The 115,343-nt window shown below is 45.8% G+C and carries 72 protein-coding genes and 1 pseudogene (2 of these 73 only partly in view); 11 read left to right on the top strand and 62 right to left on the bottom strand.

Translation table 11 applies throughout. The features are described 5' to 3' along the window. From QFZ78_RS35250 to QFZ78_RS35170, 17 genes are all read right to left on the bottom strand, one after another. Positions 1–161, bottom strand: the beginning of a protein-coding gene (locus QFZ78_RS35250; RefSeq protein ID WP_307554326.1) for a GerAB/ArcD/ProY family transporter. Its footprint begins 934 nt before the window's first position; the window shows 161 of its 1,095 coding nt (coding positions 1–161); its start codon is at positions 159–161; its stop codon lies beyond the left edge, outside the window. 15 nt (positions 162–176) lie between these two features. After that, positions 177–1,367 carry a Ger(x)C family spore germination protein gene (locus QFZ78_RS35245; RefSeq protein ID WP_307554324.1) on the bottom strand — a complete coding sequence of 397 codons (1,191 nt, stop codon included), beginning with the start codon at positions 1,365–1,367 and terminating at the stop codon, positions 177–179. Between the two features lie 75 nt (positions 1,368–1,442). Beyond that, complete coding sequence (locus QFZ78_RS35240) at positions 1,443–3,044, bottom strand: spore germination protein (RefSeq protein WP_483874728.1); 1,602 nt, start codon at positions 3,042–3,044, stop codon at positions 1,443–1,445. Positions 3,045–3,270: 226 nt separating this feature from the next. Beyond that, positions 3,271–4,896, bottom strand: coding sequence for a response regulator (locus QFZ78_RS35235; protein WP_307554321.1), 1,626 nt, complete (start codon positions 4,894–4,896; stop codon positions 3,271–3,273). Beyond that, entirely contained in the window at positions 4,880–6,655 is a 1,776-nt protein-coding gene (locus QFZ78_RS35230; RefSeq protein WP_307554320.1) for a sensor histidine kinase, read from the bottom strand. The genes QFZ78_RS35235 and QFZ78_RS35230 overlap by 17 nt, the downstream gene beginning before the upstream one ends. 66 nt (positions 6,656–6,721) lie before the next feature. Next, entirely contained in the window at positions 6,722–8,125 is a 1,404-nt protein-coding gene (locus QFZ78_RS35225) for an ABC transporter substrate-binding protein (RefSeq protein ID WP_307554318.1), read from the bottom strand. Positions 8,126–8,280: 155 nt separating this feature from the next. Next, positions 8,281–9,144: a carbohydrate ABC transporter permease gene (locus QFZ78_RS35220; protein ID WP_373460425.1), complete on the bottom strand. Its 864-nt coding sequence runs from the start codon at positions 9,142–9,144 to the stop codon at positions 8,281–8,283. Positions 9,145–9,165: 21 nt separating this feature from the next. Continuing rightward, a complete protein-coding gene (locus tag QFZ78_RS35215) occupies positions 9,166–10,059 on the bottom strand; it encodes a carbohydrate ABC transporter permease (RefSeq protein WP_307556060.1) in 894 nt (297 codons plus the stop codon). A gap of 193 nt (positions 10,060–10,252) precedes the next feature. Further along, positions 10,253–13,417, bottom strand: a complete 3,165-nt coding sequence (locus tag QFZ78_RS35210) for an alpha-mannosidase (RefSeq protein ID WP_307554315.1) — start codon at positions 13,415–13,417, stop codon at positions 10,253–10,255. Positions 13,418–13,600: 183 nt separating this feature from the next. Further along, positions 13,601–14,257, bottom strand: coding sequence for a YheC/YheD family protein (locus tag QFZ78_RS35205; RefSeq protein ID WP_307554313.1), 657 nt, complete (start codon positions 14,255–14,257; stop codon positions 13,601–13,603). Between the two features lie 91 nt (positions 14,258–14,348). Beyond that, positions 14,349–14,906 carry an Hcp family type VI secretion system effector gene (locus tag QFZ78_RS35200; protein ID WP_307554311.1) on the bottom strand — a complete coding sequence of 186 codons (558 nt, stop codon included), beginning with the start codon at positions 14,904–14,906 and terminating at the stop codon, positions 14,349–14,351. 428 nt (positions 14,907–15,334) lie between these two features. Beyond that, positions 15,335–16,219, bottom strand: a complete 885-nt coding sequence (locus QFZ78_RS35195) for a carbohydrate ABC transporter permease (protein ID WP_307554309.1) — start codon at positions 16,217–16,219, stop codon at positions 15,335–15,337. 17 nt (positions 16,220–16,236) lie between these two features. Continuing rightward, complete coding sequence (locus QFZ78_RS35190; RefSeq protein ID WP_307554307.1) at positions 16,237–17,127, bottom strand: ABC transporter permease; 891 nt, start codon at positions 17,125–17,127, stop codon at positions 16,237–16,239. Between the two features lie 74 nt (positions 17,128–17,201). Then, entirely contained in the window at positions 17,202–18,908 is a 1,707-nt protein-coding gene (locus tag QFZ78_RS35185; protein ID WP_307554305.1) for an extracellular solute-binding protein, read from the bottom strand. Positions 18,909–19,068: 160 nt separating this feature from the next. Then, entirely contained in the window at positions 19,069–20,193 is a 1,125-nt protein-coding gene (locus QFZ78_RS35180; RefSeq protein WP_307554303.1) for a response regulator transcription factor, read from the bottom strand. Beyond that, positions 20,186–21,922, bottom strand: a complete 1,737-nt coding sequence (locus QFZ78_RS35175) for a sensor histidine kinase (RefSeq protein WP_307556058.1) — start codon at positions 21,920–21,922, stop codon at positions 20,186–20,188. Before QFZ78_RS35175 ends, QFZ78_RS35180 begins: the two co-directional genes overlap by 8 nt. Positions 21,923–21,971: 49 nt before the next feature. Continuing rightward, positions 21,972–22,871, bottom strand: coding sequence for a helix-turn-helix transcriptional regulator (locus QFZ78_RS35170; protein WP_307554301.1), 900 nt, complete (start codon positions 22,869–22,871; stop codon positions 21,972–21,974). Positions 22,872–23,001: 130 nt separating this feature from the next. Here QFZ78_RS35170 and yicI point away from each other — a divergent pair, with 130 nt between their 5' ends. Continuing rightward, a complete protein-coding gene (gene yicI / locus QFZ78_RS35165; protein WP_307554299.1) occupies positions 23,002–25,323 on the top strand; it encodes an alpha-xylosidase in 2,322 nt (773 codons plus the stop codon). 459 nt (positions 25,324–25,782) lie between these two features. Here yicI and QFZ78_RS35160 read toward each other — a convergent pair whose 3' ends face one another. From QFZ78_RS35160 to QFZ78_RS35040, 24 genes are all read right to left on the bottom strand, one after another. Then, positions 25,783–27,255, bottom strand: a complete 1,473-nt coding sequence (locus QFZ78_RS35160) for a glycoside hydrolase family 32 protein (protein WP_307554297.1) — start codon at positions 27,253–27,255, stop codon at positions 25,783–25,785. Then, positions 27,242–28,210: a carbohydrate kinase family protein gene (locus QFZ78_RS35155; RefSeq protein WP_307554295.1), complete on the bottom strand. Its 969-nt coding sequence runs from the start codon at positions 28,208–28,210 to the stop codon at positions 27,242–27,244. The genes QFZ78_RS35160 and QFZ78_RS35155 overlap by 14 nt, the downstream gene beginning before the upstream one ends. Positions 28,211–28,250: 40 nt before the next feature. Next, positions 28,251–30,494 carry a GH32 C-terminal domain-containing protein gene (locus QFZ78_RS35150; RefSeq protein WP_307554293.1) on the bottom strand — a complete coding sequence of 748 codons (2,244 nt, stop codon included), beginning with the start codon at positions 30,492–30,494 and terminating at the stop codon, positions 28,251–28,253. 23 nt (positions 30,495–30,517) lie between these two features. Next, a complete protein-coding gene (locus tag QFZ78_RS35145) occupies positions 30,518–32,182 on the bottom strand; it encodes a type 2 periplasmic-binding domain-containing protein (protein WP_307554291.1) in 1,665 nt (554 codons plus the stop codon). Between the two features lie 117 nt (positions 32,183–32,299). Further along, a complete protein-coding gene (locus QFZ78_RS35140; protein WP_307556056.1) occupies positions 32,300–33,196 on the bottom strand; it encodes a carbohydrate ABC transporter permease in 897 nt (298 codons plus the stop codon). A gap of 12 nt (positions 33,197–33,208) precedes the next feature. Next, positions 33,209–34,123 (bottom strand): ABC transporter permease, encoded by a 915-nt coding sequence (locus tag QFZ78_RS35135; RefSeq protein WP_307554289.1) that lies wholly within the window; start codon positions 34,121–34,123, stop codon positions 33,209–33,211. Between the two features lie 85 nt (positions 34,124–34,208). After that, positions 34,209–35,213, bottom strand: coding sequence for a LacI family DNA-binding transcriptional regulator (locus tag QFZ78_RS35130; protein WP_307554287.1), 1,005 nt, complete (start codon positions 35,211–35,213; stop codon positions 34,209–34,211). A 148-nt stretch (positions 35,214–35,361) separates the two neighbouring features. Next, positions 35,362–36,420 carry a rhamnose ABC transporter substrate-binding protein gene (rhaS, locus tag QFZ78_RS35125; protein ID WP_307554285.1) on the bottom strand — a complete coding sequence of 353 codons (1,059 nt, stop codon included), beginning with the start codon at positions 36,418–36,420 and terminating at the stop codon, positions 35,362–35,364. A 210-nt stretch (positions 36,421–36,630) separates the two neighbouring features. Further along, the gene (locus tag QFZ78_RS35120; protein ID WP_307554283.1) at positions 36,631–37,623 is read right to left on the bottom strand and encodes an ABC transporter permease; all 993 of its coding nucleotides are present in this window, start codon (positions 37,621–37,623) and stop codon (positions 36,631–36,633) included. A 4-nt stretch (positions 37,624–37,627) separates the two neighbouring features. Further along, the gene (locus tag QFZ78_RS35115; RefSeq protein WP_307445110.1) at positions 37,628–38,662 is read right to left on the bottom strand and encodes an ABC transporter permease; all 1,035 of its coding nucleotides are present in this window, start codon (positions 38,660–38,662) and stop codon (positions 37,628–37,630) included. Between the two features lie 46 nt (positions 38,663–38,708). Beyond that, the gene (locus tag QFZ78_RS35110) at positions 38,709–40,208 is read right to left on the bottom strand and encodes a sugar ABC transporter ATP-binding protein (protein ID WP_307554281.1); all 1,500 of its coding nucleotides are present in this window, start codon (positions 40,206–40,208) and stop codon (positions 38,709–38,711) included. A gap of 175 nt (positions 40,209–40,383) precedes the next feature. Continuing rightward, complete coding sequence (locus QFZ78_RS35105) at positions 40,384–41,871, bottom strand: sugar ABC transporter ATP-binding protein (protein ID WP_307554279.1); 1,488 nt, start codon at positions 41,869–41,871, stop codon at positions 40,384–40,386. 50 nt (positions 41,872–41,921) lie between these two features. Then, entirely contained in the window at positions 41,922–42,698 is a 777-nt protein-coding gene (locus QFZ78_RS35100) for a DeoR/GlpR family DNA-binding transcription regulator (protein WP_307554276.1), read from the bottom strand. 237 nt (positions 42,699–42,935) lie between these two features. After that, positions 42,936–43,829, bottom strand: a complete 894-nt coding sequence (locus tag QFZ78_RS35095; RefSeq protein ID WP_307554274.1) for a MurR/RpiR family transcriptional regulator — start codon at positions 43,827–43,829, stop codon at positions 42,936–42,938. Between the two features lie 223 nt (positions 43,830–44,052). After that, the gene (locus QFZ78_RS35085) at positions 44,053–47,859 is read right to left on the bottom strand and encodes a polysaccharide lyase family 8 super-sandwich domain-containing protein (protein ID WP_307554272.1); all 3,807 of its coding nucleotides are present in this window, start codon (positions 47,857–47,859) and stop codon (positions 44,053–44,055) included. Between the two features lie 39 nt (positions 47,860–47,898). After that, positions 47,899–55,605: an endo-alpha-N-acetylgalactosaminidase family protein gene (locus QFZ78_RS35080; protein WP_307556054.1), complete on the bottom strand. Its 7,707-nt coding sequence runs from the start codon at positions 55,603–55,605 to the stop codon at positions 47,899–47,901. A gap of 163 nt (positions 55,606–55,768) precedes the next feature. Next, positions 55,769–56,194 carry a CBM96 family carbohydrate-binding protein gene (locus tag QFZ78_RS35075; RefSeq protein ID WP_307556052.1) on the bottom strand — a complete coding sequence of 142 codons (426 nt, stop codon included), beginning with the start codon at positions 56,192–56,194 and terminating at the stop codon, positions 55,769–55,771. Between the two features lie 2 nt (positions 56,195–56,196). After that, entirely contained in the window at positions 56,197–56,382 is a 186-nt protein-coding gene (locus QFZ78_RS35070) for a hypothetical protein (RefSeq protein ID WP_307554270.1), read from the bottom strand. Between the two features lie 85 nt (positions 56,383–56,467). After that, positions 56,468–59,581 (bottom strand): glycosyl hydrolase family 95 catalytic domain-containing protein, encoded by a 3,114-nt coding sequence (locus QFZ78_RS35065; protein ID WP_307554269.1) that lies wholly within the window; start codon positions 59,579–59,581, stop codon positions 56,468–56,470. Between the two features lie 24 nt (positions 59,582–59,605). Beyond that, a complete protein-coding gene (locus QFZ78_RS35060; protein WP_307554266.1) occupies positions 59,606–60,793 on the bottom strand; it encodes a glycoside hydrolase family 88 protein in 1,188 nt (395 codons plus the stop codon). Between the two features lie 15 nt (positions 60,794–60,808). Next, complete coding sequence (locus QFZ78_RS35055) at positions 60,809–61,684, bottom strand: carbohydrate ABC transporter permease (RefSeq protein ID WP_307554264.1); 876 nt, start codon at positions 61,682–61,684, stop codon at positions 60,809–60,811. A 41-nt stretch (positions 61,685–61,725) separates the two neighbouring features. After that, positions 61,726–62,697: an ABC transporter permease gene (locus QFZ78_RS35050; RefSeq protein ID WP_307554262.1), complete on the bottom strand. Its 972-nt coding sequence runs from the start codon at positions 62,695–62,697 to the stop codon at positions 61,726–61,728. Positions 62,698–62,781: 84 nt separating this feature from the next. Beyond that, positions 62,782–64,404 carry a type 2 periplasmic-binding domain-containing protein gene (locus tag QFZ78_RS35045; RefSeq protein WP_307554260.1) on the bottom strand — a complete coding sequence of 541 codons (1,623 nt, stop codon included), beginning with the start codon at positions 64,402–64,404 and terminating at the stop codon, positions 62,782–62,784. Between the two features lie 239 nt (positions 64,405–64,643). After that, positions 64,644–67,031 (bottom strand): helix-turn-helix domain-containing protein, encoded by a 2,388-nt coding sequence (locus QFZ78_RS35040; protein WP_307556050.1) that lies wholly within the window; start codon positions 67,029–67,031, stop codon positions 64,644–64,646. Between the two features lie 464 nt (positions 67,032–67,495). Here QFZ78_RS35040 and QFZ78_RS35035 point away from each other — a divergent pair, with 464 nt between their 5' ends. From QFZ78_RS35035 to QFZ78_RS35010, 6 genes are all read left to right on the top strand, one after another. Then, on the top strand, positions 67,496–69,133 hold the full coding sequence (locus QFZ78_RS35035; protein ID WP_307554258.1) for a GMC oxidoreductase: 1,638 nt from the start codon (positions 67,496–67,498) through the stop codon (positions 69,131–69,133). Between the two features lie 35 nt (positions 69,134–69,168). After that, on the top strand, positions 69,169–70,965 hold the full coding sequence (locus QFZ78_RS35030) for a ThuA domain-containing protein (RefSeq protein WP_307554256.1): 1,797 nt from the start codon (positions 69,169–69,171) through the stop codon (positions 70,963–70,965). Further along, positions 70,940–71,419, top strand: coding sequence for a GMC oxidoreductase (locus QFZ78_RS35025; RefSeq protein ID WP_307554254.1), 480 nt, complete (start codon positions 70,940–70,942; stop codon positions 71,417–71,419). Before QFZ78_RS35030 ends, QFZ78_RS35025 begins: the two co-directional genes overlap by 26 nt. A gap of 29 nt (positions 71,420–71,448) precedes the next feature. After that, complete coding sequence (locus tag QFZ78_RS35020) at positions 71,449–72,051, top strand: DUF3298 and DUF4163 domain-containing protein (protein ID WP_307554252.1); 603 nt, start codon at positions 71,449–71,451, stop codon at positions 72,049–72,051. A 271-nt stretch (positions 72,052–72,322) separates the two neighbouring features. Further along, positions 72,323–73,735: a GMC oxidoreductase gene (locus QFZ78_RS35015; protein WP_307554250.1), complete on the top strand. Its 1,413-nt coding sequence runs from the start codon at positions 72,323–72,325 to the stop codon at positions 73,733–73,735. 34 nt (positions 73,736–73,769) lie between these two features. Then, positions 73,770–75,245 carry a GMC oxidoreductase gene (locus QFZ78_RS35010; protein ID WP_307554248.1) on the top strand — a complete coding sequence of 492 codons (1,476 nt, stop codon included), beginning with the start codon at positions 73,770–73,772 and terminating at the stop codon, positions 75,243–75,245. A gap of 14 nt (positions 75,246–75,259) precedes the next feature. On the opposite strand, the gene QFZ78_RS35005 is transcribed toward QFZ78_RS35010, so the two are convergent. The 9 genes from QFZ78_RS35005 to QFZ78_RS34965 all read right to left on the bottom strand — a co-directional run bounded on the left by QFZ78_RS35005 (position 75,260) and on the right by QFZ78_RS34965 (position 86,175). Further along, positions 75,260–76,369, bottom strand: a complete 1,110-nt coding sequence (locus QFZ78_RS35005; RefSeq protein WP_307554247.1) for a GerAB/ArcD/ProY family transporter — start codon at positions 76,367–76,369, stop codon at positions 75,260–75,262. A gap of 68 nt (positions 76,370–76,437) precedes the next feature. Then, entirely contained in the window at positions 76,438–76,680 is a 243-nt protein-coding gene (locus QFZ78_RS35000) for a hypothetical protein (protein ID WP_307554245.1), read from the bottom strand. Positions 76,681–76,717: 37 nt separating this feature from the next. Continuing rightward, positions 76,718–77,890 carry a Ger(x)C family spore germination protein gene (locus tag QFZ78_RS34995; RefSeq protein ID WP_307554243.1) on the bottom strand — a complete coding sequence of 391 codons (1,173 nt, stop codon included), beginning with the start codon at positions 77,888–77,890 and terminating at the stop codon, positions 76,718–76,720. Between the two features lie 3 nt (positions 77,891–77,893). After that, the gene (locus QFZ78_RS34990) at positions 77,894–79,483 is read right to left on the bottom strand and encodes a spore germination protein (protein ID WP_307554241.1); all 1,590 of its coding nucleotides are present in this window, start codon (positions 79,481–79,483) and stop codon (positions 77,894–77,896) included. 125 nt (positions 79,484–79,608) lie between these two features. Further along, entirely contained in the window at positions 79,609–80,703 is a 1,095-nt protein-coding gene (locus QFZ78_RS34985) for a GerAB/ArcD/ProY family transporter (RefSeq protein WP_307554239.1), read from the bottom strand. A gap of 29 nt (positions 80,704–80,732) precedes the next feature. Then, positions 80,733–81,905: a Ger(x)C family spore germination protein gene (locus QFZ78_RS34980; RefSeq protein WP_307554237.1), complete on the bottom strand. Its 1,173-nt coding sequence runs from the start codon at positions 81,903–81,905 to the stop codon at positions 80,733–80,735. A gap of 15 nt (positions 81,906–81,920) precedes the next feature. Continuing rightward, entirely contained in the window at positions 81,921–83,444 is a 1,524-nt protein-coding gene (locus tag QFZ78_RS34975; protein WP_307554234.1) for a spore germination protein, read from the bottom strand. Positions 83,445–83,825: 381 nt separating this feature from the next. Continuing rightward, positions 83,826–85,532, bottom strand: coding sequence for a GMC family oxidoreductase N-terminal domain-containing protein (locus QFZ78_RS34970; RefSeq protein WP_307554232.1), 1,707 nt, complete (start codon positions 85,530–85,532; stop codon positions 83,826–83,828). Beyond that, entirely contained in the window at positions 85,525–86,175 is a 651-nt protein-coding gene (locus QFZ78_RS34965; protein ID WP_307554230.1) for a gluconate 2-dehydrogenase subunit 3 family protein, read from the bottom strand. Before QFZ78_RS34965 ends, QFZ78_RS34970 begins: the two co-directional genes overlap by 8 nt. A 149-nt stretch (positions 86,176–86,324) precedes the next feature. Here QFZ78_RS34965 and QFZ78_RS34960 point away from each other — a divergent pair. The 3 genes and pseudogenes from QFZ78_RS34960 to QFZ78_RS34950 form a co-directional block, all read left to right on the top strand. Further along, positions 86,325–87,282 (top strand): annotated as a pseudogene (locus tag QFZ78_RS34960) (NADH:flavin oxidoreductase); the annotation flags it as partial. Positions 87,283–87,497: 215 nt separating this feature from the next. Next, positions 87,498–90,236, top strand: a complete 2,739-nt coding sequence (locus QFZ78_RS34955; protein ID WP_307554228.1) for an EAL domain-containing protein — start codon at positions 87,498–87,500, stop codon at positions 90,234–90,236. Between the two features lie 173 nt (positions 90,237–90,409). Beyond that, positions 90,410–92,821, top strand: a complete 2,412-nt coding sequence (locus QFZ78_RS34950) for a beta-propeller domain-containing protein (RefSeq protein WP_307554226.1) — start codon at positions 90,410–90,412, stop codon at positions 92,819–92,821. Positions 92,822–92,892: 71 nt separating this feature from the next. On the opposite strand, the gene QFZ78_RS34945 is transcribed toward QFZ78_RS34950, so the two are convergent. From QFZ78_RS34945 to QFZ78_RS34895, 11 genes are all read right to left on the bottom strand, one after another. Then, on the bottom strand, positions 92,893–94,125 hold the full coding sequence (locus tag QFZ78_RS34945) for an MFS transporter (RefSeq protein ID WP_307554224.1): 1,233 nt from the start codon (positions 94,123–94,125) through the stop codon (positions 92,893–92,895). A 144-nt stretch (positions 94,126–94,269) separates the two neighbouring features. Further along, positions 94,270–100,224, bottom strand: a complete 5,955-nt coding sequence (locus QFZ78_RS34940; RefSeq protein ID WP_307554223.1) for a rhamnogalacturonan lyase family protein — start codon at positions 100,222–100,224, stop codon at positions 94,270–94,272. Positions 100,225–100,472: 248 nt separating this feature from the next. Next, entirely contained in the window at positions 100,473–102,233 is a 1,761-nt protein-coding gene (locus tag QFZ78_RS34935) for a glycoside hydrolase family 2 protein (RefSeq protein WP_307554221.1), read from the bottom strand. A 42-nt stretch (positions 102,234–102,275) separates the two neighbouring features. Beyond that, positions 102,276–104,597: a family 43 glycosylhydrolase gene (locus QFZ78_RS34930; protein ID WP_307554219.1), complete on the bottom strand. Its 2,322-nt coding sequence runs from the start codon at positions 104,595–104,597 to the stop codon at positions 102,276–102,278. Between the two features lie 77 nt (positions 104,598–104,674). Beyond that, complete coding sequence (locus QFZ78_RS34925) at positions 104,675–105,706, bottom strand: acyltransferase family protein (protein WP_307554217.1); 1,032 nt, start codon at positions 105,704–105,706, stop codon at positions 104,675–104,677. A 3-nt stretch (positions 105,707–105,709) separates the two neighbouring features. Then, positions 105,710–106,516 carry a carbohydrate ABC transporter permease gene (locus QFZ78_RS34920; protein ID WP_307554215.1) on the bottom strand — a complete coding sequence of 269 codons (807 nt, stop codon included), beginning with the start codon at positions 106,514–106,516 and terminating at the stop codon, positions 105,710–105,712. A 1-nt stretch (position 106,517) separates the two neighbouring features. Further along, positions 106,518–107,459: a carbohydrate ABC transporter permease gene (locus QFZ78_RS34915; protein ID WP_307554213.1), complete on the bottom strand. Its 942-nt coding sequence runs from the start codon at positions 107,457–107,459 to the stop codon at positions 106,518–106,520. Between the two features lie 79 nt (positions 107,460–107,538). Then, positions 107,539–108,873, bottom strand: coding sequence for an ABC transporter substrate-binding protein (locus QFZ78_RS34910; protein WP_307554212.1), 1,335 nt, complete (start codon positions 108,871–108,873; stop codon positions 107,539–107,541). A 226-nt stretch (positions 108,874–109,099) separates the two neighbouring features. Continuing rightward, positions 109,100–110,026 (bottom strand): ArsR/SmtB family transcription factor, encoded by a 927-nt coding sequence (locus QFZ78_RS34905; RefSeq protein WP_307554210.1) that lies wholly within the window; start codon positions 110,024–110,026, stop codon positions 109,100–109,102. 139 nt (positions 110,027–110,165) lie between these two features. Next, positions 110,166–111,143, bottom strand: coding sequence for a formylglycine-generating enzyme family protein (locus QFZ78_RS34900; protein ID WP_307554208.1), 978 nt, complete (start codon positions 111,141–111,143; stop codon positions 110,166–110,168). A gap of 21 nt (positions 111,144–111,164) precedes the next feature. Further along, positions 111,165–112,679: a sulfatase family protein gene (locus QFZ78_RS34895; protein WP_307556048.1), complete on the bottom strand. Its 1,515-nt coding sequence runs from the start codon at positions 112,677–112,679 to the stop codon at positions 111,165–111,167. 124 nt (positions 112,680–112,803) lie between these two features. Here QFZ78_RS34895 and QFZ78_RS34890 point away from each other — a divergent pair, with 124 nt between their 5' ends. After that, positions 112,804–113,643: an AraC family transcriptional regulator gene (locus QFZ78_RS34890; RefSeq protein WP_307554206.1), complete on the top strand. Its 840-nt coding sequence runs from the start codon at positions 112,804–112,806 to the stop codon at positions 113,641–113,643. 78 nt (positions 113,644–113,721) lie between these two features. Here the strand turns inward: QFZ78_RS34890 and QFZ78_RS34885 are convergent, their stop codons facing one another. Next, on the bottom strand, positions 113,722–115,343 hold the 3' portion of the coding sequence (locus QFZ78_RS34885; protein ID WP_307554204.1) for a carbohydrate-binding protein. It continues 2,233 nt past the right edge of the window; only the last 1,622 of its 3,855 coding nucleotides appear in the window; its start codon lies beyond the right edge, outside the window; it ends in the stop codon at positions 113,722–113,724.

The raw sequence follows: 115,343 nt of genomic DNA, 5'->3' as shown, positions 1-115,343 counted from the left end.
ATCAAAAAAAGAAAAAGCAGCATGAATCCTAGCAGCATGCTAGTAATGACCACCAACCAGGCGTCTTGACCAGCTTTGATTCCTAATTCAAATAAAGGTGTACTTCCTATTTGAAATAGGATAATCATCGCACCCAATTGATATTTGCTGATCCGCTCCATACGAAGCCCCTTTTCTCATTCTTTTTTACCGGATATTTTGGAAAAAGAATCATCAATCATTCCAGTTCGTCGGATCGTTACATGAACTTTAACGTCCATTCTGATTTCTGCGAACTCATTCTCCCAGTTCTTGCTTAGCTTTTTCCAGTCCTGTGGGTAAGATTTGTGGAATGCGTCCCCGAAGCCCAATGTGTCTGTTTTCATTTTTTTCAGAGCTTGAAAGGAATTTTCTGCATCAATTATTATTTGCTCCTGGATATGTTTTTCCAGTTTTCTCAAGGTTTTCGACTGTTTCAGATCCAGATTACATGCCGTTTCAATCAAGTTTCCCTTGGCTTCAATTTCTACAGACATGAACAAATTACCATTCGAAATGTTTGGTTTTAATTTTGCGTGGGATTTTTCTACTAAAAAGGAGGATAGCTGTTCGCTTCGGCTCTCCCCTTCACAAGAAAATACGATGGTTGTTCTTTGTAATTGATTCGTTATCCAGGGAATGCCGAGACTTTCTTTCCGACTTAACCAGCCTGCTAATTTATCCTGCTTAAATACCCCGACTCTATCCAATTTTAATACGGCGGATTTACGAGTTTCTTTCAGTGCTTCTAAAGAGGTTTGTGCCTCTTGCTCACCCATGATTTTGATTTCCGGTAATGTAGCGCTAGCGGAAGGATTGGTCATTGTGGAAATTAAATTAATTAACTTGGACTGAACTAAGTTGGTTTGTTTGTTTCCCTCTCCACTGATCAAATTGGAAATCGCGTTTCCGGGAATGTTTTCTAATGGCGTAAGGATTTCTAACACTTTCTTCGCGTCTCCGTTTGTAATGAGAACATCCGTAGTTTCCCTTGATTCGTAACTTCTCAAGTAAGCGTCCAATATTTGGTTGACTCCATATTTAGCAACACGTTGACTAATAATAATAACACGAGTATGAGAAAAAAAGAGCTGGCGAGGTGTCTCTAAATCACTCTTTTGAATCGCCTCCAGTAGGGTCTTTCCTTTCGATGAAAAGACGATAACCGGAGCTTGGGAACCGCCACCACCGGATTTACTCTGGGTTGACTTCGGTATGATGATTTGAAAGGTCAATACCCATTGATTGCTTTCATCTAAATCAAAGGCGATTGCGCTGATGATCCCCAATTTGTTTAGTTCGATATGGTTCGAACAACCACTATTAACTAATAACATATTGATGATCAACAGTAGGTTTATCCCTCGTTTCATGTCCTAATCCCCTTTTGATGTCCATTTTCCTGTTGTATGAATGCTAGACGATTACTTTTCCTTTTCCTTGTCGGAAGGTTTAGGATGTGCGTTTACGTTTTGGCGCACATAATTATTCTTAGCGAAAAGACGCGGTCTGGTGACCATCATCCACCAAGGCACTCTTACAACAGTATCTTTTAAGTTACTTGGCACAAAAGGTGCTATTGGTGTCATGTAAGGAACTCCGAAAGAGCGTAGAGACAACATGTGGATCAAGAGAAAAAAGAGCCCCGACATAATCCCGAACAAACCTAGTGCCGCGGCAAGAATCATTAATATGAACCGAATCAATCGAGCAGCAATCGAGATGTTAAACGCCGGTACGACGAAGCTGGAGATCGCCGTAAAGGCTACCACGATCACCATAGCTGCCGATACAAGACCTGCTTCAACTGCGGCCTGTCCCAGAACAAGAGCTCCAACGATGGAAATTGCGGAACCGATGGCTCTAGGCATTCGAACCCCCGCTTCCCTTAACACCTCAAATGTGATTTCCATCAATAATGCTTCGAAGAATGCTGGAAAAGGAATTCCTTCCCTTTGTGCAGCAAGACTGATCAAAAGGGTCGTGGGTATCATTTCTTGATGAAAAGTCGTAATTGCAATATATAAGGAAGGCAGAATCATCGAAATGGTAAACGCAAAGAAGCGCAAAAGACGCAAAAACGAAGAGATATCGAATCTCTGGTAATAGTCCTCGCTGGCAATAAAGAACTTGAGAAAGGTAATAGGCAGCACAAGAGCAAATGGTGTTCCATCCATCAAAACGGCAACCTGTCCCTCCAAGATGGAGGCCGCAACTGTGTCAGGACGTTCCGTGTTTATGAGGGTGGGAAATGGAGTAAAGGTTTGGTCTTGAATAAATTCTTCCAAATAGCCACTTTCCAATATGCTGTCTATATCAATACGATCCAGCCTTTGAAGCACTTCGTTCACAACTAAATCATTGGCCGTCCCTTTAAGATACATAACACTAACGTCCGTTTGTGTCACCCGTCCTATTTTTCGATCGATCTTCCATAGATTCGGACTTTTGATTCTACGCCGGAGCAACGCAATATTCGTGCTTATATTCTCGGTGAATCCATCTTTGGGTCCGCGAATAACAGATTGAGACGAGGGCTCCTCTACGCCTCTTTGCATCCATTTGGCAGAACTTGCAGTAATGCCTTGATTCCAGCCCTCTGCGAGAATAATGGTATCTCCACTGTATAAAGCCGACATGAAGTCATCAATGTTACTCACTGTATTTGTAGAACTAACAGTAAGAATCTGATCTTTAATCACCGTCAAAGAATCGGATACTGTCCTTTGCCCAGCTATGTTAACTTCTGCATCGGTCATGATCGGATTCATGATGTTATCGTTAATGATCGTGGTATCTGTTAAACCATTAATATAAACAATAGCCATAGGTAAACTATTGGCCCCTTGAAACGTACGAATGGAAATATCTGAACTGTTACCAGTTAACTCAGAAATTTTCTTGATATTTTGCTGAAGGCTATTTGAAAGTGTATCGGTTTGTTTGATGTTTGCTTGAGAGTCTTGTTGCGCGCCCTCATTATATTTCCGGGCAAAACGCTGCAGAAATTTGTTCATCGATAGCATCCACCTAGTTCTAACATGTAATAACTTTCATTTTCGCCTTGCCTTTCAAGAGTTATACTCTTGAATGCTTCTTAAACGCAAACAAACCTAATCATTTCAGCCGCTGCTGAACTAATTAGGTTTACGAGTGAATATACCCAGGTGCCTTAGAATCTCCCGCTACGTATGTTATTCATTTTTGTCCATACACTAAAATTATTCTCCCATATCTAATTCTCACAGATCGTTATGATCCCGCTCCTTTAGCGCTGTACAGCTGTTTGAATTCAGATGGTGTCATGCCTGTATGTTTTTTAAACAGTTCACTGAAATGCGGCCTGTCTTCGTATCCGAGTGCTTGGGCGATTTCTTGAACTTGTTTTCCTTCAACCAGCATAATCTTGGCCTGCTCCATCCGCTCTGTTGTCACAAACTGTACAACGGTCATACCCGTTACCTTCTTGAACAAATTGGCAAAATAACTGCCGCTCAAATAAACCAGCTTGGCATAATCATTAACCGTCATATTAGAGGCTACATTTTGACGAATGTGCTCAATAACTTGTTCCACGACCTGGTTCGTATCTTCCACATGACGTTTCTGAATCAACTCACAACCCAACCTGCACAGTTCCTTGATGTTTCCTTGGAGCTCCTTCAACTTATAGGATGAAAGATTTTTGATGTACAAAAAATGACGTTCGATCTGTTTCATTTCTTCAAGAGTCAGTTTCTCCGAGAAAACTCGATTGATCAGAAAAGCCAGCTCATCACAGAACCCCTTAACCGCCTCGGGAGCTGGAGGCACGGATACAGTAATTGTTTCCTCGAATAGCTCATCCACAATGGCATTTGCTTTATGCAAGTTTCCAGACCGCAGGCAATAAAAAAGTTCTTTTTCTTTTTCTGGAGAGTAGCGCGGTGCTGTCTGGTGGACCGGACTCACATTTCGATAACTGTACACCGTGTTGCCGCCCGTATAAAAACTATAAGAAAGGGCAGCAAGCGCCTGCGAGTAAGAGTACGAAATTTGATGTATCGCCTTTACTTCTTCCCCAAGACCTAGGGATATGGTATATCTGGAATACTTTTCAACATTTTCACGGCACTGCTCCGAAATGGCTTCCACGCTAAGGGTATCCGGCGGATTGAATATGATTACAAACCGATTCGTGTTGTCACGGAACACAAATCCTTTGGTGAATCGCCTTAAACTTTCTTCCAAAATGTTTTGCACGGTAAACCGTATCAGCTCTACCTCTTGCACAGGCAGAGTCGCGGTTTGTTCAGCGAATTGATCGATTTCCGTAAGCATTACAACAAAGCGCTCCCGTTCCAATCCGATGTTCAAGAAATCCCACCGTCTGGCCGCTTGTTCGGGGGTCGTTCGGAATTGCAGCAGTAGTTGAAAATATTCCTGCCTTAAATACGGCAAGCTTTCCCGCAGCTTTCTTTCCATCTCATGATAGCGCTGCGTTTCCCCCATTTCCTCTTCAATCGACTTTTTTGCTTTTAAGACTACTTCTATAATTTTTTGCGGCGTATACGGTTTGACAATATAATCGAATGCACCAAGCTGAACAGCCTGCTGCGCATACTCAAATTCGGTATAGCCGCTTAAAAAAACAATTTTCGTACGTGGAAACATTTCCAATACCTGCTTGGTCATCTCCAAACCGTTTATTTTCGGCATCCGAATATCGGTCAGTACGATGTGGGGCTCCGTTTCGCGGATGAGTTCAATCCCTTTCTCACCGTTGCTAGCTGTTCCTACAATGCGAATGCCATGAGTCTCCCAATTTATTTGGTTCGAGATCCCTTGCACAACGGTCTTGATATCATCAATTACGCACATCCTAAGTTCTGTCGTCATCGTTATATCCCTCACCTGCTAGTGGTATTGTTAGTGTGACCGAGGTAGATATATTCGGTTCGCTGTTCAAGTCGATATCCGCTTCATTACCGTAATGCAGCCGCAATCGTCCATAAACGTTACGGAGGGCATAGCTTTTTTTGAAGGATTGTTCAATCCGCATGTCAGCCTTGACGGTTTGAACGTCCATGCCAGCACCATTATCCTCAACACGTAACCGCAGACTATCGTTCAGACATGTAATGGAAATTCGGATTATTCCCATTCCCTCCATTTCTTGAAAGCCGTGCAGAATGGAGTTTTCCACCAAGGGCTGCAAGATAATTTTCAATATCGGTTTCTCCAGCAGCGAATCATCCTCAAGCTCAATCGTGTAATCAAACAGACCTTCATAGCATTTTTGCTGAAGATTTAAATACTGCCTAACATGATCAATTTCCTTGGCCAGTGTCGTCATCTCGTTTCCACCGTTAAGACCTAGCTGGAACAGTAGCGACAGCGAGGTGATCATCTCCGTGACATCTTGGTTTTGAGACGCTTCCGACTTCCATATGATCGTATTTAATGTGTTATACAAAAAATGCGGATCGATCTGCGCCTGCAGCGCTTTGACCTCCATTTTACGTTTCTCATACTCTGCTTCCTTGACGTCCTCAATGAGCGAAGAGATTTCTTCCAGCATACGGTTAAACTTTAATCCGACCTGTGTAACCTCATCCTCGTATTTGCTGGTAAACCGTACATCAAGGTTATTTTGCTCAACCCTCTTCATCAGCCCCTGCAGTTTGTGCAAAGGCTTCAGTAATAAGCTCGAAATGACATTGGACAAGACGAACGCCAATATAACGCAGCACAACATGATCCATAATGTGGTCGTTTTGATGCGGTTCACCTGACGAAGCAAATCCGACTGTGTCTGAGTGCTGACCATCGTCCAATTGTCCACCATGGTTAGCCTTGAATAATTAACTAAATAAGGGTCCCCCCCCATGTTGTATTTAAAAAATCCTCGGTCTTGTCCCTGCAGCAGCTTCATGAAAGCTGGGTCTCTTTGAAATGAAGATGTCTGGATACTAAGCGGCAGCACGGCTTCACCGCTCCTCGATATAAGAAAATAGTTATCGGCACGATCGAATAAGTCGTCGGTGACGACTTTGTGAATCGCATCTTCCTTAACATTGACTACAACATAAACATCTTGCACATTAACTTCTGTGATCGGCTTCATAATCAAGGAAATGACTCTCTGATTTCCTGAAAAAAGCTGATCCACGTGATCTTCCACCCATATAACACGCTCGGGGCTATCCAGATATCGCGAAAAAATCGTCTCCTTGAATCGTGTCTGGCTATTACGAAGATCGGTTGTAGCATACAGTTCACCTACAGGTGTATAGATCAAGACGGATTGGATAGAAGGCTCGATCAGTTTCATTTGCCCAAGAGGCGTTTGCATGGAAGACAGCCTTGTATAATAGGATCCCGAACGATTCGAGTACACGTCATCCATAGCCAACTTGAACGAATCACTGAGCATCATGGTTGAGGTTGTCACAATGATGTGCCGAAGCTTTTCATCCAGCACGCGCGCGGATTTGTTCAGCGTATTCTGACTGGAAATAAACGCCTCCTGCTCCGTCGATCGAAAGGCAATCCAATAGGACATCATACCCGTTAGCGCTATGGATAAAACAGTCAGAATCAGAAACGAAATCCACAACCGGCGGCGGAGCGAAAGCCGGTAATACCATTTTTTCAAGCTGCCCCCACCCTTTCTAAAGAGAAGAGACGCGCTGCTTTGGCTGCGCGCCTTCCGTATTTGAACTTACTTTGCAAGACTGCCTTGCAGTTTATTTGGATCGAAGTTCGGATTCGCTTTCGTCTTCGTATCGCCAGCAGCTCTTGCTTTCTCCAGGCCCGAGTTGTAGCGTGCTGTCAAGTCATTCAGCATTTTGTCTACATCTCCGCCTTCCATCATATATTTGAGGACAGCGTTACCCAACTTATTTCCTTCCACCTTTGCCTCCGTTACGGAAACAGGAGTTGGAGCGTACAGCGCGTCGAATTTGCTTGGCAAGAAGCCTTCGATCCCCGGAATGGATGGTTTTTTCGCGGCGGCGTTAACATCTGGCACAATCGAGATTCCAAACCCTTTCTCATGGTATTCCTTCTGGAAATTCAGATTATAGATATACTCCAAGAACTTCCAAGCTTTATCTTTATTTTTCGTGTTTTTGCTGATGCCAATGTAGTTGCCGGCAATGACGGATACAGTTCCCTGTTGACTGCCATCAATGGTAGGGGGCAATGCCGCGCTCCAGTTAACCTTAGTCGGGAATTGATTTTGGTACACACCCGGCTCGCCGGAGTGGTTAAAATACATGCCGATTTTCCCAGCGGCGAACTGCGCACGCAGTGGATCGATGTCAAGAGATTCAACGCCCGGCAGCATGCTGCCGTCCTGCTTCATCTGGCGAAGCGCCTCGGTGATAGGCTTATACACCGAGAAATCGAACTGGCCTGTTTTATAATTGTAGCCATCCACCACGGAAGTTCCACTGAGCGATCCGATCGGATTGGCAATCCTGCCAAAGGCGGAGCCGGGATTTTTAAAGTTTTCAGCGAAGCCAAATGCTCCGATATCTTTGCCGGCTTCTGTAATTTTCTTGGCATCCTCTACTAATTCTTTTACCGTTTTTGGAGGTTCTTTGATTCCGGCTTTTTGGAAGAGATCGACGTTATAAATCAATCTCCAATATTGCCCTGTATGCGGCAGCGAATAAATGTTACCATCCACCGTATTCAGTTCTTCCACTAGCAATTTATCATACCGCTTCTTCATCTCGTCGGTCATCATGTCGTTAATCGGTTGCAAATAACCTTTCTTCACAAAGCCAAGAAAATCGTTTGTCCGTAAGATATCGGGCGCTTGGTTGCTCGCAAAGGCGATATCGACCGACTGATTATAATTATCGGCAAGTACCGTCATTTCTACTTCAATGTTATCCTTATTCGTTTCGTTAAATTTTTTGATTACATCTTTCATGTAATCGGCATCATGACGGTCAACAGTCCAGTAAGACAGCTTCGTCTTCGCTCCTCCTGTTGCAGCGGAAGTGGAAGTAGCCGTAGCTGTACTCTTCGGCTGATCCGTTTGTCCACCGCAAGCCGCAAGTGAAGCGACCATCGTAACGCCAATCAGTGTGCTTAGCACCATTTTTTTCTTCATGTAGTAAAACCCTCCTAATTTAGTTTACCTTAAGACTTGCTTTATAACAAAAATGTAACTGCTTTCATCATAATTCCTCAACACTTGGAACCGTGAAGGACAAATCAACTTTTGATGGGGGAAAAAAACACTTTCCTGGTTTCCGCTTTTTCCCGTTATCCTTTTACACTTCCTGCCGTCACCTGTATGAATGACTTATTCGCCAAAACGTACACAACAAGGATCGGTAGGAAGGAAAGACACGCACCCGCCATCATAAGGTGCGACTCCGCAGCTGCGCCGATCCCGTAACGTAAATTGGCCAGACCCACCGTCAGCGTTTGCAGTTTCGGATTCGTCATAGTGAACACCAAGGGCAAGATGTATTCGTTCCAAGCGCCACGGAACGTGAACAAGGCAGTAACACCAAGAGCGGGACTCAGCAGCGGAAGAATAATTCGCCAGTAAACCGTATAGAAATTGCATCCATCGATGTATGCGGCCTCGTCCAGATCTTTGGGAATCGCCTTAAAAAAGCCGATCAGCATAAAGTAAACCGTGGCATGCGCGCTAATCAAGATGATGATGACACCCCAGAGCGATTTATTCAGGCCAAGTTTGACCATGAGATCGAACTGCGGCCTCAATACTACTGCACCAATAGAAATGAACATCGTACTGGCTTGCAGGATTACGTACAATCGTTTGCCAGGAAATCTCGTCCGATCGACAGCATAAGCGGACATAGAGGCGATGAGCAGCGTACCGATCGTCACAATTGTGCTGATAAAGAGACTGTTCCACGTAAACCGGGCAAAATTCGCCTGCTTCCAAGCCGTTGCATAATTGGAGAACTTCCAGACAGAGGGCAACAAGGTTGCTCCCGTTGTCAACTCTGCATTCGTTTTAAATGAACCCAAAATCGCCATAACGATTGGAAATAGCGTAAAGAAGGCTATGGCCAGCAAAAATATCCATTTCAAGGTTTTTCCGGTGAAATGTCCGCTTCGGATAACGCCTGATTTCGTACTTGTATGCATCATGTAGTCAGTCCCCCTTTATTAATCCCGATTAAGCCGTTTGGACATATAGAAATAAACAATCGTAATCAGCCCGACAATCAAAGCCGTTACAAACCCCGCTGCGCTGCCGTAGCCGATTTGTTGGACAGTCGCAGTAGAAGCGGATACCGGGAAAAACAATTTATACACGTAAAGGTACATGACATCTGTTTTGCCGAACGGTCCACCCTCGGTCAGGACCATAATGCTTTCATAACCTTTCAGCGCAGTGATAATGGCCAACATGACGATCATTTGCAGAACAGGACCCAGCATTGGAATCGTAATGCTCCAAAATTTTTGCGCCGCATTCGCTCCATCGATCGATGCGCTCTCATACAGATCATCGGGAATACCTTGCAGCCCAGCGATAAAAAGCAGCATATAGTTGCCGATCGCACCCCAGATAGCCGTAATAATCACCGTCAGCATAGCGTAATTCGGTCCCAGCCAATCAACCGCTTTGGAGATCACCCCGTACTTGATCAAAAATTGATTGAGCAATCCATTATACGAATTAAAAATGGTGAAAAACACGATCGACATTACCGATGTACTAATAATGGTCGGCATAAAATAGATAGCACGCAGAAACACTTTGCCTTTCAGCCCCCGATTTAAAATGACGGCAAGTAAAAGTGAAATCGGCAGGACAATGATAATTTTTCCGCTCGCATAAATGAACGTGTTATACACAGAGTGCCAAAATTCCTGATCGCGCAGTAATCTCGAAAAATTATCGAGTCCAATAAATTTTTTTTGGCCGAACCCCTGATAATCATAAAACATATAGCGAAGCGCCCATACAATCGGATAGATCCCTAGCGCCAAAGTCAAAAATAGACTAGGAAAAATGAATACATAGGAATTGAAAAGAGAAAGCCTTTTTCGCATCATACATCTGCTCCTTTAGGTTATTGTACTCCAAGCATAGTACAACCTCGTTAAGGTACGAGAGCGGCAATTCAACTGTATCCATAGGACAAATCAACTGTTTTTAAATCATGCAATATGGGTATCCATGATCTCCTGCAAACGGGAACAAGCCGCAAAGCTATCTCTGCGGCTTGTTTCCAAGAATATCAAACTATTTCAACAGCTGAATGATAAACGTTCTGATTTCGTATGGATTCAGCTGAACATCAATCAACGATTCGTACTGCCTATCACCAAGAGGCCTTTCGAGCAGGTCGCATTCCTGCCAGGACTTGACCCGCGCATCACTCGAAATTTGCGTTTGGCCGCTAATGCCGGCAAACTCGTGAATGCGTAAAATAATCGTGTCATGATCCTCCGCTTTTTTTACCGCATCAATCATAACATGCTTGCTGGATAGACGGAACAAGCTGAATGAGTCTTCGGCAGGCTTGCCGGGCACAAATGATAGTGGATTGTTCAGCGACCAAGCGGACTGCACCGTTCCTCCGTCATACCAGTCGCTAGCATGCGGGAAGAGCGAATACGTAAATTCATGCTCTCCTTGATCGGCCGTCGGGTCTGGAACCATAGCGGACTTGATCAGGGTAAGACGCATCACATGGTCTTTTACATCATAACCGTATTTACAATCGTTCAAGAGACTGACGCCATATCCGCGTTCGGACAAATCAGCCCACTGATGGCCAACCGTCTCAAACCTGGCATAGTCCCAGCTTGTATTCCAATGGGTCGGACGCTTCACGTTACCAAATTGAATATCGTAAGTCGCCTCCGTTGCCCGGATTCGCAGCGGAAAGGCTACTTTCAGCAGTTTGCGCTGTTCATTCCAATTAACGTGGGTCTGGAAATCGATTCTGCGACTGTACGCATAGAGCACCATATCCTGCACCACGGTTGAATCCATATAGGACCACTCGAAACGGACTACCACAGCCAAAGGACCACTGTCCGTCACTTCGACCCGGGTCAGAATATCAACTTCCTGCTTTTTCTCCGTGTAAAAGATGTCAATGTCCCACGCTTCGTGCCGGCCTTTCGGCTTATCTTCGAACACTTCGAAACGATTCCCTGTTTCGCCTGCGGCGAGTATTTCCCGGCGCTCAATTCGATCGTAAAGACGGACAATCTGACCCAAGTCATTCCATTCTATTTCATAAAAAGGCGTTATAAATCCATGATCCAACTTTATGAATTTATTCTCTGCTATAGCCTGTACATGCTGATCGACCCGCTCCTTACGATGGATGACAGCGAATCCCATCGGAGAGATTTTCTCTACGTTTACCCACCAGTTTCCACCTACAAGCTGAGCCTCCAGTGGCCGATCCGAAGCATCAAACCACCCTACTCCGGCTTCCTCCGTTTGTTCTTCGGCCATGCAAACAAGATCTGTTCTCTCCCACGGAGAACCGTTAAACACCATCACTTCGCTTCCCTTTTCCCTACCCGCTGTCAAAAGCAAAGCTGACTGATCCCACACCTTTTGACCTATAGTTAACGCCTCTTCGTATTCGGCTTTGCTGTCCTCATACACCTCGCGAATCGACGATCCAGGGATAATGTCGTGGAATTGGTTGCGCAAAATAATTTTCCAGCCTTCGTGCAGGGCTAGGGAAGTTTCGGCCACCGCCGCATGACCAGTAGCATTCAATATACAACTCATGGCCTGCACCCATTCGGTTTCTCGATACAGCAGCTCCAGCTTGCGATTCATCCGCTTGTTGTAAGCCTGACTCGTATAAGTACCGCGGTGAAGCTCCAAATACAATTCACCGTCCCACGTGTGCACATATGAATTGGTGTTGCTGACGCTCATCTGCAATTCGTTAAAATACTCGTCAGCACGCCCCGTCTTCACATGAGGAATGCCTGGAATATCATCCAGCCTGCGTCGCATCTCTAGCATTTCACGATTGACACCTCCGCCGCCGTCGCCGAACCCATATGCAAGCAGCAAATTCGTATTGAGTGTCTTATCGCGGTAGCTTTCCCAAATCCCCTGTACCGATGAGGGCGTCACTTTCCCGTTGTACGTATAATAAAAGGCCCCTTCGCTCGATCCGGGATCCGGCGTCGTAATAAAATGGGTCAGTACTTCCGTCCCGTCAATGCCCCGCCATTTAAAAGTGTCATGAGGCATCCGGTTATATTGGTTCCAGCTGATTTTGGTTGTCATAAACGATTCGATGCCAGATTTGCGTAAAATTTGCGGCAGCGCCCAGCTGTAGCCAAACACATCAGGCAGCCATAAATACTTGCATTCCACACCGAATTCCTCACGAAAAAATCGGGTTCCATACAACAGCTGCCGCACCAGAGATTCCCCAGAGGCCAAATTGCAATCCGCCTCCAGCCACATCGCTCCACCGGCTTCCCAGCGACCTTCCTTGATGCGTTCCTTGATACGCTCGTAAATTTGCGGATAATCAGACTTGATATATTCATAAAGCTGCGGCTGCGTTTGCAAAAAGATATACTCCGGATACTGCTCCATCAAACGCAGTACGGTTGAAAACGATCTCGCTGCCTTTTCCCTCGTATGCTTCAGCTGCCACAACCAAGCCACATCTATATGCGTATGTCCGATACACTGTACCACAACCGAGTGAAGCTTGGACATCGACGACAATGTCTGCCGGAGTTGTTCACGTGCCTTTTCAACGGAGTTGTAAAAGCCTTCACTCCCAGGCCTCGACCAGTCGAGTATTAAGAAAGCCTGATCCAGCATAGAAAGCAGTTGATGCCGCTCCGGACGATTTTCGTCTAGTATACGGACCGTTTCCAGCAGTGCTTTGGCTGTATAATACATATCGTCGCATGCTTCATCCAGCCAGCACACAGAAGCTAACTCCATTCTGCTTTCCATCACGCGGTGGCTCTCATATCCCCCTAGCCCTGACCACAAGCGGAAGCGTAGCTGAGCGGTTTGACCGATCACAGCTTCAGGCATAAAAACTTCCTCATGATTCGAGTCTACTCCTTGATACGGCTCTCCGTTCAGAAATAGCAGCGATTCGAATCCGCTGTTCGTTCCACCTCCAGTTTGTCCGAGGCAGAACCGGCCAAGTACTTTTCTTCCTTCCCACTCAGCGGGAATCATCACATCTGCAGCCAGCCAGTAGTATACATCGCGGCCATTCCATCGGTCACCTATACGTATATCCGTCCACTCGCCTTCTTCCGACGGATACGCTCCAATTGCGCCATCCTCATCCCGTTTGATTCGAAACTTATCTATGCGCCGTTCATCACGATAGCGGTACGACTCCAACTCATTTAAACGTGCTTGTAATTTCTCCACGGTCCAAAACATCGAATTTCTCCTCCTTATTCTTACTAGTATGTCTATTGTAATGGATGCAAAACTCCTTATGTGATAGGTAATCTGATGATACTGAGGGGGTAAAATCATTACATATATTCTTATTGGACCCACGATAGACGAAATAGGGAAAAACAAAAGACTGCCATCAGGCAGCCCTTTTGTTTTTAAGCTCTAATGAGGTTTTGTATTCACTTCTAAAATCCATACGTTTCCATGCTTGTCGATGCCAAAATCGTAACCGAGCATACCAATGCCTGGATAGCGGGATTCAAGCAGCATCGTGCATGTTCGGGCCACTCCGCACATCGTGTCAATTTTGGATTTGACTAGCGAAGCAGGGAAAGTCCGCCGCAGCGCATGAGCACCTTTAAGTAAAGTGCCGCCACGGCAGATGTTTGTGACGAACAGCCCTGGGCGAGCCAATCGGCCGACAACAGCTCGGATGACCCAAGACCGACCTGCTTTTTTCAGTTTGACGCGATAATCTAGAGGCCTTCCATCAATTGTAGCTAAGTCAATGCCCTGCTGCAGCATGAACGGGCGGTTATTACGAATTTGGTTTAACGCTGAAAATAACTCAGTCCAAGTGCGAAATGTTCTTTTCGTCCCGCAGTGGTGCAGCAAATACCCTTTACCCGTTTTTGTTATTTTGACTACACTGCTTCCCCCGGTTCCAATGATCGGCTTTGCCACAACAAAAACATATTGTCTCAGCATGGCCTGCAGGTTCAAAGCGCTGAAGCGGCGCATGTTCGGAATATGCTTGGCAACGCCGGCATGCCCCAACAAAACGGAGAACTTCGACCATTTATTAGCAACCAAACGCATCAGAGATTCCTCCTTCCGTACAAGGCTTCCTCTATGCTAGAGTATTCCTCTTCCGTCAGAAGGGATAGGGACAATCAATTAAGTGAACAACTTATTTTTTCACATTTTTCATAAAATCCCAGCCGCCCGTATTGGTATTCGTAGTCTTCCCATCTGGTCCTACGGCTGTGTATTTAAAGTTAATCGCTCCATAATTCAACTCAATGTATTCATCTAAATGATTTAAGTTATATGTACTAACGCTAATCTTTTCTAAATCGATGGTTACGATCGGTAACCTTTGTTCGCCCGTCTTAACGAATACAATTTGGCCTTTCTCAATGGTTTTTCCCATGACCATATCCATAAACATCGGAATAGATGAAAGGTCAAAAGTTTTATTAATAGCAATCGCTTCCCGAACCGCTTTTCCTGCACCAGATCCGGTAGTTGAACTGCTGTTTAATGTAGAACTATTTTCGAATTCCAATGAAACATATTGAAGCTGGATCCACTTTTCATATCCTTTCGTAACAGATTCACCCGAAATTCCGTCTAATTTCAGATAAACATCGAAATCACTACTTTCCGCAGCCGCGGGGACAACACCGAAAGCAAGAACAAACAAGCACATGGTGAAGAAGACTATTGAATTTCTTAACCTTCTCAAGCATATCACTCCTCATCTCGTCCGATACAATATGTATCAATTCACCTAAATATATCCGATAATTTTCCTTTTGTAAATGAGGCTTTAGTCAGCCTTTCCTCCAGTTTACTTGGAGCCATCTTTAGCCATGAAATCACCACACATCGGCTGCACGGTATGGCCATCGTATGCGCAGTAATCAGCTTGGCAACACTCACATTATCGATATTAATGCCAAGTAATTCCATCCAAAACAAAAGCAGTCCAAGGCAGATCCTGATCGGTGAGGGTAGAAAACAAGAAGGCTGTCCCAAGTGTAGATAATTCTACTTGAGGACAGCCTTCTTTCACCTAAAATTAAAAGACAGCTGGGCTGCAAGATTATACCTGCCCAACTGTCCTCGTTGTTTTGTATACGGGTGCATTCTTATGGACTATGTTTCGTTCCCTTATTCTTTAACAGACCCTAACGTAATCCCATGGATAAAAAATCTCTGCAGAAACGGATAAATAATGAGAACAGGAATCATAGCAATAAAGATTTTAGCCGCGTTCAAGGTTTGATTAGAAAGTTCACTCATCTTCTGTATTTGTTCCGCGGTCATGGTATTAGCATCCACAATAACGACCAGTTGCTGAATGTAGGTTTGCAGCGGGTAATGATCCGCATTCGACATCAACACGAGACCGTTAAAGAACTCATTCCAGTGATAGACGATGCTGAACAAGGTTACGGTTGCCAACACGGGAACTGCCAGTGGAATGAAAATTTTCACAAGCATATACCAAGGCCCCGCCCCATCTACAAGAGCAGCCTCCTCCAATTCCTTAGGCAAATTACGGAAATAGTTAATGACCAGAATCACACTGAAAATCGGCACACTGTTCCCTAGGACAAGCGCCCAAATATTATTGATCAAGCCTAAAGATTTAACCGTTTGATACCAAGGGATTAATCCTCCGTTGAATAACATCGTAAACACCAAAATCCACATCAGTACATTTCTAAACGGTAAGTCCTTCGCATTTTTGGATAAGGGGTAACCCATCAGAATAATAATCACGAAGTTAAGACTCGATCCCAACACGACTCGCTGTATCGAAATCCAAAACGAATTGAAAAACTTACTGTCACCCATAATTTCATGATAAGAGTTCAAATTAAACCCCACCGGCCATAAGCCAACTTGCCCCGAGGATGCTGCTGCATTATCACTTAATGAGACAGCAAGGGTATACCATAAAGGAAGAACACATAATAGCGCTATGCCAACCAGCAGCACGATTAGGAAAAGATCAAATGCTCTGGAGCCGATTGTTGTTTCTTTGACCATTTTCATGCTCCTTTATATTAAAAAATACGATAATTTGCAAACTTAGCAGCTAGGAAATAGGAAGTTGTAATGAGAAGAAAACTGATGACCGATTTTAAAAGTCCCATTGCCGTCGCCAATCCATACTGGAGATTCAATAAACCTGTCCGATAGACCCATGTGTCAATAATATCTCCGCTTGAATAGACAAGTGGATTATAGAGGTTGAAAATTTGGTCAAATCCAGCATTTAAGACATTGCCTAGGCTGAGCACTGAAAGCAAAATAACCGTTGTCATAATTCCAGGAAGTGTGACATGAATTAATCGCTGCCAGCGAGTGGCGCCGTCAATCGCAGCCGCTTCGTATAAAGCAGGATTGATTCCCGTTAAAGCCGCCAAAAAAATAATCGTGTTAAATCCAAATTCCTTCCAGACGTCACTACCTACAATGATAAAAGGAAACAAATCCGCCCTGGCAAAGAACAAAGTAGGACTTATACCGAATATACCCAAGATCCCGTTAACAGGTCCTTTATAGGACAACACATCCAACAAGATACCCGAAAGAATGACCCATGATAAAAAATGCGGTAAATAAACAATCGTCTGTACCCATCTTTTCAAAAACGCAATGCGTAATTCATTCAGCAATAATGCGAAGATAAGAGGTACAATCATATTCGCGATAATCTTCATGACGGCAATAAATAACGTATTGAAAAATACCGTTTTACTATCGTTAAGCGTGAACATATATTTGAAATTTTCCAAGCCGATCCATTCGGAACGGAACATGCCTAGACCTGGATTGAAATCTTGAAAAGCAATGACTATCCCGAACATAGGAACGATACTAAACAGCGTCAACCATATAAATCCTGGAAGAAGCATGAGATAGTAATGTTTGGCAAACCCCTTCGTAACCATCCTACCGATCACTTCCATTCTCTCTATTGTAAGGGAAAGGCGCCAGAGTTCTCTGACGCCTCCATGCTTTCTTACTATTTGATACTCTCATCGATTTCAGCCAGAATTTGATCTCCGCCTTGCTTTTTCCAGTCTGTTACGAACTTATCAAAGGTATCCAGCGGCGCAGCTCCCATGATAATTTTGAGGAATGTTTCCTTTTCTAATTTATCGAGTGAAGCCCATCTGCTTTCCATGGTTTTAGTCTGTGAGTAGGTAACACTATACGTTTTCTTAAACGGCTTCTGCAGCGGTGATATCCCTACAAGTGTGGAATACATACGTTTCCATGCCCCTAAATCCGCGTTAGGATCCCAGTATTGAATATCATACTTATCATAAGGCTCGAGTTTCACTTTTTTTACTTTTTCAGCATCGGCTTTTAGTAATTTATATCCTGGCATATCTAGATCTTCCGGCTTTTTGGTGCCTGCAAGAACCTCTTTCATCATCTTATACGTGACATCCATCTCATCCATTGGGGCAAATACAACACGTAGCGGATAGTTTCCAATTGCCACTTTGACATCGAATTTGGATTCATCACGCAGCAAAAGATTTTCCATTTGAATGGCGGCTTCTGGATGTTCGTAACCTTTCCGAACAACCAGATATTGATTGGACGGATTCCCCATATGCGGTGTAAATTCACCATTCACATCCAGAGGTGCCGTATAAGCTTGCCAGTTTGCCTTCGGATTATTCTTGATCGCATCCGCTAATGGACCATAACCGCCAGCCCACCATAGACCAAAATAAATGCCTGAAGTTCCATTCTTGATCAGCTCCTGCGCATCCTTCCGAATGGTCATTTCCTTATCAATCAAGCCTTTGGCATAGAGATCACGCAGCTTCGAAAGAGCTTGCTTCGTCTCTGGCTGAAGGGAGCCATAGGTTGTTTTACCATCAGCACCTTTTAACCAAAATCCTGGGTAGGAATGATAAGAAGAAAAGACAGGGTCGAAACCATAGTTATTATTATTGGGATTAATAAAATCTGCATTGAGTAAACCGCCTAATTGCGGTCCTGATATCCCAATGGTATCGGCTTTTCCATTCCCGTCAGGGTCTTGTTCGACAAAAGCTTTTGCCACTTTCTCCAGATCGTCGATCGTTTTAGGTGGTTGAAGGCCTAATTTATCCAACCAATCCTTGCGAATCCACATCATGTGAACCATATCTGATTCTGTCGTGACGTTAGGAAGGGCATACATCTTCCCATCGACGGTAACCGACTTAAGCGCAAGCCCTTGCGTTGTTTCAATGATATGTTTGATCGCAGGTGAGGCATATTTATTATAAACTTCAGTCAAATCAGCGAGTTGACCGCTTTTAACCATTTGTCTGAACTGCGTATCCTTCACAACTAACGCATCCGGCAAATCGTTACTGGCTATAGATAAATTTACTTTTTGGTCGTAATCCTTACCGCTGGCAGCTTGCCAAACAATTTTGGTATCGATATTCAAGTTTTCTTTGATATAACGGGTATATTGGTTGCTTTCCGGAGAGTCTCCTGCTGGTAAGCTCTTATCGGATGCGTCTACATCTTTACCAATTTTAATCGTAATCGGTTTGGCCGATTTGGTGAATGGACCCGCCTCAGCTGCTGTTTGAGTTGCTCCCGTCTTCGCAGGTTCCGTGGAAGCTGTAGGTGATTGCTTTGCCGTCTCTGAGCATGCGGACAATACGACTAGCATCCCAGCAAGTAACAGCAGCATGCTTTTTTTAGATCTTCTCATATAAAGCCCCTTCTTTCGCTTTTAGAATTTATCTACATCCTAAAAGTATCACGAAACATCTCGCTACAAGGATGGAAAACGGTTACACATATAGAGGGGTAAATGACCGAGAATTCGCAGATCATCCCCTTTTTCTTATGAATTTGCGGCATTTGACCCTCTAGTTTTCGGACATTTCTCTACCCGTTACACTCTTCAGCCGATACTCGCTTGGCAACTGGCCTGTTTGCTCCCGAAAGGTACGGCTAAAATACTTTTCATCCATATATCCAACGTTCTCTGCAATCCAGAGAATCGTTTTGTTCGTATAAAGCAGATACTCCTTTGCTTTCTCTATGCGTTTGTGACGTAAATGCTCACTAAAATTAATGCCTACAATTTCTTTAAAGCACTGACTGAAGTAGCTTCTACTCATATTAACCCGCTTCGCAATACTCGAGGCTGTAATTTGCTCTTTCATCTCTTCATTTGCAATGTAAACAGCTTTCATCACACAGTCTACAACCTCTTGTGAAAAAGAAGGTTTATCAATCGCCTTGCGAATCATTTCACGAGTAGCCATCAACCATTCTTCAACCTGAAGCCAGCTTTCAAATGAATCAGGCAATTGGATTTTCGCCAAATCAACAGGATGAAATAAAAGATTCCACTTGTCGATTAACGCATATAACAACCCAATCAGCTTCGTTTGAGGTAAACGCAGCTGCTTCAAATCATGGATATGAGCTGTAAAGAGGTTATCTTGATAGACCCATTCGTGACCCGACCATTGCTCCTTCACTAGGTTTAAGTCTTTTTGAGCTGCCTCCAGTTGATGATTGTCCTCTTCAAGAACTGCAGAACCTAGGCCATGAGAGGACTCATTATCATAGAAGATATCATGTGGATTGGTGGTATGCTTCTGCTCCTCCATAATCCGCTTGTAGATTCGCTCCAACACTTCCTCAAAGCGCTCCTTTTCAAGCTGAACCTTGGCAATATAATCAATAGCTCCAAGTCTCAGTGCCTCTTGGATATATTCAAAATCTTGATGGAAGGTTAGCACGACGGTATAAATGCTTGGATATTGCTTTCTCACTATTTTCAATAATTCTATACCCGACATAACAGGCATCGCTAAGTCAGTCAGCAATAAATCTATCGGGTTCGCTGCAATAAATTCCAAGGCTTTCTCGCCATTACTGGCTTCCCCGACAACTTCCATGTCAAAATCATGCCAAGGCATGGCTGATATAAGACCCTTGCGAACCAATTTATCATCATCAACAATCATCACTTTAATCATGACGGGGTTTCACCTCCATAATAGGTAAGGAAACAAGTATGGTTGTCCCTTTTCCGATAACACTGTTAATACTCAGGTCCGCCTGATCGCCATATTGGGATTCGAGCATTCGCTTAACATAATTTAAGCCAATCCCCATACCGACTTTTTTATTTTCAACTTCCGGATTATGCAATAGGTTATGAATCGTTTCTTCCGACATTCCTGAACCGTTATCATGAATCGAGATATGAATGGCATTCGTTAAACTAACATCTACCTTGATATATCCGTCATCACTTAACCCATGATAAAGCGAATTTTCTACAAGCGGCTGGAGGATGAAGCGAGGAATCGGCATTTTCCAAACCTCTTCATCGACATTCAACTGCACATCAAATTTAAAATCATAGCGAATCTGCTGTAAAATCAAATATTGCTTTAAGGCTTCTATTTCTTCATAAATGGTTGAGGCCTGCCCCAGCTTGCCTAAATTATAATGCAGCAGCTTATTTAATGAGGATACAAGACGATCGATCTCATCCTGTCCGTTCATGAGGGCTAACCAATGCACCGTATCCAATGTATTCATTAAAAAATGAGGATTAATTTGATAGAGCAATTTCTCTACCTCAAGATCCACTCTTCGCTTCTCTTTTTGCTCGACTTCGGCGAACAAATTCCAAATCTGTTCTCTCATTTGCCTAAATTGATGCAATAGAAAATCAAACTCCGGAATTTTGGTTCGTACCGTAACAGCCTGGACTCGGTTTTGTGCCATCAGCTTGATTTCTCTATTAAAGCCATTCAAAGGGAGATAGACCATTTTCCATAATAGCCAGGCCATGAATACACTCAGCCCTAGAAAAACGAGCGAAAACAGTAAGATTTGAGCAAACCATTGATTCATCTCTTTATTGTAATCTGCTTTAGGAATGACCGACACGATACTCCACCCTTGATTGCTTGCCTGCCTAAACCAATAAAATTCATTATGTGTGCCAAATGCTTCTTCTTTGGAGAAATTAGGAAAAATCGTATCTTTCGCAAAAGCATCGGGAAGCTCAGAAAACGCGATTCGACCATTATTGTCTAGGAAAATGTGAGAATTCCCACCGCCAAATTGATCATTATTAAGAATATTCTGCGTGAGATGAAACCCCGTTTCAATGTAGACATAGACATCATCACGAAGAGGTAAATCCACTTTCCTTAGTGCAGATAAAACAAAATTATTATCAAAACGATTGTTACTTAGATGAGGACCATAATAGGAAATTCCCGAGTATGCAGCCAGTAATGGCAGCTTTTCAGGGGAAAAATTCTCCTTTACGCCCGAATTTTCGAGATCATACGTATGGTCATTTTGAAAATAATATAAGGTTAAGCCAATGTTAGGGTTGGTAAACGTGACTAAGCTTAATTCATCTTTTAATTCTCTTATCATTTGCGAGCGTTCGTAAGATTGACTTGCGGGAAGCGATAACATTTGATCCAACTTCTTACCTACACTTCCTGCAAAAGCTAGCTGCTGAGAGACATGATTTAAATTGCTTATCGTACTCTCCAAGGAAAGGCCTACTTGTTTTAAGTTACTTTGAATACCGCTTTGAATTTTATTTGTAAGAATGGAATAAATCGTGTAATACGAGATAAGAACGATACAAATAAATGGAATCAATGTACTGCATAAGAAAATAATAAAAATCCTCTTTTTCAAAGTTAAGTAATCATACAGAAATGATTTCATATTTTCCTGCATCTTAACAAACAATAGTAATCACTCCCCTCTGTTCAGGCTACATACCCAATTCCTTGCTTGTCCTTAATCTTTTTCGATATTCGGAAGGTGTATATCCAAAATGCGTTTTAAACACACCGATAAAATAACTCAAAGTGTTGAATCCGACATCAAGCGAAATCTCTGTAATCTTCTTGTTGCTATCTTTCAGCATCAATGCCGCTCGCTGCGCTCGTATCTGGTTTAAGTATTCCAGTGGACTCTTTCCTGTAAAACCCTTGAAATATCGGCAGAAATAAGACTCGCTAAAAGAAACAATCGCCGCAAGGTCCTCCAATCGAATCGGACTGCTATAGTTAACTTGCATGTATTCAATAATTAGCTTTAATCGATCTATATGCGTCGGGTTAACGGAAAGCGGAAGTTCACGGAAAGCAGGACCTCCCAGCATAATTAGCTTTGAAATGATCAATTGCAGCAATGCTTTTGTAGAAAGCTCATATAAAGGCCTTTCATTTACATTCAAATCGAACACTTGCAGCAATAACGCTAATAGCTCCCTTTCCTCTGCAGTATGATGGCTGATGTGGGCAGGAGTGACAAATTTCTGCTGGATTAGCGGGTTAATATATTTCTCACGAACAAGGTCAAACCGCTCCCCTCCCAATATATCCGAATGAAACACCACGGCAGTGAAGGTACATTCTTCGTTAGCGGATATACGCCCAGAATGAAGCTGACCGGAATTCACGAAAATCGCTTCCCCGGCTTCCAATTCATAGTCATCCATAGAAACACGGAATACCGCCTTTCCCTTTGTAAGCATGAGCAACTCCAACTCATCATGCCAATGGAGTTCAAGCAGTTCTTCCCCTGGCTGGCAGCAGATTTCATAAACTCGGATCGGATAAAGCGGATCGCCGTGAATGCGGTCCTCTTTTAAATTCGCTTGCTGCATGGCAATAGTTCCCCCTTAGAGAATTTCAAATCATATGTCAAAATACTGATATTTTTTCACAATATAACGAAAGGAATGGAGCTTTTAAATCAATATAATTATATTACAACACTTTGGAGGGATGATGGCAATGAAATTTTCTAACGGTTATTGGATGGTAAAAGAAGGGTACACCGTCCTTAATCCAGTCGATGTCCGCGATATACATCAAGAAGACGACAGTCTGACAGTATATGCTGCCGCTCGGAAGATTCAGCGAAAAGGGGATACTTTAAATGGTGCGATGCTGACTTGTGAACTGAGCTCGCCTCTTCCGGATATCATCCGTGTGCGCTGGACTCATCATGCAGGTAAACGTTCGCAAGGACCCGCTTTTGAATTGTTCGATAATCCGCAGACTCCTGTTTCTATCGATGACAGCAACGATCATGTGGCCATGAAATCCGGCGGATTAAGTGTCAAAGTCAACAAACATAGTACGTGGGGAGCTGAATTCTCTTTCGAAGGCCGTCGTCTAACTGGTACCAACAGCAAAGGTGCGGGACATATCACGACAGCTAACAAAGAGATTTACTTTCGCGAGCAGCTTGACCTTGGCATAGGTGAGCATATTTACGGACTCGGAGAAAGATTTACAAATGTAGTGAAAAACGGGCAAACGGTGGATATTTGGAACGAAGATGGCGGCACGAGCAGTGAGCAATCCTACAAAAATGTGCCCTTTTACTTATCCAGTAAAGGATATGGCGTTTTCGTCAATCATCCCGAGCACGTATCCTTCGAAGTCGGCTCTGAGGTTGTGTCGAAAGTCCAGTTCAGCGTACCTGGCGAAAATGTGGAGTATTTCATTGTTGGCGGTAAGACGTTAAAAGATGTTCTGAATAATTATACGAAACTTACCGGCAAACCCGCTCTGCCGCCGGCCTGGTCGTTCGGTCTATGGTTAACAACCTCCTTCACAACGGATTATGACGAAGCTACCGTGAACAGTTTCATTGACGGAATGTTTGAACGAGACCTTCCGCTGCATGTTTTCCATTTTGATTGTTTCTGGATGAAGGAATATCAATGGACCAACTTTGAGTGGGATGCCGATATGTTCCCTGATCCGGTAGGTATGTTGGGGCGCTTAAAGGACAAAGGACTCAAAATCTGTGTCTGGATCAATTCGTACATTGGCCAGAAATCACCGCTCTTTCAAGAAGGCATGGACAAGGGATATTTGGTCAAAACCTTGGATGATCACGTTTGGCAGTGGGATCTCTGGCAGGCCGGCATGGGGCTTGTCGATTTCACCAATCCGGAAGCAACGGAGTGGTACAAAGGTCATTTAAGACGGCTGATCGATATGGGCGTGGACTGCTTTAAAACCGATTTCGGCGAGCGCATCCCGACCGATGTCAAATACCACGACGGTTCAGATCCATTCAAAATGCATAACTACTATACATTCCTATACAATAAGGCCGTATTTGAAGTGCTGGAAGAAAAACTCGGCAAGAACGAGGCCATGTTATTTGCCCGCTCCGCAACGGCTGGAGGACAGCAATTCCCTGTACACTGGGGCGGCGACTGTTCTGCCAATTACGACTCCATGGCGGAGTCGCTTCGTGGAGGCCTTTCACTCGGCTTATCCGGTTTCGGTTTCTGGAGCCATGACATCAGCGGTTTTGAAAAAACAGCCCCACCTGATATTTATAAGCGTTGGGTAGCTTTTGGCCTGCTGTCCTCTCACAGCCGTTTGCATGGCAATGAGTCTTACCGTGTTCCATGGCTGTTTGACGAAGAAGCGGTCGATGTACTCCGACACTTCACAAAGCTAAAAAGCACGTTGATGCCCTATCTATTTGCAAGTGCAATCCAATCCACAGAAATGGGAATTCCGATGATGCGCGCAATGGTGCTGGATTTCCCATCAGATCCGTCCACTCATCACCTGGATACGCAATACATGTTGGGAGACAACCTGCTCGTTGCCCCAATCTTTAACGATCAGGGAACTGTGATGTATTATGTTCCAGAAGGACGTTGGACCGATTTCTTCACTGGACGAGTTGTTGAAGGCGGTAAATGGCAGGAAGAAACGCATGGCTACATGACGCTGCCTTTGCTAGTTAAACCTAATACGCTGCTTGCCGTAGGAGCAAACGATCAGAAGCCTGATTACGATTATGCGAACGGCGTATCTCTTCATTTATTTGAACTGGAGGATGGAGCAGCAGCGGAAACGTCAATTTATGACGTGCAAGCTAATCTGCAATTATCCGTAAAAGCAGTCCGAATGAATGAACTGATCGACATCTCTGTTCAAGGCGGAACTAAACCCTACACCATCGTACTAAGAGGCTTCAATCAAATCTCATCCGTAGAAGGCGCATCTTGGACAAAATCAGCAATCGGCATCGTGCTAACTCCCGAGTCCGGCATATCGAAGATAGCTGTACGATTGTAATAAATAAACGGCTGGCCCTGTTATTCATACAAGGTCAGCCGTTTACAACATTCGAATCGGTATTCAGAACGAAATTCATACTCCCATTGGATAAATCCAATGGAAGTAGCAGGCAGACTGCAATTATTTGAATACCAATAATTACACTGAAAAAGCAGATAAACGTTCATCTGCTTTTTCAGCTATCTTTTTGCAAACCGAATAGGCCGCCTGCCGCGTCTGCCCACCCTTGCGAACATTCTCGATATACAAATCATTGATTTCTTCGTATGCAGCTTGTCTTATTATACCACCATACGCAAATACAAAGTTAGTGTTCGGCGAGCATTCGCGGGATTTTTCGGGGTCGATCTACCTTACATCGAGATTACATGATTGTAATCCAAAAAAACACAAAAAGGCTTCTCCGTGACCGGAAAAGCCGTTCTTCCAAGCATCATTTCTATCTTAGAGCAAACCTCAATCAAATATAGAATGAAGAGTATGAATCGTTAGGGATTTAACCTTAACGTTCCCATCTTTCGCATACAGTTTTATGCCTATTGACGAGGATAATGGGAAAATCTGATCCGTCATGACGAGTTTTCCGTCATTCACAAAAGCTTCGATGGACGATCGGTCCACGAAAATATGCAGCTTAACGTTTCCAGTCTCCGCTTTCAATAAAGCGCTGTGCTTGCATGCAAAATCACTATGAAAATCGATAGCTCCAGAACGACTGCGATCAATAAACAGCAGCTGCTCATGAGTGCTATAACCAACGATTGTTTCCTCTGTTTCGGAGGCTCTTAGCTTCAAACCAAATTCTAACTCATCGTCAAACTCAAATTCAACGATGATTTCAAGCAAATCGCCATGCGTTACCGTTAATTCTGAATGGCTCAGCTCAAAAGCTGCCCAATTCTGTTCACTCCGCCTTTGAGCCTGGAGCTCACGAATAGGCATCTGAAGGAGCCGGACTCCCTCCAATTCCGCCGTAAGTGTTAGCTCTCTAGGAAGCGTCATCGCTCCTCTCCAATCGGAAGTTGGAATCACATTGGCATATTTCCAATTGTTCATCCACCCAATAAACAGGCGTCTTCCTTGCTGTTCAGGCACGTCTGACCACGTGACACCTGCGTAATTATCTCTCCCGTGATCCAGCCAAAGAAGTGGAGCCGGGGATTCCTCTGGAACAAAAGTATTCCCATTGAAAGAACCAATGAAATACTGCGTGCGTGATCCTTCCAGAAAGTTGGCTTCTTCCCCAATACTAACAATAAGCACCCATCTCCTGTTGATGGTATCGCCATCTACAGGCAGTTCGAATAAATCCGGACATTCCCAAACGCCGTCATGGGAGCCTTGCCCAACCCCAAATTCACCAGAACAGGTCCAATCTTTCAAATTCGGTGATTTGTAAAATCGAATGACGTCGCCTGCAGCAATGACCATCACCCAGCTTTGCTGAGGATTGAACCAAAATACTTTGGGATCACGAAAATCAGGCAGTGCTTCTTCTATGAGCACAGGGTTGTAAGCGTATTTTGTCCAGGTTCGCCCACGATCCGTGCTGTAAGCAAGACTTTGTCTTTGCCTAGTTAGATCTGTCCCCGGTTTCGTATCATGATGTGTGAAAATAGCGACTAGACCTGACTTACCGCCAAAAAAGCCGCTCGTATCATGTTTATCTACCACTACGCTTCCTGAAAAAATAGCACCGTGTTCATCAGGCGCAAGCGCTATGGGAAGATGCTCCCAGTGAACCAGATCCTGACTGACAGCGTGACCCCAATGCATAGGTCCCCAAACCGTACTTTCGGGGTGGTATTGATAGAAAAGATGATACTCCCCCTCATAAAATACCATCCCATTCGGATCATTCATCCACTGATCTTTCGGTGTGAAATGAAGCTGCGGCCGGAATATTGTTTGATTATTAGCTGTTATCATGATGCTTCGTCACCTTTCGTATCTCTTCTAGGCTCGGCATCGCCGGTATGGCTCCTCTTCGGGTTGTCGCTAAGGCACCTGCTGCATTGGCGAAGCTGATCATACTTCGAATTTCAGTTTCACTCATTGTGTGAATGGCTTGATTAGAATCCATCCAACTGTTAAGGAAACCTCCGAAGAACGCATCCCCTGCACCTGTAGCGTCTATGGCATCTACTGCATAACCGCTAACGCTCCCCGTTACTTGACCGAAACGGTAAAAAGCACCTTTTTCGGCCAGCGTAATTAAAATGACGGAAGGGCCAAAGGCTTCATATAACATGCGTGATCCCGCTTCAAGATCCGCAGCGCCCGTTAGGAATATGAGTTCTTCTTCGGATATTTTCACGATGTCAGCATGCGCCAAACCATATTCCATCATACGTTTAGCATGCTCCAAATCGTCCCACAGCGGAACTCGCAAATTAGGATCAAACGATATCGTGCAGCCATTTTCTTTGGCGAATAGCAGTGCTTTCCTTGTCGCGGAGGCCGATGGCTCATTCGTCATGGACAACGAGCCAAAGTGAAATAACTTCGACTGCGCGATCATATCGAGGAGTACCTCATTTTCCGTCAGCAAGGTGTCGGCTCCAGGTTTACGATAAAAACTAAAGGAGCGGTCTCCACTTGCATCCAATTGAACAAAAGCCAGTGTCGTATTTGCTTCTTTGCTCATCACTACGCCCTGCGTATTAATTCCGCACAGCCCTAACGTATCCACTAGGTATTGTCCGTGAATGTCCGATCCGACTTTGCTGATGAAGCCAGTCCGCTTGCCCCACTTGGCTAAGGCAGCCAGCACATTGGCTGGCGCGCCCCCAGGATTGCGTTCAAATAAAGCATAACCTAACTCTGAGTTTCCAGCTGGTGTGAAGTCGATTAACACTTCACCTAATGCAACGATATCATACATCGCTATCTCTACCTCCCGATATTGTTTATCCGCTTTTTCTCTACACCGACACCTGAAATGCCGGTTTTATCTCCCATATTCGCATGGACGTGATTCGAATGTCTCGATCCCCGTGCAAAAGTAACCCTAGCGCGTCCAGTCTAGATGGGTAGGCGCGTGTCGTTAAGCTTTTTAGCCCGTTAGCGTAGACCTCGATCAATGAACGATCCACGAAAACCCGCAATTGCAGCGGTTCACCGTGAAGCTCAAGCAGCCCCTCTTGAATGCCAGTCGTTCGTTCACCCGTATCTAGCGTTGTTTTATTTCGATTCACGCCAAGCCGCTCACGTTCCTGATCATAGAAGAGAACGGTCTCCTCTTCTCCGTCTGGTGTTCGTCTTAACGAGATTCCATATTGGTGCTCTGCCTCTGAACCAAATATTAGTTCTATCTCAAACGTATCACTCCGTATGTGCCGCAAGCTCTCATTTGCTTCCTCTAAACTTAGATCCAGTACGTTCAGAAGCTCCATCCCTCGGAGTTGACGCATTTCCTCAATGGGTTCGATCCCGAGCAGCCCATCCTCCCTTAAAGTCAAACTTATCGGCATGCCAGCGCCGTGCGACCACCCGCAATCGTAATCAATTTCAGGTGTACGCTCCCCCTGTGCAATCGTAAATAGAAGCGATCTTCCTGTTAAGGGATCAACCATGCCGCTCGGACCTGTGAAATGGAAATCACCTACATCGATGAGTCCCGGCTCTTCATGATCCGGAATGAACTGATAACGTGCACGATCCCATATCCCGATCCAATAATTCACTTCTACTTTAGCCTCAGACCCCCATGGGCTTATCAGCAAAATATGTTTGCCCGTTTCCTCACCATTACGTTTTAACGGCAGGAGTACTGGCAGTTCCCATACAACGCCAAGGTATGGATACTTCTCGTAATTGCTCACGTAAAGAGGACCTTCTAGTTGCCAATCGGTCAAGTTCGCAGAACGGTACACCATCGCGGTTCCGCCTTGTCCCTCTATCCCCGTGCCGACGAGCATGATCCATTCTTCATTTTCTTTCCACACATAGGGATCACGGAATTCGCCAAAGTATCCAACGCCAGGCTCCTGAACCACGATTGGCTCGGGATGCTTCACCCAAGTCTTCAAATCTAAGTCTCCATCCCGCAGAAAAGTGGTTCGAGCCAGCCCCACCGATTGATTTGGAGAACATGCGTTATTCCCTGCTGTATAAAATAATGCCGGATAACCGTGTTCATCATAAGCTGCGCTTCCTGACCAGATTCCATCCGGATCAAGGCCGGGTTCCGGCGCCAAAGCCGCAGGAAGATCGCGCCAATGAACTAAATCTTCACTCACCCAATGTCCCCAATGGATGTAATGCCAGAATGGGCCGTTTGGGTTGAATTGGTAGAACAAATGATACTGTCCATTGAAATAAATCGGCGCATGCGGCTCGTTCATCCAATGCCCCGGCGAAGTTAAATGATACACGGGACGATGCCGGTCCTGAACAAAGTTAGCTCTAGTTATGGACAGATCTTCGTAAGAAATAGCGGGTGCAGCTCCGCCGTGTTCGGTTAAATAATCCCGATAAGTTCTCGCAATGTCCTCCTCAGACATCGCGAGATCATATAAACAAAGTTCATCCATCAAACCGTCGAACATATTCATCGTAAAGGCTTCTGCTAAAATAACACCCTTGTTATTGCGCCCGATTATCAAATCTTCTTGACTGGGAGTAATCAAAGTATTCTTCTGCGAATGCTGCTTAACCGCTACCTCACACCCGTTTACATATAACTTCAGCCGTCCAGTTACCGAATCGTAAGTAGCGCAGACGAAGGACCAAACTCCCTTAGGGAGTGGATGATCATGGCACCAAATATCAACCCATTCTTCGCCAAGCGCAAGCTGGAGCGACCAAGACCCATGGCGAGATAATCCGAATATATAACCCTCGCAACGTTCTCTGTCATGTTGATTGACGATGGCGGCGAGTCGCCGCTCATCTCCGAAGTCATAGCTGCGGGGAGCTATCCAAGCGGTAATCGTTAAAGCTCCCGACAAGCTAGGGCATTGGTCTGCTGGGCGCTGCAGCCACGTTGAATAACCATCAAACAACAGCGCACATCCACGAACCCCTTTACGCCAAACCGGATCTTGCGGCGGCTGAAACCGACCTTTCGTAAGGGCATATTGAATTGAATCCCCATTACCCAAATACGGATCATGCGCTATGCGCCCCTGCCCCTCATCGAAGGACCAATAGGCAATAGGTTCCATGCTCGATACCTCCTGCTTTCCCATTACTTGGCCGCTTTATTGTAGCGGTCCAATGCATCCTGATAGATTTTCAATAAGTCATCTAATCCCATTTTCTTCAGTGTCGCTAAATACGAATCCCATTCTTTCTCAACGCCGCCTTCCATCAACCATTTGGAGCGTTTTTCATTGGTCAGCTTGGCAATATCGGGTTTGATTTTACTGATTTTATCCAGCTCTTCCGGTGTAAAGAAAATACTCGGGTAATTCTCTTTTTCCATTTGTGGAACAAAAGTATCCTTAATACGGTTCATTCTTTCCAATGCGCGAGGCTCTGGAGCGACGAGATTTTGGAAATCTTCCGCCAAGATGACGCCTGTCATGTTCGGCGCTACTTTTTGACGGAATTCGCCAGCGGCTACGCCTGCATCGAGCGGTTTCTGCACCAGTTTGCCGTCTTTTTCATCGAATACGATGCCAATCGGTCCCCAATGCAGCTGAGCGGCCATCTTTGGCTCATATTGCAAATCTAACCATCTGGCTGTGATTTCCGGATTTTTGTTCACTTTCGTAATGACAGGACCCCCACGACTCCAAGGAGAACCATTGTTGTATTTCACGACCATGTCCTTGAAAGGCGGTACAAGTGCATAATCCTTGGAGCGATCCATGCCAACAATTTCTGTCTCTTCCCACCAGAGGTAGGAACCAAGTGTAACATCCTTCGTTTTTCCTTTAGCAAAGTAAGGAGCCGGATTGTTATTGAAAGTAAATGAATCTTTATCTATGAGGCCCTCTTCGACCCATTTGTGGAAATAGGAGACTGCATCTTTATATTTCGGATCAATTGCCGCATAATTCACCTTGCCATCTTTCACATTCAAGTGTTCAATAAACGAGTTATCGCCAGGCTGATAGGTTTTGTCTGGGACACCGAAAGCTCCGAACAAGTAACCGATATCGCCGGTCCAGAAGGTATTCATGAAGGACATCGGTACTTCGTCGGCCTTGCCGTTACCATTAGGATCTTTCGTTTTAAAAGCGGTAAGCACATTATGCAGCTCTTCAATGGTCGTTGGCATCTTCAAACTCAGCTTATCCAGCCATGCTTTGTTCAAGAAGAGAAAATCCGGATTCGCGCCGATACCGGCTTGCCCTTTACCCAGCTCTTCCGCTACTGGAAGTGAATAAATTTTCCCGTCAGGCGCGGTAACGAACGCTTTCAGCTCCGGTCTTTTTTCAAACAGCTTCTTCACGTTAGGCATATACTTATCGATAAGGTCATTCAGAGGGATGATCGTACCGTCTTTGCTGTATTTCACCAAATCGTTATCCGTGAATCGAGCACCATAGAAGACATCCGGTAAGTTGGAGCTAGCTAGCAGTATGTTCTTCTTATCGTTGTAGTTCGCTTCTGGGACGTTATCCCAATCTACATGTACGTTTGTCTGTTCTTCTAGACGTTTGAATATTTCCATCTCGCCATAATTAGGTGCAAGCGGTGCTTTAGGCGATACCATTTTCAGCGTAACTTTATCCTTTACAATCGGGTAACCGCTTTCGTTGAAGCTTTTGGAGGCTGCTTTCTCACTGCTTTGCGGGGATGCAGATGCGGCATCTTTCGCTGCCGGTGCTTTGTCACTGCATGCTGTCAATACCAAACTTAAGCTCATCGTTACCATCGTTAATGTCGTTAGTCTTTTTTTCATTTGTCGATACCCTCCTCTTTGTATGTAACCCATTACGCTCATGATTGATCCATGGATGCAAATCTTGGTATCACCGTAAGACCACCACCACCACCTTTCCTATTTACCTTCCGTTTTCTAACCTTTTACAGATCCTATCAGAACACCTTTAACGAAATAACGCTGTAAAAATGGATATAAAATGAGAAGTGGGGCCGCCGCAATGAGGATGACCCCATATTTGATCAACTCAGAGACCCTTTGTTTAGCTAAAAGAGAGTCAATATCCGATATCATGTCGCCGATAGGCTGGCTCTGGATCAAAATATTACGGAGAACCAGCTGCAGCGGATACAGCTTTTCATTTTCCAAATAAATTAATGCATCGAAAAATCCGTTCCACTGACGAACAACCGCAAACAGCACAAGCACCGCAATAATGGGTTTGGATAATGGAATGACAACACTCCATAGAAAGCGCGTATTTCTGCAGCCATCCATGAATGCCGCTTCCCTAAGTTCATCGGGTATGGTTGATTGGAAGAACGTCCGGGCAATAATAATTCCAAAAGCATCGACTGCAGATGGCAGAATAACCGACCAAATCGTATTCACCATGCCCAGATTTTTGACCAATAAGTAAGTAGGAATTAAGCCGCCGGAGAAAAACATCGTAAATACAAAGAACAGCATGAACGTATTGCGTCCATAAAAATCCTTACGGGAGAGCGGATATGCCGCTCCGATCGTTAAGAAAACACTGATTAGGGCACTTGCAGCTGCGTACAAGATCGAATTTCCATAACCAGACCAGATTTGAGGATCTGATAAAATTCTTCTATAACCTTCGAGTGTAAACCCTTGGGGCCATAGCCACACATTTCCGGCATAGATTTGATCTGGCTCGCTGACAGAAGCAATAACGACGAAATAAAGCGGATACAGAATCAACAATGCAAAGCCACTCAACACAAGGATGTTTAAAGCGTCGAACCATTTATCAGCGGTACTCTTAGCTGTAATCATTGGGCGAATGCCTCCTCTCTTTTAAAATAGGCCACTGCCATTTATTTTTTTGACGATGCGATTAACGGATAGTAGTAGAACGAAATTGATCAAGGAATTGAACAAACCTACTGCTGCTGAGAAGCTGTATTCCGCTCGCTGCAAGCCGATTTTGTACACGTACGTAGCGATAATCTCAGACGAGCTGGCATTCAGGTCATTTTGCATGAGAAAAGCTTTTTCAAAGCCAACATTCATGAGATTCCCAATCGCCAATATGAACAAAATGAGAATCGTCGGCTGAATGCCAGGAATATCGATATGCCAGATGCGATGCCATTTCGTAGCTCCATCCACAACCGCCGCCTCGTGAAGATGCGGATCGATACCGGCTAGTGCCGCTAAATAGATAACTGAGGCGAAGCCGGTTTCTTGCCATACACCGGAGAACACATAGAGGCTTTTGAACCATTCTGCCTTCGATAAAAAGTAAATCGGCTCGCCTCCAAAAAGTTGAACGATGTGGTTGATTAGTCCACTTCCCGGCGATAAGAACACATACAACATACCAACGAGGACGACGGTTGAGATGAAATACGGAGCATAAATGACCGTCTGGATAAATCGTTTGTACCTTTCATGGAGCAGCTGATTGAGCATCAACGCGATGAGGATCGGCACTGGAAATGAAACCACTAAAGAGAAAACACTAAGTCCTAACGTATTCTGTATGACGTTCCAAAAGTTGAAAGAATCGAAGAACCGCTGAAAATGCTCCATTCCTACCCAAGGACTACCCCAGAAACCTTTGGAAGCGATAAAATCCTTAAATGCGATTTGAACCCCATACATAGGCCAATATTTAAAAATGATAAAATAGATCACGGTGGGCAGAATGAGAAGGTATAATTCATAGTTGGTTCTGATCTGTTTAAGTGGTTCCTTGAACTTGTTCATTTGTTGTGATGCAGCCCCTTCCTTTTTCGGGAAATCGTTTGCGTAAACGTTTTTCTGATGTTCAAAAAAAAGCCAGAGCAGCTTTTTAGCATGAATCTCGTAGAATTAACGAGGTAGGTAGTCTGTATTCTTCGCTTATAGTGCTTGGCTTCTCGATCCGTTCTAACATAATCTCTGCTGCTTTCACGCCGATCTCGTAAGAAGGCTGCCGGATGACCGACAAAGGCGGACACGTAATTTGTGTCCAATCATAATCGTCAAAGCCAATAATGGCCAGCTCCGCTGGAATTTGAATCCGTTGTTCTTGTATGTATCTCATAGCGCCCATTGTCAATACGTTATTGGCAATAAACAGAGCAGTAATCTTCTGCTCGCCAAGCAGCGCCATAACGCTTTCGTATCCGCTCTCAAAGTTAGATTCCGCCATCCTCACAATGGATGAATCAAACGGAATATCATGATCTGCTAGTGCTTTTTTGTACCCATCATAGCGCTCATTGCTCGTCGTAATACCGAGTTCCCCGGTTAGCAGCCCAATTCGGCGATGACCTTTCAGGACGAGCGTTTTGACTGCTTCATAAGCACCTCCAATGCCGTCAGCCAGCACACAATCCCCGTTATAACCTGTCGGTTTGCGATCGATGAACACTACAGGATAATTAGAACGCACGATATCATTTAAATAACTGACATCTTCAGCAATTGATGCTATAAATAAGCCATCAATTAACTTGGAATTAAACAATTTAATCTGTTCTTTCTCATCTTCAATTTGTTCCGTTGTATTGTTGCTCAGCAGCAAATGATAACCATGTTGCTTCAATGTATACTGAATACCTTGTGCTACCATCATAAAGAAGAAATTAGAGGTATCCGATGGGAGAACTGGCACGATGAGGCCAATTGTATTAGACTTCTGACTGCGCAAGCTCCTTGCTGCCGAATTAGGGCGGTAATCAAGTTCTTCCATTGCTTCGTAAACTTTGCGCTTAACTTCATCCGACACATAACGGGTGTTATTAATAACATGTGACACTGATGCTATCGAAACGCCCGCGTGCTCTGCTACCTGCTTAATACCCGATCGCATAACATTCGACCCTCTTCTCTTCGAGAAAACGTTTACGTAACCGTTTTCTTTTATTATATGGTTGAATTATTTGCGTTGTCAATGACTTTTTATGTTTGAAAAAACCCAAAATCCCCTTTGAGGGAATTTTGGGTTTTCCATTTTATCTTTAGTACACTTTTTTCCACTCCGCAATGTTGGAAGCTTCGAATTTGAACGGATCTCCAAGCATGATTTGGGTACCGTCGCCATCTTTCACAATTTGTTTCTCGCCGAGTCTGCCAGCTTTGAATTTCTCGCCTTCTTTACCCGTTAACGTACCTTTCACCAACGCGTCAGCGGTAAAACCGGCCAAATATCCAACATCAATCGGATTCCACAGGTACATCCATTTACTAACGCCACCTTCGATGTACTGAGCCATCTCACTCGGAAGACCAAGACCTGTCAGCTGTACTTTATCTTTCAGACCTTTATCTGTAAGCACTTTACCCGCTGCAGCGATTCCAACCGTTGTAGGTGAAATAATCCCTTTCAAGTTCGGGAATGATTTCAGCAAAGCTTCTGTCTCGGATACGCTTTTATCGCGAAGATCGTCACCATAGGCCACTTTAACAAGCTTAATCTCTTTGTATTTCGGATCCTCGAGTTCCTTCTTCATCCACTCAATCCATAAATTTTGGTTGGTAGCTTGGGAAGTAGCACTCAGAATCGCGATCTCACCTTTACCGCCAATCATTTCGGAAATGGCTTGCACTTCTACGCGGCCAATACGCTCAGGGTCAGCTTGGTTGATGTGCACCAATCGGCTTTTCGAGTTAACAGCGGAATCAAGGGAAAGAACTTTAATCCCAGCGGTCATCGCTTTTTTCAAAGCAGGCTGAAGCGCGTCCGGATCATTAGCGACGATGGCAATAGAAGCCACTTTCTGCGAGATAAGTTCTTCAATCATTTTGATTTGCGCTTCAGCCGTTGGTTGATCAGGCGCTTTCAGAATCGGCTCGCCGCCAAGCTCGGTAATCGCATTTTTGAAGCCTTCCATTTGCTTTTCGCCATACGGATTTCCTGTATTTTTGAAAATAATGGCATATTTCTTCTTGCCGCCTGCTGAGCTGTCTGCTTGTTTGGCAGCATCTGTCTGTTTAGGATCCGAAGTCGTCGATGCGCAAGCCGCCAAAAGTGTTAACGAGAGCACCGCGGTTAGGCATGTTGCAAGTACTTTTTTCATAAGATTTGAATCCTCCCTTTTTTCTCATATACATTTAAGCATCAGCGTCAAATAGAAATGCACGCCCCAACATACTATACCCGGGTATTCTATAGTTGTGGGTAGATGATGCCGCTACAAGCATCGAAGGTTATGATATCTACAATACTTATAGCGGCATCACCTTATGTGTGTCTTCCGTCTTCGACTACCTCAACTGGTGTATAACCATCACGAAGCCTTACGAAGGTTCTTCTTGTTCCATTTCAATTTCGGTATAATAACCGCGAAAATAAGCAGCAGTCCTATAATAATGAGCAAGACTTGGGCTGGCACATTGACGAGACCTAATCCGTAGCTAAGCATACCAACTAGGAAAACTGCGATAATGGCGCCAATCATTCTGCCCTTGCCTCCTGCGGTAGAAATACCACCAAGGACAACCATGGCAATCACATCCAACTCGTAACCTGTTGCTACATTGGGCCGTGTGCTCCCCATCCGTGAGGTTAAGAAGATCGCGGTTACTGCAGCCATCAGTCCTGTTAGAGCAAAAACAATGACCTTGATTTTATCTACTTGAATCCCTGAAAAGCGCGAAGCGGTCATATTATTACCCATCGCGTATACTCTTCGACCGAATGTTGTCTTATGTAAGAGTAAGGCGAAGACGACGGCGAAGACAATGAAAACTATCAAAATAAAAGGAATGCCCATGACATATTCCCATCCAAAGAAACTGAACCAGTCGGGGAATTGCCCTTTCGCTTGATCTTCCAAGAGCATATAAGCAATTCCGCGATAAATAATCATGGTCGCTAGTGTAATAATGACCGACGACAGCTCTTTAAACTTGACAATAAGAAATCCGTTAACGAGCCCACATATTGTTCCAACTACCAAACAGATGAGCATGGAAAGTCCCATTGGTACACCTTGACTGTACAGATCCGCCATAATGACAGATGATAGTGCGACTGTGGAGGCGACTGAAATATCAATCTCACCAAGAATCATGACAAGCACCATCGGAAGTACGATAAATGCTTTATCGAGAAAGCCCATTGTTGCATCTCTTAAACTATCAACGTTCATATAATAAGGGGACAAGCTGGCATTCAGAATGTTGACCCCTATGAAAATAATGACTAACAGCCATTCCCATTGAAGGAAGAACGTTTTGTAATTAAAATCTCTTTTCGCTTGAATCGTTCTAAGTTCCATAGGCTTAAATCTTCCTCCTCATGAGGTGGTTGCGATCGACGCCCCTCTTAACCAAGGCATTCACAAGCACAGCTATTAAAATAATCGTTCCTTGAATGGCCATCTGCCAGAAAGGAGATACATTAATAAGGGGAAGCGCGTTGTTCAATATTCCAAGTAAAATTGATCCTAAGATAATACCCGAAATTTTGCCTGAACCGCCTGCGATGCTAACGCCTCCCAGTACACATGCAGCAATAACGCTTAACTCGTAACCCGAAGCCGTATCACCTTGAGCGGATGCAAACTTGGATACCCATAACACGCCAGCAAGTCCTGCTAAGCTTCCCATAATGGCATAAACCATCCATAAAATTTTATCGTTGTTGATACCGCTAATTTTGGCAGATTCCGGATTGCTTCCCACGGCATAAATTTGACGGCCTGTTCGCGTATGATTGATGAAGTAGTAAAAAACGATGTAAATGATAATAGCAATAAAGATAAGAGTGTTGATGCCGAAAATAGAACCTGTGGCAATCGCTTTAAAGCTATCAGGCATTTGATGGGCACTCACCCATTTCCCGCCACTAACGGTAAAAGTAAGCCCCCGGATTACGTTCATCATCCCCAGTGTGGCGATGATGGGCAGCACGCCAGTTCTCGAAATAAGAAAACCAATGATGACACCGCTGATCAGACCAACTGATGTACCCAACAGCATAACGACGAGTGGATGTAAGCCCGGAAAGGCGCTAACCGTCATGGATGAGATCATCCCAGATAGAGCGAGTGTTGCCCCTATCGAAAGGTCGATGCCCCTCGTAATTATAACCAGCATCATACCTACGCTTAGTATACTTAGAATGGCTGTGTTCGTAACTAAATCATTGATGTTCTCCAGCGTTAGAAAGCTGTTATTGTTTAATTGCACAATGATCGAAAGAACGATGATGAAAGTCAGCAAGCCGAGTTCACGGAACTTTGCAATGCTGGCGCCAAACGTTTTTCTTTCACCGGCTGGACTGAATGTTCTTTTCTCTATCACTTGGTTGCTCATGTCCTGATTTCCCTCCCCCTTGTTTACTGAAGCAGACACGAGACTTTTATGCTAATTGATCACTCATCGAAGCTTCCAGAATTGCTTCCTGTGTAACCTGTGTTCGATCCAAACGCCCCGTTATTCTACCTTCTCGCATAACAATGATGCGGTCGCTCATCCCAATGACTTCAGGCATATCCGACGAAATCAAAATGATACCGTACCCTTGCGCAGCGAGGTCGTTCATAATTTCATAGATCGCAAACTTGGCTCCCACGTCGACGCCTTTGGTCGGTTCATCCAGAATGAGAACGTCGAGTTCAGCTGTCAGAAGCTTGGCAAATACGACCTTTTGCTGGTTTCCTCCAGATAATGAGCTGACCAAATCATAAATACTTTGAGCTTTAACACTAACCTTTTCGGCTAATGACTTTGAAACTTCCGTTTCTCTGGCTTCGCTCAACCAACCGCCATTAGCATAATGATCAATATTAGATAGCGTAATGTTTCGCCCAATATCCCAATCCAACACTAATCCCTGTTTCTGCCTATCCTCCGGCAAATAACCAATGCCCAGCTTAATCGCGTCTTGTGGATTACGAATGTTCGTTTGTGTTCCTTTCACATAAATGCTCCCTTGATCGGCCTGTTCGATACCAAAAAGGGTTTGGCACACTTCTGTACGTCCCGCTCCAACCAATCCAGTAAGCCCAAGAATTTCTCCTTTGTGCAATTGGAGCGAAATATCTTTGAAATATCCTGTTCGTCCAAGCCCTTCCACCCGAAATACTTCATCACCGATCTTCGCTTCCTTTTTGGGATAGAGCTGTGTAATTTCCCGCCCAACCATAGCGACTATAAGTTTATCAGTTGAAATATCATGCACGCCCCAGGTTCCGATGTATCTAGCATCTCGGAAAACCGTAACTTTACTCGCTAAACGGTACATGTCTTCAAAACGATGCGAGATGAAAATAATCGCAACGCCTCTGTCTCTTAGCTGCTCGGTAATACGGTAGAGTTCCTCGCTCTCCCGCTTCGTGAGGGCAGCTGTCGGTTCATCCATAATAATAATGCGAGCTTCCGTTGACAACGCTTTCGCAATTTCTACAATTTGCTGCTGCGCCACACTTAAAGTCCCCATTTGTGTGCGTGGTTCGAAATTCGCTCCCAACGTATCGAGCAATTTTTTCGCTTCCATGTGCATCTCATTCCACAAGATTCTTTTTGTTCGTTTATGTATCCTTTCATGACCCATGAAAATATTTTCCGTCACACTAAGGTCTGGATAGCAGGTCACATGCTGATAAATGGCGGCAATACCGACTTTTTTGGCATCATTCGGATTATTAAACACCACTTTGTTACCGTTTACATAAATGTCACCTTGATCCGGTTGATGAACACCTGTAATCACTTTAATAAAAGTTGACTTCCCTGCGCCATTCTCTCCCATAAGTGCATGAATTTCACCGGCTCGCAGTTGAAAATGCACAAGATCAAGAGCTTTGACTCCTGGAAACGTTTTTGAAATCGCTCTCAATTCAAGAACAAATTCACTCATTGTTATCCCCTACTCGCTTGGATATTCTCTTCTCTGAATAGAATATACCATAGGAATGATTGATTGGCTATACTTTTATGTTTTTTTATTTATTTTTATGTTCTTTTATGATCATTTCATGTAAAAAGCCGCATTCTATGCGGCTCCTTCACTTCCTATCACGCTTATCCGCAGATTATTTGCCCCCTGAAGCATAATACAAAATTTTCTCCTGAGTAGCCTCTTCTCTCTGGAACACGTTGCGTATTTCACCGTTATACATCACGGCAATGCGATCGGACATCCCCATAATTTCCGATAAATCCGATGAAATCATAATAATGGAGGCACCTGAAAGCACAAGCTCATTCATCATGTTATAAATATCGATTTTGGAACCAATATCAATGCCAGCGGTAGGTTCCTCTATGATCATGACTTTCGCATTAGCAAACAACCACTTTGCGAAAATCACTTTCTTTTGTTTACCGCCACTCAAATTATTGACGTTTTCTTCTTCATCTGTTTCAATGTCCAGCCGTTCGATCATGTCTTGCGCAAACCTGCGTTCCTTCTCGGTATTCAGGAAACCAAAACTAGAAATTCGCTCTAGATTAGTTAAGGTAATATTTTCGCCAATTGGTGCGTTATTTAATAAGCCTTCTTCAGTATTAATTCCCGTCATATAGCAAAGCCCATTCTTCTTTGCTTTGTGCGGTGTCATTGATGTGTAAGATTTACCCTGCAGCACCATGCTGCCTTCGAAAGGTCCGTTTATGCCGAATAGTACTTTAGCGAGCGTCCTTCTACCGGAGCCGCTTAGCCCCGTTAATCCGATAATTTCCCCGCGTTTCACATCCAAATTGATGTTGCGAATACGGCCGTAGTAAGACATATTTTCCAAACGAAGTACTTCTTTACCTAGTTTAACCTTGAGCTTAGGAAATCGATCTGCTAGCTCTTTACCGACCATGACTTTAACAAGATCGTTAAGCTCCATATCATTGACACTGCACGTCTGAACGGACTCGCCATCACGAATGACCGTAACTTGATCAGCGATTTGAATAATTTCTTCAATACGGTGAGAGATGTAAATGATTGCGACACCCAGCTTTTTCAGATCGCGAATGACTTTAAATAATGTCTCTATTTCCTGCTCGGTTAACGCAGCCGTAGGCTCATCCATGATAATAATTTTGGCTTTATGGGATAAGGCCTTTATGATTTCCACGAATTTCTGTTGACCCGAGCTTAATGATTTCACAGGTGTTCGCGCATTTATGTTCAAGCCAAAATCATCTAAGTATTTACGTGTTTCACGATATGCCTTATCCCAATCAATTAAACGATTCCATTTCTTAATCGGTTCCCTGCGAATGAATACGTTTTCAGCAATGTCGAGATCTTGAAATAAGCGAATCTCCTGGTAGATCATCGCGATACCCAATTCCTGGGCTTCCTTCGGATTGGGGATCGAAACAAGCTCTCCGTCTATGTATATGCTTCCTTCGTCAGGCTGAAACAAGCCCGCCAATACTTTCATTAGTGTTGATTTACCGGCTCCATTCTCACCAATTAAGGCGTGAACCTGACCCGCATCTGCGCTGAAATCGATTTGGTTCAACACCACATTGTCATTAAACCTCTTCGTTATGCCCTTCATTTGTAAGAAGTTTTCCACCTTATATGCCCCTTTACTTCTCTATAGAATCAGCGTGTAGACAACAGGGATTACCGAAAATCAAAGGTTGTAAAAAGTTTGACGGCTTGCTCAAAGTAATATTTCTTATAATCGTTCGGTAGTTGTGTGTTTGTAATTACTTTCTTAGCCATCGTCAGATCGCCAAGTCTGGCAAAGCCTTTGACATTAAATTTGGAGTAATCCGCAACAATAATGATTTCGCTGGAAATTTTTGCAACCTCCTGCAAAATCATCGCTTCCTCGTAGTGACTAACCGTATAGCCGGAGTCCAACTGCGCACCCTTTACACCTAGAAAAGCTTTGTTCACATAAATGCCTTTGAGCATTTGCAGAGCAAACCCGCCAACAAGCATCGTTGACGATGGTACCAAATCGCCTCCGATGACAATTGTCTTCACACCAGGCGTATCTTTCAATTCAAGACCAATGGCCAAGTCATTCGTTAAAACAGTGATTTTCTTTCCTTTGATATTCCTGGCGATCTCCAGACACGTCGAGCCAGCGCTTAAGAATATGGCTTCTCCATCCTCAATCATTTGAGCTGCGATTTTACCGATCATTCGTTTCTCTTCCACGAATTTCTGATCAGTATCCCCGCTTGAGTCAGAAGGAAGCGAATTCAATTTATCGTTCAATACGGCGCCGCCATATGTCTTAACTAGAAATCCTTTTTGTTCTAGCTTATCTAGGTCTCTACGAATCGTCACTTCCGTAACGGAAAACTTCTCACTGAGCTCGTATACATCGACCCGCTTCTCCGCCAGGAGCAGCTCTTTAATTTTATTCAATCGTTCAATCGCAAACATGATAAAAACCCCTTATAGGTAGGAAGGTACAATGATTATTAGTTGTGTGTATTATATCATGTTTCTTTCGTTTGTGTTCGTTTCCGATAATTTCGCTGTGCTTTGTTAGCGGTACTCCCATCTTGGAGAGTAGTTTCATGCACAAAAAAGGAGGTTCACTCCTCCTTTTTACCGCTTCACGTTATTAAACTCATCATACAGCTTCCAAATTCAACTTTTCGGAGTTAATTTAACTTCTTATTGCTTCTTTAAAGCCGTATTTTGTTTGATAAAATTGACACCCATACGAACCTCATCCAGATGTTGAATGGATGCCTCATACTGATTCGTTAGCACGCACATGAATAAAATATCGATCAAATGAAGCTGAGCGAGCCGGGAAGAAGTTGCGGCGCTGCGGAAGACCTCTTCTTGTTTGGCGGACACGAACAAATTAATGTCAGCAATTTCGCTGATCGGCGATAATCCATAGCTCGTTAAGCTGATCGTTGTTGCGCCTTTCTCCTTGGCTAGCTCCAGGAGTTTACCAACTTCATAGGTCTCTCCCGAGAATGAAATACCTACGACGACATCCTTCTTATTTGACTGTGCGACCAGCATAGCCGAAATATGAAAATCTGTATTCGAAGTTGTCGATCTATTTACACGAACGAACTTCAGCTGCGCATCCTGAGCAATAACAGCAGATGCACCAACACCAAAGAAATGAATACTTTGCGCTCGCTCCAGGGCTTCCACCGCTTTGCCCAATGCCTCATAATTCATGATTTCTGCAGTCTCCTGCAGCGCGCGAACACTATTCGCGGTAACTTTCTGAACAATGGATGGCTGCGGTTCGTCCGGTTCAAAGTCAGTAAAGCCGACTTCATTTGAATTCCGCATATCTCCGGCTACTCTAAGTTTCAATTCCTGAAATCCACTGAGTCCAAGTGATTTACACAGCCGAATAACCGCAGAAGCGCTTGTAGAGCTTAATTCTCCTAACTCATTGGCCGTACAACGAATCGCCTCATGGGGATTTTCAATGATATATAAGGCAATCTTTCGCTCAGACGGTGGCAATTGCTCCGCGATTTCCTGCAGCATGATTAAGCCCCCCGAAAGCGACTGGGCAAGATGATTGTCCGCCATGAATTCCACTCCCTTCGTACTGACCGATTATCCTTTTACAGCTCCTTCAATCATACCACGTACGATGTGCCTTTGGAAAAAAGCATACAAGATCATCACAGGTATCATAGAAACCGAAAGTCCTGCAAATAAAAAAAAGAGGAGCCAAAGCCCCCCTTTTCCTAATTCGTAGACGTTTACCATTTGTCGCGAATCCTATTCGTTGTGGCCTCTGCTTACTTTTCTATAACTTTCCAGATTGGTCATGAGGAACCGTAACAGTTGCTGAAGCGGAAGTTATGTTACCTGCCTGATCAAAAGCCGTATAGGTGATAGTGTATATGCGTCCATTACCTTTGCCGGATCTTTCAGCACGAAGCATATATTCAGTATCCAACATACCAATTTCTGCACCTTGAATGTCGGTTGACGTATGACCATCCCCTGGTCCATTGTCCGACTCGCTGCTTGTAATGGATGCAAGCAAAACGGATGCGATTCCAGAAAGGTTATCATTGGCATACACTGAAGCGTTTACCGTATTCATTTGATGATTAGCCAGCCACAAAGCAGTTTTATCCAAAATGACATTAAGCGTTGGGGCCATCTTATCCAATTGCACGACCGCGGTATGTGGAGATTCAACATTACCTTCCTTGTCAACGCTCCAGTAAGAGATGGTGTGACTGCCTTCTGTTGTGATGGTAACGGAAGTGCCTTGCTGCTCGATACCGCCGTTCACCGTGTAGAAGGTTCCAGCTACACCTGAGCCGCCGTCGCCTGGAGTGAGCGTTACCGTGACATCATGATTGACCCAGCCGGCAGGTGCATTATCGATCGTTGCTGCTGGTATATACGTTGGTTTCTCAATAATAAGCACAGGACGATAATTCGCCGTGGCGTTCTCTTTGGAAGCGTAAATGACATCGCCTGTGGAACCCTGATTCGTGGTCGCCATAATACGGATCGAGAACGTTTTATCCGTCGATATTGCATCGTAAACCGCACCCGTCACATCGAATTCGACCGGCGTCCCGACGGTCGGCGCCGTCCAATTCGCTAGTAGTGTTCCGACACCCGGCTGGTTATTCCAAGTCATACCTGTTTCCGACCAAGAATCGTTCGTTGCTATATTCGCCTGCTGTGAGATGCCGCTTTTGCCGATAGAAGTAGGCACAAGCCTTATTTTCGCCGACTTGATCAAGCCGGTGAAGGAGGACAAGTCAAACTTTAAGAAGGACTGTCTGTTAAAACCAGTACCGTCATTTTTGACAACGAGCGAAGGATCCGTACCATAATTCGTATTCGCATATGAACCGTTGCGCACATACGTATCCGCTGTTGGGGCAAAAGAAACCATATCAGGGAGCGTGATCGACAATTCGCCCGACGGAGCGCTTTCCCCAGAACCGTTTACGGCCTTCACTATGAAATAATACGTAGCCTTGTTCGTCAACCCCGTTACCGTGTAACTGGTTTCGCCTGCGCTTACAGCAGACACATCTACTGAATTCGTATAGCTTCCGGCAGTCGTTCCGTAATAAACCCGGTAGCCGGCAGCTCCCGTATACCCGCTCCATTTCAGCGTGGCGGAGCCGTCACCTTTCGTTACTTCTATTAACTGAGGTGCTGCTGACGTAGTCGGTTGACCTATGTTCAGCTTAGCCAGGAACGTTTTGCCAATTGAACCCCCTGCCTTCACTTCCAGCTTAGTTGTAGGAGCAAACTGCTTCACAGTTATCCCCGAATCTAGCCCAATGACACCGGTTGTTGCTCGGTGAAGCTCGATTTCAATCGTTCCTGTATTGGATTGCGTCGGATCGGAAATGCCGATTTGCAGCTCGTTTCCGCTTTCGACTACAGTCACGGATGCTTTTTTGTTGCTGGTCAGGTAATCATTACCGTCCACTTGTATCGTTTGGGCGGAATCTGTCCAAAAGTTCGCTCCGACCGCATTCGCTTCCGTATCCTTTACAGCCTGCACAGTCCCCGTGTTTTTGAGAACGTTAAAACCCGGATTCGATGCATAGGCAGCAGCCTCAGCCGCTGTTTTACCCGGAAGCACGGCATACGCATAGGAGGCTTGCGTCGGATTAACGCCGTGATTCAGCGACAAACTCGCATAATCTGCGGTCAATACGTTTGTGCTTGTTCCTGTATAAATATCATTCCAAGAACCAGTACGCGTCTCCCGAAGTCCGTTCACAGTAGCGCCTCCAGGGAAAACATAAGCGATATCGGAACCGGGTACGCTTCCCGCCAAATGCGCCCATTGGGCGCCTGTCATCGCTTCCGACCAACCGATTGTAGAGGGCTTCGCTATTCCGTCTACCGTTAACGTATTTGTGCCGCCTGCGTTCAGCTTGCGATTCTCAACGATTGTTTCCACTGTGCGGCCGCCTGTGCTCGTAATATCGGAGCCCAGAGCAATATACGTATCGCCGAATAAGAACCAAGACTTTTTGCCAGATAATGGAGTCCCTGTATTGCTCGACATTGAGAACTGCATGCCGACTGACCCGTACAGACCGTCTACCGACGAACCTCCTGCCCAATTCGATGTATTGAACTTGAAGGAGCTTAACGTACCCGTTGACCCGTCCGTCGTCGTGCCCGGCAAACGAACCGCGTTCACGGTCGGCCAATAGGCACCGTTAAACTGGGTTTGGTCCGAATTGTATAAATAGGCGGCTCCGGCTCCTTGCCACCAAGGCTTTTTATTTTCACCGGGTGTGCCATATTCAAATGCGGAAATGCGCGTCGAGAACAACCCTAGCGCCAACCCGAAATTCGGGCGCAAATGCAAGGCGCGATCCATCCCGGCAAACACATGTGTTTCCAGCAATTCCGCAGCCGGAACTACGGAGGAATCGTTGATTAACGCCTTGATTTTACCAATATTGAAGATCGAAAGACCTTCTGTATAGCTTGCGAATGTCGTATCCGAAGCAATCTGGCCTTTGGCGATTTGCCGGATCGTTGCTGCATCTTGTGCGTTCATTCCATCCGCCAGCAGCACAAGCGAGGAAATGATCCCTCGGCCCATTTGATGATCCTGCTGCGTTTCCCGTGCAATCGCCCGACCTCGTACCGTATCCATCATCGCCCCTTTGTACAGAAACGGCTGATACGCTTCTGTCACCCAGCGAATGACGTTGGCAAGATTCGGATCGGTGACATTCCAACTTGAACCTCCTAGCAAATACATCAGTTTGGCCATATCACCAATCAGCACCGCACCGTAGCTTCCCGTATATGCGACATAATCGTGCTGAATGAACGAGCCGTCTTCGTAAAAGCCGTCTCCGTCCTTTACATATAATAGAACTTGACTGATCGCATCCCGTCCCTGGGCAAGCTTGGTGCTCGACTTTGTGACGACGCCACGCAGAGAGACGATTAGTGCTTTATCTAAACGGTTCGCCCCGGTTTCCTTAAGCGACGGGGAATTCGTACGATAAGTCGGATCCGGTACGAATTTATCCAACGCTTTCGTATAGTTGGTCGTTTGCGTAGCGGACATTTGATCGTAGATCAAAACCATCGCGTCGGTCAAGTTCAGCGGAACGCCGATTTCCCAGTCCCACCAGTTGCCTGATTCGCCCTTCGTCTCGTTATATTTGTTCGCGTACATCCAATCCAAGCCGCTAAGGATATCGGCTGCCAAACTTGTATTTCCGTATAACGACGAACCAGTTGTTGCATACGCCAGCGCCATTTCCTTCAACCGAACGTAGTTGGAGGAAATCGTGCTGGATGCGCTCCAGCCCGCCAAGTCGTTCCACAAATACGTACGTCCCGCAGTTTTGTTCATCGACAACCAGTAGCTGTTCGCGTTCGTTTCGATTTGGTCGATTTTCACCGCAATTTCCGGATCCGATACGTTTATTGCTGAACCCCCTGTCAAATACGTCTTCCATCTATCCCTAAGCAAATCATACTCATCGGCTGCGCTAGCCGATTGTGCCGGCCCCAACAAAAGCATGAACGAATACATCAGAAGACATGTAATCAGCGAATACACGACGAATTTCTTAAATAGAAAGTTCATTAACGTTCCCCTCCACCAACTAATTTGATAATTATTCAATTACTTTCCAGTTTGGTCATGAGGAACCGTAACGGTTGATGAAGCGGAAGTCCTATTGCCTGCCTGATCAAAAGCCGTATAGGTGATGGTGTAAATGCGTCCATTACCTTTGCCAGATCTTTCAGCACGGAGCATAAATTCAGTATCCAAATTGCCAATTTCTGCACCTTGAATGTCGGTCGACGAATTACCATCTCCTGATCCATTGTCCGACTCGTTGCTTGTAATGGAAGTAAGCAAGATGGATGCGATTCCTGAATGGCTATCATTGGCATACACGGACGCACTTACCGTAATCATTTGGTGGTTTGCCGGCCACAAAACAGGTTTATCCAAAACGACATTAAACGTTGGGACCGTCTTATCCACTTGCACAATCGCGGTATGTGGAGATTCAACATTACCTGCCTTGTCAACGCTCCAGTAAGAGATGGTGTGACTGCCTTCTACTGTGATGGAAACGGAAGTGCCTTGTTGCTCGATACCGCCGTCCACCGCATAGAAGGTGCCCGCTAAGCCTGAGCCGCTGTCGCTGGCATTGAAAGTAACCGTAACGTCGCTGTTCACCCAGCCAGCAGGAGCATTATCCGAAGTTGTTGGAGCTGTCTTATCGATTTGCACGACCGGCACTTCCACGATCAGCAGATTGTCGATGATAAACGGGTTGGGGTTATCGCTCGGCGCCGGGGTGTCGCCGTTTCGCAAAATACCGAACCAAGTCTGGTCGGATGTGCTCACGAACTCGTACTCATAATATCCTCTCCAGTTTGGAACCGCTGTCTTAATGTCGGTGTTGCGGTAGGTGCCGTTGGCAGCCCAGCCTTCGGGCATCGCGGTTATTGGCACGCCGTCGTCCGACCGGTTCGACTTAACGTTGTTGAAGTACGGGCCCATCGTGCCTTGCAGATAATCGTAGTGCTGGAGTCCTGTAAATTCCACGGTTGTCGAAGAAGCTCTCTGACTCATTGTCCCGTTCATACCACTCCCGAGCACAAAGGCGAAGATGCCGTTTACGCCGGTCTGGTAGTCAAAGCTGATACGGTATGTCTTGCCCTCTTCAAACCGGAGGCTCTGGGGTGTGGTCTGGTACATGATGCCCGCGCTTCCAGTGATATTAGAGAATGAGGTATTGCCGTCCACAACCAGATCAACCGGGATGGTCGTGGTATCCCACCACTGGCCAGTAACGGTATTACCCGCTTGGTCTTTCGTGGGCTGCACAAAGTTTCTTACGCTTTCTGGCGCGTTATCGCCCCAATCGGGTACAGTATTGTTTTGCGTATAGGGTTCATGACGGCGCTGCATGATCGTTCTGGCTTCGCGAAACCCACCGCCGTTGCCAAGGTTAAAGGGGAAGAAGCCCTCAAAGGTGGGTTTGTTGATGGCCGTACCCGCTTCAGTCGTTCCGTCCGGCGAGGATTCGAAATCCTGATACAGGATCGTTTTCCCGTCGGTCACCGGAGTCTTCGGCGTAGGAGTGGCAGTCTTGTACACGCGCATGTTGTCAAATCGCACCTCGCCCTCGCCCGCTGCGGCGTGCAGCCGGATTGTCGCCGTGGGTGCGTCCGCGGTGAATACGACGCGCATACGGAGCATACCGGTTTTTTCTTTGGAGTCATAGCGGTCATAGTTAAGCAAGATGGAAGAATCTGTATAATTGGAGAACGTATCTCCGTCTGTATCCACTATGAGGGACGCCTTACGCGTTTTGCCACGCTGCACCTCCACCATAACCGAAACGGCGTACTCGTCGCCGGGCGTCAGGCCGGTGATTGTCTGGCTGACCTCCGTTTCGTTACTGTCATTGACCGCAAGCTCCCAGTTGCGGCTTCTGCCGTGGTTGTCGGCATTCGAGTTAAGCTCCACTGCGGCTCCGCCCGTGGTGAAAAGAGGCATATTTGTGTTGTCGTTACGCACTACTTCGGGATTGCCATTTATCGTATTCCAACCTTTGAGGCTGCCGGTGCTGAAGCCGGGGTTATACACGTACTGCCCCCCGCCGAATTCGACGTCCACATCCATATCCTGCTGTTCTTTGTACACCACGTACGGGGTTCTTGCATCCGTATTTAAAGTAACTTTTCCATTCTCCACCGTCAGAACCTGTTCAGAAATCTTGCCCAGGTCGGACAACTTATACATATAGACGGTCTCGAGGTCCAGCCATCTGTCGGGCAGCTCCCAGGTCGTACTGCCGCCGTCATCGTTCCAATGGTATAGTTTGATCTCCTTCTCTTCTTGTTCATCAAGCTTTTGCATGTCGCCCTCGTCCCACGGTATCAGGTACTTGGTGGAACCTTGATCGGTGCCTATTGTGTTGACCTGCTCGTAAATCTTCTTTCCGTCTTTTTCGATGATACGTTTGCTGTTTCTTGTTTCGTTATTGGGGTTCTCATGACCCTCTGCATAAACCTTCACATCTCCGTTATTAAACTCGATGTAGTCCGCCCAGCCATCCTTATCCTTTTCCATGCGCGTAATGGGGAAGTGCTGCATGAACTTAGTGGGGATGTTGTTGCGATAGATTTTCTCAACAATCGAGTCATATTCGTTGATGCCGTTGTGCACCCAGCCCTCGTAGGAGGTCGTATCGGCGCCCATCAGCAAGAAGGCGCTGTTCGGCACTCGGGTTTCCTCAATGTCGGCCTTCCAGTTGTCGGTCGTGTAGTTATCCCAGCGGTCTTTGGTGTCGTTGAAGATAAACCGGGCAATATCGCTGGAGTATCCCTTGAGCGACGCGGGGCTGTAGCTCTTCTCCACGGACCAGTGCGCCCACGCGGCAGATTCCTCTGCGACGTACGGCCACTCCACGAAGTACGCAAGGCCGTTATCCTCGTAATCCCGCGCCAAGGCGTTTCCGCGCCAGCCGTTATGGGAGTACACATCGCTGTAAATGAAGCCCAGATCCGGTATATCGGTTTTAAAACGATTCATGCGCTCAAAACGGCTTTTTTCCTGACTTGCCTCATTCTCATTATATCGGGTCAGCGCATCCATCTGGTCGTCGATCACATAGGCTTGGTGCAGGTAGTAACCAAACGCTACATAACCTTTGCTTCGCGGGGTAATTCCGTCGGCTTGCATTTCCACGTTTTCATAGCTGAACTGGTCAACCTTCGCGAAATACTCCGTAAAGTTGGTGTGGACACCGACAAAGCTGTTGTACTGTTTGGTCGTAATGTCGACAAATTTCCGGAACTCGTCCAAGCCACCCAGTTGGTCATCGTAGACGCTGAAGTCGCCCCAGTTGCCTGCGTTATGGTATTTTTGCAGGATGATTTGTCCCAAGCCGTCCGTATGCAGCGAGATCCGCTTGGTCTCGTCCACCGATGCCAGATACGGGTAGTTGGTTTCGTTGCCCTGTGACATAATAAGCCGTTGTACGACCGCGTCGGCAATTTTGTCCGAGCCGACCGCCACTTTAGCGACACTGCGGAACTCATTGGTCGCATCCTGCCAGTTAACGATGCCGTCGTCGTTGTTTTCTTCCGCCAGCACGACCCAGACATGCGGCATATCCCTTTCGTAGGGTTCATCTGTATACGTTCTGGTTATTAAGGCTTGCGCTTCTCCGTATATACCCTCATAGTCAATAAATTTCTTGGTCGCATCAGGGAATCGCCATACCCAAGAGCCGCTGAGCAGACTCGTGGTGACCAGCGAGTCGTTTCGCTTGGTGTCAGCGAATACGCGTCTTGCCACGCTGCCGTCAGTCAACCCGAAGGCGTTGCTCTTGATGCCGGCGGCCACGCTGCCGTTGGACACAAAGGCGTAGTTATAATAATCGGAGCCAGTCAACATATCTCCTATATTGAAGAAACTGTCGCCGCTCCTTCCGATGTTGCTTTCCATTTTGGAACCGGCAAATGAGGAGCCGGTACTAAAATTGCTGACAGTTACCGGATTATGATCAGGTATTTCGATTGTGAAAATGCGGTTGGCCGGATTCTCATTAATCTCGATAAAATCAAACTTGAGCACCATACCCTCCACCGTCACCTTGATCTTGATTTCCGCGTTCAACTCGGTCACTTTTAAGGTATAGATAACATGCTGGCTACCGTCTGCGTTCAGGATTGGCTCACCGGTTGTAACGACGGGCTTGTAGTCCTTAACCGTTGAACCTGTCAACCCCTGGGACGTATTTAAGCTGTATGTCATGCCGGTCGTCAGTCTGAGGGTGTCCAGCTTGGTGCGGTTGCCATCGATCTTCGCGCCGCTGGCCTTCATCTCATACTGAATGGCGCGGGGGAAGTCTCTATCCAGATAGACCTTCATTTTATTGTTCTCGATGCTGAACACGCTATTGTTTTGTGCAACCGTCACCGTCCCGGTTGATTTAACCTCCGAATTGTATATGGAAGTCGCCGTAACCGTTGTTTCACCGACATTTTCTCCGACCACCAGGTTACCGTACACGGACACAATGTCGGTGTTGGCGGCTGTCCACTCAAAGGCCGGCGTAGCGTTCGCGGGGACAGTTGTATAATTCAGCGTTGTCTGGTCCTGATGATTCACGCTGGCGGGAGTGGACAGTGTAACAGATGACGGCGGAATCACCACGTTCTCGGTGACCGTCAAGCTGTTAAAGCGCCCGACGGCGTCCTTCGGATTGACGATCGTCCGGATGCCGATTGTATCACCGGGTTCCAGATACACCGTAACGATGTTCGACTGTTCAGTACTGGCGAGGCTGGACGTTGTCCTCGTAAATAATGTGCCAGCAAGCTGGCCGTTCACAAGCAGCCCCAATTGGCCGCTCGCCTGAGAGCTGCCTTTCGCATAGTTCAGGGTGATGTCATACAATCCAGGCTTATCCACGACGGCATCGGGCACGTCGATTCCAATAGACGAGCCGACCGGGACGTAGTCCATCGTATCCACAAACCCGTTGCCTACCCTGATCCCTCCGCTCAGCCCGGATAACGCGATCGGGATGTTCTCCGGGACTTCATTGGCGTTGCTATTCCGTACCGCTGCCGGTGGGTCAAACACATTGTTTTCCGTATCCCACAGCGAGACTTGGGCGGTTTTCAGCCTAATCTCGTCTTCGTTATTCTTTACGTACAGGTTGTACTTAAACGTACCGCCGGTACCAGTGGACGTAATGACGACGTCCCCAGCCTTGATCGTCTGAATCCTTCCAGTCACAGAATCCACCGTCGCAATCTCCGGGTTACTGCTGGTCCAGGTGAGCGGGAAGGTCACGGGCTCCGGAATAATGATCTCATTGCCCGTCAGGAGGTAGAAGTTGCGGTTGAAGGAGTCGTATGTGTAGGACTGATCCACCTCCCAGACGGAGATATAGTCGATATTTACAAGGCCTCTGTCTGGATAGTCCACTACGTCAAGACTGGAGGTGTCGAGCACCAGAGAAATGGTGTCGCCCTCTTTCAGATCCATCGTCCAAATGTCGGACTCAACAAACACAAGCTCGCTGTCCCTGCCAGCGAGGGGAATACGGTAATTGCCAGGCGTTTTCGGAGAGCCGTTTTCATTTTTTTCGACCTGGTCGTAGTTTACATATACGCTGATATAGTCCTCAATTTCGTAATTGACACGGGAGAACTTCAGCATGAATCCGTATTCACCGTCTTTGTGAATAGTAAAAGGGAACGTGACGCCGGCACCGGGCTTCGCCCTATAGGTTTGGGGGTCGCTGCCGGTGTGGAAGCCGCCCAGGACAGATCTGTCGTTCGGCTGACCGGCCGGAGGCGACGAGTAGCTGCCGTTCGGGTAAGTCGTGCCGTTGGTAGTGTTGCCCAGGTTTGTGCGAACTACGTTGCCGCCGAACTTATCCGCGTATGCGGCCTTGTAGATGCCGTTAGCACGCGGGATAAGCGCAAGAGCTTCATACGCGTTGCTCAGGTTGCTCAATGCGGTATTGAGCGTTTCCGCCGTCGCTGTATCGTCGAGAAGCAAGTCTTTCGCCTCGGCCAGCGCCGTGGCAAACAGCACCCATGTAGCTGGGGTGTAGCGGTCCTCTTTAAGGCCACGCCCCTCAATGGTCGTGTTCAGCTCTTGAAGCGCTTTCCTCGCCCTGCTCTCATCAGTGCCCAGATCGAGCGTCGCTCTGCCTCCGCCGTTGTTGATCGTGAGCTTTATGTTAGAATTGGTGCCATTGACATATATGTCATATATGCCGTCATTCAACTTTTCATTAAAGATAACCTTGTAGCCGTTCTTGACGCCGGTAGCCTTTACGTCGCTATCTTGCACCAATGTGAACTCCATTCCATTGATGTCAGGATGCGGTTCACCATCCAGAAGAACCATCAGCTCCGGCTTCTTGGATACTGCTATATTCTCAATCCACATTTGCCTTGTAATCCCGTTATTGCCTGAGTTCCTTGTATCAAGCACCCGGAGTTCGGCAATGTTTACAGGGTCTTTTGCCCTGAATGCAAAGTCTTTGGCAACCTCGATTTCCGTGCCGCCTTCCGGCGTTACCCAGACGCTGTATGTTTTCGTGGTCATATCAATCGTAGTTTTTACATGATATATTTTATTTACCTCTAAACGGGAGATTTTATCAGCACCCCAAGCCGTGCCGTTATATGCGCCAATACCCGTATTGAACCGCACAAGGGCGTTCATGTTGACGACATCCGCATTCGCTGCTGCACTACCGTGAACTAAGGAGACAGCTGTGTTCGGACTGGTCACCGTTGTGACATAGTCGAACTGAACCGTCATTTGTCCACTAGTCAAAACCTCCGGCAACTTCATGTATGCTTTTGGGGCATCTGTGCTGTTTCTGCCCGCAGCATACAACCGCAGACCTCCCCTCACGGTGCAGAGCACATCAATCTTTCTGTCCAGATTGTTAATCGTGAGCGTGTCGGTGGTTTGATTGTTTGCGCCGTCACCGCTCCATTTGTACGAATATCCGGCTTCGAGCACGTCCGACGGCGATAACCCGCCCCCCCTTCCTTCAGCGGTAATCACCAGCGTTTTGCCGCCGAGAACCACAGCGCCGCTGGCAATGAAGTTGTCGTTGTATTTAGCGATGATAGCTGAGCCATTAGACGCACCAGCATCCTCTGCCCTGAATTTAACCGTGTAGTAGTTGAGCGTTTTGGCAGTGGTTCCAGAGACGGCAACCGTTTCGCCGGTGTCGTCGCTGCCGTCAAAAATATTATATGTGCCGTCGTAAACGTCAAATGTAACCGTGCCGCCAATGTCGGAACCGTTATCAATTATTTCCCCATTCTGCCGCAGCGTGAACGTTTTGCCATGCCCGTCAAACAGCTGGCCGTCTTTGTTGATGGTAAACATTACGTTGTAAGCGCTTACGGATAGCGGCTGTGTTACGGTTAAATTCACGGTTACACGGTAGTACTTGACATTCGTTTCATCCTGCGAGATGACTTTGATGTACACATCGTTTTCTCCCGCATTGAGAGAAATTGTATTCTGGTTTGCACTGAAATTAGAGTCATCGTACAGCTCAACCGCCGCGGTGGAAGAAGCAACGATATCATCCGTCGTAATCTGGGGTTTCAAAACGCTGACGTTGGCGGTGATCGGATTGCTTTGTTGTCCGTCTCCTCCGCCCGGCTCGAGCGTCTCCCCCGCCACGCTGATCAGCTCAGCCTCGGATCCATCTGGGTCGGCAGCATATGCTGTCAATGGCGCAAGGTTGTCGCCGATTACCGACAGCATCATGACCAAAACCAATATTATGCTCAGACTCCTGCGTTTCATTTTGCTCACAGTTATTCCCTCCTTAAAAATATATCAGATCGTAGTAGGACAAAGCAGCGGTTTTTGCCCATACGACACGTCCAGAATGACGCCCGTCGTGTGGATGCTGCCGTCCTCAATGCCGGTTACCTCAAGCGTTGGCGCGGGCAGGCCTGCACGAGAATCAGCTTGGACTTCTGGTCCGGATTCCTCTTTTTGCTCGAGATATGAGCGCCCTTCTGATCATGCCCATTCTCTCGATCGCGAGCACGAAGTTCAGTCGTCCTGAAGCTTCTCCTTCCGCCAGCTTCTTGTTGATATAGCTCGTAATATCCAGGCTGGCATAGGTATTGGCGGTAGCGCGCGAATAGCTGACATCCCCTACTTTCTCCCCGTTCGCCGGCGCGTTCCCCCAGGTTAACTTCGTTTCGTCGAAATCGGGAACTTCATAAATACTTACGATTTCGCTCGATCGGGCCGTTCCCATAAGCTCGTATATATAGAGCTGGATATCGGCCTTTTTGACATATTTCAAAGCGTTGCCCATCAAGTCATACGAAAGATATACCTTTCTCGACGAAGAGCCCGTTGACGGCGTTTTGAGCTGCAGCTCTACTGGTCGATTGTAACCTGAATGACCGACGATTGAATCTTTGTTGTAGTGGCTGCATATGCTGTGCTAATTGTAGACCTTCCCGTCAAACTTGGAGTGCCAAGGCCTAGCGTCTGTGTTGCCATGAGGAGAGTCGTGAATAACGCAGCAAATTTGGATACACGCAAAGATTGCTTATCTTTCAATACCGTTCAGCTCCTTTTTTGAAATCAACATGCTAAACTTTCAACCAAGCAAAATGCAGGAATCGCCTCCTTTCAGTAGTTCATTCTATAAATAAGGGTAATTTTTATTGAGGATCAATACGTTGATCCTCCACTGCAGGCCTTCAGCGGTCCGAAATCGTATTTTCACGATACCGTCCTTTCGCTGCATGACCGGCAAAATGTCCGTCGCAAATTCGCCAGCTTTCAGCGCTTTCTCTGGCTTCCATGAGCATTGCCCTACGATCTCAACCTCCGTGTAAGAGGGTGAGTCACGATCTCCGGATACAAAGAGCAGATCGTACCTGCCTTTAGGCAGCTCGATCATGAAAATCTTGTCGCTAGTACCTCCAATAAAATCTCTTCGAAGTTCGTCAGGCTCCCCACGATCCGTCGCTATGAGATCTTCAGCGCACTCCCAACCGATACCGGAATATGACGTGAATACGATTTCCGGCGATATTTTGCGGAACGTTTGGCCGAGGACGCCTTCGACATGAGCCTGTCTGGGCAGCGCTTTGTAATAATCCTTGGCCAGCAAGTCCGGATCAACACCAAAATCGAGCCGGTAAGCTGCCAGTTTTGATTCCCGATGATTGCCGGCATAATAATCGAATGTGAAGTGATCGAGAGTCTTAAAATGATGCGTGTCTTTGTTTTTGCCAAGAAACACTCTCCGACACGTATGGGCCTCGTGAACACGCGGATAACTCCCGTTATTTGCGGCTACTTTTTCAGACTTGGATAGGAACAACTCGGGCAATAAAGATTCGGTCTGCGGATAAATCGCATATTCTCCGTTCTTAACCGTTTCAAACGAGATTTGTTTATCATCCTGTCGATATTCCAGCGCTCGCCATAAAGCTCCAACTAGGTGCAATACAAATACCTTCTCAGCCAAACCAAACGGGTTGCGCATCACAACCTTGGTTCCTGCCATGCTTCTGATCTTGACCCAAATCGTACGCCCCTGTTTCATCTCGGCGCTAACCTCGAATGCCCCAACAGCCAGCAAGCTTTGGAAAGCACAATCGCTCCATTTCTCATATGACCGCACTTTCTTCTCAACATCATGCTCGTACAAGCCTATCGTCATTTCTTGCTCGGACTCTCCCGACGGTACCGCCGGGAACACGTCGATAACGCCGTTATAGCTTTGCAGCAGCATCTCGTTAACCGAAGCAACGATCTCTCCGGATGCCTCCATCATGTTGGGGTGATACAACGGCTCATTCGTAATGTTGCAATAGTTCATCCAACGTTCCGTTTCTTCGGCAAACAACCCGTTGCTCCGCAGCGACAAATCAATGCCTTGCTCGTATAGCAGCCTCAGCGCCGTATTCCCTTTGCCCAGCCTTGAGGCGGCGCAAGAGAGCCAACCGAACTGAAACATTCCAAATTCGGTATGGTTCTCCGCGAAGCAAAGCGTATTCTCTGCCCTTTTCCGCAGCGATTCCTCACTATCTTTGTTGATTTCTCCAATCGGATAAATCGGCATAAGCAGCGAGGGATGTCGCAAATGCAAGTCTACGGGCGCCCATTCCGAATCCAGGAATACATCGCCATACCGACTGGAAAGGCCTCTCGGATAAGGGGCCAAACGATCTACCATTTCCCTCCACCTGATTCGGTCGGCTTCCGCTTCTCCAAGCAGCTCGTTTGCTTCGCTCGCGATCTTCAACAAATATTTGACCGATGAAAGCGTACAAACCGAGTTACGGGTCAAAGGACCCTGTTCCGGCGAAATATCAGGGAATACGTGATATCGTCCTTTTTCCACATCAACCTGCAAATAGCCTTCGAAAAACCGGGCGATCTGCTTAAACAACGGATAGGCCTTCTCTTGCAAAAAGTCCAGATCCATACTATAGCGGTAATAGTCCCATACAAATTGCGCACACCAAGGCCAGATGCTCAAATACAACGCATGCGGGTAATCCCCGGCAACACCTTCGAGACCGTAAAACTGCTTCGCCATTTGCTCGGCAAGACTGACATATGACAACAGTCCGTCATTGAACGCTTCCGCCACTTCAAGGTGATTGGCGGTGTAGAGCGGCCAGAAAGCAGCCTGAATGTTAACGTCCCAGTACCACATGCTGCCCCACTTGGTCGGCTGCTTAATGTCCCATAAACCATTCAGTCCGCATGCTTGTTCACGCATTTTGCCTCCTTTTCCGCTGCAGCAGGCGATCGCGTATAAATTGATATACCATAAATCTTCGATCATTTTATCGGGCACGGTGATCGAGGAACGACTCCAGAAGCTTCTCCAATGGTCTTGATGACTCGTTGCCATGTCCTTGACTCGAGAAACGGACGTGTTCAATCTTTGCAAGGCGGTATGAAACAGATCCTTGGTCTCTTCCTCCGTTATGACCGTTGTCAGCAGTGTCATGTTCTCCTCCGCATCGTGTAGGAGAATTCGAACGGAATCGGTAGAATCATCTGTGCTTCCCTTCACTCCGATCAACTTCATCATCACGATGAATGAAAACGGATCGTATTGTTCCTTATCCTCGCCGTCCGGATAGAAGGAACCTAGATAGTAAAACGTCGTATCATCCAGCTGATGATACTTCACATTCATATCCACGTACCTTCTGGAAGGGACATACATGGACACGGATTTTAGCAATAAGGCGTTGGTCTGTCTGATTTCCGTTATGACATAATCACCATCATTGGCGATAAATGTTCTGACGCCAAGCTTTTCTTCACCCTTCTCGATCCGTAAATTGACGACTGCCCTCTCAACATCGAGCTCAAGTGAATAGTAGTCCGGCTCCGCCAGATCCTGAGATGGAAACAGATGAATTTCTCCGGTGGGATAATGGGAGGATCCACCCGCCGATTTGCCGTATTTTCTGTACATGCTGCTGTTTGATAATGCATCGCCATATAGAAGTAATGGGCCTTGATCGGGATTTCGATACAGCTCGGTTGCCCTTTGTCTCAATTCATCGAAAGTGCGTCCATATTGAAGCGAGAAATCATGCCCTTCACCATTCCGGTACTTCTTACTATACCGATGGAGCTTCTGATAATAGACCTCGTAATGATTGAGCGCCAGCGTCAGCCTGTTATCCTCGAAAAACACCATACCGCCAAAATGTCCGTTGCCGAGCGGCAAAGCCTCGTTCCAACTGCTCGGGGCATTTTCGAATGTAACGGTTCTCACATTGTCCCTCCCTTCTCTGGTCGTTTACCAATATGGTTTCCAATCACTCATAACCCTTACCAACGCTTCAAAGTAATAATAATCCCCCCAAATGCAGCATTCGTCGATACCGTTTCCGAGCGGCTTTCCATAAACAGCGTGGAGCAAAATGCCATTGGAGCATGGATCCTTCTTAGCTGTATAACGGTCTGTCAAAGACTTCAATATAAGAAGAGAGGCATTCTCGTATATGCGTTTGTTATTGTCCAACAAGGGCAAATGTTTGATGAGCTCAAACATGCCGCATACGGCGATAGCTGCAGCTGAGCTGTCTCTTTCTTCTTCACCCTCTGTGAATGTTAAATCCCAATAGCATACATAATCGTCTGGAAGCCTATTCAAATAGTAGTTCGTAACTTTTTGTCCGATGTCTAGTAATGCTGCGTCCCCAGTGTACGTATAACTAAGTGGGAATCCATACAAAGCCCAAGCCTGCCCGCGCGACCAACACGAATCATCAGAGTACCCTTGTGATGTCTTGCCATACTTGGGTTCCCCTGTATCCACATCCATGTAGAACGTATGATAGCTGGAGGCGTCTTCTCTGATCAGATGAGCAGCTGCTTGCTTGACGTGAGTTTCAGCAGCTCGAGTATATTTCCGCTCACCGGTCATTTCGCTAGCCCAATACAGAAGAGGCAGATTCATGCAACAGTCGACAATCATGCGACCGCGCTGGTTCGGGTTATTCAGATCGCCCCAAGCTTGAATGATTCCCGCTTTCTCAAAATACCGTTCAAGAAGTAAATCGGCGGCTTGGATCGCTAACTGTTTGGCTTCCTCATTACCCGTCAACTTATAGGCGGAAACACTGGAAAGTGTATAGAGAAATCCCAGATCGTGAGTGGCCGTATGTTCTTTTTCTTTTAGCCGCATCTTGTAGCTTTCTAATTGACCTTCAGCCGTATTTCGATATTTCCTTTCGCCTGTAATTTCATAAGCTAACCACAGCATCCCGGTCCAGAAGCCTGGGGTCCATTCGATATTGCCCCATGGCTCGTAGATGTTATTTGTACTGGACGGCGATGGAAACCTATCCGTGAACGTATCCAGATTACGGTCGATCTGCGAAAGTATGAATTGAATGGCGTCTTCACAACCCGATTTGGTTAATACAGGAGCATCTGCGTATTTGCTTAAATTTCGAATTCCTTCATCTTTAGCCTTAAACAATGGGATCTCCTTCCTTTACTCCTTGATTGCCCCGATCATAACGCCTTTGACAAAATACTTTTGCAAAAACGGATATAGGCAGATGATCGGTAACGTCGAGACGATAATCGCTGCGTATTTAATGGTTTCACCAATTGCATATTTGTCGTCGCTTGCTGAACCCGTCATCATTGAATCTGTGTTGTTGGATATCAAAATTTCGCGGAGCACGAGCTGTAGCGGATACGCTTCGCGGTCTCGTAAATAGACCAGCGCGCTAAAGTAGGAATTCCAATGTCCTACTGCATACCACAAAATCATGACGGCAATCACCGGCATCGACAGCGGAATGATGATACGGAATAAAATCGTCCAGTCGTTTGCGCCATCCATTCTTGCAGATTCCTCCAAACTGACCGGGATACCTTGGAACGAGGTGCGCATGATGATCATGTTGAATGTATTGATCGCGCCGGGAATGAGGAGCGCCCACATCGTATTCATCATCCCGAGATCGTTCACGAGCAGGTAAGTCGGGATCAAGCCACCGTGGAACACCATCGTCACGACAATAAAGAACATGATGATATTTTTGAAATATAAATTCGGTCTAGACAACACATAAGCACCGATCGACGTCATGAACAGGTTGATTGTCGTACCGAACAGCACGTACAAGAGCGTGTTCTGGTACCCTTTTATGATCATCGGGTTCTCGAATACAGCTTTGTATGCACCAAGATCAAAGCCTGCCGGTCTGAACATCAGCCCACGATTCTGCAGTAATGATGTCGCATCGCTGAATGAGGCGAACAGCACATACAAGAACGGGTACAGCGTGACCGCGCAAAGGCTAATCATGAACAGCGTATTTATGTATCCGAACGTGCGTTCCCCAGCAGTTGGTTTCATGTCCTAATCTCCTCTCTAAGTCCTTAAAAGATGATCTCCAGCTACCACAGTTTATTTTCGCTGATCCGCTTGACGAAGCTGTTGGCCGAGACAATCAGAATAAAGCTAATTATGGAATTGAATAGCCCGACAGCGGCCGTAAAGCTGTAGCTCGCCTCGAGTACTCCTTTGCGGTATACGTAGGTCGAAATGACGTCCGCCGTCTCATACGTGAGCGGATTATACAGAAGCAGCACCTTTTCGCTGCCGACCGTCAGCATATTGCCCATCTGCAAAATAAACAAGATGACGATCGTCGGCATGATGCCAGGAAGCGTGATGTGCAGCGTCTGCTTCCAGCGGTTTGCACCGTCCATCCGGGCAGCCTCGTACAATGACGGGTCGATGGTGGCAATTGCCGCTAGATAAATGATCGACCCCCAACCGACTCCCTGCCAAATACCGGATGAAACAAACAGGAAACGGAACCAACCCGATTCTTTTAGGAAGTCGATCGGTTCGATGCCGAAGGCACCGATGATCTGGTTAATGAGACCGGTACGGCTTAAAAAGTCGATCATCATTCCGGCCACAACAACGATCGAAATGAAGTGAGGTAAATAGGAGATCGTCTGCACGAATCGTTTGAATATGCTATTACGGATCTCATTAAGCAGCAGCGCTAGGACAATCGCTGCCGGAAAACCAAACATAAGTTCGAATAAATTGATCAACACGGTGTTCTTAATCAATCGCCAGAAATAAATACCGTTAAAAAAGCTTTCAAAATGCTTGAATCCACTCCAAGGGCTTCCCCAAATTCCTTTCGCCGGCGTAAACTCTTTAAAGGCAATTTGCAAACCGTACATCGGTCCGTAATGGAAGATGAGGTAGTAGGCGATAACGGGAAGCGCCATCAAATAAATGGTCCAATGACGTTTCAAATCGGCACGAATGGTTTGCCGAACGGTCGGATTACGATAGATTTTGGATGCTGCTCTGCTCGATTGAACGTTTCCGGTGCTTTGCGTCATCGTCTCACCTTACCTTTCTTTTTGATTTAAATACGAAATCTGGGAGATGAGCCCGTTTCATCTCCCAGTCCAAACTTTCGATGATTAGCGCTTGTTGAAGCGCTCAAGTGCCGCTTGCTGAATTTTGATTCCATCTTCGATACCCATGCTCTGAATCTTCTTCACGTATTTGTCGAAATTATCGATAGGCTCCACGCCCATGATGAACTTGAGCAGCATTTCGTCTTGATACGTCTGAATGTCCGTCATGAGCGAAGCGAATTTGCTGCTCTCTTCCTGTGTTGGCGAAACGAGCGGCATTTTGCGCTCGGCGGTCGGTTTGGACCAAATTTCCAAAGCGTTTTTCTGCTCTGGAAGCACGAGATACTGCAATTGGAAATTGTCGCTGAGCACGAACGGCGCGCTCCAGGTCGCCCGGTTATACTTCGCTAACGATTGCTGGACACTAACTCCGGCAGGAGGGTTTAAGATTTCCGGTAAGAATGTAGCTTTGCCGTTTTCCATCTTGTAGCTGACACCTTCTAAGCCATAGTTGAATAAAAGATCTCCTTTTTCGCCATATGCGTAATCGAGCCATTTGACCGTTTCGATCGGATTTTTGTTGCTCGTCGTAATTGCGCCTCCGTAGCCGTTAGAAGCAAAATCTCTTTGTCCCCAAATCGCTTTGTCCCCGGCTTTCAATACCGGATATGGAGCGGCGACGAGTTTGAATTTCGGATCTTTATCCTTCATTAGGGTGCCGAACTTGCCTACGCCTCCTCCGTTGAATTGCACGGATGCACCTAACAGGTTCGTCGTCATTTTGTTATCGAACAATTTTTCGTTCGGGGCTGCGAAATCCTTATCCAGCAAGCCTTCCTTATACCATTTGTTCATCGTTGTCAGGAATTCCTTAAACTCTGGCTGAATCGGGCCGTATTTTACTTTGCCTCCGTCTTGATAAAAGCTGTAATTAATTCCCCATGCTCCGAGGAATGGAGCGTCTGTCGCGATCAGACTTTTATCCAGGTAAAATGGAATTTCGTCCGCTTTGCCATTGCCGTTCGGATCTTTTTCTTTAAACGTTTTCAGCACGGTGTACCATTCGTCGATCGTCGTCGGCATTTTCAACCCGAGCTTGTCTAACCAATCCTGGCGGATCGTCGGTCCAAAGAATACTCTAACCTTGTCGTCACCACGCAAAAACGGAAACATGTATATGCTGCCCTCATCCGTCGTAATTTGCTTTTTCCAGTCTGGGTGTTCGTTCAACAGTTTTTTCAGATTCGGCGCATATTTATCAATCAGATCGTTCAGCTTAATAATTTTGGCGTCTTTAATCGCTTTTTCGGGACCGCCCGGATAACCCGTTGTCCAGCTCGTTTCCAGTATATCTGGCAGTTGGTTGGAGGTAAGCATCAGGTTAAACTGTTCTTTGGCCTGTTGAGCATCTAGCGGGGGATGTTGAAATTCGACCTTTACTCCAGTTATTTTTTCTAGCTCCTTGTACATTCCCATTTCTGCGAACGTTTTCATTTGTGAAGAAGCAGCAGAATGGTTGGCTACCCAGTAAGTAAGATTCGTCAGCTTCGGCGGCTGCGATTCTTTGCTTGACTGCGGTGAAGCTGAGGACGTCTCGCCCCCGCTTTGTTTACTGCATGCGGCAACCGAAACTGCGAGTGCGGAAACCAGTATGATGGAGCCTACTTGTTTCATTTTTTTCTTCATGGTTCTTGCCTCCCTTTAATAGTTAACTGCTATGTTGCTGGTTAAACCGGGCTATTGCAGTCCTGGCTTCTGGTTCCAAGTGTAGCCTCAACCAGCGGGAAATGAATACTCTCTACTTTTCATATCCGTTATATTTTCGTAAGAAATGCATGGCAGCAGAAAACAAATCAGTCCAACATTAAAAATCGTCAGTATACATTTACATAATAAATATGGGCAGTCCCCTATGAGGCTGCCCTTTATGCATCTGAACCGGTTTTGCCCGGCATCATCGTTTCACGGTATTTCCCTGGGGTAATGCCCTCCAGTTTTTTGAATGCGCGGATGAATACGACGTCGTTATTATAGCCGACCTTTTGAGCGATTTGCGCGATTGTCAGCTCCTTGTTTTCCATTGACCGCTTCGCGAATTGGATCCTTTTGTGCGTGATATAATCCAATAGATTTTGTCCTTGATTTTTTTTGAAGAAGGTGGAAATATATTGCGGAGTCATCCGGAAACGCTCAGCGATAAGAGCCAGTCCGAGATTCGGATCGCCAAGATTATGATCCAACAGGCCAACAATCTCCTGCAGCAGCTGCGTGTTGTGATCGGATCGTTCGACATTGAACGAGCGGGTGAGCGTTTCGTACAGCTCCTTCGTTTTACACTGCATGCCTTGCGCCGTCGGATAGCTGAAAACCGCTTTAATCGGATCGAAGTCCGCTCCAAGCACTTCTTCCTGGTTCGTATTCGTGGAGTTAAGGATTTTCAAGAAGGTGCTTGTTACGTTAAAGAACAAGCATTTTCCCAGCTCCGGTGTCATGTGGCTGGAATCGAAATTCATCGAATAAATCTTATCGAGCAGCTTTTCAACATTGTCGGTATCGCCGCTCCGAACGAAATTGGTAAGCTGTATCTCAATTTCAAGCGGATAATAATAGTGCTGATTGACACCGATAATATCCTGGAAGTGGATGATGGCATTTTTGCCCAAAATGAGCCTATATTCAAGAGCTGCCAGTGCTTCCGGATAAGAATCGCGAATCGCTTTGGGCCCTTGGTTGATCCCTCCGACAGCCACGGTAATACCGATTTGGAATCTTTGTGAAATGACGCTATAGAGGGACTGGGTGATTTCCCTAATATCGGATTCGGCGAGTTCTTCTCGACTCTCCGTCAGATTAATAAGGAGCGCAAGCCGATCGCGGTCGAGCTCGACTGAGAATCCTTTATGATTGGGTCCAATCAGGTCTACGCCGATATTTGAAACAATAAACCTTGCATGCGCCCATTGCTGTTCGGATTCTTCTTCGGTGAAACCAATAATGTCCTCAATCTTAACAAGCAGAACGGCAAAACGGTCACTTACAAACGACAAGTCCATAAAACTAAGTGTATCTTCGCTTTCGGCTGTAGCATCCACGTCCATATATCCGTTCAAAAGACGGGACAAATAGTTAGCCCGGATGAATGGGATTTGCTGCGCCAAGGTACTTCGCAGATTCTTCTCTTCGTGGATCGAGCCTTCGATCGTTTGCCGGATAAATTCGTATTCGTTAGAGACAGGACGACCAATCATATCCTTTCCATTCATAATCGCGCTCACGGTTTTTTGGAGAGGCTTGTAATTCCGATAGGCCCCAAAGCTGACAGCCAGCAGCCCGGCGATCAAGCACAGCGCAAAAAGTCCGAGCGACCAATTCTGTATTTGATTGACTTGCTGCATAAAAACATCGTTTGGCGTTATGGATACATACTTAAAGCCTGCTTTTTGCGAGGACGCTAACGAAACAATTTGATTCTCACCCGCCAGCCGGTATTCGAACGGATCGGTGATTTCTTTAATGCGCCCCAGTAGTTCGGACGGAAACGGCCTATCACTGTTGCTCATAATCGTCCTTCCAGCATCGTCAAGGATGTAGATGGCGCTATGGCTTGCCGACTCCAGCTGCGCGAATAATTGTTTGACTTGGTCGACGTCAATCAAGACGATAAAACTGCCAAGATTGTCAGATTGCGAAAGGATGGGTAGCGACTGCACATACGTAATAACATCCTTAGAGATAATTGGGATATTTTCGGGTGAATAGGAATCGGTGGTACTGCTGAAGAGTGAAGCGACCGGCAAGTAGGACATCTTATGCTCGTTCTGGAGCAGCATTCGCCATTGATCGTACGACATGTTCTTCATGGCGTAGTAGGTGGAATAAAACGTTCGCGAGTCAGTTACCAAATCCGCCTTGACGATTGTATCGCTGATAGCGAAATAAACGTAGTAATCGAGAATAAAATTGCTGGTCATGCTGCGATACCTGCTCATCTTGTCCCGCATGAATTGAACAAACTCATATCTGTCAACATCGTTCGCGTTAGCCGGAATTTTAAGCATATAATCCAACTTGGGGTCGAACGCGACCTGACGCATTAAAATATCCACTTCCGACAATTTGTTGTCAAGTGACAGCTTCAACTGCTCAAGCATCGCCGCATTGGATCGTGTCGTGCTTTTTTCCAGACTTTGCTCCACTTTGGCATACAAAAATAGCCCCATTGCAAGCGGTATCAGCAGAATAAACAAATTGGAGGCGATCATCGTCATTAACGCGCTTTTTCTACTGTCGATTAGACGTAAAATCAGTGGCATTTTCAAAACAGGTCACGCCCATTTCTCAAATTTATTTACTAAAAATTGTATCCTCACTCGTCCAAAGTTGCAATACATCAAATTTACTGCAACCGACCCCCGTTGAACGAGGGTCGGTTTTCCAATGGAAGTAGCAGTCAGACTGTGAAATTCACAAAGTGGGAGCTGCATTTGCCAAATATGATTTTTGGGACAGCCCCTCTATTTAATTATAAATTCAATTAAAATATTTCGTCAATTTATTCTATATGTAATTAAAATTTTATTTTACTTATCATGCAGTAAAAATCAAACAAAGCCTATGATCTTGTCTTATTAAATGAACAATTCCAGGTGCAATGGACAATGATTAAAGGCAATGTGATCTAAAGATAAACTCAGAAAAAATATGAACGAACAATGTGTTCGATAATACAGTTTTAGCTCATATACTCATATTGCAATCATAAGGATATAGGGATGTGATGCCATTGCATATACATGTCACTGATCATGGGGATACTCTGAGGAAGATTGCCGACAGATATTATTGTGAATTAGAAAATATTTTATCACTTAATCCATATATTTATAATATTGATTTGAATTTGGATGCTGATGTTCAAATAAAACTCCCCGCCCCACCGCTACCTGTGCGAGAGATCTATGATACGGTTACTTCATGCCCTCCCGAATCATCAGGCCCCTCTTTGGATCAATGGATTCCCCTAACTTCAATCGAGCAAATGGCCCAAACCGATTATGATGTGCTTATCGTCGGCAGTGGTGCGGGGGGCGGTGCCGCTCTCTGGAGATTATGCGAACAGTGGGGAAACAACGGTAAGCGGATAGGCATGATTGAGGCCGGAGATCTTCAATTGCCTACGCATGCGTTTAATTTGCCTACTTTAAATGAACAGCGCGCTATAGAATACTGGGAACGTATTGCGGAAAGACCGGGGCAGCGTTGGCTGGATTATCCAGGTGCAAAAATGGTAAAAGCCTTGGGCGGTAGAACCCTTTTATGGTATCTGTTTTCTCCTCGCTTCAACCCTTCGGCTTTCCGTTCTTGGCCTATCACTTATAAGGATCTTATGCCCTATTATCAGATCGCTGAAAGAATAATGAATATAACTAGTAACTATACCCAAGGATCCTCACTGCAGGAAATGCTTCTCGATCGTCTTCTAATGGGCGGATTTCCAGAGGCAACTGCTATACGTATAGCAGCTGATCTTATAGGGACGAAATATGGGCAGGTTCATTCGAATGTCTTTTTCAGTTCACTCGTATTTCTGGCTTACGCTTTGAATATCAGGCCGTTCGATCTGGCCGTAAATACGCGAGCCATACAGGTTTTAACCGAAAAGGGTAAAGCTGCAGGTGTCAGGGTTATGACTTCCGATAAGAAAATGTATACCCTGAATGCAAAGACGATCATCGTCTCGGCCAGCACGTGGGAAACTCCGCGCCTTCTGCTAAATTCCAATATCCCGAACGAAGCCATTGGGAGATATCTCGTGCATCACCCCGAGTATGTGGCAAATGGATGCCTAAACAGGGATCAATTCCCGGAGGTTCTTGGCGTTGCCACTATCGTCGTTCCGGGCTCTGCTGAGCGAAATTATCAACTCATAGGCTTTTCCGATTTTTTTTATCATTACATGGAAAGGCCGCTGCTGAAAACAACTCGGATTGTAGTGAAGGTTTACGGCATCGTGGAACCGCGGTTTGAAAATCATGTTAGCCTCGACCCATTAAAACGGGATGCTTATGGCGTGCCTCTGCTAAATATTCAGTTTTCCCACAGCGATAAGGATCGGGTTCTTCTTCACGAAATGTACGCTGCCCTATTAGCTTTTTCTACGACAATGGAGCTTTCACTGGAAAGCCCGCCCCTGATGAGTCCTACCGGTTATGACAATCATGAGTGCGGCACGTGCCGAATGGGGGATAATCCCGCTACTTCTGTAACCAATCGCTTCGGTCAGGTCCATGGCATATCCGGCCTTTACATAGCAGATAACAGCGTCGTGAATCTGTCTTCGCCGGCCAATCCAACGCTAACGACGATTGCTTTGGCCATGCGTACAGCCGATTACATCATCGAGCAAATGAAATAAAAGCGTCAATGCTGCCTGAAAGGAGCACGATCAAATTGTCGGAAAACCAACGATCTTTAAAATCGTTTCATATTGTATTTATTGCTGCCGAAGTCGAATATGATTCCGAACATTCCTTGTCTGAAATCGCCAGAGAGGCGCAGCGGCTCGGGGCTCGGACGACATTGTTGACGGCTTATCCGTCTCCTGCAAATCCAGCTAATATTCCCGGTCTCGAGGTACTTGCCGATGCGGATCTGGCCGTATTCTTTATTCGTTATCGAACTTTGCCTGAAGAGCAATTCCGTCATATTCGGGATTATATTGAACGAGGTAAACCGATCATCGGATTTCGCACCAGCACGCATGGATTTCTGTATCCGAAAGGTCATCCCCTTGAAATATGGAATAAAAAGTTTGGCATTGACGTATTGGGAGCTCCATGGATAAAGCATTACGCCTATACATCAGGTACGGATGTATTCGTGGAACCAGGAGCGAGACAGGATCCAATTTTAAGCGGGGTTCCGGATAAATTCCATGTGCGATCATGGTTATATGTTGTTTTGCCGTATCCGCCAAAAGGATCAAACATATTGCTTTGGGGACAATCCGTCGATCCGGAATTAAAACCGGAGCCAGGCACCGAGATCAATCCAGTTGCATGGACCTGGAATAATTATGCCGGAGGACGCACCTTCATGACGACGATGGGCCATCCCGAGGACTTTCAAGTCCCCGCTTTCCGCAAGCTCGTGATGAACGCTATTCAATGGGCGTTAGGTATAAATCCAAGTTTGGATCGGACGGAACTGGAAGGCAGAGTGCCCATTCAAAGCGGCGGTGATGCCCGCCCCTCTGCGTCTCTCCCAAAGAAAGTGCCATGGATTCCCTTGACTCCGGTCGAGAAAATGGCACAAACCGATTATGATGTGCTCATCGTCGGCAGCGGGGCAGGCGGCGGGGCCGCTCTTTGGAGATTATGCGAGCAATCGAAAAAAAGCGGTTTGCGGATCGGCATGATCGAGGCTGGAGATCTATTATTGCCGACACATGCACATAATTTGCCTACATTCAATCAAAGTCGGTTTGATCAATATATAGAGAGTCCGCCATATGTAGAATCTGTGGGGAATTTATGGCCGGATTATCCGGGTGCGCGAATATTCAGAGCGCTAGGCGGTAGAACCCTGCATTGGTATTTAATGAGTCCCCGTTTCCGGCCTGAAGAATTTATAAACTGGCCAATTACCTATCAGGAACTACTTCCCTATTATCTTACTGCTGAAGAAATCATGAACGTAACCGGGGAATATACGGAAGGTTCTGCTCTCCAGGAAACGCTTCTTAAACGTCTACGATTTGGCGGATTTCCAGATGCATCGAGTATTCCTTTAGCTGTTGACCTGAATGTTACGCGATATGGGCAAGTCCACTCGAATGTCTTTTTTAGTTCCATTATATTTTTGGCATACGCTCTCAACACAAGACCTTTTGATCTGGCTGTAAATACGCGTGCCGTGCAGGTTCTCACCGAAAGCGGAAGAGCCTCGGGTGTGAAGGTCGTCACTTCGGAACACCAAACCTATACCATCAAAGCCAAAACAGTCATCCTTTCCGCCAGCACCTTTGAAACGCCGCGTATTTTATTGAACTCCCAAATACCCGGTGGAGCCATCGGTAAATATTTAGTGAATCATCCATCCGTTTTAGCGTATGCGAAAATAAACCGCAACCAATTTCCCGAAGTATTGGGAAATGCGGCAATCATGGTACCAAGCGCTGTCGATCGGAATCATACATTTTTTATATTTAGGAACAGATCCCGTGAATTACTGGTGGTACCATTATGAGGAAAGAAAACTTCTGGATGAATTGAGGTTCAGAATGCTCGGCCTGACAACCATGGAGCCGCGAATGGACAATCATGTCAGTCTTGACCTGAGCAAACTGGATTCCTACGGGATGCCTTTATTGAAGGTGCAATTTTCTTACAGTACCCAGGATCTGGCCAAAATCCGTGAATTGACGACTACCATTCATGCTGCTGCCAAAGCCACGGGACTGGAATTTTACGAAAATCCTTGCCTCCTGCCTCCTGGTTTGGATAATCATGAAGCGGGAACGTGCCGAATGGGTGATGATCCCTCAACCTCGGCAACGAATCGGTATGGGCAAATCCACGGCGTACCCGGTCTTTATGTGGCCGATAACAGCGTTCTACCTCTTACCGGGGCTGCCAACCCAACACTTACAACCGTTGCCTTAGCGATTCGCACCGCGGATTATATCCTTGGGAAAATTTAGAATTTTACTGGCGAAAAACTCAGAGGAGGATGACAGTGTTTAATCTCCCTATTCATATCAAAACTTATCGGATGTCCGGACCCAGGTTGAATGTACTTTACCCGGTCATTGTGGAACTATCGGATAGTTCCATGCAGCAGCAGATCAATCAACTCATTGTTGCTGAGGTTAAAAAGCAGATCCATCAGCAGGGATACCCGCAAAATCCCAAAGAATTATCCGGTTATTATGAAATAAAAACGAATGAGCGAGGTGTATTAAGCTTATCTCTATATAATGAGTCAAACGCTAGCGTTGATCACGGATGGACGCTGCAAAATTCGCTTACCTTTGATGTACAAACCGGAAAGTTATACACCTTGCAAGATTTATTCGTTCACGGCGAGGACTATGTGCAAAGCGTTTCCGAAATCATTGGACAACAGATCAGAGATCGTCGTATTCCATTGCAGTCCGAATTCAAAAAAATAAGGCCCAATCAAGATTTTTATATCGCCGATAAAGCTCTGGTCGTTTATTTTCAACTCGAAGAAATCACGGCATATGTTTATGGGTTCCAATATTTCCCTATTTCGGTTTATGAGATTCAGAATATCATTAATGAGCAGCCCCTTGGTACGATGATGTATTAGGGAGTCAGTTAACCCATATATTGAATTCAACTGATAAAGGAAGGGATGCCATTTGCATATCTATGTCACTGATCATGGGGATACTCTGAGGAAAATTGCCGATAGATACTATTGTGAATTAGAATCCCTCCTATCTCACAATCCACATATTCCCAGCGCCGATTTGAATATGGTTTCCGATGTTCAAATAAAACTACCCACCCCGCTGTTACACGTGCGGAAGATCCCTGATGACACAGTATCGCGCCCTCCCGAACCATCAGACGCCCCATTGGATCAATGGATTCCCCTAACTTCAATCGAGCAAATGGCCCAGACCGATTATGATGTGCTTATCATCGGCAGCGGTGCGGGGGGCGGGGCTGCTCTTTGGAGACTATGCGAACAATGGGGGCAAAACGGCAAGCGGATTGGGATGATAGAGGCCGGAGATCTGTTATTACCGACCCATGCGTTTCATATACCCACATTTGACGAACAACGCGCGCTTGAATACTGGGAACGGATTTCGGATCCAGTCGGAAATAGATGGCCGGACTTTCGAAGTGCGAAAATCGTCAGAGGCTTAGGCGGAAGAACCCTGATATGGTACGGCTGGTCTCCCCGATTTGACCCTGCTGCGTTCAGAACATGGCCAATCACTTATAAGGATCTTGCTCCCTATTATCTGATCGCAGAAAAAATAATGAATGTGACCACCAACTATACCAAAGGATCCGCACTGCAGGAAATACTTATCGAACGCCTTCTTACCGGCGGTTTTCCTGAGGCAACAGATGTTCCGCTCTCCACCGATCTTCAAGGTACAAAATACGGGCAGGTCCATTCAAATGTTTATTTCAGTTCCATTGATTTTCTTGCATACGCCTTAAATATCCGAAAATTCGATCTGGCCGTAAATTCACGCGCCGTGCAAATTTTAACGGAACAAGGAAGAGCTGTAGGCGTCAAGGTCATGACCGCGGATAAAAAAACGTATACATTGACTGCCAAGACAATCGTCGTATCCGCCAGCACCTGGGAAACCCCTCGCCTTCTGCTAAATTCCAATATCCCAGGAGAAGCGATCGGGAAATATTTGGTGTTCCATCCTGTGTATGAGGGGTATGGAACCGTTAACCGAGATGAATTCCCAGAGGTATTTGGCGTCGCAACCGTCTTTGTTCCAGGTTCGGCTGAGCGAAATTATCAACTCCAGATTTTCTCCGATTATTATTATGACTATAAAGTAAAACCGCTTCTGAAAAAAGAGCCTTTGGAAGTACACGCTTACGGAGTCGTGGAACCGCGGGCCGATAATTACGTCAGCCTCGATCCGATTCATCTGGATACTTACGGCGTACCTAATCTTAATGTACAGTTTTCCTACAGCGATAAGGATCAGGTACTTCTTCGAGAAATGCACGCTTCCCTGTCCGCCTTCACCGCCGCTTCTGGATTATCGCTGGAGAGCCCGCTCCAGCTGCGTCAGCCAGGAAAAGATAATCACGAGGCGGGAACATGCCGAATGGGGGACAATCCGGCTACTTCCGTCACTAACCGCTATGGTCAAGTGCATGGCATTACTGGTCTTTACATAGCCGATATGAGTGTATTAAATCTTACTTCACCATCTAATCCAACGCTAACCGCTATCGCATTGGCCATTCGTACAGCAGATCATATCGTCGAACAAATGAAATAGATCATTTATTTTGTCCGAAGGGAAGGCGATTAAATTGAGCGAAAATACCGAAGCTCGGACCTATCCGTCACAGCCTGCGAAGGTACCGTGGATTCCCTTGACTCCGATCGAGAAAATGGCGCAAACCGATTATGATGTGCTTATTGTTGGCAGCGGCGCGGGAGGCGGAGCCGCTCTCTGGCGATTAATCGAACAATCGAAAAATAATGGCTTGCGGATCGGGATGATCGAGGCCGGGGATCTAACACTGCCGACCCATGCTCATAATTTGCCTACTTTCGATCAAACGCGGTTTACTCAATTTATTGAAAGTCCCCGCTTTGCCGAACCAGTCGGGAAATTATGGCCGGATTATCCGGGGGCAAGAATATTTAGAGCATTAGGCGGCAGAACCCTTCACTGGTACTTAATGAGTCCCCGCTTGCTGCCCGAAGAAATCAAATCTTGGCCGATTTCCTATCAAGAACTGGTTCCTTATTACCTTACCGCTGAACAGATCATGAATGTAACCGGTGCATACGCAAAGGGATCCGCCCTTCAGGAAAAACTTCTCCAACGCCTTCGCTTCGGCGGATTTCCGGATGCCACTGACCTTCCTATGGCTGTTGACCTTGATGTTACCCGATACGGTCAACTCCATTCTAATGTCTTTTTTAGTTCCATTATATTTATGGCGTATGCTCTCAATATGAAACCCTTTGATCTGGCTGTAAATACGCGGGCTGTACAGGTTCTCACCGAGAGAGGAAGAGCTGCAGGTGTGAAGGTGGTTACTGCCGACAGTAAATCCTGTACGATCAGAGCTAAGACGGTAATCCTTTCCGCCAGTACCTTTGAAACGCCGCGTATTCTACTAAACTCTAATATTCCCGGAGCAGCCATTGGCAGATATTTGGTGAACCAACCGACAGTCGTTGCGGCTGCAAAAATAAAGCGCAATCAATTTCCCGAAGTGTTAGGAAATGCCGCTATCATGGTTCCAAGTGCGGAAGATCGGAAATATATGTTCTTCACTTTAGGAACTGATCCTTTAGAGTACTGGTGGTACCATTATGAAGAAAGAAAATTACTTGACGAACTAAATCTCGGATTTTTCGGCTTGGCAACCCTCGAATCGCGATTTGAAAACCATGTTAGCCTCGACCCGAACAGACGTGATCCATACGGTGTGCCTTTATTAAAGGTACAATTTTCGTATAGCTCTCAGGATAAAGCTGTTATCCGCGAGTTGACGGCTTCTATTCGAATCGCCGCCGCTGCAATGGGGCTGGATTTTTATGAGAACCCTAGTCTCATACCACCCGGTCTAGACAATCATGAGGCGGGAACGTGTCGAATGGGCGATGATCCCGCCACCTCGGCAACAAACCAGTATGGGCAAATCCACGGCGTACCCGGTCTCTATGTGGCTGATAACAGTGTATTGCCGCTTACCGGAGCAGCTAACCCAACATTGACAACCGTTGCTTTGGCGATTCGAACAGCGGATTATATCATTTCGCAATATTAGGAATGAGCAGTCACCTAATTTCTTGGCACCTCGTTCCGCTGACTCTTTAACGCGGTTACAATCGTCAGCAAAAGGATAGGAACAACGCCTGTAACCGTTATAAATAAAGGCCACACTGTACCTACATGTTCCATGGCTTCCAATTCGTTCCGGTACAAGGTAAGCGAGATCATGCATGCAAAAAATGCTAAAGGAAAAATCAGGGTCTTTTCATCCGGTAGTCGGAATAATTGGGATACCCCCAAATTGATCACGAACAGTATAATGGATGCTTTCATATAGGAGCCGGCGATCAGGGTCATACCGATTACTGATTCGACCCGTTCAATAATTTCCGCGAGTTCAATCAATCGCGCAAGTGTAAACAAAGAAAACTTGATATTCCCAGACATCGGCCCCAGCGCCATAATCGTGCATACAATCACCAAGGTAAGCGACAGCCCGCTGGTTAGAAGTGCTGCGAACATAAATTTCCCCAGAGGTTCTTGGTCCTTTCTTACAAACGGAAGAACCATCGAAAACAGGATCAGCTCTGCGTATGGAAATCCATAAGCAATATATGCGCCATGCAGAACCGGTTTAAAACCATGTGGAAATAAAGGCATTAGTAGTTCCACACGATAGGAAGGAAGCGTCATAAGTATGACTGCGGCACTGAAGATAAATATCGTGATGAGCAGTAAAGTAAACATCCTGGCCATGACTTCAATACCTGAACGAACCGTCATTGCCGCTGTGAAAAGTATTAAAAAGTGAAAGACATAGGTTGGTGTTTCCCTCATCATCGTACTCTTGAAAAATCCGCCGATGTCTACCACGACGTTGGCCAGCATCATGTTAGCCATCAGAAAGAAAGGAATGACGAGTATAACGGTCAATATCCTTCCAATAGCCTCCTGACTGTACTGGATGAGCGTCAGTTCGGGATATTTCCGGTGCAGATAAAGAATACAACACAACAGCAGCATCCCAACTCCGTTCGCCATCCACAGAGACATCCAAGCGGCGTTTTTTGCCGCCCCAGTCAAAGGCGCCGGTATATTTACGATTGACGAACCGGTCAGAAACGAGAGGAACAGCGTCGCCATTTGCCGTGAACTAACCGTTTTCTGCTTTCTCATCATCACCTCATCATCACCTGCCTCCTCATTAGCGTTTTCGAAAAAAACTTGCTTCGGAAGCCTAAGCTTCGTTACGATGGAATTTTGACCGTTTCCACAATTTTCTTCGCCGGATCTTTCAAAAAGAAATGAACCAACTCGTCCAGATTCGGCCAACGCAGCTCCAGCACATAAATAAGACTTGGATATAGAGCAGCGATCATCAACATCCCATGAACGAACCTCACCTTACCGCTTGCATGCTTCAGATTCAGTCCATCATGAATAAAAATGGCCGTATATACCACTAGTACAACCAAGATTTTCTCGATCATCGTTTTCTCCCCGTTCGCTCATATTGCAAAGACGGGACTATTTGGCAACCGGTTCGCCAAGGTTAGCTCCTGTATTGAATATATTTGCTTTAACTTCAACGGTAAATGCCATACCTTGAAATCGTTCTTCCCAATCCGGCTTCAAACGATACCATAAAGCCGGATTCTTGCGGTATATGCGATTTCCAATTCCAAGTACATCCATTTTTTGCTTCTGGAGAAGAAGCAGGGTACTTTTCATATCCTGTTCGATAACCTTTTGGACTCTTTCGTTAAACTTCTCTACGTCCTCCGGGGTTTTCAGAGTCGTACAGGAAAGTTCGCCGAAATACCCATCAATTTTGGTCGAAACATGTGCGGACACCGAATCCCCTTCGACTTTCACTTTGAGTTTCGTATTTAGGGTCGAAACTTCAACAGCTTCCACCTTCTTCATGTCCTTTTTGCTCTCACCCGGGCATTCGACTTGGATAATGCCTGATTGATATTCGTCCATCAGCATCAATAAGCTTTCGATTTTTTTTGCTGGCAGCACATTAACCAGTTTCCCTTTCTTCATCAGCGCCAGTCCGGTAACGGGAGAGCTTATCGGCATATTCTTCGGGTCAAAGTAAACATACGGTACCGCGGCAACGCCCGTTTCACTTTTCAATTCCAGCATCAGATCGATAAAGGAGGATTTTAACGATTTCCCTGTATTCTTATAGGCCACGTGTTCAGACTCGCGCAATTGCTGACCCATGGACGTTTCAACAAACGGCTTGCCTTTTTTCAAATAAAGCTCCGCCTTATCTTTGCCGATCATAACGCTTATCGTTGCCCGCGGTTCGTGATCCCGTGAGAAAAAATCGAGGATCTCGCCGATATTCCGTTTCCTGGCAATTTCTTCTCCGATGATCAGAACCCGCATATGGCTCCACTGCGCCTTCCGGCCGATATGAATGGTCATATCGCGGATTGCTTCAAACAAAGACTTATCTCTTGTTGTAATATTGACATAGCTTTCTCTAGATGGTCCTCCGTCTTGCTGTTTACTTCCCGTCATCGGCCTATAGAATTGGATGTTCAGTTCAATATCTTTCCCGTCTTCCGATTGATCGATTGCAACTCCCTGAACAAAGGCTAGGGTATCCAACTCGACTCTATTCCAGCATCCGGTTAAGAAGACAAGGACCACAAAAGTTAATGCAGCGGTTCCAAACGTTCTCACCGTTCATCCTTCTTTCCTGTTATCTGCGAGCCGATTATGCTTGTGTCGGTTTCTCGGCGAGCGAAGTTGAGAAATCAGCGGTGCCCGGATAAACACATCGCGCAATTGTCGTGGACGAAGGGGTCCTAACGGAGCAAGATAAGGCTGACCGAGCGAGCGTAAACTCATCATATGCAGCAGCAGCAGCAGGATCCCGATCATCAGCCCAAATCCCCCCAAAAAAGCGGAAAGGCACATCAAGAGTATTCGCAGGACTCGGACACAAGTTTGTAGACTATACTGCGGGAGCGAGAATTTCGCGATCCCGGTAAGGGCCACCACGACAACCATGATTGGGGAAGCTATGCCGGCATTAATGGATGCTTCCCCAATCACCAACGCACCTACGATACTGACGGCAGAGCCTACAGGGCGCGGCAATCGAACTCCCGCTTCGACCAGAATTTCGAAAAAAAAGACCATGATCAACGCCTCTATAAAGGCCGGAAATGGAATCCCTTCCCGCGTGTTGAGAATCGCTAGCAGCAGCACAGTTGGAATTAGCTCGGGATCGAAGGTAGTCAATGCGATATAAATGGCTGGAAGAAATACGGTCAAGAAAAAAGCGATGAATCTTAACCACCTGATAAAGGATGAAAAAACCGTTCTTTGGTAATCGTCTTCAGGAGACATCAAAAACTCGAGGAATAAACCGGGACAGATAAGAATCGACGGACTTCCAGAAACCATCACAATAATCTTACCGTCCAAGAGGGCGGCAGCAGCTACATCAGGACGCTCCGTTACCCGGGATTGCGGTAATGGCGAGTATACCGACTCCTCAAGCAGTTCTTCAATATAGGAAGTTTCCAATACATCCATTTCTTTGGCCGGTGTGATCCGCTCCTGAAACTCCGCCAACGTTTCCGGATTCACGGCTCCTTCTATATAAGCGTAAGCAACCTCGGAATTCGATTTCCCCCCTCCTTTGAAAAATTCCAACTTAAAGTCAGGGGTTCTCAAGCGTACCCGTATCAGACCGATATTCTGACTCAGATTTTCTACCGTGCTCTCGTGCGGACCTCTCACCACTGGCTCAATCAGGTTCTCCGTCACTTGTCTCTCTTGAAGCGTTATCGCCAAGAAGCTCAGTGCTTTGTCCCAATGATCGAAAAAGACAACAACCTTTCCTTCCAATATATCTTCAACCGATCTATCCAAATCTCCTATCGTATGTGCGGTTTCAGCGGAAGCCCCATGACTCTCGAAAAAGTTGATCACATCGCCTGGTTTGATATCTGTGGCCGGTCCTATCTGATGGGAAACCAAATCCTGCATGACGGTTTTAAAATAATTCACCTTTTTGTCTTTAACTAATGTGATACAATAAATGGCCATCGCCTCATACTGGAGATTGGCTCCATAGTGCCACGGAATGAAAGTGATATCTTTACAGTTGGCGAATATTTGCTCCAACCTCTTTCTGTTTACAGAAAGGCTCGACGAAATCGCTTCATGCACTTTCAATGGTTCCTGCTTAGCTGCATCCTGAAGAAGGTTAGGGGAGGATGTACTTTTTATGCGATGTTTCTTGAAAAATTTGGTTATATTCATTCTGACCCCCATCCTTTCTGCAGCCTAGTCGGAAATTAAGTTTATAATCTCCCATAATATGTATAGTTATACACCGATGAGGATTACCTATCGGTCATTCATTCATGCGCTATAGTCCATTTTTGCTAACTTGCTGTTTGTTTCTTCTGCCGGATTTTCCCTACGATAAGCAGCAGCAAGGGCAAGCCGATCATGTTGACAGGAAGAACAAACGGAACCCAGTAATGATTCAAATAACTGCCGGTCGCCTCGGAGACATTCTGGGGGATGAACGCAAATGCCGTAACAACCGGGGCAATAAACCAGATCATGTTCTTCCAATTTTTCACTTGTATAAACTGGGCCGTTCCGTAACTGGCAACAAACATATAAATGGACAATTTAACGAATACACTGGCAATCCAAATCACAACCGCAATAGCGTCCAAGTTTTCAATAAACCCAAAAACAGCAATCTTTTTTGTCATTTCAAAAAATGGATACCACATTTTGGAGGAGAGATTGACGCCTACCGTTAAAATGACCATGATCATCGATAACAGCACACCAAAGCTGGCAATGGCAACACCCCAAATCACGTAGGGGGATCCCTTGCGTGGTGTAAAAAGAAACGGTGAAATCATGAAAAATTCAACCGCATGCCCAAGGTAGGAAGCGGGGGGAAGCGCACCCTTGATAATAGCTCCCATACCGCTGTCAACATAAAAGGGCAGCAGACGATTCCATTGTATATTGATGACGCTTGTGGTCAGCACCAGCAATACCATCAAAAAAATAACCGGTCCCAATATTTCGCTGACACGTCCGATCCCATCGATCCCTCCGGAATAGGTCACATACATAACGATCAGAACCATAGGCACTATGATAAATATTCCCGGAGTTGTATTAAGGAGCAGAACTCGGAGCAAATCACTGAATTGGCGCAGAACGATTGGAATGATGGTATACCATTGGACAAGATAGATAACGATGACGATCTTACCGAGCCATTTCCCCATAATCGTTTGACTGAATTGGATGAAAGTCTGCTCCGGATGAAGCAGCACAAGCTTGGTTGTTATCACAGCGATCAGCAAGGCGATGCATCCCGCAATCAGAACGGAGACCCAAGCATCCTGCTTAGCAGCCTGCAAACTGGGAGTGAACGTCATCAGCAAGGTCATGCCAATATCCATGATGGTAATCATCCAGAACGCTTGAATTCCGCTCACTTTCATTGTTATCATCCTTTTCGGGTTGAATAGTTCTACTTTTTCAGGTGCGCAGGCGACTGGGTACGGCCAATACGTTGAACTTTGACGTCAATCTTAATCGTAACCGGAACTCCCGGATAGATGTCTTTCCATTGATCCTTGTTTTGCTTCCAATAAGAGGCGTGTTTGATATGAATTTCTTCTCCAAAACCGAAAATGTCTGCCTTTAATCGCTTTTGTACGTGATTAAGCGTACTTTTCACTTGTGCTTCTATCTCATTCTTTAGTTTGCTTTCGACTAGTTTGAAATTTTCACCTTTGCTTAAATCCAACTTCGTATCGTTTTCCATTACTCTTGCCTTGGCTTTGAAGACCATTGTCACCTCGGGCATGCCATTATTCATCTTTGTGAGCAAGCTCGCTTTCGATTGCAATATATCAATGCCAACGGTTCCCTTATAGCCTTTCACTTTTGGTTCGACCTGCGCAGTTATTTTGCTTAGTTTGAGTTTCCCTCTCCGCCAGATTAATATCTTCTTTTCATTTGGCGTTAGAAATCCAACCAGCCTATTCTCTTGGTACACGGCCGCTTCATCAACATTGAATACCCCTTCTTCATTCTTGCTGTAATATGCCTTTAGGGCTCCAGTTACTGGTGACCTCCCGGGAGAGGATTGTGCATCCAAAAATTCATCCATTTTAATGGATAAACCGAGTCCGGTTAATTGCATTTTTTTAAGAGCGATGGCCGGTATAGCTTCCAGCAAGTACCGTGTTTGTAACGCTTGTTTGGCGGTTGTTCCATTTGCAGTCAGAAAATAACTGCTATATCGGCTACCAGGCGCACGCAGAAATTGATCTAAAACCTGATCAATACCATGTCTGGCATATTCTTCACCGATGATGATCACCCCCCTGTGCCCCATAAAGATTCGCCGGGATAATCGCTTCTGCAATTTGTGCAAAATATCCGTACCATCTCTTCCTTTTTCCGAGACGACCAATACCGTTCTTTTCTCGCCTGCTCTCCCCCCCTGCATGGCACTGGGCATTTCTGTAGGAAGAGCGATTTGCAGCGTAACCTCTACCTGTCCATTCTCAGCAAGATCGAGACCGCTGGCAAGCACAAACGCAAGATCGTTAACCTCGTTCCGATCCCAACAGCCAGTCATTAAACTGAGACAAAGGATGAGAGCTATCGTTTTAGACCCTTTCATCCGGCTCATTTGTTTCTTCAACTCCTATTTCGAGCGAATGCGATTTTGACGCTTGTGTATGACCCACCACGGGGCTCTTACGAATACATCCAATATTCCGGAAAATTGAAACGGAGCGAGTGGCGACATATAATAAACGCCGAAGGAACGCAAGTTAACGAGATGAATCAGCAGCGCAATTATTGAAACGCCAAGACCATACAAACCAAAGATACCTGCAGATAGCATGAGCGGAAATCGTAAAATACGAATCGCCTGACTCATATTGTTACTGGGAATGAGAAAGGATGCGATTCCCGTCAAAGATACGACAATAACAATCGGCGCAGATACGATACCTGCCTGAACGGCAGCTTGTCCGATCACAAGTACGCCTACAATGCTGATCGTCTGGCCGACTTGTCTGGGAAGGCGTATTCCCGCCTCGCGAATCGCTTCAAAAGCAATTTCCATCATCATGATTTCCATCAACGTCGGAAAAGGAACCGGTTCCCGTGCCGATGCAAGAGACAAAATCAAGCTTGTGGGTATCATTTCCGGATGAAACGTGTCCACAGCAATAAACAAGGACGGCAAAATTAAAGATATGAAGGTAAAAAAATATCGAAGCCATCGCAAAAATGTAGCAATAATAAAGTTCGTGTAATAATCCTCCACTGTTTGAAAGGCGTGCCAGAAAGTAATGGGAGCAACAAGCACCATTGGGGTTCCGTCCACCAGAATAGCAACTTTCCCTTCTATCAGCGAAGCTGACACGACGTCAGGCCGTTCAGTCATTTGGATCACCGGAAAAGGCGAGTAAGGCGCATCACGGATCATTTCTTCTATGTAACCAGATTCCAAAACAGTTTCCATATCCAGTTGCGATATGCGTTTTCTTACTTCCATGATCACCTCAGGTGAAGCCACGTTCTCTAAATACGCGATAACGACCTCCGTTTGTGAAACCTCTCCAACTAGCAATTGTTCCATCTTCAATTGAGGTGTACGAATGATCTGACGGATTAATCCCATATTAATGTCGATATTCTCAATAAACCCAATTTTCGGACCGCGAATCACCGACTCCATATTGGGTTCTTGCAGATCACGATGCAATTTCCCCTTCATAGTTATGGACAGAACCTGGTTCGAAGATTCCACAAACAGAACTACTTGTCCCCTTGTAATTTGCTTAACAGTTTCTTTCTTATTATTAACGATTCTGGTCTGCGCTATTGGAAGCAGTTCACTTTTCATCTGTTCAATGAGCTGGGTAGATGTATCTAATTCAATCGTCATATCATTAAAGAGCGTTTTCAATAATTCATCATCCAATTGTTTGGTATCGACCAATTCCTTGAAGAATACCAACATACAAGGGATTGAATCGTATAGATTTACCTTTCTGACTATCAGATCCGAACAATTTGAAAACGTCTGTTTTAACCAAGCTTCATTAGCATCGAGCTTATCAGATAGTTCCTCTTCAATTTCACCTATAGTTTCAACTTCAAGTCTCTCCTTCTTTACTTTCGTTCGCCAAGGCAGCACTCCTTTATACGCCATATGTGTCTTCACGCCCTTTGAGTTTTTTCAGAAAGAAGAGGTTACTGAGGAGTAGTATTATACTCAGTTCACCTTAAAGTTTCTCCCTAAAATGGAACAAATATCATTGGTATATTTCCCCTTATTCCGTGGAAACTTAATGGTTATGAACGAGGAAGGACGTACAATAGCATGCGCAACGGGTTAATTGGGAAATCCATCGGTTTTTTATGTATTGTTGTTTTATCGGGTTTGGTGCTTTATTATACGGTTTCAAAGGGTTAATAAAATGGCCCCACAAAATATCGTGCAGCTTCCAAGTATATTCCATTTGCTTTATAGAGGCCCCGAAACGAATAAACAGGCAGGCAGGATATTCCCTCCTGACCTGCCTGCTTGGTTTTAACTAAAATAGGTTTGGGCTAGCTTCTCCGACATGCGTGTTGCCAGCGCCTGAGTCGTAAGCGTCGGATTAGGTCCTCCAATTCCGTTGAAATGCACGCTGTTGTCGCCAATATATAAACGCTTAACTTGATAGGCCTCGCAATTCGTATCCACAACGTATCCCATACGCATCGTGCTTTCGAGATGAAGCAACCAGCCGGTCGGCGAGTCCGTTCTGATGATTTTTTTTGCGCCGGCATGCTGCAGGGTTTCGCAAGCATATCTGGCTAATTGATCGCGCCGCTGTAAGGTTTTCTTATTGGGGGTATAATAGATAACTGGGATCGGCCCATGTTCGTCTTTCAGCAGCGGATCGACTTCCACTCTATTGCTATAGAGCGTCTCATCGTCGGCGAGGAGCAGCATCGTCATTGTCCGGCTATAGTTCGCCATCAATTCTTTTAGCTCCGGTCCTACGACCCTGCCTCGAATATTCCAAGGCTCTCCCGGTTCAGGCGGATTAAGCGCGTCATACCCCGCTTCACTGAAGCCGTAAGTCAAGGAGGCCATTAATCCAGGGCTCAAACAGGAAACCTGAAACACGCCAAGTCCCGGAATATCGACTCTGCCCCCGGATGTGGGTCCCATGTATGGATAAACGGACGGCACTCCCAGTATACTCATCAGATCCTTTTCGTCGAATACGCCTCCAACCCAATCGAAATAATGATTGGTCAGTCCTCTCCCTACCCAAGGATTGTGAGGCAGTTCGGAATTCAGCCAAAGCCGAGGCGATTCGATGCAGCCCGCTGCCATGACAACCGTTTTGGCTGTAAGCTCACCTATTTCTCCCGTCCACGTATCCCGAAACTTCACCCCCGTAGCGCGAAGTCCTTCTTTCGGATCGAGTTCTGTCAAAATTTTGATCACAAAGGTATTGGGCCGTATAGAAACGTTCCCCGTCTTGAGAGCGAGGGGAATATAACTGACAAGGGTACTCCGTTTAGCAATTCGATCTACCGAAGGACCGGTCGTGCATCCATTAACACAATGCCCCCTCAAGGAGCATCCTTCCATATGGGATAATTGCTCCATTGAGTAATTAGGATCCATCAGATGTTCATTAGTACGAAGGATCGCATTGGGATTCGGTCGATAACCCGGAGTTACGACATCAAGCGTCGGATTCAGTGTCCATCCGGCCTTTTTGGCCCCGTAGTAAAACAGCTCTTCTTTCGGAGTCGTCGGCGCGAATTGAACGGGCAATGTGGCTTCGGCTTTTTCATAATAAGGAATTAGCTCGCGATAACTAATCGGCCAAACATTATCAACAGCCGCAGGAAAAGCCCGCGGAGACTGGGACCAGTAATGTTGAGTCGTTCCTCCGACTCCGGAAAGTTGCCAAACTTCACCCTTCTGCCGCATAATCCGGTGCCAAGGCGTGCGCCGGCGATCCGCTGGGCCAAAGCGAAATGTACCTGACACCTGATCGTTCATATTGTTTTCATATGAATTGTAAATTTTCTTATATAGTCCTACATCCAGATCAGCATGATCGGAGCTCCACTCCGCACCGCGTTCTTTATTTGGATTCGGCCACTTGCTGTTCCCATACCACGGGCCTGCTTCAAGCACCAATACTTTAAGACCTAGCTCACCGAGCTCCTTGGCCGCGACGGCTCCACCGCCGCCTGACCCGATTATGATCACATCGGCATCAACCATTTGATGAGTCACCTCCTTGTCGTTCAATCGTCAACAAAAATCCGCGAAGCGCGCGATAACCCTTGGAAACACCCGGATAACCCACCTGCTTCCAACCAATCGGAAAATGTTCCAGTCTTCGTTCCGTCGGTGTTCTCAGTCGTGTTGACCCGTATGCGGACCACTCTGAATAAAAACCAAACATCGTCCCCCGGTTCAGATAATCGACTATAAATACAATGAGTCCGCCATCGTCTTTATAGGGGGGCGGCAAGCTCCCGAGATCAACATCAAGCTGCTCCAGCATCGCCAATACACGTATACGGTCGCGGGGCGAGAGACAGGCGAAAGGGCCGCCCCCCCAAACGGCATGCAATTGAGAGTCCTGCGCTTTGCCCGCTGCGATAAACTGGGCCGCGCCGGCATTGAGAAGCCTTGCAGTAGGAGACGCCATAGGAATATCAGCTAGATAATAACCCACAAAAAGCGAAAGATTGTGATCCAATTCCCAGATCATATAATCGTGAATACCCAGTTCCACCGCACCTGCGGCTTGCTCTGCCCCATATGCGGCTAACTCAGGCGTATTCGGGACAATCGCTTCAACCAACGCAATAAAAGTTGTCCGGATGTGTTCACTTGCCATCGCATCGTATGCATGCATCGAATACATCATCCTTTCTTCATTATCCTAAATTCCTCCAATCTTTATATATATAAAATGAATAAATCAATTATGTTTGATGACTCTTCTTATTCTTTTAATTATCTACTTTTTTAAAAAATTGTATTCCAATGAATATAGTATGAATTGAGCACGGTATCGGACTCATTGTGACAGAAGGTACGCTTATCAACCATCCGGCTGCCGGTGCAAGCCCGAACTGGCCGAATTTTCACGGCGAAGCTGCCTTGCAAGGTTGGGCAAGAGTAGCAGCCGGCGTACACGAGGCTGGAGGTAAAATCATTCCGCAGCTTTGGCATGTAGGGACGACACGCAAGGTTGGAAGCGAACCGAATCCTGAAGTGCTACCTGTTGGCCCGTCCGAACTCGATCTGACGGGAGAGAAGGTGTCTGAGCCACTAACTATAGAAGAAATTCGCGAGCTTGTCGCTGCCTATGCGCAAGCTGCTGCCGACGCCAAACGAATCGGATTTGACGGCATCGAGCTGCATGGCGCACACGGTTACTTAATTGACCAATTCTTCTGGGAGGAAACGAATCAGCGTACTGACAACTACGGTGTAAGCTTGGTTGCCCGCACCCGATTCGCAGTTGAAGTCATCGAAGCTTGTCGGCGTGCAATCGGCCCCGAATTTCCTATCGTGTTCAGATTCTCCCAATGGAAGAGTTCTGATTATGCAGCCAAGTTAGCGAACACACCGGAGGAACTTGCGCAATTCTTGACTCCATTGGTTAATGCCGGAGTCGATGTGTTCCACTGCTCAAACCCGACGATTCTGGGAACCTGAATTTGAAGGTTCTTCTCTGAACCTTGCGGGCTGGACCAAGAAGCTAACGGGCAAACCGACCATCACCGTTGGCTCCGTCGGATTGGATGTTGAATTTACGAAGCTATTCCGTGAAGGTTTCGGCGCGAATGCTGTACATCTTGAGAATCTGTTGGAACGATTGGAACAAGGCGAATTTGACTTGGTCGCTGTCGGCCGCGCTTTGCTGCATGATCCCGAATGGGCCAACAAGATTCGCGATGGCCGCACGAATGAGTTGCTGCCCTTCACTCCAGAATCAACCAAGACACTCTATTAATTAAGGATCTTATAAAGATGGCTCCTATATTCATTGGGAGTCTTTTTTATGTCCATTGGTGAATATCGCTTAGCATCAACAACCTTCATCCTCAAGGAAGCTCCAAGCAGACTGCCATGGAGCTGCCCGCACCGTTCGAGTAAGCGCCTCAGAGGAAGGAGTTTATCATTTTTTGTCGAATTTCATAGGTACTATTAACTACTTCAGGAGAACATATGAAAAAGCAATTTAATAGACCTAATATAGATCTTAAACCAAGTCATACTACTGAAGCTTTCATTGCCTTACAAAATGAAAATGATTACCTCAAAAAAACCATTCTCGATATCGCCCAAGGTATTGAAAGTGAGGTCTCAGAAAGTTTTTTTACACACTTGGTACAATATTTAGCTCGTGTTTTAAAATGCTCTTATGCTTTCATTGCTGAAGTTGATCATCACTGTGTAAAAACAATTGCCATGTATAAGCAAGGAGAAATGATTGAGCAATTTGAATACAATTTGGAACATACACCTTGTGAAAATGTTGTAAATGAAAAGCGTCTGTGTTGTTATCAAGAGTATGTGCAGAATTTATTTCCTTTGGACTCGGATTTGACCAGACTTGATATTCAAAGCTATCTGGGTATTCCTCTGTTACATGTCGATGGTACTGTAATTGGCATACTTGTTGTGATGAATGATCAACCGCTTCATGACAGGTCTCTTGCAGAAACTATACTGAAAATTTTCTCATTCAGGGCATCTGCTGAGCTAATACGATTGTTGGAAGAGAAAAAATTAAAATTAAGCGAGCAAAATTTACTAACTTTAATTCATACGATGCCTGACATTGTTGTTTTTAAAGATGGTAAAGGTAGATGGATCGAAGCAAACAATGCAGTTCTCCGACTATTTGAGTTAGATCAAGATACATACAAAGGTAAAACGAACAGCGACTTCCAAAAAACCAATGAATTTCACAGAGAGATGTTCATGACATGTGAAGAAACGGATCAAGAAGCTTGGGAGGCACGCAAACCGATCATTTTCGAGGAAGAAATTAAACGTACCAATGGGGCAATTATGATGGTTGAATATACAAAAGTGCCCGTTTATGATCATAAGGGAAGCCGACAATGGCTCATTGTTATTGGCCGCGACATTACGGATCGGAAATTAGTACAAGATAACTTATTAGGCCAAAATGATATTTTGGAAATGATAGCAAAAGGAAAACCTATGGGTGCTATTTTGCATCGAATTATTGAGTTAGTCGAACAACAAAGCGGCGCTATTTGTTCGATTCTTTTATTGGAAAACGATCGGTTGATACATAGTGCAGCTCCAAACCTGCCTGAATCCTATATTCGTGCGATAGATGGAGTGGAAATAGGACCAATAGTAGGTTCTTGTGGCACAGCCGCTTTCTACAATACCAAGATCATAGTTTCTGATATCGGGAATGATCCTTTATGGAATGACTATCGCGAGCTTGCACTAATCCACGGGCTTAGAGCTTGTTGGTCCGTGCCGATAACGGATAAAAAAAATCAGGTGCTTGGAACATTTGCCATGTATTACAAAGTTCCGCATTCTCCCCAAACCTATGAGCTTAAATTAATTGAACGAGCGGCCTATCTTGTAAGTTTGGTGATTGAACGGGATAAAGCGGAAGCAACCATTCGTCACATGGCTTTTCATGATTCATTAACAAAACTTCCGAATCGAAAATCATTTCAACATATGCTTGAAAAAGCCATTGTTGATGCCAAACAAAACGATCAAATCGTTTCCGTGCTTTATCTGGATTTAGACCGTTTCAAAATGATCAACGATTCCATGGGGCACTCCTTGGGAGATGTTCTACTGCAGAATGTTTCTGATCGTTTGCAGACCATGATTATGAATAGGGGTGTTGTCTCACGTCAAGGCGGAGACGAATTTACGATCATGTTGCCCAACACAACAAAAGAGGAAACGGAAGCTATTGCTAAATCAATTATGGTTGCCTTGACTATCCCCTTCAATATTCAAGATCAAGATTTATATATCTCAACTAGTATCGGAATCAGCATGTTTCCTTTTGACGGGAGCACTTTTGAAACTTTGATCAAACAGGCAGATATCGCGATGTATCAAGCGAAGAAGCAAGGGGAAAATTTACACCAGTTTTATGTCAAAGAGAATGAATATCCCGCTTCTGAACATGTAGAGCTCTACAGAAATCTCAGAAAAGCGCTAGACAATAATGAATTTGTACTTGTTTATCAACCGCAATATGATATAGCTACTAAAGAATTCATTGGTGTAGAAGCATTAATACGGTGGAATCATCCCGAGAAGGGAATCGTCTCTCCATTGCAATTTATTCCATTTGCTGAAGAAGTCGGACTCATTGTCCCAATCGGAAAATGGGTCTTGCAAGAGGCATGCAAACAATGGCGTTTATGGATGGATCATAACCATTGTGGACGTACAATTAAAATGTCCGTCAATCTATCCTCAAGGCAGATGTATGAACCGGACTTAATTGAATTGATGAGCAAGATTTTGAATGAAACAGGGATGGATCCCCATTACTTGGAAATTGAAGTTACGGAAAGCATCACCATGAATCTTGACCGTGCAACGATGCTGCTCTCCAAACTGAAAGGCATTGGAGTAAGCATTTCCATTGATGATTTCGGTACGGGATTTAGTTCATTGGCGTATTTAAAGAACTTCCCCATCGACCGCATTAAAATAGATCGAACATTTATTAAAGACCTATCCAATGATATCAGCGATCAAAACATCGTGAAGACCATCATCGCCTTAGGTATCAATTTAAATCTAAAAGTAATCGCTGAAGGCGTCGAGTCTGAGGAGCAGCTTAATCTTTTAAAAAACTATGGTTGTCATGAAGCACAGGGATATTTTCTGGGCCTTCCGATGTCTGCGGATAACATCGCTAAGATTATTTATATGGAATAGTTGACATATCTAAACGAGAAATTGACAATTCTCGTTTTTTTTACATGTGTACAGGTAACAAATAAAAATATTTTCGAATCGCTGAAACAAATTAGAAAGCTCATCCGTTAAGAGGATATAGATGAAAATAATGGAAATAGAAATCCTCAATAACTTAGAAAAGGATGAAGAAGATGATGAAAAAAGGGTTGCTCGTAGGTCTCCTGCTTTCCGCTATGATCTTAACGTCCGCAGTCGCTCCCTCTGCCACTAACGCCGATCAGGAACCTGTGGTCCGGTTTGAGGGCCAGCCATTTGCTTTCTCACTGCAGCCTAAAATAATGGACGGTGTTCTGATGGCGTCTGTTCGGGACCTAGCAAAGGCTTTAGGCATGGAAGTGACATGGAATGAAGCAGAACGGCTTGCGGTTGTTACTGGTAACGGGTACGAGCTGAAGCTGCCATTGAATTCGGATTATGCTTACGTGAACGGTAAAGCAAACACCATTTACGGCACCACGCAAATGGTAGATGGTTCTATGTACGTTCCGCTACGCTTCTTTATGGAAAGCGCCAATCATGTTGTTCGATGGGATTCGGCCACCAGCTCAGTGAACGTAACGAAGCAGACTGACAGCCTGCCGGTAGTTGGTACCTATGACCACTTGGTCACACTTTTGACGCAGAATGAGAGCAGCGGGTCCGCCAGAGTTAGTTTAACAACAATAACCAAACAAGCTAAATCTGAATCCTTCGGCAACGCTTCAGTTCCAACAAGTGACAGTGTTTCTGTTACTGTCCAAGATTCGGTCAGTACAGCAGCACCCGGCTACTCCGGCACGAACGTGCAGGTGCAAGGCGTGGATGAATCCGATGTCGTCAAGACAGATGGGAAGTACATCTATACGGTAAACAAGCAGCGTATCGTAGTCACTCAGGCTTATCCCGCCGATCAGATGAAAGTGCTGAGCATTTTGGATTTCCCGGGAAATCCAGACACTCAGTTCCAGCCAAGTGAAATCTACGTGGACGACAAGCATCTGATCGTGCTTGGTAATTCTTATCAGAACTATAGACCGATCCCTTATAATGGTGCAAGCGGCGTCACCGAGAAGAAAATGATCATGCCTATGAGATCCCAGGGAACAGCGAAGGTCATCGTTTACGACCTTACCGACCGGAGCAGCCTGAAGCTTCTGAAGGAAGCTGAGCTTGAAGGAAACTACGTTTCTTCCCGCAAAATCGGATCATCGCTCTATTTTATTTCCAATAAGTACGTGAATTACTACCAATACCGGGAAATGGCCGATAAAGAAGAAGCGAAAACTGGGCTAGCTCCTGCTTACCGAGATTCGGCGGCAGGCGATTCCTTTACCTCTATTCCACTCAATCAGGTCTATTACTTGCCGAAAGCCCTGGATCCCAACTATGTGCTCATCGGAGGCATCAACCTGAATGAATTGAAGCAGACGATGAATGTCACTTCTTACCTCGGCTCAGGCCAGAACGTGTACGCATCCGAAGAGAACTTGTATATGGCCGTAACGAATTATGAACAGATGCGAATCCAGCCGATGAAAATGCCTGCAGGTGTTCCCGCTCAAGGCATACGAATCGGTGAGCCGAACGGATCCAGCCAGCCTTATGAACTTCCTAAGCAGGAAACGATTATTTATCAATTCGGGCTGAACGCAGGTAAAGCGGCGTACAAGAATACAGGCAAGGTGCCCGGACGCTTACTCAATCAATTTTCCATGGATGAACATAACGGCCATTTCCGGCTTGCTACTACTACTGGCGAAATGGGTCGGGCGGATGAGGGGATTTCGAAAAACCATGTTTTCATTTTTGACGCGAACCTGAAAGAGAAAGGCAAGATCGAAAACATCGCTCCAGGAGAGCGGATTTATTCCACCCGCTTCATGGGCGACCGGGCTTACATGGTTACTTTTAAAAACACTGATCCACTATTCGTCATGGATTTAAAGGATCCCGCGGGGCCGAAATTATTAGGTGCGTTGAAGATTCCTGGCTACAGCGATTATCTGCATCCTTATGATGAAAACCACATTATTGGCTTCGGGAAAGATACGATCGAGGTCGACATCAAGAATCTGAATGGACCGCAGTCTATTGCCTATTACCAAGGCATGAAAGTGGCACTGTTCGATGTAACCGATGTGAATAATCCGAAGGAGAAATTTAAGGAGCTGATCGGGGACCGCGGTACGGATTCCGAGCTGCTGCACAATCACCGTGCCTTGCTCTTTAACAAGGAAAAAAATCTGCTTTCCTTCCCAGTTAACGTGATGAAAATCGATCCGAATCAGACGACAAACGATCCTGCTAGCGCATACGGGAAGTTTGCTTTCCAAGGTGCGTACGTCTACAACCTTGATTTGGATAAAGGCTTCCAGTTCCGCGGCGGCATCACCCATCTTACTCAGGAAGATCTGCAAAAAGCCGGACAATACGTTCATGCCGGCGACAAACAGGTGCAGCGCGTTCTTTATATCGGAGATACGCTGTACACCGTCTCGAACGGATTAATCAAAGCGAACGACCTCCGCACGCTGCAGGAAAAGAACTCGGTGGTAATTCCGTAGTCCTTTTCACTACTAATAAAGCAAGCCCCGATTCCTATAAGGATCGGGGCTTGCTCGTTCTCTAGATTCATTTATTTCCCGCCCGCAACTGTGTCTACAGTGATCGGTTGCCGGACGTCCATTAATTTTCGTTTGGCAATGAACAACGTTAAGATCCCGCTTGATATTGTAATGAGGGCGAGCGTCAGTAAAAATGTGGAGATCCCAAACCAATCGAGACAAGCGCCGGTCGCAAGCAGCGAAATCTGGAACATGACGCGGTCAAGCATTCCTCGAAATGAGAAAAAGCGGCCTTGTGCTTCTTTCGGCACTTTGATTTGGAAGAGTGTAGATACCATCGGAAAGAAAAAAGCGACTGCACAACCGAACATAACGAAAGAGCCGAGAACCGCAAAACTACTCTCGCTGAAGGACATTCCTGCAAAAGAAAGCGCAAATAATAACATGAACAGCGTAGAGCTGGTTACCAGATTCCGCATGCCGATCACACGCTTTGCGAATAGGCCTGCAATTAATATGCTAGTGCCTTCTAAAGAATAGATCCAGCCCATCAGTTCCGGTTTGTGCTGGATTTGACTAAACTTCAGTACAAGCAAATTAAAACCGCCTAGAAACAAAGTAATAACCCCGCTATTGATAAGTGCGATGAATATAGACGGTTCTGCTCGAATGAGTGGAAACAACTCCGTAAAGCGGATTTTCTCCTTCTTTCTTGCAGTCACGGAATCCGCGGTATTGGGAATCCTCAACTGTGTAATGAGCATCACGAGGATGACGTAAAAAGCAAGCGATAGCGCGTAGACTGTGTACAAATTCATCATGGATACCAAGATGCCTGCTGCTGCAGTGCCGCCGATTCTCGCTATAGTAATCACGTTAAAATTTACGCTGTTCGCTTTAAGCAGCTCGGAGGCTGGAACGACGGAAGGCAGCGCTGCTTGTACGGTAGGCATATAAACAGTAGCTGCTACTTGCATAATAACGACGGACAACAGCATGATAGCGACGGATTGGTAGTGTATAGCCGCAAACATGACAATCGGAGCCAGACAGCGGACAATCCCTGATATAAGCAATATTTTTTTCTTATCATAGCGGTCTGCCCACACCCCGGCTTGCGGCGAAATGAGAACACCGAGAAATAAACCGCACATCAAGATCAAGCTTTTACCTAAATCAGACGGGACGTGGCTTTGCATAAATTGCAAATTGGCAATGATGCTTGTCCAAATACCTGCACCTTGAATGGCTTCTCCGATCATCATGAAAACAAATGTTCGATTCCGAAGTAACGAATAATTCATACCTAATCTCCAATCTAAATTGACACTCAGAATCTTCCAATTATAGCACATACGTTCGTGTATTGTCTATTAGAAAAAAACAAGCCTATTCCGCGAGTAACCACGGATTAAGCTTGCTTCCCTAGTGCATTATTTGCTGGATGATTAATGAGAAACTAATACGGTTGCTGTTTGGGCCGTTGTGTTTCCTGCTACGTCAAAAGCCGTGTAGGTGATGGTGTATATTCGCCCATTCCCTTTACCTGATCTCTCTGCACGCAGCATAAATTCCGTATCCAATGTGCCGATTTCCGCTCCTTGAATGTCAACTGACGTGTCTCCGTCGCCTAACCCATTATCAGGCTCGTTGCTTGTAATGGATGTAAGTAAGATGGAGGAGGTTCCAGAGTGGCTGTCATCTGCACTAATCGTTGCTTTCACGGGAATCATTTGGTGATTTGGTGGCAACAATGCAGATTGATCCAGAACCAGATGTAAGGTCGGTGCCGTTTTGTCAATTTTTACGATAACTGTATGTGGAGCTTCAGTATTACCTTTTGTGTCAACGCTCCAGTAAGAGATAGTGTGCGTGCCCTCTTCTGTAAGGATAACGGAAGTGCCTTGCTGCTCTGCACCGCCATCCACCGTGTAGTAAGTGCCTGCTACGCCGGATTCGCTGTCACTGACAGTGAGCGTTACCGTTACGTCTTTGTTCACCCAGCCCTCAGGCGCATCATCGGTAGTCACCGGTGGTAACACAGGTGCTGGCTCGTTCACAATCGTAAGATGCGGCGTAGCCGGTTCCACCATGCCAACTCCAAGATAGAAGCTTGTATGAGGCGGTTGGTTATAACCAGTATTTTGCCAAGCGACCCCTAAGCGGTAAATCGGATCATGCATTAGCGTACGCAGCTTTGTATTGGTCATAGTACTCGTCGTATAAATGCGCAGCTCTGAACTGTCTGTATTTCGCCACACGATTTCTTCTCGCCAATCTCCAAACAGGTCGGCTTGCAGGTTCGGCGTTGCTTTTGTGCTGTTGTTGGACAACGCCCCATCAGCCGTAAACAACCGGTTGGTCGTTTGATTCACAAAGTCCCACTTATCAACATGGTTGTAATCTAGAAGCTCACGGTTCAGGTCGCCATCCCACCAGATGCCGAAGTTCGTTGAACTTGGAATGGTCGTGCTGATCAATTCGCCTTTCGCGCTGTAAAGACCGGAGATCGGAATATGCTGCGCATTCGTTATTGTTGCAGACCATACCTCTTCACCCAAATAGTTCGGATCGATGTCCGCCGACATGCCGCGTCCGGTATCCATCCCTGTCCACACGCCCCAAAGAATTTCGCCCGTTTTCGCATCCCGGAAGTCCATACCATAAGGAGAATCCAGATGCTCATGAACATTAAAGTACTCTAGCCCCGGTCTGGATGGATCTAGGTCCCCAAGATGCTGTGCATCCCCGTGACCGAGTCCTGTGTTATATAGCGGCGTACCATCGTCATCGATGGCCATGGCCCCGAACGTGATCTCATCCTTGCCGTCGCCATCTACGTCGCCGATGGACAAGTTATGATCTCCTTGGGCTGTATAAGCTGCGCCAAGACCTTCATCATTCGTATCGAAACGCCATTTTTTCGTCAATACACCATTTTTGAAATCGTAGGCAACAATCACCGTTCTTGTATAATAGCCTCGGCTAAAAATCAAGCTCGGATGCTCACCGTCGAGGTAAGCAACTGCTGCAAGGAAACGGTCCACCCGATTACCATAAGCGTCGCCCCAATCCGAAACGACTCCGCGAGGCGGATCGTAATTCGTCGTTGCGATTGCTTGGCCGGTTAAACCATTAAAGACAGTTAAATATTCAGGTCCCTCCAGCACATAACCACTGCTGTTCCGGTGATCGGCCGTTGCGTCACCAATAGCCATACCTGTTCCGTCAATCGTGCCATTGGCTGTTTTGAATGTGACTTCCGCTTTGCCGTCGCCATCCAGGTCATAAACCTGGAACTGCGTGTAGTGCGCTCCAGCGCGAATGTTTGGTCCAAGGTCGATACGCCACAGGCGAGTACCGTCCAACTTGTAGGCATCGACATAAACGTTGCCGGTATATCCAGCCTGGGAGTTATCTTTGGCGTTAGACGGATCCCACTTTACGATCAACTCGTACGTGCCGTCGCCATCCACATCGCCGACACTAGTGTCGTTCGCACTGTAGGTATAGGCTTCTCCGGATTTCGTGATGCCGCCATCCGGCTTCTGGAGCGGTATGGCCATATAATTGTTTTGCCATACAGATGCTTCTTTCGAAGCCACCTTCTCACTGCCGCCGATAACAATTTTCAGTAGATACACAGATGTATCCGTTCCCGCTTCATCCAGCAGATTTGTTGCGCCTGTGATCGGTTCTGCATTTACTTTGACACCGCTGCGGTACAGATTGAATGCGATGTTAGATGGGTCTGTGCCAAGCATTTTCCAGCCTACATAGACACCATTATCTTGTTTGACCGCTACAAGCGCACGATCGAGATATTCGGCTTGCCGATTCAGTATGGTGATAGCTGGAGTTGCCAGTGTTTCGGACTGTCCGGAAACTCCGCCTGCACTGACGGCTGAAACCTTGTAAAAGTAAGGAATTGTCGTAAGTACTGTCGTATCTGTGTAGCTGGATTGACTTGCTTTGCCAATCAACTCGTAGGGACCACCACTTGCCTCAGCACGGTAAATGTTATACGTTTTTGCTCCAGTAACTGCATCCCAGCTAAGGGTGAGATCATTCTTATTCACGCTCACCGCTTGAATATTGACAGGTATAGCAGGTATAGGAACATTTGGATCAATCATGGATACGGTGAGAGATGTGGATGGACCGGTTTCCGTTGAGGCCAAGTCCACTGTCGTCACTTGGTATACGTATTCCATCCCCACATCAACAGTGTTATCAACGTAAGCGTTCGTCGTTGTGCTTCCAATCAATTGGAATTTTGACGTACCGCTTACCTTGCGATAAACATTATATTTCGCGACGTCCTCTACCCCGGTCCACGAAAGGGAAACGGAAGGGCTTTCCGGATCTGTGTTCTTCGCATCGATTTTCAGAGCTGTCGGCGCCATTAAAATCGGTGTAATTTCCAAACCGTTTACAATCGCCGTCGCACCGCCGAACTTGAAGTTCATTTGTCCATCGCTAACGGAAGTCTGTGAAATAATTTTTTCAACGACGGACCTGTTGCCCGCTGTAACGGTCCCAAAATCCGTCCCTTCGATGGCAACGGTCGTTCTTGCACTTCCCAGATAATCGCCAACGTAAAGTTTAACGGAATAAAGACCATTCGGCAGATCCACCATGAATTCCCAACCGACATTGAAATAGCCGAGCCAATCCCGGTGGAGGTCCGTACCAGTCGCACGATCACGGCCAATCATTCCTGTTGGGTCCTTGATGCCATAGCCTTTTGCTGCTGTGTATGTGCTGGAAAGATTAATGCCAGTATAACCAACTTGAACTGGAGAGGTAGCCAAGCCGAAGTCAAACTTGATCGTCGCGTGCTTCGTTTTGATGACGACGACATCTGACTGCTCAGACTCCCCTTTGCCGTTAACTGCGGTAACAACTACATCATAGGTTAGCCCTTCCGTCATACCTTGAATCGTAGTCGTCGGAACTGTCGACGTACCCACTAAGACGTAAGTGGTGTCTGATGCTAACTTTCTATAAATCTTATAAATATCCGCACCTTCTACTTCGTGCCATGTCAATACTGCGCCTGCGTTGCTCACACTGCTTGCCACTACACCGATTGGCTTCGATGGAACTGAAGCAGGCGGTGCAACATCCGTGACATAGGCGGAAAGTGGAATGTTCAGATCTTTAATCCCGCCTGACAGAAGACGCGCGATTTGGATTGCGCCATATTCCTGGAAGTGCGTATCGTCCGCATTACCGCTTGGAAAGGCGGTGTAGGTACCTACGGGTACATGGAGGAAAACAGCAAGCGTTCCGATTGGACCGATGGTGTCATAGTACGCACGACTTAATGCGCTGAGATCCGCGAGCTTTACATCCATTTCTAGCGCCAGTTCCTTCATCGCAGCTACATATGTCGGGAAGCTGACATTGAATATACCGGTTGTTGCGTTAAAGTCCCTACGGCCGACAGGCGTTACCAAAATCGGTATAGCGCCACGCTGCCTAGCGCCATTGATATACGTCTTCAGATAGTTTTTATAATCCTCGGGAGATGCATACCGTTCTGGAACGGAGATTGTCGCATCATTATGACCGAATTGGATCAAGAAGTAGTCATTCGGCTTGATCGCCCGCAAAATGTTATCCAAACGGCCTTCCGTGAGGAACGTTTTGCTGCTGCGGCCCCCGATAGACTGGTTGCTGAAGGTTATGTTGGAAGTAAAGTAGCGGGAAATCATCTGCCCCCAACCGGATTGAGGCTTCCAATAGGAATCGTAGGTCTGTACCGTAGAATCCCCTGCGATATACACCGTTGGCATTTCTCCAGCCACCCGATCCACTTGCTTTGAAATAACAAGCCCATTAATTTTGGGCGCGGACCCCGAGAAGCTGATATTCAACTGACCATCAACTAGGGCGACTTCAAATGTCTGTTCCAAATACTCACCAGCTGCCTTAGGTGTGAGCGCAATTTTGTTCGCCGTCATTCCTTCTACGGAAACAGCCACTTCTGTTGCCGCGTGTGCATCACCTGCCGTAACCGTAACAGCGTAATCCCCGTTTGGCAGATCCACGTTGAAGGAGGTACCAGCCGGCATTAGGTAATCGGATTTTAATGGATCCGATGTGCCGCTGTTACCAGAGCTGACGAGCGAAGGATTGGCGAATCCGTATTTCAGCTGGGCTGAGTAGGCCACTGGAGTCGTTATGCCGAAATAGCCGTCAGCTATAGCCCCAGGACCGAAGTCTAATTTCAACGGCAATCCAGACGGAAGCTCATTAGGAGCAACATATACCGTGCTTGCTGCCACGCCCGAGGCTTCAGACACCCCTGCCGCATTCGTTGCTTTTACCTGATAGTAGTGAACTGCCGATGTGTCGGCCGTGGAATCTGTGTACGTTGTCGATGTTACCATGCCAAGCTCGGTGTAAATTCCAGCAGCAGAATTGGAACGGAATACCGTATAACCCGTTGCTCCATTCGATGCTGACCATTGCAAGGACACTTTGTCCGAAGTGACACCGCTTACAATTAAGTTGGCAGGAGCAGCCGGAATTGCAACTGTCTGTTTCACTTCCGCCGTTACCGGGGTGCTTGCTGCAGATTCAAGACCACCTGCACCCAGAGCAGTTACTTGATAGGAATATGTATTTCCTACAGAAACTGCCGTATCGGTGTAAGAATTTATCATCACTTGTTTGATAAAATCATAATTCGTGACGCTATTCGTCGCTCGGTACACGTTGTAATAGACCGAATCCGTTACGCTGCTCCATCCGAGTGATACGGAGGCTGCACCTGGAGTGGAATTAATGTTTGTAACAGCGAGTGATTGAGGAGCCGAAGGAGCCGTCGCCGCTGGCACCTGTTCAATGACAAGGCCGTTCAAATAGCCAGCGCCTGTGCCGCTGTAGCCTGTAGAGATGCCAACTGTTAATTGACCGTCAGTTACCGTGGTGCTGTAGGTCGCTTGTGCAATAGCTACCTTCGTTGAAATCGTTCCTTTCGTCGCCCCTTCGAGAGCAACCGTCGTTTTCGTTGTTGACGTACCTGCAAGCAGATCGCCCGAATAAATCGTCACGTTATAATTGCCGTTCGGCACGTCAGCTAAGAATGTGAAGGGCGTTCCCAAAATAAAATCGTTCGTCAAATCCGTGCCGCCTGATCGATTTCTTGAGGCTCCTGCAGGCAGCGCTGTTTCAAGCCCATATCCCCGTTCCTGCGTGTAGGTCATCTGATCATGAACTTGATTATAGTTTGTCATGACCGGACTGCTCGCTGAACCGAAATCAAATTTCTTTACAAACGCCTCTGCTGCATGAGCAGTAGATTCACCATATGGCAGAGTTGGGAGCATATTGTAGGAAACCATGAGACCACACAATAGGGATGTTACTATTCGACGTGCATTCATCTTCATTATACTGAGTCCTCGCCTTCTATGTGTTTTTCCTTCTTCTATCATGTCTGTTCACGTTGTGTAACGTCACACCTCCATTCCATTAGGAATGTTTTCCTCTTCACATCATAGATGGTTTGTTTCTTCTTTCCCATGTAAAAAAACGTTCTTTTTGTTTAAAAAACAGTTATTTTGAATGCGCTTCCAAAGAGAGTCCTAACAAAAAAGAACATGGCTTCACAAACAAGCCATGTCCTTCTTACTATGCCTTAAGCAAGATTAATTTCTTTTATCAGTTCGAGTGGTATCTTAGGCTTCCGATCTTCTGTAAGCAATCCGTTGACTTCCTGTTGAACATCGGTTATTTGCGTATAACAATATCCACTAATGTAATCCGTATCTTTAATCGCTTGTGTAATGTTCCTAAAGCGCTCGATAAAGGCTTCCTCATTTTCAACCTGATTCCCATAGCCCCACCCTTTCCCTGTATTAAAAGCGATACCTCCGAATTCAGTGATCATAATCGGTTGGCCACGATAGGCGTATCCTTGGGCCATGGCGTATTTCCCGTTATTGAATGAGAATTCATTGTTCAGGAGTCCATCTTTGTCTATATAACGCTTTAAGAATGCAGAGCCTTTCTCCTCATAATCATGTAATGTCAAGATGTCAGAAACGGTGTGCTCCCAGCCATCATTTACGATAACAGGCCGATGCGGGTCTAGTGATTTGGTCAAGTGATAGATGCTTTCCGTAAACTTTTGTTGTCTCACGTTGGTGTAAATTTGTGCGATCCCCCATGATTCATTAAAAGGTACCCATGTCACAATACTAGGGTGATTGTACTGCTGGCGGACAATCTCCACCCATTCCGATGTGAACGTATCAATAGCCTCATCGTTAAACTCAAAAGTTGCCGCCATTTCGGACCAGACCAGCACACCTTTCACATCACACCAGTAAAGGAATCGGGCATCTTCAATCTTCATATGCTTCCTTACCCCGTTGTAACCCATAGCTAAAATTGCATCAATGTCTTCAATCAACGCCTCCTCCGATGGCGGAGTCAAGTGACTGTCTGGCCAGTAGCCCTGGTCGAGAATAAGACGTTGATATATCGGCGTATTGTTGAGGAGCACTTTTCCTTTTTCAATCGAAATTTTTCTCATACCGAAGTAAGAGTATACATGATCAATGATGATATCATCTTCATAAAGGATAAATTCCACATCGTATAAGTTTGGGTTTTGCGGTGACCATGCTAGTTTCTTCCAAGGCCCATTCGCCTCATGTAATAAATTCATATCCAGTTGGAGCCATGGGCGATCGATAACCAGACTCGATTGCTTAAGAACTTTATCCTTCAAGCTAATCCGAGTTTCCAGACGAAGTTGTTTCGATTTGGCAGCCATGTGAGCCTGATATTCAAAGCGAACTGAATAATTATCGAGATCAGGCGTCATCTTAACAGATTTTAAATACGAGGCCGCTACAAACTCTACCCACACACTTTGCCAAATCCCTGTTGTCTGCACATAAAAGCACTCAAAATTATCATCAACCCATCGCTGCTTGCCTCTTGGCTGTGTGCAGCTTTGTGAGTCTTCCGCTTTCAACACGAGGGTATTGGATTCGCCAAATCTAAGATACGGTGTAATGTCAAAAGAAAAAGCAGTGTATCCCCCTTGATGTTGTCCGACCATAGTTCCATTAACCCATAGCTTGGCTAAATAATCTACGGCCTGAAAATGAAGGATAACACGGTTCCCTTCTTGCTCCTTCGGGATATCCAAAGCACGCTCATACCACACATTCGGATGAAACTTCTCTTCTCCAATCCCACTCGCCTTCGTTTCGTACGTGAATGGAACTGTTATTTTGTGATCTCCGTTAAGCTGTTTATACCATTTTTCTTTTTCCCCTACATAATCATCGTCAAAACGAAAATCCCATTCCCCGTTCAAATTGAGCCAAGAATCACGAACGAATTGAGGTCTTGGATAATCTTTGATATACATCTTAGTTGTCATAACTACACTCCTCTATCTTCTCTGTATTTACAACTACGCATTTCATTTCGAAACAGAAACTTTATGAAAAATAATATCGGAATGGTTGGAAAGTAGACCGATTTTCCCATGTGTATAAGCTTTCGGATCATGATAATCGAGAACAGGATCCGTTGATCCGTTCCAATATACACGTATTCGATTGCCGGTAACCTGAACGTTCATTCGATAGCTCGTATCTTTTTGAATCGTTAGAGGCACGGTTTTCAAAATCTCCTGTTTTCCGTAATTCACTTTTTTCAACGAAAGTCCGTCTTGGTTCACAGACGCATAATAACCTGTGAAGGCATCTTGCACTTGATGCGGATAGTAAGATTCATGAACAGATCTGATCAGCAAGCCTGCATCGCTTGTCGGTATCGTGGGGAAATGGAACTCCGCATCCATCCGGTAATCCGTCCAGTCTTCACTTCCCGCGAATGTTTTTATATATTCATGAGAGCGAGTTTCATAACCGCCATCTACAGGAATCCACATGCCCACCATACCCTTAGGCACATTGTCTATTGGGGAGAACGCTTCATCACCCGGATAGAACGTCATCGTCTTGAACGAAAGCGAACCTTGGACAACTTTGATTTTCAGGTTTGCGTAGCCTTGTTTCAATACCATACTCCCGATGCGTGTTCGTTCCCAAGTTTGATCCGCTTTGTTCCGCTTTGGTACGATAAACCGCTTCTTTTCTGCTCCAGCAGCTATTTCTATCGTTGTCTCCGCATCCGATGGCAGCATATCCAAATCTATGCCGTAGGTTCCTGCCTGCTTCACCTGTATAGGGTACTGCAGCCAATCTCCGGCCTTCGGCAAAACAGCTGCCATACTGCCATCATCCGCTGCAATTCCTCGATGCTCATTGGCTAAGGAATCTGAATAGCCACGGTTCTTATCTTTCAAATAATGTACTGCTTCGATACTCCCTGGGATAGGTTTGAAGGTTTCATAATCACTGCTTCCACCCGCATCATTGCTATAAGCCGTAAACAACATAGCAGGAGCGGACTTCGATGCAGAAGCATAGATGTAACCAATTTTACCTCCGGCACTCTGCCTATCTACCTCTAGCTTATGCATATTGTCCCAATAAACCTGAATCTTGCCATTTACACTTGTTACCCGAATCGTATGCAGTTTTGTTAGGTCCGTTTCCTTTGGGATTTGAGCTTTACCCACAAGGACCATCTTACCCTTATTAACCCGCTGTACGATGAGCTCATGACTTTGCGAATCCACGTCCGTAAACATAAAATTTCGCTCATTCTCGTATGCAAATACAACGCCTATATGGGAAGAGCTTTCGTCAGTCGACAATGCGTGGAAATTATACTCAGCTGTAAATGCCTGTTCCGTTTTAGAGTCACTCACGACAATCGTTTTATCACGCAATTGCTCTTGTTTCCAACCAGCCGTACTTCCGGGAACTACTTCTTTGGCCGAAAAGTCAGGCATTTTGGCAACAGGACGGGCCATTGCGAAGGTAGGACCGAGTAGAGACATACGATCCCCATTAAACTGCAAACGGTCGATATTAAGCTTGCGTACAGGCGGGCCTGACGTCGATGCGCCTTCCAGATTGTGATACACCAAATAATAGGAATCCAGATCGGGCCCTAGAACAGTAGAACTGTGACCTAGTCCATTAAATTCATCGTCCGTGCTGATCACGAATGGATTGTTTTCCAGCGTCCGATAAGGACCTAAGGGGCCTTGGTCTGAAATCGAATATTGCATTCGATAACCTGTGCTGAAGACATGATTACCGGTATAGGTAATTAGGTATTTCCCTTCTCTTTTCCAGATCGATGAGCCTTCTGTCCAGTGCTGCAAATAGGCTTCCGGGATCAGCTTATCGGGGCCAAACGTATAAGGATCTGACATTTCGTTAGCCATAATGCCTCGATTGGAAGCATGTGTAAAGTACCATTTCCCATCGTCATCAATAAATACAGAGCCATCGATCGACATCCCCAGATTATCCGTTTGGACCGTAAAAGGGCCTGTGGGACTCTGGCTGCGGAGCACATAATGACCGCCGCCTCCCGGTGAGGTGTACATGTAGAAGTAACCGTTCCAGTAGACAACCTCCGGCGCATACGCCCCTTTTGTTATTAGCTCCTCGGTAACGAGTCCTTCCGGCTTCCAATTCACTAAATCCGCAGAACTCCACGCTTTTACTCCAATTTGATCATCCTGGGTACTGCAGTACAAATAGTACATACCGTTGTAACGGAGAACGAATGGATCGCCAATACCATAATCCTCCCACTCTTCAGCTAACTCCATGGGATTACTATAAGTGGGAACTTGACGCCAACGTTCGAGTTCCATTCCCTTAGGTCCCTCTCCCTGACATGAGGTTAGAAAAAACCCAAAACATATCGTCACCATTACGCTCACCAATCTCTTCAATGATTTACACCTTCCGATTTCAAAGCGAACTTCGCACCCAATTTAGTCCTTATCGTGATTCGAATGAAAAAGCTAATCAGCAGTAGAATACCAATATCAAACCAAAAACCCTCCAGCGCGCTTAACATAAGCTGCTCCTGATTGTGTTTTAACGTAAAAATCATGATATTGCTCAGAAGCAGATAGAGCAGCACATTTTGACCTAAGACTCGTAAAAAGCTCGTATATTTCATATTAATAACCAGCACTTTCGCAGCTAGGTAGTACACATACACTAAGAAAGCGGAGCTTAAAATCCAATAGATGGATGGTGGAAATCGTTCAGGAAACCCCTGTTTCGCTAGTACGTATGTGATGAATATGCCAGAAGCAGCTAAGGAACCTATGAAAATTCTCCAGCTCCAACCCAGCTTGTAGCGTGCGGCATACATCCCAATCAAGTAGTAGGGAAAATATTGCACTACGGGAAAAGAAGCAAACTTTCTTGTGCCAATCAATAGCCCTAACTGATTCACAGTCACTTTGTCATAAGGGAGATACGTAGTAATTAGCAGCAATAAAACGACCACCCAAAATTTGAACTTTCGCTCAACCAACCAAATTAATGGCTTAAATAATACCAACCCGACCAACATGATAAGTGAAAAAGAAATCAGAAACTCCGACCAACCAGGAATATCTTGAAGAATCAGAATAGGCTTGATTGTGCTCCAATTTAGGGGCTTTCGATCTAAGAACAAGCGATAATAAGTACCTGAAATATAAAAAGCAATTAGCGTTTTCAACGCGGTTGACAGCATTCTTCCGTATACTGCTTTGAACGGTTTATTATAATAGGCTAATTGGCCAACGTAACCGAAACTAAATACGAAACCTGTAAACGTGACAATATTAACAACATCGATCACTCGTTGTGCTCCCGTAAAGACCACGGGATTGCTGAAAAATTGCAAGATATGACAGTACACCATCCCGATGACCAATAACCCTTTAAAGATGTCGATGCTGTAATCTCTTTCTTTATTCATGGATTACCCCTTTATACCCGAGAAGCTCAGACCTTTTACAATTTGCCGCTCGAAGAACAAGAACGCGACCATGACAGGAATAGATGCTACCGAGTTAATGGCCATAGGTCTTACATAATCTTCCGAGTACTGTGTCATAAGGGTGGGAATCCCCATCGGCAGTGTAAATAATTCTTCTGAAGTAATCGCAATGAAAGGCCATAGGAAGTTGTTCCACTGAGCAATAAACGTAAGAATTACAATGGAAGCCAAGGCAGGCTTAGCAAGCGGCATTACAATGCTGGCGTAAATCCTTAACTTGCTTCCCCCATCCATCTCAGCGCTTTCCAGCAGCTCATTGGGAACCGCGTCAAAAAAGCTTTTCAATACAACAACTGCGAATGGAGAAGCCACCGCCGGTAAAATTAATCCTTGATAAGAATCTAACAGCCCTAGTTCCTTCACGACCTGATAAAGCGAAATCAGAATCGCTTCGCCTGGGATCAATAGACCAGCCAAGATCAAGACGAACATGAACTTTTGATAACGGAACTTAATTTTGGACAAGGCGAATGCACTCAGAGAAGAAACCAACAGCGTTAGCATTGTAACGGCACTAGCAACCACAAGAGAGTTGAACATCCACCTTACCAGTGACGTTTCTTGAAAAATATACGCGTATGCATCAAAGGTGTAAGGCGGTTTATACCAATCCAGTACACCTGTAATCTTCATACCTTCATCTTTAATAGAAACAATTAGCATCCATGAGATGGGAACAAGAAAAAACAGGGCAAGAAGCACCGATAATGATAAGCGAAGAGCCCGCATCTTAGATCGCCTCCTTCTTCGCACTCATTCTCAATTGGATCAACGACAAGACAAGGAGTATGGCAAATAGCGCATACGACATGGTAGCTGCATAACCCATATGGTTGTTTTTGATGCCTTCCTCGTAAATATACTGAATAATTGGCCGTGTATCTGTACCCGGTCCGCCGCGAGTAATGATGTAAATTTGCAAAAACACTTTATACGAAGCAATAATTTGAAGCAGTAATATCGTTTTTGTAATAGGACCTAATAGTGGAAGCGTCATTCGAAAAAACATTTGTCTTTCCGAAGCGCCGTCGAGTCTCCCGGCTTCATAAATATCATCTGGAATATCCTGCATAGCCGATAAGTACAGAATCATGTTAACCCCAACAGTCCACCAAAGTGTAATGGCCGTAATGGCAATCCAGGCAAGAGATGATTCAGTCAACCAAAATATCTCTTGATCTACCGAAAGAATACCAACTAATTTAAGTAAATTATTCAGAAAGCCTGTGTAAGGCTGTATAACAAAAAGACCTACATACGAAACGACAGATACAGATAATACACTCGGCAAGAAAAAGACGTTGCGGAAAAATTTCTGAAGTCTCGTTTTTTGATTGGCAATGACCGCGAGCAGTAGAGCAAATATAAGCATGCTAGGCGTAGATAAGATAACAAAGTACGTTGAGTTCCAGAGCGCACGCCAAAAATTTGCATCCTGTACCATAGCGATATAATTATTAAGGCCAACAAAATCCATCTTTTTAATTAGCGTCCAGTCGTACAGACTCATCTGCAGTCCTTTGATCATCGGGAATAACGTAAACACGGAGTATAAGGCAAGAAAAGGCAAAAGAAATAGAAAAGCCAGGATGTCCAGCCGCCACTGCTTTGTTTTCGTTTGTGACCGGACGGTGACCGATTTTTTATTCAAATCAATTTCATTTGTACTCATGTAGTATCGCACCTCTCTTTCTTGAAAGTAACAAGCTTGAAGTAGGATACTCCAAGCTTGTTATCTAGTTTAATAGCATTTATTTAGAGAGCAATGTTTTTAACTCACCATCAATCTTCTTAAACACAGCATCCGTCGGGGTTTTATTCAACCAAATTTCATCCAAATATTTTTTCAAAACATCATTCTTAGGCCATGTTTTATCTGATACCTTAGGGAATACCACATCACCAGCTACACTTGCATAGTCACTGCGGTATTTAAGAGCTTTGTATTCTGCTGTATCGAAAACAGATTTGTTGGCAGGAATGTGTCCTGCTTTTGCCCAAACTTGGCCGCCTTTTTCAGCAACATAGTTGGCAAACGTCAATGCAGCTTCGCGCTTCTTAGGATCTTCCTTCGCGGTCACTGGCAAGATGATGGTGTGGGAATCTCCCCATGTTTTCGAATTTCCAAAGATATTAGGAATTGGCATAGCACCGAAATCAAGATCTTTGGTCGTTTCCCAAATTCCTGTAGCCCACACGCCTGTCATCATGATGGCACCCTTGCCGCTTTGGAACGTTTTGTAAAAGTCAGGATCCTGCGGTTTAATTACTTTACTTGTATAATATAAGTCCTTGATATAGTTTGCCGCTTTAATTGCCTTATCCGTATCAATCGCAGGTGTTTTGCCGTCATCCGAAATAACATCATTTCCGCCTTGTTGGGAATAGAGCGCCCACCATAAGCGGTATGGATCATCCGCATTATTAGAAAAAGCGAATGGTGTTACATCTTTAGGAAGCTTATCTTTCAGCGTTGTTAAGAATTTGACGAAGCCATCAGCACCTGATTCAATTGTAGGTTTGCCATCAGTGCCCAGCACTCCAGCTGTTTGTAAATGCTTCTTATTGTAGTACATGATGAAAGGATGCGTATCGATCGGTACCGCATAATGCTTTCCATTCACTGTAGCGGAACTCAAAATATTGCTGTTATAGTTATCCCAGTTGAGATTAATGGCCTTACCAGTCGTATCTAGTTCAGTTACTACTCCCGCTTTAATTAGTTCAGGTAATTTGGATGTATGGGAAACCCCGATATCCGGACCTTTTCCACCAGACACACCAGTCAAGAGCTTGGTGTAATATTCTGCCCACTCCAATTTGACGTTCTTGATTGAAATATTATCCTGCGATTTATTAAAAGAACTAATGATCTGATCCATGTACTCGCCATCGCCGCCCCCAAACAGCGTCCAGAATACAAGCTCTGTTTTCTTGCCTCCGGTATTTTCCGGTTTCGTCGTCTCTGCTGCCTTTTCAGTGCTGATCGGAGTTGCGCTTGAACCACCGTTACTTGAGCAACCTACCAATAGGGATACTAACATTGTGGCGCCTAGCATTGACGTTAAACCTTTTTTTGTTTTCAATTCAATCGCTCCCTTTTTAATTTGGAAGATACAAAACAGTAATTTTGTATTACAACCATTTTTTTGTATCTTATTAGAGAATAATAACGCTTACATAACATAATGTCAACGTTTATTTTAATATTATTGTACGTAATGGCAATTTTCATCTTATTAATACACTTTTTTTGTACAAAAAGATAGGTCAACACAGTATTGTTGTTTGTATGACCTTATTCCCCATCATTTAAACCGTATAGAACACTTTCATGACGATCCCTTGTTCATAATCCCCAAATTTGTTACCGAATAAGTTCATACCGCCCTTATGTTTCGCATCATCTTTCACGCCTAATCTTAAATCAATGAAGCTATTATTTCCAAGCACTAATTGATGCAAATTGACCGAAGACACTTGAACGTTATCAATTGCGGTCATGGTACCATCCACACTCAACGTTTTTAGCAATCCAAACTGGGTCGAAATTTCTTGCCACCATCCTGGGTTTAACTTCCCTTTTCGCCCTCCGAAATCGCCCGGCGAGGTCCAAGTTCCCACATCGACCCCGTTCACCCAAAACGAAATATCAGATGGCCAGTTGTTATCATAATTTGGAGCTTCTGAGCAGATTTCAAAACTGAACTGGACGGATTGAATTTTAGCACCTTTCGGAAGTTCCAACGGAAAACGGTAATCAACGAATCCTTTGCGGAACCAGATGATTTGTGCAGAAAAGCGATCGGGATGAAAGAAGCCGGCAGGCGAATCTTCCTGAATAATCATTTTCTCCGTATTGGCCATCCCACAGGTAGGCGACACCTGGCAATTCGTAAAGTATCCGATGGGCATTTCGATCTCATAGCAGTTTTTATCCGGCTGTACATGATAGAACTGTGAATTTAATATGATATGGATGTCATGGTAAGTTCGCGTACATACTTTCATAGCTCCGCGTGTCGCCGGCAGCAGCTCAGTTTCAATGAGTCGAGCCTTTTCTAATATCTTCACATTGGAAGCTGCGGTGGATACAGGGATCTGAAGCGCGTCAGCAATTTCATTTATATTCAACTTCTTTGTATTTAACAGTTGGATGATGTTGACCCTTAAATCAGTGGATAATGCATGGGCTACAAGAACAAGCTCATCTGGATTTTCTATATTTAATTCTAGCATCGAATTCACTCCCGAATTTTTGTATGAATACATATATCATATAATAAATGGAGGTATACGTCCATGGATGCATATTCATGAAATATATAGCATTAAAAAAACCAGTCCGAACACTGAAAAAAGTGTTGACTGGCTTTTTTTATTTCACACAGCGGAAACCGATGTTTCCTGTAGAACTATCCGGCGTATTTTTGCTTCTTGCCGCTACCCGGTAGCGATTACAGTAAGACTTATGACATAGATAAGATCCCCCGCGAAGCACTCGGTTATCACCAGATGACGGACCGAGCGGGTTAACTTTGGAGCTATTCAGATGATATGTCGGGCTGAACCAATCCGCGCACCATTCCCACACGTTGCCAGATACGTTATACAACCCGTATCCGTTCGGCTCAAACGAATTCACTGGTGCTGTTCCTGCAAATCCATCGCTTTGATTGTTTTTATCCGGAAACTTTCCCTGCCAAATGTTACAGCGGTGAACACCTCCCGGCTTTAATTCGTCTCCCCATGGATATCGTTTCTGTTCCAGCCCGCCGCGAGCGGCATATTCCCACTCCGCTTCCGTTGGCAACCGCTTTCCCGCCCACCGGCAGTATGCCGTCGCGTCATTCCAGGAGACGTGGATAACCGGATGATTCAGACGCTCTTCAATGCTGGAATCCGGCCCCTCCGGATGCCTCCAATCAGAGCCTTCCACTACCAACCACCAGGGTGTATGCTGCACTTTGATTTTCACCTTCGCGGCTGTTTCCGGAGAAACAAACAGATGGAACACAAACGACCAACCGAATTTCTCCGCTTCAGTAACATATCCGGTAGCTTCGACGAATGTGTGAAATTCTGCATTCGTAACGGCACACGGATCGATATAGAAGGAGCTGATCTCTACTGTACGGATAGGTCCTTCGCCATCCGCAGGAAAACCTTCCCCATCATCCGTCCCCATCAGAAAAGAGCCGCCCGGCAAATAAATCATGTTATCTTTAGACGTTCTAGCAGTTATATCCAACGCGCCGGATTTCCGTTCAAGCTTACCCACTTTCACGAAACCTGTTTCTAACTGGTTTCTTCCTGCACCGCAGCAGGATGGTTTGGAAGAAGTATGTTCTGACATCCCCTATGCCTCACTTTCTATTTATGCGTGCCAAATGCGTGGCATGGGCATCGATTCTTTTCCCAACTCCGCCCAAGCGTATTTCAAAAGCAATTCGGATTTAAGTGCAGCGTGCTGCGGCTCATCCCAAAGGTTATTAAGCTCTCCGGGATCTTCTTGAAGGTCGAAGATTTCACCGTAGGTTTGATTATAGTATACCGTGATTTTATACCGTTCATCGACATACGTCTTCTGATGAATGGTCGTTGGCTCGTGCCGAAACTCGCAAACGGTATGATTTCTGGCTTCCGGTTGTGTACCGAGCCAGACACCGCTTTGATCCACCCCTGTCATTACTGGAGGAATCGGAATACCGGAAAGCGACAGGAAGGTGGGCGCAAGGTCGACAAGCGATTGAATCGCCGGGGAAACACGGCCTTCCGGGACGTGGGCGGGATAACGGACAATAAAGGGCAGCTTGATCAAATCTTCATAGTGAAAGCCGCCCTTGTACTGCAGCCCATGCTGACCAAAGAAGTGCCCATGGTCCGTCGTAAACACGACAATCGTGTTGTCTGCAAGACCAAGCTCATCCAGCTTATTGAGAATTTTGCCGATATATTTGTCCATACAGCTGATCATTCCGTAATAAGTCGCTACCAGTTTTTTACGTTCGTCCGGGGATTGCAGAGAATGAGATTGGTAGCCATGAATCCCTTGGCCGGTTTCGCGCCATGCGGAGAAATCAGGATTCTCCTCCTGTGTCATCCGGAAGTGCGGCGGATTCCGGTCATGCTCTCCTGGGGTGACCACTGGTATCGTAAGCTGGTCCGGATCATACATCGTATCCCAAGGCTCCGGCACGAGATAATCCGGATGCGGATCGAAGAAGCTCGACCATAAGAAAAATGGCTCGTTATTCTCCTTGTACTGCTCGAGCATAGCATTTGACCTTTCAGCGATCCAAGTATTGTAGTGAAACTCTTCCGGTATCGGCCATTTGTGCATAATGCTTTTATCCATTGTGCCGGTTGGGGGGAGAAAATAATCACGCCAATTCTTGCAGCCCTTCTCCTCCATCCAAATGGCATAATGCTGGCCTACATGTGCTTCATTTGTATGATTTCGGGCTAACTCCACATGGTCAAAGCCATAGAAAGGCCCCGTAAATTTTCTCCAGATATCCAAATCCTGAAGTAGCGGGTATGCTTCAAGCGAAGGATACTCATCTGTACCGCGCAGGGGTTGAAAGTGAGCCTTACCGATCAAAGCTGTTTGAAAACCGTTCTTGTTGAAATCCTCTCCTACGGTATGCCGATCTTCCAGCAGCTTAGTGCCGAGTGTCCACGCCCCGTGTTGACTCGGATACATGCCGGTAATGATCGACGATCGGGTCGGAGTACAGGTCGGATTCGGACAATATGCTCTCGTAAACGTCGTCCCTTCCCTAACCAATCGGTCCAGATTAGGGGTATGGATTTCCTCGTTAAACGCTCCTATTGTATTCCAATGCTGCTGGTCGCTGGTGATAAGCAAAATGTTGGGTCTGGTCAAAATCTTCAGCTCCTTTAATATACATATAATTCGTTGTATAAATGGTATACTAAACTTTACGATCTGAAAATAACAAGATGATTTGACTTGTCATTTTGTCTTCAAAATTCAAAAAAAGGTGATGTGTATGCAGGAATACGCTCATGAATACGCCGATATCTGGTATGCCCTTCCTACCCCGCTGCAGACCTCAGGAGGCTGCTGGATTGTGAGGGCAGGCCGAAACAGGGCCAAGCCTCATTATGAAGTCGGACCGAAAATCATTCGTCAATTCGGATTTCATCTTGTGCTGAGTGGTACCCTAAAAGTGTCGGAAGGCAAAGTGGAGGTCGTTCTGGAAAAAGGCGACGTATTCTGTCTCTTTCCGGGCCGCTCCTATTCGTACCGCTCCTTATCAGAGGACAAGTCGCCGCTTCAAATGGCTTGGCTGGCAGTGGATGGACCCCAGGCTTCATTGCTGCTTGCTGAAGCAGGGCTTTCGCCGGAATCGTTCTTTGGCAGACAATTGATGGACCATCGGGTGTGGGGAACGCTTCGCCTAATTTTCCAGGGCTATGAAACAGAGAATTTGGACCCGTTGAAGGAACAAAGCTTGTTAATGGAACTTTTTTGGAGATTGAAGAAGCAGTCGTCGCTGTCAGTAAAAAAAGATCCGAAACGCCATTGGCTGGTAAGAGTAAAAGACTACTTGGAACTCCACAGTACCGAGCAAATAACGATCGAAACGGCTGCCAAGTACGCTGGAGTTCATCGTTCGCATCTGTATGCTTCCTTCATGGAAGCATACGGCTGTTCCCCCATGCAGTACCTGCAGCAGCTTCGAATGGAAAGAGGCGCTCAGCTGCTCAAGGAAAGCCGTCTTGCGGTAACTGAAATCGCACTTTCCCTCGGTTATCCTGATTTGTATTCGTTCAGCCGGGCATTTACGAAATATTACGGGTTATCCCCGAAAACATTCCGTGGTTAGGGAGCGAACCTCGTAAAATGACAAGAATAATCACCTTCTCCTGTGCAGATAGGCCACAGAAGAGGGTGATTATGTTGTTTATTCCGCCGGATTCGGCGTCACTATGAAGTTATCGATTAAGCTTTCACTGTTGAAGCTTCTAACCCCTATTTTGCCATGCGTGAAAACCGTCCCGCTCTGATCCGTGTAATCAATTAGGGGTTTTTCCATGTCCCCAACATAAACCTTGATCCTAGTGCCGCTCGTAACTACCTTCATATGCTGCCAATTCCCAACCGTGCCTGCTAGTGCCGTTCCGGTCAAGTACTGGAAGTTATAATTGAATTTGCCCAGATGCACGCCATCTGTGGTCAGGTATGCGATGTAGCCCTGAAGGAAATCGTTTCTGTTCTGCCCCAATAACGTTCCGTCAGCGGGATTGTTTACACGAAAAATGATGCCAGCGTTACCTCCCGCTTGCGTATTTGCGCCCAACTTGATATCCGTCTCCACGATATAGTCCGACCAGCTGCTGTCACCGATAACCGATTTCGGATACCCTTTCGGCTGCGATTTGTATACGCCTTGTTTAGGAACGATCGGGTCATTGTGGAAACGGAAGCTGTAAAAGTCGAACTCGCCGGTTACAATTTCCACCTTGATGGTGTGATTGCCTGCGGGAAGGGTAACTCCTTCTTTCGTTACCGTCATCCATTCATGAAAGCCGCTGGTGTTTGGAACATTGATAATACCTGTAAGGTCGGTTGTATCATCAAGCCAAAGTCTGACTTGACTGCCAGCCATGCCTGTAGCTACTCGCAAATCCAGCTTGTATGAACCTGCTTCGGCGACATTCACATTGTATTTCATCCATTCACCGGTCTGGTTCCAACCCGTCGTGAACCCTTCCGGGAGCATACGGATATCGACGGCATCGGTACGGAATAGACGACCAATATTGTCCGGTGTGTTGTCATGGTACGCGACCCCTTCCCCTCCATTCATGTAATCCACGGCAAGAACGGTCCCGGGAAGCATCTGGGATTCATTTAAAGTATTAAACGAGAGACTAGCGAAATCATATTCGCCCTGGACGATTTCAACCTTAATGGTATGGTCACCTTCCGGAAGCGTTAAGTCTCCAAGCTTGACGTTTCTCCAGTTATTCCATCCTCCGGTATTGGGAATATCAACGACCCCAGTTAAATCGATCGTATCATCAAGCCATAACCGGACTTTCCCGCCGTCAAGCCCCGTTGCGATCCGGGCACTGACGTCATAGGCAGCGGGCTTGGCAACGCTCACGTTATACTTCAACCACTCGCCGGTCTGGTTCCAACCGACGTTCCAGCCACCTTTCGGATTGACGCGAATGTCAACCGCATCCTTGCGATATTGGCCGCCGATATTCGTTGACGTATTGTCATGGAAACCGACACCCTCGCCACCTGTGTTATAATGAACGGCTTCGACAACGCCCGGAATTGATTTGGGTACGTCGAAGGAAACGAACTTCAGCCTCGCGAAGTCATACTCGCCTTTAACCGTTTCGAAGGTAATCGCATGCCGGCCCTCCGGCAAATAGACGCCTTCGGTTACGGTTGTCTGCCAATTGTTCCAGCCCCCGGTACTCGGAATATTGATCGCACCGGTCAGATCCGTATAATCGTCCAGCCATATACGCGCTTGATTATCGTTGAACGTGGTTGCTGCCGTTACTT

The organism is Paenibacillus sp. V4I5 (assembly GCF_030817255.1).
In the GTDB taxonomy this organism is placed as follows: Bacteria; Bacillota; Bacilli; order Paenibacillales; family NBRC-103111; genus Paenibacillus_E.
The sequence above is the reverse complement of the archived record's forward strand: the minus strand, read 5'-3'. Positions and strand labels throughout refer to the sequence as shown.

Excerpts from the sequence above, each read along its gene's own strand:
- QFZ78_RS35240 (WP_483874728.1), bottom strand. The coding sequence starts at position 3,044 with ATGCTATCGATGAACAAATTTCTGCAGCGTTTTGCCCGGAAATATAAT.
- QFZ78_RS35235 (WP_307554321.1), bottom strand. The coding sequence starts at position 4,896 with ATGACGACAGAACTTAGGATGTGCGTAATTGATGATATCAAGACCGTT.
- QFZ78_RS35225 (WP_307554318.1), bottom strand. The coding sequence starts at position 8,125 with ATGAAGAAAAAAATGGTGCTAAGCACACTGATTGGCGTTACGATGGTC.
- QFZ78_RS35220 (WP_373460425.1), bottom strand. The coding sequence starts at position 9,144 with ATGCATACAAGTACGAAATCAGGCGTTATCCGAAGCGGACATTTCACC.
- QFZ78_RS35215 (WP_307556060.1), bottom strand. The coding sequence starts at position 10,059 with ATGCGAAAAAGGCTTTCTCTTTTCAATTCCTATGTATTCATTTTTCCT.
- QFZ78_RS35210 (WP_307554315.1), bottom strand. The coding sequence starts at position 13,417 with ATGTTTTGGACCGTGGAGAAATTACAAGCACGTTTAAATGAGTTGGAG.
- QFZ78_RS35205 (WP_307554313.1), bottom strand. The coding sequence starts at position 14,257 with ATGCGTTTGGTTGCTAATAAATGGTCGAAGTTCTCCGTTTTGTTGGGG.
- QFZ78_RS35195 (WP_307554309.1), bottom strand. The coding sequence starts at position 16,219 with ATGGTCAAAGAAACAACAATCGGCTCCAGAGCATTTGATCTTTTCCTA.
- QFZ78_RS35190 (WP_307554307.1), bottom strand. The coding sequence starts at position 17,127 with ATGGTTACGAAGGGGTTTGCCAAACATTACTATCTCATGCTTCTTCCA.
- QFZ78_RS35185 (WP_307554305.1), bottom strand. The coding sequence starts at position 18,908 with ATGAGAAGATCTAAAAAAAGCATGCTGCTGTTACTTGCTGGGATGCTA.
- QFZ78_RS35180 (WP_307554303.1), bottom strand. The coding sequence starts at position 20,193 with ATGATTAAAGTGATGATTGTTGATGATGATAAATTGGTTCGCAAGGGT.
- QFZ78_RS35175 (WP_307556058.1), bottom strand. The coding sequence starts at position 21,922 with ATGAAATCATTTCTGTATGATTACTTAACTTTGAAAAAGAGGATTTTT.
- QFZ78_RS35170 (WP_307554301.1), bottom strand. The coding sequence starts at position 22,871 with ATGCAGCAAGCGAATTTAAAAGAGGACCGCATTCACGGCGATCCGCTT.
- yicI (WP_307554299.1), top strand. The coding sequence starts at position 23,002 with ATGAAATTTTCTAACGGTTATTGGATGGTAAAAGAAGGGTACACCGTC.
- QFZ78_RS35160 (WP_307554297.1), bottom strand. The coding sequence starts at position 27,255 with ATGATAACAGCTAATAATCAAACAATATTCCGGCCGCAGCTTCATTTC.
- QFZ78_RS35155 (WP_307554295.1), bottom strand. The coding sequence starts at position 28,210 with ATGTATGATATCGTTGCATTAGGTGAAGTGTTAATCGACTTCACACCA.
- QFZ78_RS35150 (WP_307554293.1), bottom strand. The coding sequence starts at position 30,494 with ATGGAACCTATTGCCTATTGGTCCTTCGATGAGGGGCAGGGGCGCATA.
- QFZ78_RS35145 (WP_307554291.1), bottom strand. The coding sequence starts at position 32,182 with ATGAAAAAAAGACTAACGACATTAACGATGGTAACGATGAGCTTAAGT.
- QFZ78_RS35135 (WP_307554289.1), bottom strand. The coding sequence starts at position 34,123 with ATGAACAAGTTCAAGGAACCACTTAAACAGATCAGAACCAACTATGAA.
- QFZ78_RS35130 (WP_307554287.1), bottom strand. The coding sequence starts at position 35,213 with ATGCGATCGGGTATTAAGCAGGTAGCAGAGCACGCGGGCGTTTCGATA.
- rhaS (WP_307554285.1), bottom strand. The coding sequence starts at position 36,420 with ATGAAAAAAGTACTTGCAACATGCCTAACCGCGGTGCTCTCGTTAACA.
- QFZ78_RS35120 (WP_307554283.1), bottom strand. The coding sequence starts at position 37,623 with ATGGAACTTAGAACGATTCAAGCGAAAAGAGATTTTAATTACAAAACG.
- QFZ78_RS35115 (WP_307445110.1), bottom strand. The coding sequence starts at position 38,662 with ATGAGCAACCAAGTGATAGAGAAAAGAACATTCAGTCCAGCCGGTGAA.
- QFZ78_RS35110 (WP_307554281.1), bottom strand. The coding sequence starts at position 40,208 with ATGAGTGAATTTGTTCTTGAATTGAGAGCGATTTCAAAAACGTTTCCA.
- QFZ78_RS35100 (WP_307554276.1), bottom strand. The coding sequence starts at position 42,698 with ATGTTTGCGATTGAACGATTGAATAAAATTAAAGAGCTGCTCCTGGCG.
- QFZ78_RS35095 (WP_307554274.1), bottom strand. The coding sequence starts at position 43,829 with ATGGCGGACAATCATCTTGCCCAGTCGCTTTCGGGGGGCTTAATCATG.
- QFZ78_RS35085 (WP_307554272.1), bottom strand. The coding sequence starts at position 47,859 with ATGAACTTTCTATTTAAGAAATTCGTCGTGTATTCGCTGATTACATGT.
- QFZ78_RS35080 (WP_307556054.1), bottom strand. The coding sequence starts at position 55,605 with ATGAAACGCAGGAGTCTGAGCATAATATTGGTTTTGGTCATGATGCTG.
- QFZ78_RS35055 (WP_307554264.1), bottom strand. The coding sequence starts at position 61,684 with ATGAAACCAACTGCTGGGGAACGCACGTTCGGATACATAAATACGCTG.
- QFZ78_RS35050 (WP_307554262.1), bottom strand. The coding sequence starts at position 62,697 with ATGACGCAAAGCACCGGAAACGTTCAATCGAGCAGAGCAGCATCCAAA.
- QFZ78_RS35045 (WP_307554260.1), bottom strand. The coding sequence starts at position 64,404 with ATGAAGAAAAAAATGAAACAAGTAGGCTCCATCATACTGGTTTCCGCA.
- QFZ78_RS35040 (WP_307556050.1), bottom strand. The coding sequence starts at position 67,031 with ATGCCACTGATTTTACGTCTAATCGACAGTAGAAAAAGCGCGTTAATG.
- QFZ78_RS35035 (WP_307554258.1), top strand. The coding sequence starts at position 67,496 with ATGCCATTGCATATACATGTCACTGATCATGGGGATACTCTGAGGAAG.
- QFZ78_RS35020 (WP_307554252.1), top strand. The coding sequence starts at position 71,449 with ATGACAGTGTTTAATCTCCCTATTCATATCAAAACTTATCGGATGTCC.
- QFZ78_RS35005 (WP_307554247.1), bottom strand. The coding sequence starts at position 76,369 with ATGATGAGAAAGCAGAAAACGGTTAGTTCACGGCAAATGGCGACGCTG.
- QFZ78_RS35000 (WP_307554245.1), bottom strand. The coding sequence starts at position 76,680 with ATGATCGAGAAAATCTTGGTTGTACTAGTGGTATATACGGCCATTTTT.
- QFZ78_RS34990 (WP_307554241.1), bottom strand. The coding sequence starts at position 79,483 with ATGAATATAACCAAATTTTTCAAGAAACATCGCATAAAAAGTACATCC.
- QFZ78_RS34985 (WP_307554239.1), bottom strand. The coding sequence starts at position 80,703 with ATGAAAGTGAGCGGAATTCAAGCGTTCTGGATGATTACCATCATGGAT.
- QFZ78_RS34980 (WP_307554237.1), bottom strand. The coding sequence starts at position 81,905 with ATGAGCCGGATGAAAGGGTCTAAAACGATAGCTCTCATCCTTTGTCTC.
- QFZ78_RS34975 (WP_307554234.1), bottom strand. The coding sequence starts at position 83,444 with ATGGCGTATAAAGGAGTGCTGCCTTGGCGAACGAAAGTAAAGAAGGAG.
- QFZ78_RS34970 (WP_307554232.1), bottom strand. The coding sequence starts at position 85,532 with ATGGTTGATGCCGATGTGATCATAATCGGGTCAGGCGGCGGTGGAGCC.
- QFZ78_RS34965 (WP_307554230.1), bottom strand. The coding sequence starts at position 86,175 with ATGCATGCATACGATGCGATGGCAAGTGAACACATCCGGACAACTTTT.
- QFZ78_RS34955 (WP_307554228.1), top strand. The coding sequence starts at position 87,498 with ATGAAAAAGCAATTTAATAGACCTAATATAGATCTTAAACCAAGTCAT.
- QFZ78_RS34950 (WP_307554226.1), top strand. The coding sequence starts at position 90,410 with ATGATGAAAAAAGGGTTGCTCGTAGGTCTCCTGCTTTCCGCTATGATC.
- QFZ78_RS34945 (WP_307554224.1), bottom strand. The coding sequence starts at position 94,125 with ATGAATTATTCGTTACTTCGGAATCGAACATTTGTTTTCATGATGATC.
- QFZ78_RS34940 (WP_307554223.1), bottom strand. The coding sequence starts at position 100,224 with ATGAAGATGAATGCACGTCGAATAGTAACATCCCTATTGTGTGGTCTC.
- QFZ78_RS34935 (WP_307554221.1), bottom strand. The coding sequence starts at position 102,233 with ATGACAACTAAGATGTATATCAAAGATTATCCAAGACCTCAATTCGTT.
- QFZ78_RS34930 (WP_307554219.1), bottom strand. The coding sequence starts at position 104,597 with ATGGAACTCGAACGTTGGCGTCAAGTTCCCACTTATAGTAATCCCATG.
- QFZ78_RS34925 (WP_307554217.1), bottom strand. The coding sequence starts at position 105,706 with ATGAATAAAGAAAGAGATTACAGCATCGACATCTTTAAAGGGTTATTG.
- QFZ78_RS34920 (WP_307554215.1), bottom strand. The coding sequence starts at position 106,516 with ATGCGGGCTCTTCGCTTATCATTATCGGTGCTTCTTGCCCTGTTTTTT.
- QFZ78_RS34915 (WP_307554213.1), bottom strand. The coding sequence starts at position 107,459 with ATGAGTACAAATGAAATTGATTTGAATAAAAAATCGGTCACCGTCCGG.
- QFZ78_RS34905 (WP_307554210.1), bottom strand. The coding sequence starts at position 110,026 with ATGCTAGAATTAAATATAGAAAATCCAGATGAGCTTGTTCTTGTAGCC.
- QFZ78_RS34900 (WP_307554208.1), bottom strand. The coding sequence starts at position 111,143 with ATGTCAGAACATACTTCTTCCAAACCATCCTGCTGCGGTGCAGGAAGA.
- QFZ78_RS34890 (WP_307554206.1), top strand. The coding sequence starts at position 112,804 with ATGCAGGAATACGCTCATGAATACGCCGATATCTGGTATGCCCTTCCT.